Here is a 106,865-nt window from a genome sequence, read left to right on the forward strand (position 1 = left end):
CGGTTGTGTTTGAGGACCTGGTCTACGGCTCGTTGTCTTCCCTCAACGGTCAGTGGGGCGTTACGGTGGGTCATGGAACGGGTCTCCTTTCGGACGACGGATGTTTTCGACACCACCCATCGTGCCGATCAGAGGCCCGTTCCTTCTACCCACACTCCGGTGGCCACAACGTCATGGCCCACAACATCTAGCCGCGCAGTCGATGGCACCGGGCAGCAGAAAAAACCTTCCGGTAACGGTCACTATTGCTGCGCATCCCCACCGCAGTGGTCGGGAGGTTACCGCACACGCATCCCCGCGGCGCATCCACGCAGTAACCTAGCTTGTATGCTCACAGTCACTACCTCCACGCACGCCGTCGACCCCGCCGAGATGACCGACATCATCACCGGGCTCGACTGGCGCGCCGGGGTGGTGCTGTCGAGCGGGGTGGAATTTCCGGGCCGCTACACCCAGTGGGATCTCGGTTTCATCGACCCGCCCCTGAAACTCGAAGGTCGCGGTTTCTCGCTGCGGATGCAGGCACTCAACGACCGCGGGCTTGTACCGCTGCGGGCCTTCGTGGATGCGCTGCAGCAGATCGACGGGATCACCCTCAGTGCCGTATCGAGCCACGAATACCTGATCGAAATCACCCCGCAGCGAGATGAGCTGCTGGCCGAAGAAGACCGCACCCGACGCCGCTCATCGTTCACCGTACTGCGTGCGCTCATTGCCGCACTGCCGTCGGATGCCCCGCACCTGGGGCTGTACGGCCCGTTCGGCTACGACCTGGTGCGGCAAATCGAGGCGCTGAACGAACCCGCCGGCGGTGACCAGCGTGATCTCGTCGTCTACCTGCCCGACTCGGTGTTGGCCGTTGACCGGCAGCGCGGGGATGCTCGCCGCTACGACTACGAGTTCGAATATCTCGGGCAATCAACCCAGGGGACCCCTCGCACCGAGGTGCCGGCACCTTTCAACGGCCCCGACCCGCAGGCGCAGCCGAGCCGCGACCACCAGCCCGGAGAATATGCCCAGCTGGTGCGTGAAGCAAAAGACTCGTTCCGTCGCGGCGACCTGTTCGAGGTGGTTCCTGGGCAGGCATTTCGCAGGCCCCTGCACACCACGCCCTCACGGGTATTCCAGCGGCTGCGCCGCGATAACCCTGCACCCTATGGCGCGCTCATGAACCTCGGCGGCAATGAATTTCTCATCACCGCATCCCCCGAAATGTTTGTGCGGGTGAACGGTCGCCGCATTGAAACCGCACCCATCTCGGGCACGATCGCCCGCGGCGCCGATGCCATCGAAGATGAGGGACAAATCCGCACGCTGCTCAATAGCGAAAAAGATCGTGCCGAACTGACGATGTGCACCGATGTTGACCGCAACGACAAGGCACGCATCTGCGAACCCGGATCGGTGCGAATTATCGGCCGCCGCCAGGTAGAGCTGTATGCCAAGGTGATTCATACGGTCGACCATGTCGAGGGCACGCTGCGCCCCGGCTATGACGGAATCGATGCGGTGGCCACACACATGTGGGCGGTCACCGTAACCGGGGCGCCAAAAATTTGGGCCATGCGATTTATTGACGAGCACGAGCGCTCGCCGCGCACCTGGTATGCGGGCGCGCTCGGGGTGCTCGGTGCGAATGGCGATGTCAACACCGGGCTCACGATTCGCGCGGCAATGATCCGCGACGGAATTGCCGAGGTGCGCGCCGGAGGTACGCTCCTCATCGAATCGGTTCCCGAAGAAGAAGAGCGCGAAACCGAGATGAAAGCCTCGGCGCTGCTCGAAGCCATCGACGCGGCCGACACCGACGAACCCGAAGCCGAAGCCGCGCCGCTGGCTGGCAGTGGGCACCGCATCCTGTTTTTTGACCACGAAGACTCGTTCGTACAGATGCTTGCCGGCTATATGCGCGAAACCGGTGCCGAGGTGCACACTGTGCGAGTGCCGAAGGGCGGTCTCGAAACGGAAGCTATTGCCGCGGTGATCGACCAGCAGCAGCCCACGCTCGTGGTGATGTCACCGGGGCCGGGTAGCCCCGCAGACTTTGCGGACGCCCAGATTCTTGCCGAAGTTGATCGCCGCGGCCTGCCGGTGTTCGGGGTGTGCCTCGGGCAGCAGGCGATGGCCGAATATTTTGGTGCCACCCTCAAGCAGCTCGAACATCCGCTGCACGGCCAGGAACGCGAGGTGCGCGTGGTGGCCGCAGGTTTTCTCGATTCGCTTCCCGAAACATTTGTCACCGGGCGCTACCACTCGCTGTATGTCGACCCCGATTCGATGCCCGAAAACCTCACCGTGGTTGCCAACGATGTAGACGGCATCCCGATGGCCATTCAGCATCGCGACAAACCGTGGTTTGCGGTGCAATTTCACCCCGAATCGCTCATGACGCTGCGCGACCGGGCCGGGCACCGGATTATTGATGCGGTGTTGGCGCAGTGCGACGCCCCGGCATAGGGGCCTGGCGCACGCGCGAGCTGTCGAGCGTCAAACCGTAACCACCATTTCACCCCGGGTTTGGTCGCGCTCGATTACACTCGCTTTCGGCGCTGACCACGCGCTATTTCACCCGCGTGTACCGGCGCCCCAAACGGGCCGGGTGCATGCCTGAGCCTGAAAGGCATTTGTTGAGCAGCAAAATCGAGTTCCGCTACCTCTCCGAACCCGACACCATCGCGGCCGGCGTACTGGATATGCCCTCGTGTGTGGCGGTAATGGAAGAGACTTTTCAGCTGTATGCGCGCGGTGATTATCGGATGGCCGGTCCGAATAATGATTCGCACGGAGCTCGAATGACCTTTCCCGAAAACCCGGCGATTCCGACCATGCCCGCACACGCCGACGAGCGCCGGTTTACGGCGATGCCGGCATATTTGGGCGGCTCGTTCGGCACCACCGGGATGAAGTGGTACGGCTCGAATCTCGAGAACCGCGACAAGGGCCTGCCGCGTTCCATCCTCATGTTTATGCTCAACGACACCGACACCGCGGCACCGCTGGCGCTCATGTCGGCGAACCTGCTGTCGGCGATGCGCACCGGTGCGGTCTCGGGGGTTGGCGCCAAATATTTTGCGCGCCCTGACTCAAAAGTGGCCGGTGTTGTTGGCCCCGGCGTGATGGGCCGCACGACCCTCGCCGCGATGGCCGCGGTGCTGCCAGAACTCGACACCGTGAAGGTGCGCGGTCGCAGCCAGGCGGGTATCGACGAATTCCGAGCGTGGGTGGGCGAGTGGGTTCCGCAGATCCGCGATATTCAGGTGGTCTACTCCAACGAAGAGGCTGTGCGCGATAGCGATGTGGTGGCCTATTGCGCCACCGCCAAGGCGGGAGACGTCGAGAACTATCCGCTGCTGAAGCGCGAGTGGCTGCGCGACGGCACATTCGTTGCCATGCCCGCGCCGGCCAACATTGACGAAGAGCTCGAAGACCTTTCGGTGCGCAAGGTCGTCGACTCATACGGCCTTTATGAGGCGTGGGCGCTGGACGCGCCATATCCCACCCACAATTTTGTCGGCATTATCGGCTGCAAATTCCTCGACCTGGTGTCGGAGGGCAAGATGCGCCACTGGGATATTGAAGAGCTTGGCGCGGTGGTCGAAGGCAGCGCGGATGGGCGTCGCAGCGATGACGAAATCGTGCTGTTCTCGGTGGGTGGCCTGCCGATCGAGGATGTCGCCTGGGGCACCACCATCTACCGCAACGCGGCCGAGCGTGGCATCGGCACCCTGCTGCCGCTGTGGGACACGCCGGCGCTCGCCTAACGGCACCGGCACTCGCCTAAGAGCGGGCCGGCGCTCGCCTAAAAGAGGCCGGGGAGTGTCACAGCGTGTGGACACTCTCCGGCCGGTTGCTCGCTAGTCAAAAACGGGCGTGCTTGCTAATCAAAAACGATCGTGCGCTGGCCATCCAGCAGGATGCGGTGCTCGGCAAACCATTTCACCGCCTGGGTGAGCGTGCGCGACTCTTCATCCTGACCGAGCGACTGCAGCTCAGCGACCGACTGCGAGTGGTCGACACGACGCACATTTTGTTCGATGATCGGCCCCTCGTCGAGGTCGGTGGTGACAAAGTGCGCGGTGGCGCCCACAAGCTTCACACCCCGGGCGTGCGCTTGACGGTAGGGGTTGGCACCCTTGAAGCCGGGTAGGAACGAGTGGTGAATATTGATGGCGCGGCCCTCGAGCGCATCGCACAGCTCGGGCGAGAGAATTTGCATGTAGCGGGCAAGCACCACCAGCTCGATATCGTGCTCAGCAACCACCTCGAGCACCCGACGCTCGAACGCGGCTTTTTCTTCGGGGTTCGTCACCGGCAGATGTTCAAACGGCACCTCATAAAATTTGGCGAGCGAGGCGAGCGTGGGGTGGTTTGACATCATCATCGGCACCTCGATCGGCAGATAGCCCGAGTGATACCGGAAAAGCAGGTCGTTGGCGCAGTGCTCGGCCTTGGACCCGAGAATCAGCGTGCGGATGCGACGCTCGGCAGCGTCGAGGTGGATCTGTGCGTTAAACCGCGCCGCAACCGGCTCGAGCTCGGCCATGAGCGCACCTCGCGTCACCGGGGTCGCGACCTCCAGGCGCAGAAAAAACCGACCCGTGTCGGTGGACGAAAACTGTTGCAGTTCAAGAATGTTTCCCGAGGCCGCGACCAGGGCGGCCGTAATCGCATGGACAATTCCGGGGCGGTCGTCGGCGACTAGCGTCAGAATCCACTGCTGTTCGTTCGGGGTGCTGGGCTGCTGCGTCGAGAAATTACTCACCAAGTCAGCCTACGACACCAGCCAAGCTTCACCGCGTAACCTGGGTCAGTGAATATCAGCCCCGACACCAAACGCCCGCTGCCGATGCTGGCGCTTATTGCTCTCGCCACGGCTTCGTTCATGTCGATCACTATCGAGATGATGCCGTCGGGCTTGATGCATCTGATGGCGCCCGAGCTGCAGGTGCAGCATTCGGATATCGGCAACCTGGTGTCGGTTTTTGCGCTCACTGTTGTGCTCACCTCCACACCGCTGGTGCTGCTGCTCAGCCGCATCCCCAAACGCACCCTGCTGGTGGTGGTGCTCACGATTTTTTCGATCGGCACGGTTTTTACGGCGCTGGCCCCAAACTATGCACTCGTGGCGGTGAGTCGAGTGGTTACCGGTGTCGCCCACGGGGTGTTTTGGGCCACGGTTACCGCCTACACCGCAACCATTGTGCGACCCGAACAGGTCATGAAAGCTGTCTCGATCACCGGCGGTGGCGGCAGCCTCGCCTTCGTGCTGGGTGTGCCGATCAGCACCTCGCTGGGGCAGTGGCTGGGATGGCGTGCGGCGTTCATTGCCGTGGCGGCAGGCTGTTTGGTGGTCGTGCTCATCTTGCTCGCGGTGCTCCCCAAGGGCCGGCCCGGAGAGCCAACCGTCACCACTGGTGCGATCGACACCGAGGCCGTGGCCAATGCGCTGCAGGGTCCGCAGCACTCCCTGCGCATGGTGACGTTGGTGTGTATCCTCACCGCCATTGTCATGTGCGGGCAATACAGCTTCTACTCGTATAACGCGCCATACCTGCTGCAGGAGGTGGCGATTACCGAGGCGCAGCTGCCGGTGGTGCAGTTTGGCTACGGCATCGCGTCGGCGCTCGCGGCGACGGCCACCGGGATGCTGTTCACCAGCCGGCCCAAATCGGGCTGGTATTTCACGGCGGTGCTCATGCTCGCCGGTGGCGCTGTGCTGACACTTTTCCCGGGGATGCAGCCGGTGGCGCTCACGGGGTTTGTGCTGTGGGGTGCCGGGATGGGATTCATGCCGGTGCTGCTGCAGGCGCGGTTGCTGGCGGCAGCGTCGGTGCGCCAGCGAGATTTGGCCGCGGCGCTTTACAACACCGGGTTCAATATCGGTATTGCATCCGGTTCATATTTGGGTGGTCTGCTGCTGACATCGTTCGGGATGCGGGCCCCCGGCACGGCATTTATGGCGCTACTGGTGCTGGCGATCGCGCTCTCAATCGCGATTGATTGGCGGCAGCGAAAAGCGGCCCCGACTGCGGTGTGAGCCCGGAATTTTTGTTGCGCGCCGAATTCTGAGCCGCTGTCAACTTTTGCCCGCTCTAGTATGGAATGAGCCGCGACTGGCGTCGGGTGGGTCACCATCGGGAAGCGGCAGAAGGAACACGAGCCGCACGCCTGGGTTCGCCGATCCAGTTCAACAAGCCATTGAATTGAACAAGGAGTCAATGTGTCCGACTACCAGAACCTGCCGCTTTCACAGGTCGATCCGGAAATCCTCGAGGTGCTGCGAGGCGAGCTTGAGCGCCAACGCAACACGCTCGAAATGATCGCCAGCGAAAACTTTGTGCCGCGCGCCGTGCTCGAATCGGCCGGCAGCGTGCTCACCAACAAGTACGCCGAGGGATACCCGGGCCGCCGCTATTACGGTGGCTGCGAGGTTGTTGACGTGGCCGAAAACCTGGCCCGCGAACGCGCAAAAGAACTGTTCGGTGCCAAGTTTGCAAACGTGCAGCCGCACTCGGGTGCGACCGCGAACGCTGCCGTACTGCACGCACTCGCCACTCCGGGCGACACCATCCTGGGGCTTTCGCTTGACCACGGTGGCCACCTCACCCACGGGATGAAAATCAACTTCTCGGGCCGCCTCTACGATGTGGCCGCCTACGGTGTCGACTACGACACCGGCCGCGTCAACATGGAAGAAGTCGCCCGACTCGCACGCGAACACAAGCCCAAGGTCATCATCGCCGGCTGGTCGGCCTACCCGCGCCAGCTCGACTTTGCTGCGTTCCGCGAGATCGCCGATGAGGTTGGTGCGTACCTGTGGGTTGATATGGCGCACTTCGCCGGCCTGGTAGCAGCCGGCCTGCACCCCAACCCGATGGAATACGCCGACGTCGTTTCATCGACCGTGCACAAGACCATCGGTGGCCCCCGGTCGGGTCTCATCCTCACCAACGACCCCGACCTGTCGAAAAAGATCAACTCGGCCGTCTTCCCCGGCCAGCAGGGCGGCCCGCTCATGCACATCGTGGCAGCAAAGGCCACCGCTTTTAAGCTCGCCGCCACCCCCGAGTTCAAAGAACGCCAGGAACGCACCCTGCGCGGCGCGGCCATCATCGCCGAGCGGCTCACGCAGCCCGACATGGCCGAACACGGCGTGGCCCTGACCACCGGCGGCACCGAAGTGCACCTGGTGCTCGTCGACCTGCGTGATGCCGAAATTGACGGCCAGCAGGCGGAAGATCTGCTGCACCAGGTGGGTATCACCGTCAACCGCAACTCCGTGCCCAACGACCCGCGCCCGCCGATGGTGACCTCGGGGCTGCGCATCGGTACTCCGGCGCTAGCAACCCGCGGTTTTGGTGATGAAGAGTTCCGCGAGGTGGCCGATGTGATCGCCGAAACCCTCAAGCCAAACCCCGATATTGAGGCCCTTCGAGCACGGACTCAGGCCCTGGCGGACGCCTTCCCGCTCTACCCGGGGCTGGTGTACGCGTGAGCGCAGAACGTCTCGACGGTAAGCTCGCCGCGGCCCAAATCAAGGCCGAGCTAAAAGAGCGCGTGGCGGCGCTGCGCGAACGCGGGGTTGTTCCCGGGCTCGCCACGGTGCTGGTGGGTGACGACCCGGCCTCGAAGCTTTACGTGGGTGGTAAACACCGCGACTGCGAGGAGATTGGTATCGCCTCGATCCGTGTTGAGCTGCCGGCCGACGCGACGTTCGAGGCGGTGGCGGCCGAACTCGATCGGCTCAACGCCGACGAGAGCTGCACCGGATACATCGTGCAATTGCCGCTGCCGCAGCACCTCGACCAGGATGCGCTGATTGAGCGTATCGATCCGGCCAAGGACGCGGACGGCCTGCATCCGATGAATCTCGGCCGACTCGTGCTCAACGCCAAGTCGCCAATCGAAACGCCACTACCGTGCACCCCGCGCGGCTGCATTGAGCTGCTCGAACGCAACGACATTTCGCTCGACGGGAAGCATGTGGTGGTGCTCGGACGCGGCGTCACAGTGGGTCGTTCAATCGGCCCGCTGCTGACACACCGTCGCTACAACGCCACCGTCACGCTCACTCACACTGGCACCCGCAACCTGCCCGAAATTGCTCGCACCGCCGATGTGATCATTGCTGCCGCAGGTTCGCCCGGAGTGGTGACTGCCGACATGGTGAAACCCGGTGCCGCGGTACTCGATGTGGGCGTGTCACGCATCCCCGACCCCGAAACCGGCAAGTCGAAGGTGCGCGGCGACGTTGACGCCGCGGTGTGGGATGTTGCCGGCCATGTTTCGCCGAACCCCGGTGGTGTGGGTCCCATGACCCGCGCGCTATTGCTGGCAAATGTGGTCGAGACTGCCGAGCGTGCGCTCGCGGCCCGAGAATCGAGCGCTAATTAACTCCGCACAACAAGCCTAGCTACGCATAAAACCGGGGTGTGCCTCATCGTGAGGCCACCCCGGTTTTGTGCTGTTTGGCGTGCCGACCCTTGCGTTAGGCATCCCGGCGGGCGGCCCCGGTTTTTACCGCCGGGTAGATTTGCAGCCCATCCCAGCCATACTCGGTGAATGCTTCGCGCAGCATTGCTTCGAGTCGGTCGTAGTCTGCCTGCGCCACGATGACGAATACGGCACCGCCAAATCCCGAACCTGTCATGCGGGCCGCCGGTGCGCCAGCTGCCGCAGCCACATCGCAGATGAGATCAATGCGCTGGGTCGAAACCTCAAAATCGTCGCGGATTGACCGCTGCGACTCGTTAAAAAGCGGTAGTACTGAAGGCAGCCCCTCGGTGCGGTTGAGCCGCGTGAAGTCGAGCACACGCTGAATTTCGGTCACGATATAGCGGGCACGGCGATAGTCGGCCTCATCGAGCTGTTCGCGCGCGGCTTCGAGTTCTTCGATGGAGAGTTCGCGCAGCGATTGATAGCCGAGCTGCTGGGCAACACGTCGGCAGGCGGCGTGGCGATCGTTTACCTTACCGGCCCAGTTGCGATGCGTTTCGCCACTTTCAACGATCATTCCCACATAGCCGTGTGCCGAGAGCGGGTTGACATCGATGGCCGTCGCATCACCGCCGCGAGCATCGTAGAACACATCGCGGTGCTCTTCGGCGAGGAGCACTGTGACGTGGTCGCTCATCCCCGACGAAGCGCCGATGTAGTCGTTTTCAACCTCGTAGCCGAAGCGTGCCAGGCGCATGGGCGTTTGATCGAGGTTCCACAGTTCGTTGAGCGCGGTTGAGAGGGCAGCACACAGCGAGGCGCTCGAGGCCAGCCCGGCACCGATCGGTACATCGGTGGTAATGAACATGTCGAGGCCCGTGAGCTGCGGTGTTGGGCGGTCGTCATCGAAAACGTGCTCGGGCAGCCAATTGCGGATGACCCAGAGCAGCCCCAGCGGATAGTCCTGCCACGCATGGGCGGCGGGTGGAGCGATGTCATCGAGCTCGACTTCGATCGCCTCGTCAACCAGATCGGTGCGGATACGGATGAGTCGGTCGGTGCGCGGTGCGAGCGCTACTGCCGAGCGGGCACCATAGGCGAATCCGTAGGTGATGCCGTCCTGGATGTCGGTGTGGTCGCCCATCAGGCTGATCCGCCCGGGGGCAGACCAAACTCCGGCGGGGTTGAAACCAAACGCATCGGCGAAACCTGTGCGAACGACGTCGCTCGTATTGCGGTGCATCAGCTGCTCAATTTCCTACGTCGATAACTACGGATGTCTCTATCGTATCCGGCACTGGTCAACGGTTCATGATGCTGCGTGCGGTCGTGGCGGCAAGCGGCAGAGGGTTGGTGCTCGTTAGTGGCCCGCTGTGCTGGTTGGGGCTTCCGATAGCAGCGAGCGCAACTCGGCGGGGGACACCGTGGCATGGGCACGTGCCCGCTGCTGCAGTTCGCGGTCGGCAGTGGCGAGTGCGATGAACTGCTGCGGGCCGTTTTCGCGCAGCTGATCGACTGTGGCGACCAGCTCATCATCACCCGCGGCGCTGGCCGTACGCACTGTGATGAGCTCGCTCGAGGTGGCAGCGGAATCGCTTGCGGCGGCTTTGGCGTCTCCTTCGAGCACGATTACAAACTGCGGCCAGACTCGCTCGAGCGGCAGGCCCAGTAGTTGGGCCGGCACACCCGAGCGGCTCAGTGCGACGAACTGATTCATGAGCGCGCGGGCGGCTGCGGCGCGGTCGCGCCACCAGCCGTCGGGTATCGTGCCCATGACGTTTGCCAGGTCGACCACGATCACTGGTCGAGCGTGCAGGACGGCATCGAGATCGGGGAGGGATGCGGCAAATCCGGGATGCAATGGTAGCTCGGCCAATTTTTCGAGCGGCACCCAGCGCGCATCCGCCGACTCGGCGTCGTTGAGCCGCGGCTGAAACGGATAGCGTGCTTCGGCGATCAGGGTGGTGTATGACCAAAACCCGAGCTCGAGCACCCGGGTGGCAATAATGTGCGCTGCATCTGGCGGTACGGTGAGTTCTTCGTGTGCTTCACGCAGTGCGGCCGCGGCGGGAGTTTCATCGCGATCGCGGGCGCCGCCCGGGATACCCCAGGTGTCGCCGTGGTGGCTCCAGGCTGCGCGGTGTTGCAGCAGGATTCCGCGCTGCTGATCGACAATAGCCAGGCCAGCGGCTCCGTAGCGTCCCCACATCCGTTTGCCTCCGGGGCCGTATACCCAGGCGTCGCCAGACTGTGGTTCGGTAGCGCGTGGCTGCTCCATAACTCCTCGCTTTCGGATGCCGAATCGGAAGAATCTGCCGGCATCAGCCTAGGTGCTGTAACTCAATCGCCAATACAGCATCGTTTTGCAACGGCGAGTGGTCGATGTTAATTGTGGCCGTTTTGCCAATACCACTGAAGTGGTCAAAAAGGGCATTCTTATGCGCGTGTTGCGCGCTATACTTGATGGGAGCGGTGCTCTCTATCCTGGGATATTCACGGCAGTGAAATTCTTGAGATCTGCAATCGCTCAAGTTTGAATGCTGAGTCGGTAGTGGGGGTGCTCGCTCGATGCGGGTTTTTGCAAACAATTTGCGTCGGGGTGCCGGTGTGCTGGTAGCCGGTGCGCTCGTTTTTGTAACACCGGTGTTTTCGGCCACCGCTCAGCCGCTCGACGGATTCACCGTGCGCGCGGTTGATACAGATACTCCAACCGAGCCTCAGACCCCATCCGAGCCTGAGACCCCCAGCGAACCGGAAACGCCCGAGGCACCCACCGACCCTGGCGTTACCGATCCGGGCACGACTGAACCTGGCACTACTGAGCCAGATCCGAGCACTCCGGCGCCCGGCGAGTCTGCTCCCGGCACCACGGCACCCGATCCCGGTGACACGAGTGCCCCCGGCCCCACCGGTGAGAACACCCCGACCCAGCCGGGCACCCCGCGACCTAGCGCGTCGCCAACCGCGCCAGCAACCGACGCCCCGCAGTACGACCTCGACAGTGTTGACTTTGTCACGCCGGAAGATGTTGATGCCGCTGGCAGCGATCCGGCGCAGCGCAGCCAACTCACCGGTCGTGCCCTCGAGCAGCTCGAACTTATCGATAAAGCGCTTCGAGAATCACGCGAACGGGTCAACAAGGCCGGTGAGCGCTATGCCACCGCGAGAGACAAGGCCGATGACGCCCGTGCCGAAGTGAATCGGCTCGAGCGCAGAATCGAAAACGAACGCAATAGCGCCGAGGTATCAGATCAGGTGGTGGGCCTGATGGTGCGCGAAATGCGCCAGGGCACCTATTCGGTACCGCCCGAACTCAACGTGGTGCTCGAGGGTGGCGACGACATGCTCTACCGCTACGGGGTGGTGTCATCGCTGACGCGAGACCAGGTGCTCAACTCGAAGCGGGCAACCCGGGCTGCCGACCGGCTCGAGCAGCTGCTGCCGGAAGCCGACCGCAAACGTAAAGAGGCCGAGCAACTCGAATCTGAGGCTGCGGCAGCTAAACGCGAGGCGGTGGCTGCTCAGGAATGGCTCACCAATCAGCTCAAAAAAGCCGAGAGCAGCTCAGGCGCGCTGCTCGAGGTGCTCACCAAACTCGGCTACGACGGCGGCACTGTCTCGAGCGAGCTGCTGGGGCTGCTGAAAACCCGTAATGATTTGCGCGCCCTCAGCGACACCGAGCTCAAGGGCAACGGGAAGGTGGCCCAGCCGCTAGAAAACTGGCGGGTTACCGACGGCTACGGCTACCGCACCGAACCCAAGGTGGGGATGCACCGCGGCACCGACTTCGTGGTGAACGGCAACACCTGCGGCGCGCCACTCTACGCAATGGTCGACGGCACCGTCACCTACGCGGGCGCGCTCGGCACCTTCGGCAACCACGTTGAGATCACCACCGCGAGTGGGCTTGTTTACTCGTACTCGCACATCCAAGACAACGGCATTGGCGTGGGTCTCGGACACAAGGTGCGGGCCGGGCAGCCAGTGGCACTCACCGGCACCACCGGATTTTCGACCGGCTGTCACCTGCACCTCGAGGTCCTCGTCGACGGCCAGCACATTGATCCGATGATCTGGCTGCGAGCGAACGGTTTGGCCTAAGCAACCACGAAAACGGCACCAGCACACCAATAAAACGGTTGAAATCGCGTTCAACCAACCCGGCGATGAGTTTCAGCTCGGCAATTGCTGAGCTTGAAACATGCAAACAACTGTCGCCACATTCGCTCAGCGCGCGCTCGGCCGCCGCGGTGCCTGGATTGCGCTCGGCTCACTATTGCTAATAATCACGCTACTTTTCGGGCTTTTCGGATCCGCACCGGCACCGGCACGAGCCGATCACGCCGCCGGTAATGCCGAATCGACCCGCGCCGCCGAACTGCTGTCGACATTCCCCGATGCTGACACCCAGTCGGTGCTGATCGTCGCAGAACGAGACGACCGGCAGGAACTCACCGCCACTGACATCGATCGGCTGGCGGCCCTGTCGCCCGCGCAAAACCTCGACGCGCCCCGCGGGCCAATCGTCAGCGAAGACGGGCGAGCGGCACTCATGGTGCAGGCGATCACCACCGGTGAATCGAACTCTGACACTGCCGAGGAGATCTCAACACTGCGTCAGGCACTCGCAGATTCGGACGTGCCCGGAATGGAGTTGTACGTTACTGGTGGCCCCGCTTTCGGAGCCGATATTGCCGCATCCTTCGATGGTGCCGATTTCACCCTGCTGCTGGTCACCGTCTGCATTGTTGCGGCACTGCTCATCGCCACCTACCGGTCACCGGTCCTCTGGTTGGTACCGCTGGCAGTGGTGGCGATCGCTGACGGCCTTGCCGGGCGCGTCACCGCGGCACTTGCCGACTGGCTCGACTTGGGTTTTGACACCGGCATCATCAGCGTGCTCGTGTTTGGAGCCGGCACCAACTACGCCCTGCTGCTGATCTCGCGATACCGCGACCAGCTGCGCGAGGAACCCGACCACCGTGTGGCGCTCGCGACCGCCTGGCGTGCATCCCTGGGTGCGATCGTTGCGTCGAACCTCACCGTTGTGCTGTCACTTATCACCCTGGTTTTCGCGGTGATTCCCAGCACCCGCGGCCTCGGAATGGCGGCCGCTGCGGGCCTGCTCATCGCCGCAGCTGCCGTACTGCTGGTGCTGCCGCCGGCGCTCGCGGTGTGTGGACGCGGGGCATTTTGGCCGGTAATTCCGCGGCCCGACCACCGGCCCGCCCGCGTCAATATTTGGCAGCGGGTGGCAACCACGGTTTCGCGTCGTCCCGCAACGAGTCTCGTTTCAGGGCTGGCGCTGCTGGCTGTGCTCGCGGCGGGGCTCATTGGCACATCGGTGGGGCTCGACCAGTTGGCCAAGTTCCGGGTGCAATCCGAGTCGGCGACCGGGCTCGAAGTGCTCAGCGAACATTTCCCGGCCGGCGAAGCCCAGCCGATTCAGGTGGTGGTGCAAACTCGCGACACCGATGCCGTGGTGGCGGCAGCTGCCGATGTGCCAGGCGTGTTGCGGGCCCAGCCGAGCGGTACCGCTGCTGATGGTGCCCTCACCCGCATCAGTGTGACCAGTGAATATTCGCCGAGTTCCCCCGAGAGTCTCGAACAAATTCCAGAGCTGCGCAGCGCGCTTTCACAGGCGGCCGAGGGGGAGGTGTTGGTTGGTGGCGCGGTCGCGACCGACTATGACTCCCGTGCCGGTAATGTGCGTGATTTTGCGCTGCTAGTGCCGATGATTATTGCCGTGAGCCTGCTGGTACTGGCAGCGCTTACCCGATCGGTGTTGGCACCCATCCTGCTGATCGCGGTGAATATCGCCAGTGCGGTGGCGGCGATCGGCGCCGGTTCATGGCTGAGTCGGATGCTGTTTGACCAGCCCGCGCTCGACATGCAGGTGCCGCTACTGGCTTTCCTGTTCTTGGTGGCGCTCGGTATCGACTACACCATCTTCCTGGTGCATCGAGCGCAATCCGAGGCGCGCACGCGCGGTACCCGTGAGGGGATGGTGGCTGCGGTCGCGCACACCGGTGGCGTTATCACCAGCGCCGGCATCGTGCTGGCCGCTGTGTTCGCGGCACTCGGCGTGCTGCCGCTGGTCACGCTCGGCCAGCTGGGACTCATTGTTGGAGTTGGCGTCATCGTCGATACGCTGGTGGTACGAACAGTCATCGTCCCCGCACTGTTCGCGCTGCTGGGCGACCGGATCTGGTGGCCACAAAAACAGAGCCCGGTGTCGGCAGGCGAGCCGGCCGCGCAAAAGATGGAAGATGAAACACAGAGCGTCAACAGCGAACTGGTCGTTGCTGGTGAGTGAATCGGCCGGCCTGGTGCAATCGGCGGTGAGCCACCGCACGGTGAGCGCGATGCTGATTGGCCAGCACGCGATGGCGGTGCTGCTCAGCGCAATCGCGGTGTACCGTTCGGTTCGCGACGGGGTGCCGGTGGCGCTGGCGGTCGTGCCGGCCGTGCTCATCCCGGCCTGGAATTTTTTTGGGATGCAGCTGCTACAGCGGTTGACGTCGCTGCGCCGAGCTGGGGTGTGGTGGCTGGTCGGCTTCGGGGTGCTGTGGCTCGGGGCGATCGTGATCTCACCCGAATATGTGTGGCTGGCGTTTTTGCTGTGGCTACTTGCGGGCCATCTGCTGCCGCTGTGGTGGGGGCTCGGGTATTCGGCGCTCGTGTTTATCGCGGTGGTGACGGCGCCGTTACTGCATCACGGTGCCACGAGCTATGCCTACATCATCGGACCGCTCGTGGGTGGGGTGTTCGCTTTCGGGGTTTCGCGAGGCTATCTGCAGCTGCTGCGGGACGCCGCTGAGCGTGAACGCCTGGTGACCTCGCTCACTAAAGCCCAGCGTGATCTGGGCGCGCTGCAAGAAGACCTGGCGATCGCGCAGCGGCAAGCCGGTGCCGTGGATGAACGCACCCGAATCGCGCGTGATATTCACGACACGATCGCGCAATCGCTCTCGTCGATCACGATGCTCGCGAACTCGGGGCAGCAACACACCTCGGATGCGGCGGCGAAACGCACGCTCGAGCAGGTTGAGACGCTCGCGCGCGAGAGCCTCGTGGATGTGCGGCGAGTGCTCGACGCGCTCACACCCGCCGAACTTGAGGCGGGGGCTTTTGCGGCGGCATTACAGGGGATGCTCGAGCGCACTCACGACGAAGCGGGCGTGGCCACCGAGGCGCATATTGCCAGTTCGCTACCACCGCTTCCGGCCGAGGCCGAAGTGGTGCTGTTGCGGATCACCCAATCGGCGCTGGCAAATGTGCGCGCCCATGCCGAAGCATCCCGCGTGGTGGTGAGCCTGATTGATGATGGCGATTCGATCATCCTCGATGTCATCGACGACGGTCGCGGTTTTGATCTGGCTGCCTGGCGACAATATGACCCGGATGCATCCGGTACCACGAGCTACGGGCTGCGATTTATGCAGCAGCGCGTGCAGCAGCTTGGTGGCACCCTCGATATCAGTAGCGAACCGGGCCGGGGAACGGCGTTGAGCGCGCGCATCCCCATTGGCGTCGCACCAATGAGCCAGTCAGAATCCTCGCGGCGAAAGGACGACAAATGACGATTTCGGTGCTCCTGGTGGATGACCATCCCGTGGTGCGTAGCGGTCTGCGCGCGGTGCTCGATGGTGAGACGGTGCGGGTAGTTGGCGAGACCGGCACCGGTGAAGACGCCGTGGCGTTGGCCACCGAATTGCGGCCCGATGTGGTGCTGTGCGATCTGCGGCTTGGCGACGGAATTGACGGGATTGAGACGACCGCGCGGCTGCGCAAACTCGACCCGGCCCCCGCAGTGCTCATGCTCACCACTTTTGACCGCGATGTTGAGGTGCTTGGCGCGATTGAAGCCGGCGCCACCGGGTACCTGCTGAAAGATTCAACACCGGATGAAATTGTCGCCGGTATTGTGCGTGCGGCGGACGGCGGTATGGTGCTCAGCCCGGGCCTGTCGGCCCGGCTCATTGAGGGGATGCGTTCGCCTCGACCGCGGCTGACCGAACGCGAAACCGAGGTGCTGCAGCACCTGGCGGCGGGGGAGTCGAACCGGGAAATTGCGCAGAACCTGTTTGTGAGTGAGGCGACGGTGAAAAGCCATCTGGTGCATATTTTCACCAAGCTCGATGTCGATAATCGGGCGCGCGCAGTTCACGTGGCCCGCGAACTCGGTCTCGTGTAGCGAAACTCAACCTCGAGATGTTGCCGTGGTTCCGCATCCCCGTAGCCGGGATGCGGAACTTGCTGTGTGTAAGGAAATCGTGAGGTTTGGGTGAGCGGCCGTATGGATTCCGTTAGGCCGCTTGTTTGTGGTCGCTAACAAGACTCAGATGAATTTTGCGCCTGTTTGAGGCGTGCGGCGGCGGATGCGCTGCCGCGGAAATTCGAATGGAGCCTTGAAGTGCTTGACCTCATTTACGTGGTGGGCGTAGTTGTCCTCTTCGCGATCGTCGGTCTGATTGGGAAGGCGGTCGAGAAGCTGTGATCGTCATTGATCTGATCGCCGGCGTGCTGGCAATTGCCGGTATCGCGTATCTCGTATTCGCGCTAGTAAACCCGGAGCGTTTCTAGTGGAGTGGGCAATTCTTTTTTTGACGCTTGCGACCCTCGCGCTCGCGCTCGGGCTCGCATACAAACCGCTGGGCGACTACATGGCCCACGTGTTTACCACCGATACCGACTGGAAAATTGAGCACGGAATTTACCGGATCATCGGTGTCGCACCGCGTGAAGAACAGTCATGGCCGGCATACCTGCGCTCGGTTTTGCTGTTCTCAATGAGCGGTGTGCTGTTGCTCTATTTGCTGCAGCGTGTGCAGCAGTGGCTGCCCTATTCCCTCGGCAATGAAAACGTGGCACCCGGTGTTGCTTTTAACACCGCAGTGTCGTTCGTTACCAACACGAACTGGCAGGCCTACTCGGGCGAGACACTCTCGTACACAGTGCAGCTTGCCGGTCTGACCGTGCAAAACTTTGTGTCGGCAGCCACCGGTATCGCTGTTGCCGTCGCACTCGTGCGTGGCTTCGCCTATCGCCGCACCGGCACGATCGGAAACTTCTGGGTCGATTTGATTCGCGCCAGTTTCCGCATCCTGCTACCGATTTCAATCATCAGCGCGCTGCTGCTGATCGCCGGTGGTGCCATCCAGAATTTCAACGGCTTTGTCGACGTGCACACGGTGGCCGGCGGTGTTCAGTCGATCCCCGGAGGCCCGGTTGCATCCCAGGAAGTCATTAAAGAACTCGGCACCAACGGTGGTGGCTTCTTCAACGCCAACGCCTCACACCCGTTTGAAAACCCGACCGGTTGGACCAGCCTGTTTGAATGCTTCCTGGTGCTCGTGATTCCGTTTAGCCTGCCACGCACCTTCGGACGCATGGCCGGCGACAACCGTCAGGGCTACGCCATCCTTGGCGCCATGGCCACCCTCTACCTCGTGTCGGTTGTCACTCTGGGGGCGGTTGAGCTCATCGGCAGTGGTACCGGGCCCCAGCTCGCGGGAGCTGCGATGGAGGGTAAAGAGGCGCGCTTCGGCATTGTGCACTCGGTTGTGTACGCCACAACCACCACGCTCACCTCGACCGGTGCGGTTAACTCGATGCACGACTCATACACCTCTTTTGGTGGCATGATGACGACCCTCAACATGCTGCTCGGTGAGATCGCACCGGGTGGTGTCGGCTCGGGCCTATACGGCATGCTCATCATCGCAATCATTGCCGTGTTCGTTGCGGGCCTGCTGGTGGGGCGCACTCCCGAATACATCGGCAAAAAGATCGGGCCGCGCGAAATGAAACTCGCCAGCCTGTACATCCTGGTTATGCCGGTGCTCGTACTCGCGGGAGTCGCCCTCAGCTTTGGTGTGCCCGCCCTGCGCGACAGCATCATTAGCGAGTCGCTCACCAACACCGGCTCGCACGGGCTCTCAGAGGTGATCTACGCCTTTGCTTCGGGTGCCAACAACAACGGTTCGGCCTTTGCCGGACTCACCGCCGACACCCCGTGGCTCACGACGGCTATCGCCGTGGCCATGCTCTTCGGTCGATTCATTCCGATTGCGCTGGTGCTTGCCCTTGCCGGCTCGCTTGCGCAACAGGATCGACTGCCGGTCACGGCCGGAACTCTACCAACGCACCGTCCGCTCTTTGTCGGTCTGACCGTTGGCACCGCGATTTTGGTGACCGCCCTGGTGTTCTTCCCAATGCTGACGCTCGGGCCCATCGCTGAAGGACTGTTGTAACAATGACCTCACTCACTCAATCTGAAACCGTTGCCGACGATGCCACGGAGTCCGCACCTGTTCCCGCACAACCAAACGGGTTCAGTTTCAAACAGGTGCGTGATGCCCTGCCGCTGGCGCTAAAAAAGCTCGACCCGCGTGAGCAGTGGCACAACCCGGTGATGTTTATCGTCTGGGTTGGTGCCGTGCTTACCACGCTGCTCGCCATCATTGAGCCATCCATGGGCGGTCCCGAATCATCTGGTGGCAGCACGGTGCCGGTGTCGTTCACGTTGATCATCGCCATTTGGTTGTGGCTCACCGTGCTGTTTGCAAACCTGGCCGAGGCGCTCGCCGAGGGCCGCGGTAAGGCACAGGCCGACACCCTGCGTAAAACCCGCATGAGCACGGTGGCCCACCGAGTCGAAAACTATTCGGCAGACACAGATGCTGCCGCCGAACACAGCGCCACCAGCGATATTTCGTCTGCCGATCTGCAACTGGGTGACACCGTAGTGGTTTCAGCCGGTGAACTCATTCCCGGTGATGGCGACATCGTCTGGGGTATCGCGAGCGTTGACGAGTCGGCCATCACCGGTGAATCAGCTCCGGTGGTGCGCGAGTCGGGTGGTGACCGCTCAGCTGTTACCGGCGGTACTCGAGTGCTCTCTGACCGCATCGTGGTGCGCATCACCTCAAAGCCCGGCGAAACATTCGTCGACCGGATGATTGCGCTGGTCGAAGGCGCGGCGCGGCAACGCACCCCGAATGAGATTGCGTTGAACATTCTGCTGGCCTCGCTGTCGATTGTGTTCCTGATGGTGGTGCTCACCCTCAACCCGATCGCCTCGTATCCGGCGAGCACCGTCAGCATTCCGGTGCTGATCGCGCTGCTGGTGTGCCTCATCCCGACCACCATTGGTGCACTGCTGTCGGCCATCGGTATCGCCGGTATGGACCGCCTGGTGCAGCGCAATGTGCTCGCCATGTCGGGACGTGCCGTAGAAGCGGCCGGAGACGTCACCACACTGCTGCTCGACAAGACCGGCACCATCACCTACGGCAACCGGCGCGCATCCGAATTCGTGCCGATGACCGGCACCGCCGAGGAAGAACTCATTACCGCCGCCTCACTGTCGTCATTGGCCGACCCCACTCCCGAAGGCAAGTCGATTGTTGAACTGGCTGAAAAACAGCAGGTGGTTGTGGCAGCTGAACCCGCGTCGGTTGTCGTGCCGTTCACCGCACAAACCCGCATGTCGGGAATTGACCTGCCGGACGGTACCCAGATCCGCAAGGGCGCCGGAACCGCAATCATCGCCTGGCTCGAAGCGGAAGGTGTCGAAGTGCCTCGCAATCACTTCGCCGAACTCGACGGGTATGTGCACGAGATTTCAGAATCGGGCGGCACGCCGCTGACCGTTGCTCGAGTTACCGGCGACGGTAAGGGTGAGGTGCTCGGGGTTGTTCATCTAAAAGACATCGTCAAAGACGGTCTCATTGAACGCTTTTCACAGCTGCGCGCCATGGGTATCCGCACCGTGATGGTGACCGGTGACAACCCGCTCACTGCCGCCGCTATCGCCCGTGAAGCTGGCGTCGACGACTTTCTCGCCGAGGCCACGCCCGAACAAAAGCTCGAGTACATCCGTAAAGAGCAGGCTGGCGGGCATCTGGTAGCCATGACCGGTGACGGCACCAACGACGCTCCCGCGCTCGCGCAAGCGGATGTGGGTGTGGCGATGAACACCGGTACCTCGGCCGCAAAAGAGGCTGGCAATATGGTCGACCTCGACTCCGACCCCACCAAACTCATCGATATTGTTGCCATCGGTAAGCAGTTGCTGATGACCCGTGGCGCGCTCACAACTTTTTCGATTGCCAACGACATCGCCAAATATTTCGCGATTATCCCGGCAATCTTCATGGGCGCTATCCCCGGGCTGGCAGCACTCAACGTGATGGGGCTGCACTCACCGGCGTCGGCAGTGCTCTCGGCCGTCATCTTCAACGCGATCGTGATCGTGTTCCTGGTTCCGATCGCGTTGCGGGGCGTGTCGTACCGGCCGCTCAGCGCCGACCGTATCCTGCGCCGCAACCTATTGATTTACGGACTCGGCGGCGTCATCACCCCGTTTATTGGGATCTGGCTGATCGACCTGCTCGTGCGCCTCATCCCCGGCTTCTAAAAGCGAAAGCGAAAGAAAAAGATGCTGTTTTCAGGTCAGGGTGGAATCCGCCCGCTGTTCACCGCGGTACGCACCATCCTGGTGTGCACGCTTACCCTCGGCGTTGCCTACACGGCACTCGTCACCGGCCTCGGACAAGTGCTTATGCCAGCGCAAGCAAACGGTTCGACATTCACCGACACCAGCGGTGAAACTCGCGGTTCGGCACTTATCGGCCAATCATTCCTTGATGCCAATGGCGAGCCAATTGCTGAGTACTTCCAGTCGCGCCCGTCGGCGGCCGGTGACGGCTATGACGGCACCGCTTCGTCGGGCACCAACTGGGGGCCCGAGAACCCCGATTTCATTGAGACAGTAAAAGCGCGCCGCAGCCAGATCGCCGAGTTTAACGGTGTTGCAGAATCGGCAGTGCCGGCCGACGCGGTTACCGCTTCGAGCTCGGGTCTCGACCCCCACATCAGCGTGGCGTACGCTGACATCCAGATCGAACGAGTAGCCAAAGCCCGCCAGCTTGATGAGCAGCAGGTGCGAGACCTCGTGGCAGCCCACACCGAGCAGCCCGCGCTGGGATACCTGGGTGAGCCGGTTGTGAATGTCGCCAAGCTCAATCTGGCGCTCGATGAGCTGAAAGGTAACTAAATCATGACCGCACGGGGGCGGCTCCAGGTGCTGCTCGGCGCCGCTCCCGGCGTGGGTAAAACCTATTCGATGCTCGAAACCGGCCGGCAGCTACGCGATGACGGTATTGATGTGGTGATCGGCATCGTTGAAACACACGGCCGTGAAGCAACCGCTCGGATGACTGCCGGACTTGAAACGGTGCCGCGCCGGCAGGTGACGCATCGCGGTGTTGTGCTTGAAGAACTCGACCTGGATGGACTCCTCGAACGGGCACCCCAGGTGGCGCTGGTGGACGAACTCGCCCACACAAACGCGCCGGGTTCGCAGCACGAAAAACGCTGGGAGGACGTCGAGACGCTACTCGAGGCGGGGATCGACGTCATTTCGACACTCAACATCCAGCACATCGAATCGCTCAATGATGTGGTGGAACAGATTACTGGGGTGCCGCAACGCGAAACGGTTCCCGATAGCTTTTTGCGCCACGCGGCCCAGGTTGAAGTTATCGACCTGGCGCCGCAGGCGCTGCGCGACCGGCTCAGTGGGGGATTCGTGTATCCCGCTGAGCGTATCGACGCGGCGCTGTCGAACTATTTCCGGCTCGGTAACCTCACCGCCCTGCGCGAGCTGGCCCTACTGTGGCTAGCCGATGAGGTTGACCAGGCGCTGCAGCGCTATCGCGAAGAACACCACATCGACAGTAAGTGGGAGGCACGCGAGCGCGTAATCGTGGCGCTCACCGGGGGTGAAGAGGGTGAAACCCTACTTCGTCGCGGCGCCCGAATTGCGGCGCGCTCGGCTGGCGGCGAACTCATTGCCGTGCATGTCACTGTGCAGGACGGGCTGCGAAGTGAAAACCCGGCTGCGCTGGCAAATCAACGGGCCCTGGTCGAAAAACTTGGTGGCACCTACCATCAGGTCGTCGGCGACGATATTGCCGAAACGCTGATTGAGTTTGCCCGCTCGGTGAACGCGACCCAGCTGGTGCTCGGCGCGAGCCGCCGCGGTTGGCTCTCGAGCCTCGTCGGCGGGCGTTCGGTGAGCGGCACGGTGATTCGTAATTCTGGCGAGATTGATGTGCACATCGTCAACCACCGTGCTGCCGCCGGGAGGTTTTCGCTGCCACCGCTGGGCGGCACCCTCAGCCGTGGCCGGCGAATGCTCGGCTACGCGATAGCGCTGATTGGCTGCCCGGCCCTTACCGCGCTGCTGACAATTAACCGCTCTGCCGATTCGATTACCACCGATGTGCTCACCTACCAGCTGCTCGTGGTGGTGGTAGCACTGGCTGGCGGTATTTATCCCGCACTGCTGGCGGCGCTCATGTGCGGGCTGGCGCTCGACTTCTTCTTTATCGAGCCGCTGACTACGGTCACGATCGCCAGCCCATCGCATGTTGTGGCGCTGCTGGTGTACATGCTGATTGCCGCGCTCGTGAGTTTCGTGGTCGACCGCTCGGTGCGGTACACGCGCGCGGCACGGCGTTCGGCAGCCGAGTCAGAACTCATCCAAACTATCGCCGGCAGCGTTATTCGAGGCGATAGCGCCATTGAAGCGCTGGTTGACCGCACCCGCGAAGCGTTCCAACTGGATGCGGTTCGCGTGCGGGTTGGTGAGCGGGTCATTGCAGCAGCTGGCGAGGCGGCAGGTGCGGCCCCGCATACCGTCATTAACCTGGCCGGCGGCGGCGTATTTGAGCTGTTCGGTGGGGAAGTGCCCTCGAGCGAGCGACGCCTGCTCGCGGTGATTACGGCTCAGCTTGAGGCGGCACTGGAGCACCAGCGGCTCAGCGACACGGCTGAAGAGATCGGTCCGATTGCCGAATCTGACCGCGTGCGTGGTGCGTTGCTTTCAGCACTCAGTCACGACCTGCGCCGCCCTCTTGCTGCTGCAACCACCGCGGTGGGTGCGCTGCGCACGCTCGACGGCAGCCTGTCTGCCGCCAACAAGCAGGAGCTCATCGAAACCGCTGATGAAAGCCTGGCTGCGCTCGGTAATCTTGTGAATGACCTGCTGGATGTGAGCCGGCTGCAGGCCGGTGTGCTGCGCATCGCCACCTCTCCGATCGACCCCGCCGAGGCGATCGCACCGGCATTGGATGAACTCGGTGCCGGCCCCTCGCAGGTGCAGCTTGGGCTCGGGCACGGTGACGCGCTGGTTGAAGCCGACCCGGTGCTGCTGCAGCGAGTGATCGTGAACCTGTTGACCAATGCACTGCGCCATTCAGCGCCAGGTGATCCGGTGACAGTGACCACCAGCACTTTTGACCAAAATCTCGAGATCCGCATCATCGACCACGGACCGGGCGTGAGCGAAGACCGCCACGAAGATATTTTTGTGCCATTTCAGCGTTTGGGCGACACCGATAACTCCAGCGGGCTCGGCCTGGGCTTGGCGCTTTCGCGCGGGTTTGTCGAGGCCATGCACGGCACCCTCACTCCCGAACAAACCCCCGGCGGCGGTCTTACTATGGTGATCTCTCTGGGTCAGTACCACATCGCCCCGGCAGAGCCGCAGTGAGCAGGAGGGACAACAGCATGAAAATTTTGGTGGCTGATGATGACCCGCAGCTATTGCGGGCGCTGCGTATCACTCTCGCTGCAAAGGGATACGAAATTGTCACGGCTATCGATGGGAAGGCCGCAGTGGCGGCAGCTATCGACGAAAAACCCGATATTTACGTGCTTGACCTCGGCATGCCGCAGCTCGACGGTATTGAGGTGATTCAGGGCATCCGGGGCTGGTCGCAGGCACCGATTCTGGTGGTGTCGGGCCGCTCGGGATCGGCCGACAAAGTTGAGGCACTCGATGCGGGTGCTGACGACTATGTCACCAAACCGTTCGCGATTGATGAGCTGCTGGCACGCATCCGGGCGATGTCACGACGTGTGCCGTACTCGCAAGAACAGCCAGCCGTGAAGCTGGGGGATGTGGTGGTGGACTTGGCTGCGCACAGTGTCACTCGCGAGAGTGACGGCGGGCCGCGACAGATTCGGTTGACCCCAACCGAGTGGCAGGTGCTCGAGGCGCTGGTTCGCAATGCCGGCTGCCTAGTGACTCGCGAGACACTATTGGCCAATATTTGGGGCACCGATCATGTGGAAGACACCGGATATCTGCGGCTGTACGTATCGCAGCTGCGCCGCAAAATTGAGGCAGACCCGTCGAAACCGGTGCATATTTTGACGGAAGCTGGCATGGGGTACCGGCTCGAGGGCGCGATTCCGATGTGAGCTGTGAGGCGGGTGCAGCGGTTCTAGGTGTGGGTACCGGTCAAGGACGCCGCACTGGTGCTTGGCGTGGATCGGTCAACAATCACACGATGGGTGCAGGCTGGTGAGATCAACACCAAGAAGGAACGGCTGGTCACCATGGTAGAGATTGGTGAGTGCCGCGCCTACAAGATATTGACTGCTGCCAGGCGCAACCTGAACCTGCTCTAAGCGTGATCGCTGGTGACGAGTTGCTTAGTACATCTGAGATGGACTAGTGTTGTGGCGATAGCTGGGGCTGAAACAGTGCTCATGAGCGTCAATTCGAGAAACCCGTGCATCTCGCACGGGTTTCTGCGTTTCCAGGCATACTAGTCAAATGCTGCTTGCCTACATCGATGAGATTGGCGAACCCGGTGCTTTTATCAGCAGGGATCACGCGAGGTTCAATACCCACCCTGCGTTTGGGTACGCCGGGTTCATCATCAATGATCACGATGCTGGCTACTTCGCGAGCAAGTTTCAGCAGGAAAAAGCCGCACTATTTGCGAACGAGATACGCGAAAGCGACAGAGATGCTGGGAGATGGGAGAAGAAAGGCTCCGAGATCTTCACCGGGAAGACGATGGCCTGTTACCCGCAACAGTTTCGTGTATTTGACGGACTCGTTCGCTTACTGACGGATCGTGGTGGAAAACTCTTCTACTACGCCGATGAGAAATCACGGGGGACACCAAAGCAGGCGGTTCTGGATCCTGCCGATAGAGAAACTGCGGCGATGCAAGAGACTCTCAATAGGTTGGCTACCTATGCCGAAGCTAAGAAAAGAAACCTGTTGGTGATGATGGATCAAGTCGACGAGAAGCAGCGCAAGAGTCGACTGCAGAGCATGTACGCACATATTCTGGGACGTGGCACTAGGCGTATTGAGATGCGGCGAATCGTAGAGCCACCAATGCACATTGACAGCCAGCTGAGCGCAAACATCCAATTTGCAGATTGGGTAGCGGCGTGCGTTGGGCGAGCGATGGACTACCAGCTATTGGAGCACTCGCAGTATCAGTGGGTAACAAACCGGGAGATGGCACCAGCTTTGCATGGCAGTTTCACGCTTGAATCGAAACTGCATCTATGCCATCGATCGGTTGATGATCTCCATCACTACGAGATTTTTCATAAACATCGCCCGATCTACCCGGTAGTGGATGGTCATCGCGTGAGTGCCTCAACTCCGCCTGAAGTGCAACGTAAGATGCTCGGGCGTGCAAGCCGGGATAGTCGACCTCAATAGGTCTCCGAATGCACACGTTAATGTGATAGCCTCAGTCGCGTAGTGCCTGAACGCGCAATAAAGACCCCCGGGGCATCTCGAAAAGACCCCGGGGTTCTTGCGTTACACGGTTACTTGGTGGCCTGGTCAGCCCATTTACGGCCGCGTCCGGACCTAACCGTGGGGGGCAGGTGAATGGCACTCTCCAACTCGCGAAATATGAGCAGCATCGCCGCGAGTCAATGCGAGAGCGTGCGGGGCTAGGAGCGTTGGCTACGAAACGGTTTCCGGTGCCCCTGCGCGTCATTCCGAGCCGCCAGGTTGGTGGCCGGATGAACTGCCAAAGCTCCGTGTGAAGGAGTGGAACCACATCCTGTACGGCGACCGAAGCAGAGACGGGAGTTCTGCTGGTGGTCACGCCTATGGCTTCGGGTGGAGAAATGACCGCAGTGAGTTCCCCAGTGATTGGGATGAGAATCGCATTGCAAAAGCTATCGAGCAAGTGCTCCGGTCAAATCAAACCGGTCGATACAGAATTGGCAACGTTAATGGTGTCGACGTAGCAGTTGTGGTCTCGCCCCGGGGACAAGCGGTGAGTGCATTCCCGATAGAGCGGGGATAGAGTGGGGACATGGAAACGTACGTGCAAGAGAATGCGGGGGTAGTATTTGTTGCGCTGAAGCCGTGGCTGACTGCTGAGCAAACCACGCATGTACAAGAGGCACTCGATGCTGGAGAACCAAGCGTCGCGATGCTCTTAGATTCTGACGCCTTCCCGCATGCAACCGACGCTGTTCGTCTTCAAGTCCGTCGAATGGTTGCTGAATCGGTTGGTGTCGATGACGTCGCATATGACGATCTCGTTGACGAATACCAACTGCAAGCTAGGACGCTCTAGCCCACCCGAACCACTGCGACTCAGCACAAACTGCTACCGCTAACTGAAATCGGCTGTGTAGCGATAAAACACCCACCCCAGGCGGGTGTTTTCATTTTCCCCTTCCCTCCGCTGAGGGGTTGTGTCAGCAGCCAACGACGCCCGTACGGGCGGGAGAAGCACAACTGTCATGAGTGAACAGCAGACCGAAGCACAGGCGGACAAGCCGGGGTTCAAGCCACCGGCCACGCAAGCAGACCTCGACCGCATCATCGCGGAACGCCTGAACCGTGAATGTGCCAAATACGCCGACTACCAAGACCTCCGCAAGAAAGCAGAGCAGTTCGACCAGCTACAAGAATCCCAGAAAACCGAACTCGAAAAAGCCATCGCTCGAGCCGAAACACCGAACAAGCTGCTGCCGAGTTCAAGTAATCGATTCAATTCTGGTTGCGGACTGGAAGCAGCAGGTCGCGAAAGAACACGGCGTGCCAGTTGAAGCGCTCCGGGGCGGCTATTCAGTTACGAGTTCCTCGTAGTTTTCGTAGGTGTAGCCACGCATCGCTTCTTCGAACTCGAGGCGCGTCATCGGCACGACTTCGGTGCCATCTGTGTGACAGGTGGCTTTTGCAATGCGTTCATGCGTTGGCAGGAACTCGATGTACCACTCGCCGTTCTTCACGGTGGCGTTAAACAGTTCTGTGTCGTAATGCCGCCACAGACCTTCACCACCGGAAATCCCCTCGGGTTCAAGGAACAGTGTGCGGTCGACTGCGGTGGCGCATTTGTGGGCAGCATCCATCAGCCCCAACTCTGGTGCCTGCGCGCGGAAGTCAGGCAGCTCAGTTTCTCCGGTGTCTTCCGGCGAGGCATCAGTTTGCGCACAGCCCGCCAAGAACAAAACCGCCGCAAAACCTGCTGGCACAAGGAGCTTCCGCATAAACCCCAACCCTACTTAATCATTCAAACGAAAGGAACAACTCATGCAAATTGATGAGGTCATTCGAATGATTTCGTTGATGTGCATGAGTGTTTCCTTTCAATCACGACTTGATACTGGGCTGACCCCGTTTCGTAGGTCCAGTCGTTATGAGAGTCGTCCTGTTGCCCGCGGTCGCGGGCAGGGAGACTGGTCAGATCATGACGAACAGCAGGAAGCGTCACACCCCGGAGCAGGTCGTCCGTAAGCTCGGGCAGGCCGACAGGATGCTCACCGATGGTCAGGACGTCGCGGCGGTGTGCCGGGAGCTGGGGGTGTCCGAGCAGACGTACTACCGGTGGCGGAACCAGTACGGCGGCCTCAAGGCCGACGACGCAAAGTGTCTGAAGGAGTTGGAGAAGCAGAACGCGACCCTGAAGCGTCTGCTCGCGGAAGCGGAGCTGGAGAAGGCCGCGCTCAAGGAGCTGGCTGAGGGAAACTTCTAAGCCCGGACAGGCGCCGCGCCGCCGTCGATCACCTCAAGCGCAAGTTGCGGGTGAGCGAACGGATGGCGTGCCGTCTGGTCGGGCTGAGCCGCTCCGCGTACCGGCGACCGCTCAAGGGCGACACGGTCACGGACCCGGATCGGGCGCTCAGGGAGTGGCTGCGCGCCTGGGCGAAGGACCATCCCCGCTACGGGTATCGGCGGGCGTATCACGACGCCCGCGCCGAGGGGTGGGTGGTGAACCACAAGAAGATCCAACGCCTGTGGCGTGACGAAGGGCTCCGGGTCCCGCAGCGGCGTCGACGCAAGCGCGTCGGGTCCTCGACCGTCGACGCGCCGACGGCGGACGCGCCGAACGTGGTGTGGGCGGTGGACTTCCAGTTCGACGCCGACGAGCACGGACGATTGATCAAGATCTGCTCGATCGTCGACGAACACACCCGGGAGTGCATCGGCGGCCTCGTGGAGCGCTCGATTACCGCCGACCGACTCACCGCCCACCTCGAGGACCTCGTCGCCGCCCGGGGCGCCCCGGCGGTGCTCAGGTCGGACAACGGGCCGGAGTTCATCAGCGAGGCGATGGCCGACTGGGCTGGCACCCGCACCGGCCTGTCCTACATCCCTCCGGGCTCGCCGTGGCGCAACGGGTACGTCGAGTCGTTCAACAGCCGGATCCGCGACGAGTGCCTCAACATCAACAGCTTCTACTCGCTGCTGCACGCACAGGTCATCATCGGCGACTGGAAGGACGAGTACAACCACCACCGCCGGCACTCCTCGCTCGGCTACCTAACCCCAGCCGAGTACACTCGGCAGTGCACCCATCAAATGGAAACCGACGACTCACAGAACGTCCGGACCGAATGAAGGGGGCGGCTCACCCCGACTGAGAGCGTGCTGCGAAAGGATCAGTTTCAAGTGGCCCGGTCAACAAAAGCATCCGAACTAGAGGCTCGATTCAAGCGCTGGGCATTCCACCTGCGCAGCATCGCAAACCCGCTCACGATCGTGGCTCTCGTGGCCGGTTTCATCAATGGCTACGGGCCGGATTCGCTGTTTGGAGTGACGCTGCCGGGCATTGTCCACTGGCTATTCGACTGGGCCCCGATAATTGTGCTGGGCGGTATCGCGCCCTTCCTCACCATCATTGCTGGCGAGCTCGACGACACCGCTGAAATTTATAATGACGAGTATTCGCCGAGAAAGCTTAGGCGTCCGATTCAGTTCGACCAGCGCAACCTGACGCCCCTCGGTCTACTCGGCATCGTTTACGGCGTTGGACACTTTTTGAGCCCCGAAGAGAGAGACCTATTCGATGCCCTGTTCTTCGCAGTAGCGGGCGTCTTCATCATCATTCTGCTCGAGCTTGATAGGCGCCGCAGCTTCGCCAAGGCAGCCGAAGACACTGAGCTGCTCGAGAACGGCACCGTCACAACCGGCACGATCATCAAGTGCAATCACAACTGGGATTCAGGGCCCGAAACCTTCGCCTGGGTGCGCTTCACCGATGTCTCAGGCAACGCGCGCGAGTACACCGAACAGTTCATGGACGACCACTACCCCATTGGCACCTGCGTGACCGTGAAATATCTGCAGCACAAGCCGAAGGTTAAGCCAATCTTCGAGATCGCTAAACCTCACCAGCGGCCTACGAACCGGGCCTCCGGCTGAGCACGACACACGACACAGGTGCCCTCGTGCACGCTTAGCTCTCCTTCAAGACTTGCTACTATTGCGAACGATTATCAGTCGCATTGCCAGAATGGCTAGCGAGCGAGGCAACCAGAAGGGCCCGAGACCTTATGCACGATGACCCTTACCGCGCCGCTGCGGGCGCATACGACCTATTCGCGGCACCATATCGAGCCGCTCAACAGGCCGCACTCGCCGAGGCACTTCCCCACTTTCAGCCCGAAGTCGGCGCAATTCTCGACATCGGGGCAGGCTCGGGCACAGCTGCGGTAGAGATTCTCGAGCGCCTCCCTGAGGCACACGTACTGGCACTCGAGCCCAGCGCGACCATGCGGGCGCTCCTGCTGGGCCGCCACCACCGCCGGCACTCCTCGCTCGGCTACCTAACCCCAGCCGAGTACGCTCGGCAGTGCACCCATCAAATGGAAACCGACGACTCACAGAACGTCCGGACCGAATGAAGGGGGCGGCTCAATACGTGTTCGTTTCTCAGTAGATAGCCTGGTTGTTATACGCAAACCATTGACCACGGGCGCGGTCATCGCTGTCGCGCTCATCGCTATCGCCGGGTGCAGCGCGCCAACTGCGGGCCAGACGAGCGAGGCTGGCTCGGAAACCGGGCCGGTGCAGCACACCGCATCACCGAAGACAACTCCAGAATCAAGTCCTACAAGCACGCCGGTGCTCAGTGAAGAACTCGCGATTGAATACTGCGCGAGCAGGCTCACCGCGAATGTGTTTGATATCCCCGCAGCCGAGCTTGGAGCACCGTATAGCGACTCATTTGGCGACCACTACAGCACCAGCGACGCTCGAGCCAACCTCGTGGATGGGAATGGTATATCGAGTTTCCGCCTACACACGAAGACATCGCGACACTCACCTGCCAGACAGACGGTGAAAACATCATCGCGATGACTCGCGCCGAGTTCGAGGCAGCCATGAACGGCCGCACCTATGACGGGTGCGTCGAGGTCACCAAATAGCCACCTCCTACTTAGGCGCGGCTAGTGAGTGGCCACGCGCGACAGCGGGTCGGTGGAGAGTCAGTCGGGGCGGAGGTTTGGGTCGAATTCACCGGCGAGGTCGTAGAGAGCGTCGGTGCGGGTGTCCCACCAAAGTTCGTGGGCATCGATGGGGATCCATTTGTCAGACCGTATAACCCAAGCGCGACTGATGAGGTGGCCCTTAGCATTGACCTCCATGGCAAACTCACCCAACACCTTGCCGGACGGACCAACTTGTAGAACACGCTGCAACCGAAGATCATCACCCGTGTACATCGAGAGTTCCCTTCGGTATTGGAACGCGGTTTGCCGAGAGGAAACGGCTACACCTCAATCGAGGCGTCAATCGTTCCGCGCGGCATCAACCATATCGGTACCACACGTATCGAGGGGCTGAGATGGCAGTACCTACTCGGTTACAAGGTCTTCTTGGTAGTGCTCGTAGGTGTACCCGATCATGGCGTCTTCGAACTCGCGTCGAGTCATTGAAACAACATCAGTGCCGTCGGTGTGACACGTAGCCTTCGCCATCACCTCGTGGGTGGGGAGGAACTCGAAGTGCCACTCTCCGTCAACCACGCTGGCGTTGTACAGCTCTGGGTCATAGTGCGCCCAGAAACCGTCTCGACCGTGGATCCCGGGTGGTTCAAGGAATAGCACTGTGTCGATTTCAACGACGCACTTTTGTGCTGCATCGGTGATTTCGAGCTCCGGCTTTTTCTCTCTGAGGTCAACCGGCGCGCTATTCGTCGTCGGGGGAGTCACACCGCCCTGGCTGACGCAGCCAGCGAGAACTGCCACCGACGCAAGAACCAATAACCCCAGGCCGACGCTTCGACGCATGAACTCACCCTACCTCTGTAAAGAGCCACGAACTCATAATGACCGGCCATCGCAAGAGCGGCGTTCATAATTGTGCTCAAGCTACTCAGTGAGCATCGGCAACGCCAACACGACTGGATGATCCACTCGGGAGATCGAGTCAGCTAGAAAGAATCGGGTGCTGATCTGGTGTTTTATTGGTGGGCCCAGCGGGGCTCGAACCCGCGACCCATGGATTAAAAGTCCACTGCTCTGCCAACTGAGCTATAGGCCCAACGAGCAGTCTAACGTGATTTTGCCCGTCCTTGCACATCCTCGCCACCATCAGCGTCCGCAGCGCCGTCTTCGGCCGCCTCATCCACATCCGCACCATCGGTCAGCTCGGTGACGAGATCATCCGCACCAAGCGGGACCACCGCATCCGATTGCTCGGGGCCCTGCACCGCAAAATGATCGCGTTCGCCGCGCCGCCACCAGTTCAAATAGGCGATCAGCGCAAACAGGCACGCCATCGCCGCAATCAACGTGCCAAAAAGCGCCGGATGCACGCCCAGGTACCGATTGAGCTGCGCCCATCCCAGCACCTGCAGCCAGCCGATTGCCAGCAGTTCGAGCACCGCCCAGATCGCGATCGTCGGCGCGGTTATGGCGTGCGGTCGCACGGCCCGCACCACCAGCATCAGCGCCAACACAATCAGCGGCAGCGTCGGTACTAGCCCCAGCGCCACCCGGCCGATTGCCGACAGCCCCGACACATCGGCGTGACCGGCCCCGAAACCGATCTGGATGAGCTGCCAGCCATGCAGTGGGCCGCCCACCGCATCCCGGAAATCAAATTGCGTTTGCCACCAGGGAAGCAGCAGCGAAACCAGCATGATCAGCGCCAGCACCGCAGCGGTCACCCGCTTCACGGTGGCTCCCGGCGCCGTTTGCTGCTGGTGAGAATCGACAAGCGGTTCGGTGGGTTCGCTGTTAGCGTCGTGAACTGACAGGCTCATGACGTCTAGCCTAGGGGTACTGTCAGACGAGGTTGCGCCGGCGCGACCGCAAAAATACCGGATGCAAGAAAGCGAGCCCTGTGGAACGACATCATCGACCAGTGCGGATGCCAATTGAGGCATTCGACCACTACATCGGCGGTGATGATCCGGCGGCCATCAGCCGTGTGGCACACGAAACCGCCCGTGCCCTCCTACACCGGGTACACGGCAGTGATGACCCGAGTGTGGTGAAACGCACGGTTCGCTACACCGCCGAGCACGGTGTGTCTGACTTGGCCGAACTGTGGGCCAAATCGGCGCCGCGCACACTGCCCGGCGCGCTGTGGCGGCTGTATCTCGTACACGCGGCGGTATCGCGCGACACCGACAGTGCGGCCATCGCGTTTCGCAGGGGAGTGGCGCGAGACCGCTCAATTCATTCGCTGGTTGCCGGCGCGCCAGAACCCACCGGGCCGGCAGAAATTCGCGAACTGACCGATGAGATTTTGCGTGGCGCATTCACCGGCGACTTCGCGAACGCACTCGACCGGGCCGCATCCTTCTGCATGGTCATGTCGCTCGGTTTTGGAGCCTTCGCCGACGATATTGATGCGGGGGATGGGCTCACCAGCGAGCCAGAAAAACTTGCTGAAGCAGCCGCGATCCGCGGTGCCCGCTACCTGGAGTACGGTCGCGATTTAGCTGCTGCCGCCTCGCTGCAGCGGCAGGGAAAGCTCGACTAGTGCGGCTCGCAAATCAGCACTGGCGAGTCGACTCGAATATCGGTATCGTGGTGACCCGCCGGGCCGCAGTAACCCCGGGCTCCAATTTTTGCCGCTGCGAGCGGCCTTCCGCCGAGAGGCGTTCTGCGGCCCGGTATTTTTATTGCCGGCATGCGTCGGGAGCCTCCCGCATCCCGTTCATATTTCAGCCGACATCGATTGGATGCGGCGGAAAAGTAACTGGCCTCGCGCATCCGAAGATGGCGAGGCCAGGTTGACTTGACCCGAAAGACCTAACCGAAACGGCCGGTCACGTAGTCCTGGGTCTGCTGGTTCGAGGGGTTTTCGAAGATCGTGCGGGTGTCATCAAACTCGATGAGCTTGCCCGGCTTACCGGTACCGGCAATGTTGAAGAAGCCGGTGCGGTCGCTCACACGGGTTGCCTGCTGCATGTTGTGGGTCACGATGACGATGGTGTAGTCGGTCTTGAGCTCGTGGATGAGGTCTTCAATCGCGAGCGTCGAGATCGGGTCGAGGGCCGAACAGGGCTCGTCCATGAGCAGCACATCGGGCTTTACCGCGATCGCGCGGGCGATGCACAGACGCTGCTGCTGACCACCAGAAAGGCCCGCGCCGGGAGCGTCGAGACGGTCCTTCACCTCTTCCCAGAGGTTTGCGCCGCGAAGCGAAGTCTCAACGAGCTCTTCGGCATCGGCTTTCGAGATGCGCTTGTTGTTGAGCTTCACGCCGGCGAGCACGTTTTCACGAATCGACATGGTGGGGAACGGGTTGGCGCGCTGGAACACCATGCCGATGTGGCGACGTACAATCACCGGGTCGACGCCGTGGCCGTAGAGGTTGTCGCCGTCGAGCAGGATCTCGCCGTCAACCCACGCCTTGGGGATGACCTCGTGCATACGGTTGATCGAACGCAGCACGGTCGACTTACCGCAACCCGAGGGGCCGATGAACGCGGTAACGCTCTTCGGTTCAATAGTCATGTTCACGCCTTCGACGGCCTTGAACTTGTCGTAGTAGATGTCGAGGTCTTTGATTTCGATGCGCTTAGCCATTGAAATTCCTTTTCTAACGTTGTTCCGCCACGCGGTTAGCGGTTGCCCTTGGGCGAGAAGTAGTGCGAGATAACGCGGCCGATGAGGTTCAGCACGATCACGATGACCAGCAGGATGAACGCGCCACCCCAGGCGAGCATCTCGGCCTCGTGCTTCGCGTTACCGACGAGCTGGAACGAACCACCGTGCTGGTTGTAGACGAACACCGGCAGTGAGGTCATGATGCCCTGGAACGGGTTGGTGTTCATGTTGATCGAGAAGCCGGCGGCCACTAGCAGCGGCGCGGTTTCACCGATCACGCGGGCGATAGCCAGCAGCACACCGGTAACCAGGCCCGCGAGGCAGGTGGGCAGCACTACGCGCACGATGGTGCGCCACTTTGGTACACCGAGTGCGTATGACGCCTCACGCAGATCGGGCGGCACCAGGCGGATCATCTCCTGGGCTGAACGCACCACGGTGGGAATCATCAGCACCATGAGTGCGATCGCACCGACGAAACCAGAGCGGATGTTGGTGAGAGTACCGCCCGTCTGCTGCACGATGAGCAGGAACAGGGCGTAGGCGAACAGACCGGCAACGATCGACGGAACACCGGTCATCACATCCACGAAGAAGTTGATGGCACGCGAGAGGAAGTTTCCCTTGCCGTATTCAACGAGGTAGATCGCGGTGAAAATACCGATCGGTACCGAGATGAGCGTCGTCAGCAGCGTGATCCAGAGGGTGCCGACGATAGCGTGCAGCGCACCTTTTTGACCGGGGCGCGAAGCATCGCTGGTGAAGAAGTGTTCGAGACCGAGACCGGGAACACCACGGACCACGAGCGAGAACACGAGCGACAGCAGCGGAATCATTGCCAGGATGAAGGCAGTAAGCAGCAGGCCTGAAACCAGTCGATTTTTCGCCTGCCGGGCGCCCTCAACGGTACGGCTAACCCAGTAGATCGCAACCAGGTAGAGCACTGCGGCGAGTGCCATCCAACCGCCCCAGTTGAAGTTCACGGTGAGCTGGCCGGTGCGTTCGTTGACCTTCGAGAATTCGTCGCCGGAGGTCATCCACATCAGGCCAAAAATGATGCCCGAAACAACGAATGCGGCAACCAGCAGCAGCGGCGCGACTGAATCCTTGAGGCGCCCGGCGGCGAGCGAGTTTACTTTTTTCTTGCCCGTGTGTTTGGTTGCAGAAGTTGCAGTAGTCACGTTTGGCATCTCCTACTTGTTGTTTCGAGCGATGATGAAGCGGCCGATCGAGTTCACCGCGAGGGTGATGGCGAACAGCACCAGACCGCTAGCGATCAGTGTGTTGCTGTTCATACCGTGCGCCTCGGGGAAGTTTTGCGCAATCGATGCTGCGATGGTGGTGGGGTTCTGTGCGGTGAGCACCTGGAAGCTCACGACCCCGGTGCCCGAGAGCACCATGGCGACGGCCATGGTCTCACCGAGTGCGCGGCCGAGCGCGAGAATGCCGGATGCAAACACACCCGAGCTGGCGTAGGGGAATACTGCCTGCTTGCACATCTCCCAGCGGGTGGCGCCGAGCGCGAGCGAGGCTTCTTCGTGCAGACGCGGGGTTTGTTTAAAAATTTCTCGTGAGAGCGAGGTGATGATCGGCAGGATCATGATCGCGAGCACGATTGCGGCGGTCATGAGGTTACGGCCCGAGGGAACGATGTTGCCGCTAAACAGCGGGAACCATGCCATGTATTCGTTGAGCCACTTGTAGAGCGGGCCGGCGATGGGGGCAAGCACGATGATGCCCCACAGACCGAACACAACCGATGGCACCGCGGCAAGCATATCGACGATAAACCCGAACGGCCCGGCGAAACGGCGCGGCCCGAAGTGGCTGATGAACAGCGCCACACCAATACCTACCGGGAGCGCGATCAGCATTGCGAGCAGTGACGCCCAGATGGTGCCGAAAGCAAGTGGCGCAACATACTGCCAGAAACCGCCCGCAGACTCTCGGTAGTTGTCGGGGGCTCGAGATCCGAGCGGTTCGACGATCGCCGGCGCGCCCTGGGCGAGCAGGAATACAAAGACCGCTGCCAGAATCGCGAGGATGAGTGCACCCGACGTGGTCGAAATAGTTTGGAAGATGGTGTCGCCCGCGCGGCGGACGGTTGCAGGGCGAGATACCTGCGGAGCCTGAGCAGTATCAGCGCTCGTCATCTGCTTGCCTTCCTAAAATTGGTGGGTTGCAAAGGGGAGTTTGGTAACGGATGATGCCCGGCACCCCGATTTGGGGGAGTGCCGGGCAACATCACTGTTCTTGACGTATCAGTTCAACGTCTTCAAGTAGCAGATGACTACTTGATGGTGTCGATGGCAGCCTGTGCCTCGCTGCGGATCTCGTCCGAGATCGGAGCGTTGCCGGCAACGCCAGCGGCTGCATCCTGAGCCTCGGGGCTGATCACGTAGTTGAAGTAAGCCTTCACGAGCTCAGCCTTGGCCGAGTCAGCGTACTCCTGGCAGCCGATGAGGTACGACACGAGAACGATCGGGTAGGCACCCTCAACGCCGGTGTAGTCGAGGTCGTAGACCACGTCGGTCGCCTCGCGGCCCTCAGCCTTCGGCGAGCCAGCCACAACTGCGGCAGCAGCTTCGGGGGTGTAGGCGACGAAGTCTTCGCCCGACTTGACCTTGGCGGTCTGCAGCTCGGTTGCGGCCGAAGCGTCGAGGTAACCAATCGAACCCTCACCAGCGGCGATGGCCTGCGCCACACCACCGGTCTTGTCGGCAGCTTCGCCACCGAGGTCGCTCGGGAAGGCGTCCTCAGTGCCGTAGGTCCAAGCCTCGGGAGCAGCAGCCTCGAGGTACTTGAGGAAGTTACCGGTGGTGCCCGACTCGTCACCGCGGTGCACAGCGTTGATGGCGGTGTCGGGGAGTTCGACGCCCTCGTTCAGCTTGGCAATTGCCGGGTCGTTCCACTTGGTGATCTTGCCGGCGAAGATGTTCGAGAGGGTCTCACCGTCGAGGTTCAGCTCTTCAACCTCGGGGAGGTTGTAACCGATAGCGATGGGCGAGATGTATGCGGGGAACTCGACCAGAGCCGAACCCTCGGCGCAGCTGCCGAACTTGCCTTCTGCGATCTCTTCGGTCTTGAAAGCGCGGTCTGAACCGATGAAGTCTGAGGTGCCGGCGACGAAGTTGTCGCGGCCCGGGCCCGAGCCTTCGCCGGTGTAGTTAACGGTCACGCCGTTGTTCTCCGACTGGAAGCCGGGGACCCAAGCTTCGTTCTGAGCGGTGCCCTGCGAGCTAGCGCCGGTAGCGCTGAGGGTGCCCGAAAGCGACGACGACGCGCCACCCTCGTTGCCGGTAGCCGCAGCGGTCTCGCCTGCGTCCGAACCGCCGCCGGCGCAGCCAGCGAGAGCAAGAGCGGCAATTGCCGAGAAGGCAACAGAAGTGCCTACGCGCGAAAGCTTCATTGAGTTTCCTCCATAGATGGGGTTTGTGGAACCAGAACGGGGTTCGAAGTGAAACTATGCGCTGCGAGTTACGTGACATCGTGCTGAAGGTAAACGCTTGGTGAACGGCATTCATTCAGGCGGTGATGTTCGTTCTGAATCAATTCGTTCTGAACCAAATGCGAGCGAGTCTGCCGCCTAAATCACCGGACCGTGCGTTTCGGCTGCCACAATCCCGAGACGCACATCTCCAGTCGGTACGTGCAGCACCGAGCACTCGGCGGTCGACAGCATTGCCTGACGCGACAGGCCGCTCAGTCGGGTATTGGTGGCCTCGGCGAGCACGGTGAGCACTTCGGGCATGACCGGAGAATGACTGCACAACACCACGGGCTCGCGCCGCTCGAGCACATCCGCCAACACCTCAGTCAATCCCGCATCACCCGACGAAGTGTTTTGCGAAAGCGAGGCGTGGCTTTCGGGAAAGATTCCCAGCGCATCCGCCAGCGGTGCAATCGTCTCGCGGCAGCGGGCCGCAGTCGAGGTCAGGATGCGCTGCGGGCCAAACGCGCGCAGGATCGGAATAATGTGCTGCGACTGCTCCAGACCGCGTGAGGTGAGCGGGCGAGTTTCGTCGTGTCCGGGCCACTGTGCCGCCGGAATTGCCGTGGCGTGACGCAGCAGTACGATCGGGAACGTGCTGGCAATACCCCGCTCGTAGCGCTCGGCCAGCAATTGCAGCAGCTCTTTATCTCGGTCGTAGCTGAGTACCTGCTTCGCTTTTTTTACCGAGAGCCACTCGAGCCGGTCAACCTCACTATTGGGCTTGAACTTGTGCTTGGTGAACTGTTCGTCGCTGACCTCGCTCGACCAGTAGTGCACCTCTTTCGGGCGCCCGCTGGGCAGCGTGTAGTCGATGATGCCTAGCGGTGCACCCAGATCGACTCGGTAACCGGTTTCTTCCCAGATTTCACGCGCTGCCGTTTGCGCCAGTGACTCGCCAGGGTCAACCTTGCCCTTTGCCAATGAGTAGTCATTGTGGCGGTTGCGGTGAATAACCAGCACTCGTAGTTTTTTGCCATCGAACCGCCACAACACCGACCCTGCGGCATAGACGGTTTGATCGTGACTGCTGGCTGCGGGCTGCATAATTGCCTTTCTGGCTCAGGGATTCTTCTGGCTCAGGGATTCTTCTGGCTCAGGGGTTCTTCTGGGTCCGGGCCTCTTCTAGCTCAAGGGTTCTGCTGGCTCAGTGCTTAGCGGATTGCTTGCGGACGAGCCCGCCGCACGTAGTCGTTCATGATGACATCGTGCAGCTCGGCAAGCGGCTGGCCATCGTCACCGTGCGCAACTCGGTGCCAGTTCGCATCCGAATCAAGATGCCAGCTGGCCACCTCGCCCGACATAACCAGATCGAACATGCGCTGACAGCGTTGCACGTGCTCGGGCTCGGTGAGTCGCACGAGCGCTTCGATGCGACGGTCGAGGTTGCGGTGCATCATGTCGGCCGAACCGATGTACACCTGCTCGTCACCGCCGTTCAAGAACGAAAACACGCGCGAGTGCTCGAGATACCGGCCCACCACCGATCGCACTTTCATCGTCTCGCTCATATTTGGCACGCCTGGGCGCAGGCCGCAAATACCGCGCACGAACACCTCAACCACAACTCCGGCACGACTGGCCGCATAGAGCGCGTCGATAATTTCTTCATCGATCATCGAATTGACCTTGATGCGCACCCGACTCGGTTTTCCCGCGAGCGCGGCCTGCCGCTCGCCCTCGATGAGATCGAGCAAACCCTTGCGAAGATGCAGCGGTGCAACCAGCAGCCGGGTGAAATCGCGTTCGATGGCATAACCCGAAAGCTGGTTAAACAGGCGCGTGACATCGGTTGACACTTCGGGTGCGCAGGTGAACAGACCCATGTCTTCGTAGATGCGGGAGGTCTTCGGGTGATAGTTACCGGTGCCGACGTGGTTGTAGATGCGCAGCTGTCCGTCTTCGCGGCGAATGACCTGGAGCAGCTTGCAGTGGGTTTTGAGGCCGACCAGCCCGTACACCACGTGCACCCCGGCTTTTTCGAGCTTGCGCGCCCAAACAATATTGTTCTGCTCGTCAAAGCGTGCCTTAATTTCAACCAGCGCGAGCACCTGTTTGCCGGCTTCAGCCGCCTTAATCAGCGACGCGATGATCGGAGAGTCACCCGAGGTGCGGTACAGCGTCTGCTTGATGGCAAGCACGTTCGGGTCGCTGGCGGCCTGCGAGATGAACGCCTGCACGCTGGTTGAGAACGATTCGTACGGGTGCTGTACCAGCACATCCCGTTCAGCAATCGCGCTGAACAGATCGGTGGGGTCGGCACCCTCGCTGGGACGGAACTCGGGAGCGGTGACCGGCACATGTGTGGCGAATTTTAAATCGGGGCGTTTAATGCCCGACAGCGCAAACAGCGCCGTCAGATCCAGCGGCCCGGGTAGCACCGTGACCTCGGTGTCGGTGATGTCGAGCTCATCCTTCAACAGCGAAAGCGTCTCGGCATCCATATCGTCCGACACCTCGAGGCGGATGGGCGGGCCGAATCGGCGGCGCAACAGCTCTTGTTCGAGCGCCTGCAGCAGGTCTTCGGTCTCGTCCTCTTCAATATTGACGTCTTCGTTACGCGTGATGCGGAAAGCGTGGAAGTCGATGACCTCCATCCCCGGGAAAAGTTCGTCGAGATGCTGCGCGATGAGATCTTCGAGCAGGATGAACCAGTGCTGCCCGTCGGGTGCGCGCAGCGGGTAGAGACGGGGGAGCACCGGCGGCACCTTGAGGCGGGCGAACTCGACTCGGCCGGTTTGCGGATTGCGCACCCGCACCGACAGGTTGAGTGAGAGGCCAGAAATATAGGGGAAGGGATGCGCCGGGTCGACTGCCAGCGGCATCAGCACCGGGAAAATTTCGGTGGTGAACACGCTGTGGAGGTGTTTGCGGCTTGATTCATCCACGTCATCCCACTGCAGGATGCGGATGCCCTCGGCAGCGAGTTTTGGTTCGAGATCGTCGCGCCAAACGCGCGCGTGACGCTGCTGCAGTTCGTGCGCCAGGGCGCGAATCTGTGCGAGTTCGGCGGCGGGCGGCACACCTGCGGGGGTCGGCACCGCAAGCCCCAGGTCGATGCGCCGCTTCAACCCGGCGACTCGCACCATGAACCATTCGTCGAGGTTGGACGGGAAAATCGCCAAAAAATTTGCTCGCTCAAGCAGCGGCACGCTGTGGTCTTCGCCGAGTTCGAGGACGCGCTGGTTGAACGCCAGCCAGCTGAGTTCGCGATCTACGTAGCGGTCGAGTCCGAGGTCTTCGAGGCGGTCTGCGGCCGGGGTCATTCCGCGCGTCCTTTCAGTTCGTGGCGCTGCTTGTCTCAACTGTAGTTCGGTCGAGGAAATACTGAACATCCAGACGCTCAGTGACAAACCCGAGCCGGCGATAAAGCGACATGGCCGGGGTGTTGCTGCCGTCGACGTAAAGAATGGCGCGCTTCGCGCCGCGTTCGAGCAGGCGGTTGAGTCCGGCGTTCATGAGCGTGCGTCCGAGCCCCTGGCCGGCAAGGTTCGGGGCGACACCGACCACATAGATCTCGTATTCGTCACCGTCGATTTTGCACCAGCAATAGCCGGCAAGCTCATCGTCGGCGGTGAGCACCAAAAAATCTGCCGAATTGAACCAGGGCTGGCGCATCCGAGCCTCAAGATCCGCCAGCTGCAGCCGGCCCTGTTCGGGATGCGCCGCAAAAATTTTGGCGTTCAACGCAACCCAGGCGCGAGCATCCCGGTCGGCATCGAAAGCGCGAATTTGCATCCCGGCCGGAAGATCTGGCTGCCGTAGGGGAGCGCGCAGCGGCAGCGCCAACACATAGAGCTCGCGAGTGGCGGTGGCGCCGAGCGAGGCGGCGAGCTCGCGAGACCCGGGCAGGCTGCCGTGCGCCCACACCTGTAGCTGCCGTGCCGCGTGAGTGGTGAGTAGGGACGTGAGTTCGCGAGCGAGGGCGGTGCCGACTCGGCGGCGCCGAGCGTGGGGATGCACGACCAGCTCGGCCATAATCATCCCCTCGGCGTGGGCCGCGGTATCGACGTGATACAGGGCGGCGCCGAGTAGTGAACCGGATGCATCCCGTGCGGTAACTGCCTGCCGCTGTGCGAGTTTGAGGAGGGTTTCTTCGTTGAAGGGCGGGAGGCCGTCGGCCGCGGTTGCCGTGCGGGTGAGCTGCTGGATCTCGGTGGCGAGTTCGGCAGCCTCGCCGGCTGTTGCGATGGTGAACTGCTGCCCGAAATGCTGCGCCAAGGTGCTGCTCCTTCGCATCGAAATGATGGTGGTGTGAACATGCTAGGTGTTGTGGGTCATGGCGGTGCGGCACAATTGCGGTATGGACACTGGCCCGCTGACCAAACGTGAACGCGCATCCGTGGGGATTGCGTGGGCGATCGCGCTGCTCGCGGCGATTCTGATTGGGGTGCTCGCGGGGCGTGACCGTCAGCTTGCCTGGGTTTCAATCGCGATGCTGATGCTGGTGTTTGTGTCGGCGCTGCTGCAGCTGATCCTCGCCAAACCGGCCGGGTTCATCCACCGCATGTCGCTGAGTTTGGCTGGTGCAGCGGTGATTCTGGCGCTTGCCTCGCTGGTGTTTGTGCTGGCTGGCGCATCCGGATTCGTCACCGCCCGCTAGCGCGGCCCAGCATCCCAACCCAGCTGCCCTGCCCAGCATCCCAGCCAGCTGCCCTGCCCAGCTGTCCTGCATCCCAGATGCCCTGCCTGGCCTTGCATCCCAGCATCCCAGCTGCCCTGCCCTGCATCCCTGCCCAGATGCCCTGCCCGGCCCTGCTCTGCCTGGGCACTGCAGATTTTTGTTTTCTGGCCTCAGATTTTTGTTTCCTGACATCAGAATTTTGGCTGCAAAACCCGGGAATAACGGCGTTTTGGGCGGAATCGCTGCATTTTGCAGCCAGGAAACAATTCTCCGCAAAAAACTGCAGTCAGGAAACAATTCTCCGGCGCAAATTGCAGCCAGGAAACAAAATTCGCATGTGAAGCAGACAGCTGCAGGCGCGCATGTGAGGCGGGGGAGGCGCAGGCAGGCGCAGACAGAAGCGGGGCAGCACAGGCAGCTGCAGGCAGACACAGGCAGGCGCAGGGGATGCAGGGCGGGAATGGCGCGGAGGGTGCGGCATGGCATCGGCTAGACTGAAGGCATGGATGCAGCGATGTTCTTTGAGATTCTGTTCATGGGCCTGCTCGGTGCCGCAATGGTGGGCATCGTTGGCGTTTCGATTGCCGTGATCCGCGGCCTGTTCAAGGGACAGAGCTAGGCATCACTACCGGCTGTCACGTCGCTTACTCACCGCGCACACCACCACGCGCGACGTAGCACCGCGGCGTGCAGGATGAGATTTTTGGGATGAGCGATGTTTGATATTCCCACTGATCTGCCACCCGAACTTGTGCCGCTGACCTGGCTCATCGGCACCTGGGAGGGCGAGGGTATGGTCGAGTACGAGGTTGGCGGCAAGCTGCGGATGCATCCGTTCCACCAGCGTGTCGAGTTCACCCACAATGACCAGCCGTTCCTCGAGTACCGTTCGCGTTCGTGGCTGTTGCCGGATGGATCCAGCGACGCTGGCGAAGCCGGCGAACCCAGCGCAGAAAATGGCGCCGCTGAAGGAACCGAAAAACCGTTCCTTCCCGAGGGCATGGATGCGCTCATGCCCAAGGGTCCGACGGTCACCCCTGCCGCATCCGATGAGCTTGCCGGGCTGCTGCCCCTGACCAGCGAAATGGGTTTTTGGCGCCTGGCTCGCCCGCGCGATGCCGGCGACGTGGGCCCGGGGATGCTCCCGCCGAGCGATAACACCTCGTACCCGAATGCCGATGCGGTCGAGAAGCTTCGCAACAACCAAAACGGTTTCGACCTTGAGGTGACTCTCGCGCATCCCACCGGCGTGAGTGAGCTGTATTACGGCATGATTCGCGGGCCGCGCGTTGATCTGGCAACCGAGGGTGTTGTGCGTTCATCCGGCAGCGAGGAGTACCGCTCGGCCACCCGCATGTACGGCCTGGTGCAGGGGCGGATGTTTTGGGCGTGGGATATTGCCGCTCTCGGCGGCGAACTCGCAACCCACGCCTCGGCGCAGCTGACGCGGGTGTCAGAGTGAGCAATAGCCCGTTTTTGCGGCTTCCCGGAGCTGTTGAAGGTGTGGCACCCGATGCGGGTGTGGCCGCGCACTACGGCGAACCGCTGCGTGAGCAGCGGGCGTTGGCGCGCGGCGCCGCTGTTGTGGATGCGAGCCACCTCGGGGTCGTGCGCGTGGCGGGCCCCGATCGGGCTGACTGGTTGACTTCGCTTTGTACGCAAGTGTTGACCGTTGGTGGGCATGGTGAGTCGCTCATCCTCTCGCCCCAGGGGCGCATCGAACATCAGTTCGCGTTCGCGGATGATGGCGAATGCACCTGGCTGATTACCGAACACGATGGTGCGGCACCGCTGGCTGAGTTTCTTCACCGGATGCGGTTCATGAAACAGGTGGAAGTTACCGATCTATCGGGCGAACGGTTTGTGTTCGCATCGATGGGCGCGATGGCGGCGCTCGACGGCATTTCGGATGCGGTGGTCTGGGACGATCCCTGGACCGGCATCGCCGCGGGCGGCACGCAGTACGCCGAGATCGCACCTGACGAGCACCCGGGCACGCGATACCGGATGCAGTTCACGATCGTGTCGGCCGAGGGGCGCGATCGGCTGCTGACGGCAGCGCGTGCGGGTGAACTGACGATGGCCGGAATGCTCGCGCTCGAAGCACTGCGAGTTGCCGCGTGGCGCCCGCGGTTCGCGCGTGAGGTTGATGAGCGGGCGCTGCCGCATGAACTCGACCTGCTTCGCAGCGCCGTGCACCTCAACAAGGGTTGCTATCGCGGACAGGAGGCGGTTGCCAAGGTGCACAACCTCGGGCATCCGCCGCGCCGCCTGGCATTTCTTGATCTTGATGGGATGGATGGCCGGCTCCCAGCCCCCGGTGCGCTCGTGCGTGACGGCGACAAGCCCGTCGGCCGCATCACGAGCACGGTGCTGCACTACGACGAGGGGCCGATTGCGCTGGCGCTGCTCAAACGGAACGTCGATCCGCAGGCGGCGCTGCGGGTTGATCTCGACCTCGCCGCCCAGGTCGCCGACGGTGCTGTCGCCGAGTCGGAGGCCGGTGCGCCCGAACAGGTGGATGCGTACCAGACGGTGATTGTCGCGCCCGATGCCGGTGACGCCGCCCAGATGGCCGAACTGCGTCGAAAATTTCGCGGCCAGCGCTAGCTGCCGCGCGCATCCGGGTGCTGCGCGGCGGTCATCCACCTGAAACAGTCATTGTGGCGTTCGTAGTGGCTCGTCCAGCCGCTGTTTACGCTCACTGTGCACGATTGCACTATGAGCGACACAGCACGTCCTGCGAGCCCAAAAGGTAGCGCCGGTGATCATCCGCCAGCGCTGCAAATTACCAACCTGGTCAAGTCGTTTCGAAAACCCGGCGGTGGCCGGTTCCGCGCGGTGGACGAGCTGTCGCTGACCGTTTCACGCGGCGAAATTGTGGCTTTTTTGGGGCCGAACGGTGCCGGTAAAACCACCACGCTCGATATTGTGTTGGGGCTCACGCAGGCCGATTCTGGCGAGGTGCGCGTGCTCGGCGAAACCCCCGACGGGATCGTGCAGCAGGGGAGGGTAGCTGCGGTGTTGCAAACCGGCGCGCTGCTGCCCGATCTGAGCGTCAAAGAGACGGTGCAGATGATCGGCGCCCTGTATGCCGAAACCATCGGGGTGGATGAGGCGTTGCGTCGGGCGGGGATTGAAAAGATCGCCGGCCGCAAAGTGTCAAAATGCTCGGGCGGTGAGCAGCAGCGGTTGCGTTTTGCATTGGCGCTGCTGCCCAACCCCGACCTGTTGGTGCTCGACGAACCAACCGCGGGGATGGACGTTAATGCGCGCGGTGAATTTTGGGATGCGATGCGGGCAGAAGCGCATCGTGGCCGCACCATCATCTTCGCCACACATTATTTGAAAGAGGCCGAAGACTTCGCCGAACGCATTGTGCTGATCGCCGATGGCAGGCTCGTCGCCGACGGTGCGGTTGGCGAGATTCGCGAGCTGGCCGGTGGTAAATCGCTCACCGCCCGGCTTGCTGGCGTTACCGAGGCGGAATTACAGGCGGTGCCCGGGGTGCAGCGGGCTGTGCGCCTCGACCCGCAGCGCATCGAACTCAAATGTGACGATGCGGATGCTGCGGCACGCTATCTGCTCACCAACACTGCCGCGAGCGATATTGAGATTCGCGCGGCCAGCCTCGACGAGGCCTTTGAACAGCTCACCGCCCACAACGACAGGGAGCAATCATGACCACCGAAACACCGCGTCGAGTGCTGAACCTGCGCTATATCGGGTTTGATTTGCGCCGCAATTTGCGGATGTTTACCAACCTGTTTTTTGTGATCGTGTTGCCGGTGGCGATGTTCATCATTTTTGGCACCATGTCGGATTTTTCGAGCACGACGCTTGAAAGCGGTCGCGGTAATATCACCGCGAGCATCATGGTGTCGATGGGTGCGTACGCTGCGATCACCGCCACCACATCGCTTGCCGGATCGGCAGCGGTTGAGTTGCAGCAGGGGTGGGGGCGTCAATTGGGGCTAACCCCGTTTTCGAACGCAGGCTATATCACCAGCAAGGTGATCGTTGCGCTGAGCTACGCGATATTGGCCATCACTGCCGTGTACATCGCCGGCGTAATTGTTGGCGCGAAGATGGACGGCTGGGTGTGGGCAGCAACCGCCGGCCTATTGCTGGTGGGCGCGATGGTGTTCGCGCTGTACGGTCTCGCTTTCGGGTTGCTGCTGCGCAGTGAAGCTGCGGTGGGCGCTGCCAGCGGTATTGTCGTCATCCTGATGTTTCTCGGCAACGCCTTTGTGCCGCTGAGCGGATTTTTGCTGCAGTTGTCGGTGTTCACGCCGGTTTGGGGAGTGGTGCGCTTGTCGGCGTATCCGCTCGATCAGGGCGTCTATTTTGACGGGAACGACGGTTCGCCCGTGCACTATGAGCTCTGGCAGATGGTGTGCAACCTGGCAGTGTGGGGCGCCATCTTTGCGGCGCTGTGTGTAATCGGAGTGCGACGCGGCACGAGCCGCCGATAGTGAGTGGATGCTGCGTAGCAGCTAGCATTAAAGCAACCCGGTAGGCGATGGCGGTATCGAGGCGACATGGTTTACAAACGATTTGTTATCGGTGTGGTTGCAATTGGGCTGGCGGTTTCACTCGGCGGCTGTCAGCAGCACGACTCGCAGTCAGCGGCCGAAAACTCAGTGAGCGCGCCGCCCACGCAGAGCGAGTCGGGTGCGCCCGAAACTCCCGGCGATGGCGGCGCGGCAACAGGTGCTGATGGGCATCATGCAGAGGCAACCGAAAGCACCGCGCAGGCTGCGGATATCATCATCCCCGAGTGCCCCGAGATGAATCCGCTGGCCCAGGCCGAACACGATAAGTTCATGGAGAGGCTGCCGGAGGATAGAAGATACGATTCGCGCGCGAGAGAAGTGAGCAGCGAAGAGTTTTCACAGAAGGTTGGTCCGGCGGCAGGAAAAGCGCTTGCTTCAGTTGAAAAATATCGAGGGTGTCACTGGGGCTTTTCACTCGGCACGCCGGTGTTCCAGATTGACGCTGAACTAAAACCGGAGGCAAAAGCCGCACTCATTGCGGCACTGCGCGACGACCCCGACTTTGTCGAGATGGAAAGCGAATCGCACGGAGCTCAGCAATTTGAGTATTTAGTGGTGCAAGAAGGAGTAGGCTCAGAAACTGTTTTTCACACCTTTATCGGCGACATGTGGATCTGCTTCGCAGCGGCGAGCGATTGGGCGCTCGACAACTACGGCAAGGTTTTTTCAGAGAGCGCGCTGGAGGCGCTGGTCGAGGCCAACCCGGGGCTCGGCGACGGATAACCGCGGTCGCCGGTGCAGATCACGTACGCGCTATGCGCAGACACCCCGACCCCGTTACGCTAGAAGCATGAATGCACCGCTGACGCTCATTCTCGTCCGCCACGGACAGAGCGAATGGAATGAAAAAAACCTGTTCACCGGTTGGGTCGATGTCGAACTGACCGAAAAAGGCCGGGGCGAGGCGAAGCGCGCCGGTGAGCTGATCCGTGAATCGGGTCTGACCCCCGACATTCTTTACACTTCGCTGCTCACTCGCGCGATCGACACCGCAAATATTGCGCTGAAAGAAGCCGGCTTTGCATGGATCGACGCTAAGCGTGACTGGCGCCTCAACGAGCGCCACTACGGCGCGCTGCAGGGCAAGAACAAGGCCGAGGTGCGCGATGAGTTCGGTGAAGACCAGTTCATGATCTGGCGCCGCTCGTACGATGTGCCGCCGCCCCCGCTCGCCGATGACAACGAGTGGTCGCAGGTGGGCGAGCGTCGCTACGCAAATCTTGGCGACGACATCCCGCGCACCGAGTGCCTCAAGGATGTGCTCGAGCGGCTGCTGCCGTTCTGGGAGTCGGAGATTGTGAGTGATTTGCGTGCCGGGAAGACCGTGATGGTCGCGGCACACGGTAATTCATTGCGTGCCCTCGTGAAACACCTCGACGGAATCGGTGATGACGAGATTTCGGCGCTGAACATCCCCACCGGTATTCCGCTGGTGTATGAGCTCGATGCCGAAACGCTCAAGCCGATCTCGCCGGCACGCTACCTCGACCCCGAAGCGGCCGCGGCAGGTGCCGCAGCTGTCGCCAATCAGGGTGCCCAGAAGTAGTCGATACTAACCAAAACGGCGGGTCCGGTTCGAACTTGAACCGGACCCGCCGTTTCTATGGTTGTGGCTGCCTACTCGGCTGCGGCGCCTTCCTGCAGGTAGCGCATCCGCTTGGCAATGGCGACCGCGTGGTCGCTGAAGCGTTCGAAGTAGCGGTTCGCGAGGGTCGCATCCACCACCTGCTCGGCGGGAACTGTCTCGTCGACTGTCGAAAGGCCGTTGAGCACCTCCTTGTGCAGGGCGTCGTTGGCGTCGTCGCTGGCGATAATTTCGTCGAGCAGCTGCGAATCTTCGGTCTCGATCAGCTTGCGCACCCGCTCAGCCTGCGCGACGCAGAGCTCGCCCGCTTCACGGAAGTGTTCGCGCAGCGGCTCGGGCGAAACCTCGACGGGGAACCGCATCCGGGCAAGCTGGGCGATGTGCGCGGCGAGGTCGCCCATACGCTCAAGCGAGCTTGAAATACGCATGGTCGAAACAACGAAGCGCAGGTCGCGAGCCACCGGCGACTGCAGCAGCAGCACCTCGATGGTGAGGTCATCGATGTGTGCGGCGGCCTCGTCAATTTTCATGTCATTGCTGATGACCTCGTCGGCAAGCGCGACGTCCGAGGTCTGGAAGGCGCGGGTGGCGTTACGGATAGCGTTCACGACACCGTCGGCAACCTCGATGAGACCGGTCTGGATATTGGCTAGTTCCTGCTGAAAAACCTCGCGCACTGAAAACTCCCATTTGATTGCGATGTTGGACATCAACGGATGCGGTGAGCCCATATGGTGCGTGCCCAATCCGTGACCTGGAGTAAGTTAGCGGTCCAAAGTGACGTTTCGGTGAAAACGTCGCCCGTATCCTTGACCACATGCATGTCGGTGCCGCACTTTTCATCACTTTTCTTGTTGGGCTGATCATTGGCGTCGCCACAACCGCGGTAACCATGGTGATGGACCGCAGACGGCAGAACCTCGCCGAGCTGCTGGAACCCCGGCTGAACGATTCGGTGATTGAAGTGCTCAAAGCCCTGCCACAAATGGCGATCGTTACCGACCGTTCATACAACGTGGTGTGGGCATCGCCCGGTGCGACCGTGAAAGGTTTGGTGAGCCGCGATAACCGGCTCACACCGCGACTACAGGCGGTGGCGCAGGTCGCCTGGAGCGCCGATGACCACAGTGAAACGCAGCTAATGCTGCCGCGCGGCCCCTACGGTAATGCCGCGATTACCGTACGCATCCGCGCCAACCAGCTGTCGCCGCGCTACCTCATCCTGCTGGCTGAAGATCTCACCGAGGCGATCCGCGTGCAAGAGGTGCGCCGCGATTTTGTGGCGAATGTGTCGCACGAGCTGAAAACCCCGATCGGTGCCGTAACACTGCTTGCAGAAGCCATCGGTGAGGCGTCCGATGACCAGGAGCAGGTGGAATATTTTGCAAACCGGCTGCTGATTGAGGGGGACCGGCTCACCCGTCTTGTGCGGGAAATTATCGATCTTTCGCGCCTGCAGTCAACCGATGCGATGGCGGAGGCTGAAGACGTCAATATCGCCGATGTGGTTTCAAGCGCCGTCGACCAGACCGTGACCATCGCCGAAGGTAAGTCGGCCACCGTGAGCGTGCGGGTTGATCCCGACCTGGTGGTTTGGGGTGACCCGCGCTTGTTGGTCATGTGTATGCAGAACCTCATCACCAACGCCATCTCGTATTCACCGGCCGGCTCGCGAGTGGGCGTCGGCGCCCGCAGGCAGGGCGATGTGGTGGAGATTTCGGTGACCGATCAGGGCATCGGCATTTCGGAGGAGGATCAAAAGCGTATTTTTGAACGCTTTTATCGAGTCGATTCGGCGCGCTCACGCAACACTGGCGGCACCGGACTGGGGCTCAGCATCGTGCGCCACGTGGTTGAAAATCACGGCGGTGATATTGCCGTCTGGTCGCAGTTGGGCAAGGGGTCGACCTTCACGGTTCGACTGCCGCTGATCGAAGCTTTCAAGCCCGGCAGCGACTCGGCGGAAGCGCCCAAGATCAATCCGATTCCGCTATCGGTGCCGGAGCAGTAAACATCCCATACCCGGCATCGCGACTGCCCACCGGTGGCAATTACACCACGCGGAAGAAGGCAGAATTAACCTCCGGTTAGCCTGCTGTATGCACAATGGTTGTGTGACACGAATTCTGATTGTTGAAGACGAAGCCTCCCTGCACGAACCGCTGTCGTTCCTGCTGAAAAGGGAAGGGTTCGATGTAGAGGTGGCAGAAGATGGCACCGAAGCGATTGAAATGTTCGATCGGGACGGTGCTGACATGGTGCTTCTCGACCTCATGCTGCCCGGGATTCCCGGTAGCGAGGTGTGCAAGCAGATTCGCATGACTTCAAATGTGCCCATCATCATGCTCACCGCAAAAGACAGCGAGGTCGACATCATCGTGGGGCTCGAACTCGGCGCCGACGACTATGTCACCAAGCCCTACTCGACTCGGGAGCTGCTCGCGCGCATCCGTGCCGTACTGCGCCGCAGTGAACAGGCCGAGAACGACGAGAATGACGGCATTGTGGAAGTGAACGATATCCGTATGGATGTCGACCGACACACCGTCACGGTGCGCGGTGAGCTGACCCAGATGCCCCTGAAAGAGTTCGAGCTGCTCGAATATCTGCTTCGCAACGCCGGTCGTGTGCTCACCCGCGGCCAGCTCATCGACCGTGTTTGGGGCCCCGACTACTACGGTGACACGAAGACGCTTGACGTGCACATCAAGCGCATCCGCTCGCGGATTGAAGAGACCCCGTCATCACCGAAACTGCTGGTGACCGTCCGCGGTCTCGGCTATCGCTTCGAGGGCTAAGCAAAACGCTGCGGGGCGCATCCGAACTGGATGCGCCCCGCAGCGTTTTAGGTGATTATCGACTACTCGTTAGTCTCCTCAACAGGAGCCTCATTTTCGGTCGCCACCGGGGCGGGGGTTGCAGTCTCGGCTGCGTCGCTGGGCTGAATCTGGCTGGGGGCGAGAGTCTTGTACTCGTCGAGCACATTCTCGGGGTTGTCAGCGCCAAGCACCGGCACCGTTGCGGTCGCCTCGCTGCCGGCCGAGCGGAAGGTCACATTGACAGTGTCACCCGAGCGGAACTTGCCGGTTACGATCTGCGCGCCGGCCTCGTCGAAGCCGACCTTGACCAGGCCCTTGTTTGTTCTGGTCTTTTCGACGGGGATGCTCACGGTTGAGCCGCCGTCGATGGCAACCTCGAGGGTTGCGGGGGTGTCTGACTCGGTAATGACGCTGAGCACGAGGTTGGCCTCGTTCACATCTTGAGTGTCGGAGTCGACGATGAGCAGCGCATTGCGAACCTCGAGATCACCAACGGATGCGTGCACGCCGTCGCTGGCGGCATATTCCATGGTCGTGCGCTGTGGGCTGATGAGGTTGCAGCCGGTGAGCCCCGCCGCGAGGGCGAGGGCCAGTGCGGATGCGGCGACGGCGCGGAACTTCACTGCAGGAGCCTCCCGTAGAAATGTGCGAGCGAGCAACACCTTCAACTGCCGCGCTCACGTGGTCAACCTTCAGCGTAGCCGATTGTGTGACCGATTCGTGTCGTTCGGCTGGGGCGGTTGATTCAGGCGGGGAATACTAGCACCAATTCGTGGTAAAATTGACCACTTAGGAAGGAGACCCTGTCTATGAATCTTGAGGTCGGAGAGACCGTTGTCTACCCCCACCACGGTGCGGCGACAATCGAAGAAGTCAAGACTCGAGTCATTCGCGGCGAAGAGGTGACCTTTCTGAAGCTGAACGTTGCCCAGGGCGACCTGACGATTGAGGTCCCCGCCCACAACGTCGAGCTGGTCGGTGTGCGTGATGTGATCGACGACGCTGGTTTGCAGGAAGTGTACGACGTGCTGCGCGCGCCGCTTACCGAAGAACCCACTAACTGGTCGCGTCGATACAAATCGAACCAAGAAAAGCTCTCATCGGGCGATGTCATCAAGGTTTCGGAAGTGGTTCGTGACCTTTGGCGTCGCGACCAAGACAAGGGCCTGTCGGCGGGTGAAAAGCGGATGCTCGCGAAGGCTCGCCAGGTGCTCGTCTCAGAGCTCGCACTGGCACAAGACACCGACGAAGAAGCCGCGAACGAGCACCTCGACAAGGTTCTCGAGTCATAATCGCTCGCTGAACCGGCCGCAGTTTCAATAAGGCACAACCGCTTTGTGAACCCGGCTTCGAGAACTCAGTCTTCGAAAACCAAGTGGACAAACAAGCTGTAATGCAACGACCACCGCGCACCGGCGTGGTGGTCGTTGCTGCTGGTAGTGGCACGCGCCTGGGGGCGGGGATGCCGAAAGCGTTCGTGCCGCTTGCCGGCGAGCCGATGCTGGTGCACACTCTGCGCGGGCTGCGGCAGCTGCCCGGCCGCATCGCAGTGAGCATCTCGGTGCCCGCTGGCGACACCGCGCTTGCCGAACTGGCACAGCAGCTGGCGGCCGACGCGTTGGCGCCGCTGGGCGCGCGACTCGAGTCGTTGGCGGTGGTGGATGGTGGTCAAAGCCGCACCGAATCCGTCTCGCTCGCACTCGCGCAACTGCCCGAATGCGATGTGGTGCTCGTCCACGATGCCGCCCGCGCACTCACCCCCGCGTCCTTGATTGCCGAGGTTGCGGGCGCGGTGCGGGCGACCGGCACCGGAATCATCCCGGTGCTGCCGGTGTACGACACCGTGAAAGAAGTGTCCGGCGATGGCCGCGTGATCGGCACCCCCGACCGCTCAACCCTGCGCGCAGTGCAAACCCCGCAGGGGTTCCCCGCGGCAGCGCTGCGCGAAGCGTACCGACTGGCCGACAATCAATCGGCGACCGATGACGCCGGAACGTTTGCGCAGGCAGGCGGTGAAGTGCAGACCATCGCCGGGTCGCCGCTGGCGTTCAAAGTGACCACGCCGGCCGACCTTGCCCGCGCAGAACAACTGCTCGCGCATCCCGAAACCGCCAGCGACCCGCTCGCTGCCCTGCGAGTGGGTATTGGTACCGACGCGCACGCCTTCGACACCGATTGCGAGTGCTGGCTTGCCGGGCTGTACTTTCCCAACGAGCCAGGGCTTTCCGGTCACTCAGACGGGGATGCGGCGGCGCACGCCATCGTGGATGCGCTGCTTGGCGCTGCCGGGCTCGGCACTATCGGCTCGCGATTCGGTACTGCCGATCCTCGATATGCGGGAGCCAGCGGTGAAGTCTTCTTGCGTGGCACGGTCGAACTGCTCGCCGAAGCCGGATGGCGACCGCTCAATGCATCCGTACAGGTGGTGTGTCGTCGGCCACGATTTGGCGACCGGATCTTTGAAGCCGGGCGAGTGCTGAGCGAATATATTGGCGCGCCGGTTTCGGTTTCGGCCACCACCAGCGACGGACTCGGGTTTACCGGACGCACCGAGGGCGTATTCGCTGTGGCCGTAGCCACCATCACGCGCGCATAGCGCGATTGCTCGCGCGGGTGCCGGTTGTGCCCAAGTAGAATCGGCTGCGTGATGCAACGCCTATATGACACCCGCCAACAGCAGCTCGTTGACTTCACGCCCCTGAACGAGGGCGTTGTGACGATGTATGTCTGTGGGCCGACGGTTCAATCAGCCCCGCACGTCGGGCACCTGCGATCGGCGCTGGTGTACGACCAGATCCGGCGCTGGTTTGAACGCACCGGGCTGCGCGTGGTGCTCGTGCGTAATGTCACCGATATCGATGACAAGACCCTCGCGAACGCCACCGAACACGAACCCTGGTGGGCGCTCGCGTACCGAGTCGAGGGCGAGTTCAATGCGGCCTATCGTGCCTTGCGGGTGCTCGCACCCACCTACGAGCCGCGGGCAACCGCATCCATCCCAGAAATGCAAGCAATTATTGCGCGGCTGATTGAGCGCGGTCACGCCTACCCGGCCGAGGACGGCTCGGGAGACGTGTACTTCGACACCGCCAGCTGGGCGCACTACGGTGAGCTCACTCATCAGCAGGTGGGCGATATGGAAGCCGGTGACGGGCCTGTGCGGGCGAAGCGCTCACCGCAAGACTTCGCCCTGTGGAAGGGGCACAAGCCGAATGAACCTGAGTCGGCGGCCTGGGAATCGCCCTGGGGCGAGGGTCGGCCGGGCTGGCACATTGAGTGCTCGGCAATGTCGACGAAATACCTCGGCAGTGAGTTTGACCTGCACGGTGGCGGTCGCGACCTGCGCTTCCCGCACCACGAAAATGAACTCGCCCAATCGCGCGCCGCGGGCGACGCGTTCGCCCGACACTGGCTGCACAACGGGCTGGTTTCGCTCGGCGGCACCAAGATGTCGAAGTCGGTGGGCAATGTGGTTTCTGCCCGGCAGCTGCTTGATGAGCACCGCCCGATCATCGTGCGCTATCTGCTTGGATCGGCCCACTACCGCTCCACAATCGAGCTGTCCGAAGATGCGTATCGCGAAGCTGAGGCCGGGTTCGAGCGCATCGAAGGGTTTTTGGAACGTGCTGGGCGAGCGGGAGCCGACCTGAGCACCCAGGCGTCCCTTCGCACCAGCGATGTCGCCGTGCCCGAAGCCTTCACCGCGGCGATGTTCGATGATTTCGGTGTGCCGCAGGCCGTGGCAGCGATTCACGAGGCTGTCACGGCGGGGAACCAGGCACTCGACGCTGGCAACACCGACGAGGCTGCGCGGTTGGCGCTGCAGGTGCGGATCATGCTGGATGTGCTCGGCTGCGACCCGTATGCGGAAGAATGGGCGGATGCATCCGAAGACGGCGACACAACTTTCGCCGCCCTCGACACCCTGGTTCGGGCGCTGCTGGAGCAGCGCGCGCAGTCCCGAGCCGATAAAGACTGGACCACCGCCGACCGGATCCGCGACTCGCTCGCGGCTGCCGGAATCAACGTGGAAGACACCCCCAACGGGGCACACTGGAGCGTGAGCTGATGAGCAACACTGGCAAAAAAGGCAAGCCCCGCAAAGGCACCGGCGGTCACGGCCGTAAGGCGCTCGAGGGCCGCGGCCCAACTCCGCGGGCCGAAGACCGCCACTGGGCGAAAGACCGTCGGCGCCGCGCAGCAGCCGAGGCGAAAGAGCGAGCTAAAGCACGTCCACAGCGTCGTCGCCCCGCCATGCCCGATGGTGCTGAACTCGTGACCGGACGCAACGCGGCGGTCGAAGCGCTGCGCGCCCAGATCCCGGCAACCACGGTTTATGTGGCCCAGCACATCGAGGTCGATGACCGGATTCGCGAAATTGTGCAGCTGGCTGCCAAACGCAATATCCCAATGCTCGAAATCACCCGTCCCGAACTTGACCGGATGGTGCCGTTCGACACCATCCATCAGGGGGTGGCGATTAAGGTGCCCGCCTACGAGTACGCCGACCCAGTGACCCTGCTACAGGATGCGATTTCGCGCGCCCAAGTGCCGCTATTCGTTGCGCTCGACGGTGTTACTGACCCCCGTAACCTCGGTGCCATTGTGCGCTCGACCGCAGCGTTCGGTGGCCAGGGTGTGATCGTGCCGCAGCGCCGCTCAGCGGGGATGACCGCTGCAGCCTGGCGCACCTCGGCGGGTGCGGCAGCGCGGCTTCCAGTGGCGCTCGCGGGCAACCTCAACAACACCATCGCCGATTTCAAACGCGCCGGGGTGTTCGTGATTGGGCTTGACGGCGGGGGAGATGTGCAGCTGCCGGGGCTCGACCTGGCGACCTCGCCGCTGCTGATCGTTGTTGGTTCGGAGGGGAAGGGGCTTTCCAGGCTCACCGCAGAGCTGTGCGACGCGATCGCGTCGATTCCGATCGATTCGGCCACCGAATCGCTGAATGCGGGAATCGCCACCTCGGTTGCACTCTACGAGGTGTCTCGACTGCGCGCCGCTGCCGAGTAGCGAACGCGGCTAGCTGGCGAGGGAGACCCGGTCGCCGGTTTCGGCATCAAAAAGATGCACCCGCTCCGGATCTACGCCGATGCGCACGCTCGCACCCCGTTCGGGGTGGTCGCGGCCGGTGCGACGCACCACCACATCGGTGGGCGCTTCGCCGGAGCCACCCAGCTGCGCCTTGCCATACAGGTAGGCGACGGATCCGAGCTCTTCAACAATCTCAACCGTGAAATCAATACCGGGCTCGTCGGCGGCGACAATGCGGAAATCTTCCGGTCGCACGCCGGCACGCACCGAACCGTCAGTGTGACCCGCCGGTAGCGGCACCGATGCATCCCCAAATTTGAGGGCGCCGTTGCGGATCTCAGCGGTCCACACGCTCATCGCGGGCGATCCGATGAACCGACCGACGAACTCGTTCGCGGGGTAATCGTAGAGCTCTCGCGGCGTGCCAAGCTGCTGCAACTGGCCGTCATTGAGCACCGCGATGCGGTGGCCCATGGTCATCGCCTCGGTCTGGTCGTGCGTGACATACACCGTTGTGGTGCCGAGTTCGCGCTGCAGCGAAGTGATCTGGGCGCGAGTCTGCACGCGCAGTTTCGCATCCAGGTTTGACAGCGGTTCATCCATCAAAAACACCTGCGGGCGGCGCACGATCGCGCGACCCATCGCCACGCGCTGACGCTGACCACCCGAAAGATCTGACGGCTGCCGGTCGAGGAGGTCTTCAAGATCAAGCATCTTGGCCACCTCGCGCACGCGCGCCTCAATCTCGGCCTTCGGAGTTTTTCGGGTGCGCAGCCCAAACCCCATATTGTTCGCCACTGTCATATGCGGGTACAGCGCGTAGTTTTGGAACACCATCGCAATATCGCGATTTTCGGGGGCGGTGTCGGTGACGTTCTGATCGCCGACAAAAATTTCGCCCCCATCCACTGGGTCGAGACCGGCAAGCATGCGCAGCGTCGTTGACTTACCGCATCCCGACGGGCCAACCAGCACGAGAAACTCGCCGTCGGCAATCTCTAGATCGAGTGCATCCACGGCATTTTTGCTTGCGCCGGGAAAGCGGCGGGTTACGCCTTTGAACGTCACTGCAGCCATAGGGATACATGCTAGCGGCCCCGGCCTGAGCGGCGCCCGCTGTTACATGAGCGCGTAATACAGCGCGTGGTCGACGGCTGGTAACGAAAGCCGCGCAAGACGGGCTAATATTGACGAGATGCCCGCTTAGCTCAGTTGGTAGAGCAGCTGTCTTGTAAACAGCAGGTCGCAGGTTCGAGTCCTGTAGCGGGCTCCAAGAAAAAGTCGAGATCGCGCGGCCTAAAAGCGTTCGATTTTGAAAAAACGGCGCAATGCGTCGGCACCGCTGATCTCGATCGGTTCGGTCGGGCGGATGAACGTCGCCGGCGTCACACACACTTCATGCTCGATGACCCCCACCAGTTCGCCACCATTCCGTTGCACGATTCGGCGAGCACCGACATCGACGTAGCCGGTCTTTCGGCTGACCGCGGCTGACGCGGCATTCCCTTCGATATAGCCGGAGCGGCACTCGAGTGCATCCAGCTCATCGAAAGCAAGCGTCACCATCATCTGCCGCATGCGCGTGCCAATGCCCTGTCCATGCCACTTGGAAGCAAGCCATGATCCCGACTCGATGCTGCGTCGCTGCGGGAAGTCTTCCGCCATCACATCCTGCATACCGACGGCTACTCCGCCACGGCGCACAATCAGCGGGAGTTTCCAGTTGTCGGCAGCTACCGTTGCCCGCTGCTGCCACCACCAGCTCAGAGAGTGAGCGGGTTGTTGGTCAACGACCCCCAGCTGAAACGGCAGCGCGTGCCAGTCTGCAAGAAACGGCATCGGCAAGCTGGCATCGGTGATCCCACTGCGGATGAGCTCCACAATTTCGGGAATATCGTCGTCGCGCAGTACTCGCATCTCGACATCGCCGCAGCGGATCTGTAGCTGGTACGGCGGGAAGAGATCTTCGAGCGTCAACATGTGCCAATTCAAGCATCTGGAAGCGTAGGCACAGTGAGGAACTCGGAAGATTTTGAGGCTTCGAAGCGCCATGCGCCATCGAAGGGGCCAAATCTTCCGCTGAACTCACGCGCCGGGGACGCGAAAGGCCAGCGAAGGCGGCGTCAAAACGAAGCTAAGCGCGCCGCTACTGCGATACCTCGCCATCGGGCACAAACCGCAGCGCCACCGAATTCATGCAGTAGCGGTTGCCGGTGGGGGTGCCAAAACCGTCGGGGAACACATGCCCGAGGTGCCCGCCACACTCCGCACAGCGAATCTCGACCCGTCGCATCCCGAGCGAATTGTCTTCGTGCTCGGTGACCGCCTCGGGACGCAGCGGTTCCCAAAAACTCGGCCAACCGCAGCCGGCGTCGAATTTTGTTTCGGCACGAAACAGCTCATTGCCGCATCCGCGGCACACATAGTGCCCCGCTTCCCAGTGTTCGTTGTATTCACCACTGAAGGGCCGCTCGGTACCGGCCTCACGCAACACGTGGTAGGCGCTGGCGTCGAGGATTTCGCGCCACTGTTCGTCGGTGCGTTCGGATGCGTTCACGGCACTCGCTTTCGGCAGGGGGGAAAATGGATGCTTCGCACGATACCGCGCGGCAATTGATTTGCGCCGGGCGGTGCGGAGTAAACTCAAAAAACATGCTCGCGGAAAGGAGGCGACGATGGAATTAACCGAGCTGGAACTACAGCTGCTCGCTTTCGAAGAGTCGCATCCGCAGCACACGCGAGCAAAAGAAGACCTGCTTCGGCGAGAGTTCGGGCTTACATCAGCCCGCTACTACCAGACCTTGAGTACGCTGATTGACACGCCCGCTGCGTTGCGTGCCAACCCGCAGTTGGTGCGCCGCTTGCAGCAACGGCGAGACGAAATGCGTGCGCGCCGTTTCGGCACCTCGGCACGGTTAGCCCAATAATCAGGCAGCCCAGTAAAGGATTCACGAGCTTGGCGAACTACCCCAAAGATCGATTCGATGAGTTTCCGAAGTCGGTGCAGCGGCGCGGTGCCCACCGTGCCCCGCGCACACGGCTTTCGAAACTTGGCTCGTGGCTGATTGCGCTGGCCTCGGTGTTGGTGCTGGTGGCGATTGGTGTTGGAGTCATGTGGGCGATCGACCGCCAGGTGCAGTTCACCGCCTCGCTCGGCAGCAATAAAGCGCAGCCCACGCAGTCAGCGTCGGCCACCCCCACGCCGACGCCAACTCCGACCGAAACCACTCCTGAACCAGACAAGACGATGCCGGTTACGGTGCTCAACGGTGAGGGTTCGGGCGGCCTGGCCACCGCGGGTAGCGATTTGCTGACCGCCGATGGCTGGACCATTGCCGATGTGGGTGACGCCGATAGCTACGACAACCCCACCACCATGGTCTATGTTGCTTCGGAAGAAGAACTGCCCACCGCAGAGGCCGTTGTTGCGACGCTCGGGTTTGGGGCGGTTGCCGTGAACACCGACTATGCCACGCCCGGCACCGTGGTGGTTGTGCTCGGGGATGATTCGCTCGGTCTGATCTCGGGCTAGTGCTCCCCGGGCAGCTCGATGCGACGCTGCCGAGCGCCCGACGAGATTCTCTTAACGTTCAACTGGTGCTTGCCGTATGGACACGAGCGGCACACCTGGATGGCATACGTTCGCCCTGTTAGTGCCGCTTGCTGATTGTGCGGTGGCAAAAAATAGACGACAGGATGGATGGCCCCATGGCAACCGGAACAGTCAAGTGGTTCAACGCCGAGAAGGGCTTCGGATTCATCACCCCTGATGAAAAAAATGCGCCAGACGTGTTTGTGCACTACAGGTCGATCGAGATGGATGGCTTCCGCACCCTGGATGAGGGACAGCGCGTGGAATTCAACATCGTTGACGGTCCGAAGGGCCAGCAGGCCGAGGATGTGCGGGTAGCCAGCTCGTAATTGCGGCGGCTGCGGCGCGGTGTCTGAAATCGGGTGGGTGTTTTTGCCTGCCCGATTTATTTTTGCGTTCCCAGCCGCAATGCGTTTGGTCATTACCGGCCCGGAAATATCAGTCTGGATGCGAGGCTGCGGCGCGCTGTTCGCCCTCGGCGCAAGCTCATGGCTCGGCTTGCACTCACAGGTAGCGAGTGCAAATATGGACCTGGCACTCGGATCTTGTGAGTGCAAATTGCCAGGACCGAAAGCTTCCGTCCGGGAAAGGACCCAATAACTTATGTCGAAGATCATCACCTTTGATGAAGAGGCCCGTCGCGGTCTCGAGCGTGGCCTGAACGTACTCGCCGACACCGTTAAGGTGACCCTCGGCCCGCGCGGCCGCAACGTTGTGCTCGAGAAGAAGTGGGGTGCCCCCACCATCACCAACGACGGTGTTTCGATCGCAAAGGAAATTGAACTCGAGGACCCGTTCGAGAAGATCGGTGCCGAGCTCGTTAAGGAAGTTGCCAAGAAGACCGATGACGTCGCCGGTGACGGCACCACCACCGCTACCGTGCTCGCCCAGGCACTCGTGCGCGAGGGCCTTCGCAACGTCGCAGCCGGTGCCGACCCGGTGTCGGTGAAGCGCGGTATCGACAAGGCAGTTGCTGCTGTTACTGAGCACCTGCTGCAGACCGCCAAGGAAGTTGAGACCAAGGACCAGATCGCGGCAACCGCATCGATCTCGGCGGCCGACCCCGAGATCGGCAAAATCATTGCCGAAGCCATCGACACTGTTGGCAAGGAAGGCGTTGTCACCGTCGAAGAGTCGAACACCTTCGGCACCACCCTCGAGCTCACCGAGGGTATGCGCTTCGACAAGGGCTACCTCTCGCAGTACTTCGTGACCGACGCTGAGCGTCAGGAAGCTGTTTTCGAAGACCCCTACATCCTCATTGCCAACAGCAAGATCTCGAACGTCAAGGACCTCCTCCCGGTCGTTGACAAGGTGATGCAGGCCGGTAAGCAGCTGCTCATCATCGCCGAAGACGTTGACGGCGAGGCGCTCGCCACTCTCGTGGTGAACAAGATCCGCGGTATTTTCAAGTCGGTTGCGGTGAAGGCTCCCGGCTTCGGTGACCGCCGCAAGGCCATGCTGCAGGACATCGCTATCCTGACCGGTGGCCAGGTCATCTCGGAAGAGGTCGGCCTCAAACTCGAGAACGCAACTCTCGACATGCTCGGCCAGGCTCGCAAGGTCGTGATCACCAAGGACGAGACCACCATCATCGAGGGCGCTGGCGCTCAGGAGCAGATCGAGGGTCGCGTCGCCCAGATCAAGGCCGAGCTCGAAAACAGCGACTCGGACTACGACCGCGAGAAGCTGCAGGAGCGTCTCGCCAAGCTCGCCGGTGGTGTTGCTGTCATCAAGGCCGGTGCCGCCACTGAGGTTGAGCTGAAGGAACGCAAGCACCGCATCGAGGACGCTGTGCGTAACGCTAAGGCAGCAGTGGAAGAGGGTATCGTCGCCGGTGGTGGCGTTGCGCTCGCACAGTCGGGTGCCGTCATCGACGCGCTCGAACTCGACGGTGACGAAGCAACCGGTGCCAGCATCGTGCGCGCCACCCTCGACGCACCGCTCAAGCAGATCTCGATTAACGCCGGTCTCGAAGCCGGTGTGGTTGCCGAAAAGGTTCGCAACCTCGAAACCGGTCACGGCCTCAACGCCGCAACCGGTGAGTACGTTGACATGATCGCAACCGGCATCCTCGACCCGGTGAAGGTGACCCGCTCGGCGCTGCAGAACGCGGCTTCGATCGCCGGTCTGTTCCTCACCACCGAGGCAGTCGTTGCCGACAAGCCGGTGCCGCCGAGCGCCGCTCCGGCCGCCGACCCGACCGCAGGTATGGACTTCTAAGCGAGTCTTTGCGGTAGCCGCCGCGGGCGGCAGATGGCTTGGTCCCATCTGCCGCCCGCGGCTTTTTGTGCGAATCAATCGTCTGAGCTCAGTAGCGGACCGCCCCCTAAACCGAGAACATTCGGGCAACGTTGGCCTCGGCACTGCCGTACTGGTCGGCGGCCTGTCCGAGTGCCTGGTTGATGCTGGCAATCGCATCCTCAACCGTCAGCTGCGCGGTGCGCCATTCTTGAACGGCGTTTTGGAACGCGGCCGACCCCTGGCCGGTCCAGCTGCTTTCGAGCGCGGTGAGTGTTGCCGTCAACTGTGCCGCTGCTGAGCGCACCTGATCAATCTGCGAGTGGGTCGCGCCCACCGCGCCCGCAAGCTCATCACTGTCGACTCGATACTGTGCCATGAGATTCCCTTTCTCTGCGTCCCCACACCCCCTCGTTGTGGGTGACACCGAAAAAGGTATCGGCGCCGCAACTTGCGCGGCGCCGACCTGGATCATTCTGTGGATGCATCACTTTCCACAGGGGGTGCGGTCAACAGCGGGAAGTGCAGCCGGAAGGTCGCGCCACCACCGGGTGTTTCAACCACATCCACCGTGCCGTCATGCGCCTGCATGATCGCCGACACGATTGCCAGGCCCAGGCCAGTGCCACCGGTCTGCCGGTCGCGAGAAGTGTCGGCACGCCAGAAGCGCTGAAAAATCTGTTTGCGGGTTTCGGCCGGAATACCCGGACCGTGGTCAATAATTTCAACCGTCGCCTGTTTATCGGGCACATTCAGCACGATGCCGAGCTCGAGCGGCGATCCCGCGGGCGTGTAGCGCAGCGCGTTACCGATGATGTTTTGCACGGCCTGGCGCACTTTGTCGCTATTGGCGTAGATCATTGCCGGCACATCCGATTCACCCGGATACTCGGTTGTTTCGGGGGCCTGCTCGGTCACCTGGTCGGTGCCAGCCTCGCGGGCGGCCTCGTCTGGCTGTGTGCGGCGTTTGCGGCCCAGGCCGGGGATGCGGATGCGGCCGGCACCCTTGCGTTGCGGGCGCTCGGCAGCGTGGGCAGCAACGGTCGCCGACTTCGGAGCCGGTTCATCGGGTGCTGCGGCACCGGTTGTGGGCGCGCCAAAGGCGCTCTGCTGGGCGTTGAAATCGTCGCCCGCTACAAACACTCGAATTGGATGCACACGCACCGTGCGGTCGGGAGCCTGCGCGTTAGTGTCAAGCGCGGCATCATCAACGATCGGTTCGAGATCGATGACGTCTTTTGGCATCTCGCGGTGCTCATCGAGGCGTGCCAGCTGCAGCAGGTCTTCAACAAGGCCCGCCATGCGCTTCGCTTCGCCCTCAATGCGATCCATTGCCTGGCCGACTTTTTGGTCGTCGCTCAGCGCGCCCATCCGGTACAGCTCGGCGTAGCCGCGCACGGTCACCAGTGGCGTGCGCAATTCGTGGCTGGCATCCCCAACAAATCGGCGCATCTGCAAAATCGTGCGGTCGCGCTCATCGAAAGCTGAGTCGATGCGACCGAGCATGGTGTTCAACGAGCGTGATAGTCGCCCAACCTCGGTGTTTGGGGTCAGCTCTGGCAGCCGCTGCTCGTAGTCACCGGCTGCGAATGCCATCGCGGTCGACTCCACCTGGCGTAGCGGTTGCAGCGTAATCGACACCAGCAGTCGAGTGAGTGCGGCCGCGAAGATGAGCACCGAGAGCCCAAAACCCGAGAAAATTGCGAGAAAACTCGCCATGGTGGCGTTCACGGCCGACATCGGGGTGGCAACCACCAGCACCCCCTGCACCTCGTCAGCGGCGTACTCGGGCTGGAACACGGTGACGGTACGCCAGGCCGAACCCAGAGAATCACGCACCTCGAAGATGGTGTAGGTGCGACCGTCAGGTTGGTGCTCGAGCGTCACCAGGCCCGAAACATCCGGGGCTGCTTCGCCGCGATTTGAGCTGCGGTTGTCAACCAGCAGGCGCCCGGTGTCGCTGTCGAGCAGCGCAACATAGTAGGGCTGTGGTGCGGTCTGGATATCGTCGTAGCCGAATCTGCCGGTGGTGAGATCGGTGCCGACAACCAGCGACGGGTCGGCCGCGATCGCCAGCAGCGAGCTATCGACCTGGTTCACGAGCGTCGGTCGTAGCAGTAGCGTGGTGCCGATTCCGGCCACCACGAGTGACAGCATTAACAGCGCAACATTGACAAGTGTGAGCTGGTTCCGCATCGAAATGTGGTCCCAGCGGGGCAGCCGCTTGGCCACGGTGCTATACCTTGGTGCCCGGCACCTTGAGCATGTATCCGAAGCCGCGCTTGGTTTGGATCAGCGGCTCTTCGGTGTGCTTGTCGAGTTTGCGGCGCAGATACGAAATGTACGACTCGACGATGCCCGCATCGCCGTTGAAGTCGTATTCCCACACGTGATCGAGGATCTGCGCTTTTGACAGCACCCGGTTGGGGTTGAGCATCAGGTAGCGCAGCAGTTTGAATTCGGTGGGAGACAGGTCGACCGGGTCGTCGTTGATGAACACTTCGTGCGTGTCCTGGTCCATCGTGAGGTCACCCACGCGGATAACCGCCTCTTCTTCGGTCTGCATGGTGCGGCGCAAAATGGCTTTAATACGCGCCACGATTTCGTCGAGGCTGAAGGGTTTGGTGACGTAGTCATCGCCACCCGAGTTGAGACCCTCGATTTTGTCGTCGGTGTCATCCTTTGCCGTCAGGAAAAGAATCGGCGAGGTGTAACCGGATGCGCGCAGGCGCTTGGTGACAGCGAAACCTGACATGTCGGGAAGCATGACGTCGAGCACGATGAGGTCGGGTTCTTCATCGATTACCGCGGCAATTGCGCCCGAGCCATTGCCCACCGTGCGCACCATGAATCCTGCGAAACGCAGGCTCGTGCTCAAAAGTTCGCGAATGTTCGGTTCGTCGTCGACGACCAGAATCTTGGGTCCACCATCAGTCATGTGGATCATTATTCCGCGCGGTTGCTGAATGTGCCCTGTTGGGCTGCTGACGGGTAGCTCGTGACCCGTTGCGTTACGCCCCGAGGTCGTCAGCGTCGAGAATCGAGTATGAGTAACCCTGCTCGGCGAGAAAACGCTGGCGGTTTTGCGCGAAGTCTTGGTCGACCGTGTCGCGGGAAACCAGCGTGTAGAACGACGCGCTGATGCCGCTGGATGACGGGCGCAGCAGCCGGCCGAGGCGCTGTGCCTCCTCCTGCCGCGAACCATACGATCCGGAGATTTGGATGGCCACCGATGCATCCGGCAGATCAACCGAAAAATTTGCCACCTTCGACACCACGAGCACCGGCTCGGCACCCGATCGGAACGCTGCAAACAACTCTTCACGCTCGGCAACCGGAGTTTGCCCGGTGAGTGCGGGCACATCGAGCGCGGCGGAAACTTCATCGATCTGGTCGAGATATTGACCGATGATGAGGATGCGTTCGCCAGCGTGCTTGGCCACCAGCTGTTTCACCACATCCAGTTTTGCGGGCGCCGTCGCCGCGATGCGATACCGCTGATCGTCGCCGGCGGAGGCGTATTGCATCCGGTCTTCGTAGGGCAGATCGATTCGCACCTCAAAGCATTCCGCCGGCGAGATAAAGCCCTGCTCTTCGATTTCTTTCCATGGCGCATCGAACCGCTTTGGGCCGATGAGCGAGAACACATCGCTTTCACGGCCGTCTTCGCGCACCAGCGTGGCGGTGAGCCCGAGCCGACGGCGCGCCTGCAGATCGGCAGTGAGCTTGAACACCGGGGCCGGCAACAGATGCACCTCGTCGTAAACGATCAGTCCCCAGTCGAGCGCATCCAAGAGCGAAAGGTGCGTGTACTCGCCCTTTCGACGCGAGGTGAGGATCTGATAGGTGGCGATGGTGACCGGTTTGATTTCTTTTGATTCGCCCGAATACTCACCAATTTCATCCTCGGTGAGTGAAGTGCGGCGCAATAGCTCGTCACGCCACTGTCGTGCCGAGACAGTATTGGTCACCAGAATGAGCGTGGTGGTGTCGGCGGCCGCCATCGCTCCGGCACCGACGATAGTTTTGCCAGCACCGCAGGGGAGTACCACCACACCCGAACCATGTTTGAAAAACTGGTCAACCGCCTGCTGCTGGTAATTGCGCAGCTGCCAACCGTCTTCATTGAGGCTGATGTCGTGCGGGGTGCCGGGCGTGTATCCGGCGAGGTCTTCGGCGGGCCAGCCGAGTTTGACGAGCTGCTGTTTGAGTGAACCGCGCGCCCAGTCTGCCACCCGGTAGGCGTCATCGCCCAGCTTGCCAGCGAGCATTGTCGCGATCTGCTTGTTGCGAGAAACCTGCTCGAGCACGGCCGGATCGCTGCTGTGCATCACCAGCCCCTCATCGTCGCGTTCGATAACGAGCCGGCCGTAGCGTGCCACCGTGTCGCGCAGATCGGTAACCAGGGCCTCGGGCAGTGGGAACTTGGCGTACAAGTTGAGGGTGTTCAGCATCTCGTCGGCGCTGTGACCGGCAGCGCGCGCGTTCCACAGCCCCAGCCGGGTGATGCGGTAGGTGTGGATATGTTCGGGGGCGCGTTCGAGTTCGGCAAACACCGCCAGATCATGACGGGCCTGGGCAGCATCGGGATGCGCGACCTCCAAGAGCACGGTGCGGTCGCTTTGCACAATTAGTGGGCCAGTCATGAGGGACGAGTCTAGTTCGTATCAGTGGCGGTGGTTACTCATCGCTGAGCTCGGTGATGGCTCGTAGCGGCAGCGTACGCTCCACATCAGCATCCACATCGAGCGCTCGCAGCCGCTGTGGCGTTACCGAAATCGGCATCAACAGCAGTGTGCGTGACTTGCCGCCGCCAAGATCGATAGTCACGTCGAGGGCTTGGCGGTCGCGTCGCGCCAGCTCGAGTCGGCGGCGCAGCCATGACTCCTGGTCATCATTTTCACGGCTGCGGGCGGCAAGCTCCGCGAGGGTTTCGGCGGTTGACTGGATGCTGGGGGGCACCTCGGCAACAAACGGTTCGGCCGTGAGCTGTCCGGCAGATTCGGCGGGGCTGCCATCCGGATTTTCGAGAATTGCCGGATAGCGGGATTCGCGCAGCGTGGTGAGTACCGCCGGGGGCGATACCGCGCTGGTGAGCCCAACGGAACCGGGCTGCAGCCGCAGCGGTCGCAGCGACGCATCCACTAGCAATTGATCGGCCAGCTCATCGGTGAGTGCGCGCACGATGGTGCCGCCGCCGTGCTCGCGCACCCGCACCTGTCCGTAACGTTCGGCGAGATCGCCAATGAGATAGGCCACAGGCTGTGGCACGCCGGTGAGCGAAATATTTTTTAGCAGCGCCAAAATTTGGCTGGCCGTCATCCCAGCCTGGAGTGCACGGGTGAGCGACTGCTCGGTGATCCGATATTCGCTGGCGATGGCACGATGCGTGAGATCAGCCACCTGACGCAGCTGCACCTCAACGTCTGGCTTGAGCGGCCCCGGTGCGATTACGGTGCGGTCGGGTTGCAGATAGACGCGGTCCACCTCGGTAGGAAACTCGGCCGCAAGGGTTTGCGCGGCGGCTGCGATGTCATCATTGAGTAAAAGCGCCCCGGCAGGGGTGAGCTGCGCCACGCCATCCAGTGGTGCTTCAAGATCAACTGCCGGATCGATGTGGATGATGCCGAGCGCTGCCGCTGAACGGGCCCGGGCTGCTAAATCGCCGGGAAGTTGAATTGCCGAGGTGGTCGGCGTGGCGTCGACGTAATCGTTGAATGGCACGCACGGGTCGGGGATAGCGGCTACCAGGCAGAGTTCAGCCAGTGCGCTGCTGGTCAGCCCCCGCATCCAGGCAGCTGCGAGCGTCTGCCACCGGGTGATGACCGGCAGCCCGGCAAAGTCACGACCGGTAACGGTGGGAAGCCAGATGTCGTCGAGGGGAGCGATAAGTCCGCCAACAAAGAGCCAGCGGTAGAGCGAGCCGGCCACGGCCGGGTCGAGGTCAAGGTCGGCTGCGATGCGACGCACTTCGACTCCGCTCATGCGGATGCCACCACGGCCGCGACGAACCGTGCGCGGCGCCAGATCAAGCTGTTCAATCGCGTCGGCAGCAGTTGTGGCAATGAGCCTGGCTGCCTCGGAGCCGTTGCGGGCATCGGCAGCGACAAACTCGGTGAAGTCGGGGACGTTTGGCAGCAGCTGCGCGAGCGGTTCGGTCACCGAATCAAGCAGCACAGGCGGATTCGTGTCGGGGCGCGTGAATTGCTGGGCCGCAACCCTTTTGAGTGCTGCAGCGTCGCCCACACGTATGCCCCTGAGCGTGGGCCAGTCGAGCCGGGTGAGGGATGCTCGGATCTGTTCGGGTGCGGCGAGGGCTTCCGAGAGGTCGAGCAGCGTATTAATGCCGCGGGGGCTGAGTTTGCGTGTCTGAAAAACCCGCACATACCCGGCCTCATCAAGCTGCCGGAGGCCGGCAACAATGTGGAGCGAATCGGGCATTTTGGCAGGGATCATACTTCGCGGTTGGCCCTCCGGTTGGCGATCGTGCGGAGAATAATGACCACGACAACCAATGCGAATGCAATCGGAATTCCGTAGTAGCCAACGGCGAGCAGCACATCCCAGTACCAGGCGGGCGGAGTACCGAACTCAACGCCGAACATTGGGGCCGCAAACACCACGACCAGACACACAAACGCGACGGCCGCGAGCGTTACCGCGGTGATCGCGAGGGTCCTCTCGACGAGCGATGCTTTGAGTGGAGATTGGGAGTTGGCCACCACACCAGCCTAGTCGACCCGAACAGTGTCGGTGGCGGCGGCTAGACTTGAGCCGTAAATGCGCGTCGAAACTACCGCGCGCGTAATTGCCAGTGGTTGATGCGTATCCGACTCGATGCGCTGGCCAATCGGGCAAGTGCGAATTGACCACCCAGATCACCGCCGCGGGAAGTGGCGAAGGAGAAAAGATGCCGACCGGACGCGTGAAATTTTATGACGAAGTCAAAGGCTTTGGGTTCATCCAAGACGATGACGGGCAGGAAGTGTATCTGCACGCAACCGCGCTGCCGCCACACGTGACCTCGCTGCGCAGCGGTACCCGCCTCGAATACGGGATTGCCGATGGCCGCCGCGGAGCGCAGGCGCTATCGGTGCGGTTGCTCGAAACGCCGCCGTCAGTGACCAAGATGCATCGCAAACCCGCCGATGACATGGCGATCATCGTTGAAGACCTCGTGAAATTGCTCGACCGTGTTGGCGGTCAGCTGCGTCACGGTCACTACCCAAACCACCAGCAGGGACGCAAGATCGCGGCCATGCTGCGTCGAGTGGCGGATGAGCTTGATGCCTGATTCAGAACTGCAACCCGAAGCCGGCGCTGGCGAGAACAACAGCCAGCACAAAAGCCAGTCGGCCGACGACCACTCGGACAGTGACCCGACGATCGACGTGAACGAATACCGTCTCAATGAACTGCCGGACCCGGTCGGGTACCGGATCGTGGGCGAAAGCGAAGTGGCGCCGGTTCCGTTCACCAGCCCGGGTAGGGGCGAATTCATACCGGTCAGCGAACTGGATGTGGCCGGCCAGCTGCGCGAATCGGTGCAGCTTGCCGAAACGGCGCTGGCCGAAATTACCGACGCTGAGCTTGTTGGTGAACTGATTGGCGCTGTGGATGAGGGCGAGGGCGTGTATTCGCTCTGTTTCGCCAGCCTGGGCGACGGCTACCGCGATTGGCGCTGGAACGTCACGCTCTGCAAGGTGGTGGATGCAGCGAGCGACACCGCGGCACCGTCCGTGCTCGAGTGTGAACTCGTACCCGGACCCGACTCGCTGGTGGCGCCGAAGTGGATTCCCTGGGCAGAACGGCTGGCCGAGTTCAACGCCACGCACGATTCGCACGGCAACCCCATCGAAGCGGGGGAGGGTAAGAGCGAACCAGCTCCCACTCGCACTCGCACCTCGAGCCGCACCCGCACGCGGCGTCGGCTGCGTCGCGACCGCACTACGAGCGCTGCTGCGACAGGCGAAAATAAATCTCCAGCTGCCAGCGCTGAAGACGACGAACTCCCCGTTGCCGACGATATTCGCGAATTCGCCGAAGAGCGTGATCAGCAGCTCGATGGCATCAACTTTGAGTCGGAAGACGACGAGTAGCGCCCATTAAACGACCCCGTACAAAAAACTCCGTTCTGGGGTTCATTGCACGGGGTCGTGTTGTCGGTGCTACAGCCGCTCGACCACATACTCGAGGCAGCCAATCAGCGCCCGCACATCATCCGGTTCAACGGCTGCGAAGGTGCCAATGCGAAGCTGGTTTCGGCCGAGCTTTCGGTAGGGATCGATATCGACCACCCCGTTCTCACGCAGTATCGAACTCACCTGTTTTCCATCCACACCGTCTGCGAGGTCAAGCGTGACAACAACCGGTGAGCGGTGGGCCGGCTCAGCAACAAAAGGCGTGACCCAGTCGGTGCGCTCCGCCCAGTCGTACAGCAGGTGCGACGATTCGCGGGTGCGCGCGGCAATCGCCGAGAGCCCGCCGAACTCATTCATCCACCGCACCTGCGACTCAAACAGCGAAATCGTCGCGATGGCCGGTGTGTTGTAGGTCTGTTCTTTGCGCGAGTTCGTGACCACCGTGTCGAGTCGCAGGAACTCGGGAATGTAGCGGTCGCTCGTGGCAATCTCTTCGATGCGATCCAGTGCTTTTGGCGAAACAATCGCCACCCACAGGCCACCGTCGGCGCCGAAATTTTTTTGCGGTGCAAAGTAGTAAACATCGCACTCGCGCAGATCAACTTCGACACCGCCGGCGCTGCTAGTGGCATCGATCATGGTCAACGCATCCTCGTCGGCCACGCGACGCACCGGCACAATCGCGCCGGTCGAAGTTTCGTTCTGCGGGGTTGCATACAGGTCGATGTCCGCGGCTGCCTCTAAAAATGCAACCGAGCCCGGTGCCGCCTCGCGTACATCCGGCGCGCTCAGCCACGGAGCCGCAGCCGCTTTTGCGAATTTGCCCCCGAACTCCCCGAAGACGGCGGTCTGGGCGCGTTCGCGAATCAGGCCGAAAGCGGCCGCATCCCAGAATGCTGTCGAGCCACCGTTTGACAGCAGCACCTCGTAGCCGTCGGGTAGCTGGAACAGTTCGGCGAGCTGCTGGCGCAACTGAGCCACGAGCTGTTTCACCGGCGCCTGGCGATGGGAGGTACCCAGAACGTGGCGTCCGCGGTCGAGCAACTCATCAAGCTGTTGCTGACGAATCAATGACGGGCCCGAACCGAATCGGCCGTCGCGGGGGAGGAGGTGTGCGGGAATCTGCATGCATCCAGCCTAGGCTCATTACCGGTCTCTCGGCGCACGGCGGGTAGGCTACAGCGAGGAGCGCTGTCGTCACGGCCGCAGCGTAATATCACCATCGCAGCGGCGGGATGCTTGTAGAGGAGGTATGGGCGTGGCACAACTCGTGGACACAACAGAGATGTATCTGCGCACCATCCTTGACCTTGAAGAAGAGGGGATCGTGCCGCTGCGCGCCCGAATCTCTGAGCGGCTCGGACATTCGGGCCCGACAGTGTCGCAAACTATCGCGCGGATGGAGCGTGACGGGCTCGTGCGCGTGGCGAGTGACCGCCGGCTGGAGCTCACCGATGAGGGGCGAACGATTGCCGTGCGGGTGCTGCGCAAGCACCGCATTGCTGAGGGGCTCTTGGCCAATGTGATCGGGCTCGATATGTCGATGGTGCATGACGAGGCCTGCCGCTGGGAGCATGTGATGAGCGACGAGGCCGAGCGGCGTATTTATGAGCTGCTTGGTCGCCCGCAGGAATCTCCCTATGGCACCCCAATTCCGGGGCTTGAAGAATTCGAGGTGTCCGCATCCGAGCCGTTTTTATCTGGCGTGGTTTCGCTCGATCAGACGCCCCTTGACGGAGAGACTGTGCTGCAAATTCGGCGGATTGGTGAGCCGGTGCAGGCAAGCAGCGCCGATCTCGAGGTGCTTGTTGAGGCGGGCATCCGGCCCGACTCTCAGGTAATTGCAAGGAAACTCGATAACGGGTTCATCGAGGTTTCGGTTTCTGGTGTTGACCGGGCAATTCAGGTGCGCATCGACACTGCCAAGCACATTTACGTGGCCGGCGGCGTTATCAATTCGTGAGATTTCCGTCATAAGGGCGTGACATTTCCGTGATCTTTCGTTAGTGTCTCTATCTGTCGACGAACACACCAAGTGTTCAACGCACGTCGAGGCGCCGCATCCCTGCCCCTCGGCTGAGCCCAACCAGACAACTGGCGGGCGGGGCACTCAAGTGAGTGAGCGGCGGGAGGTCGAATTGGACAACGTCACTTCTATCACCGATGCACCGCTCACGCGCCGTCAGGCTCGCGAGATCGAACGTCGTACCGGCATTCGGCCGATCGCTGGCCAGTCGGTAAAGCCGGTTAAGGCTGCGGGAGAAGCATTCCGTCACGACACCGGTGAGATCAAGCGCAATGATGTCACGGCACTGGTTTCGGTGCTGCCCACCGAGCTCATCGCCGCAGTGAGCGACGAGCCGGCCCCCAAGACTGAGGCTGTAGAGGCCCCTGATAGCGAGCGTTCGCTGACCGTGCGCGCAACCGTTCCCGCCGTGCTCGTAGCTCAGCGTCGTCGCCGCACCATCGGCGGTTTCGCGGCTGCAGCTTCGGTAGCTGCCGCAGCAACGGTCGGTATGGGCTCGCTGGGTGCGACCGCTGACGGACACGACATTGCCGATAAGCACCTCGCCAGCCTGGCCGCAGCCGTTAACGGCGGCGGATCGCAGCTGCCCGAGCAGGCAGTGAAGGCAGATGCTGTAACCGCCGCTGCCGCAGCGCCGGTCAAAATCACCGCCGAAAACACCTCGGTTACCGCGATCAGTGCCGACACGCTCGCATCGAACGCCGAAGCGGCCGAGGCAGTCGTCACTGTGTCGACCGAACCAGCCGAAGCCGACACGGCTGATTACGAAGAAGCTTCGGCAGACGCCGCTGCAGCACCCGCGCCGCAGCAGCGCACCGTTCCCGCCGGTAGCCACAGCGCAGCGCTTGCCGCTGCCGCTTACAACCAGGTCGGTATCACGCAGGACTGCACCGACGCGGTGCAGAACGCTCTCGCCGAAATTGGCCTCACCACCCGCCGCGACCAGGGCGGCTACGACATGGGTGTTGAATCATTCACCCAGTTCGGTTCGCCGGTGTCGCCCGACCAAGCACAGCCCGGTGACATCATGATCTCGTACGGCTACCACGTTGCTATCTACCTTGGTGACAACACCGCGATGCACGGTGGTTGGAACGGTGACGCAGACGACACCGTCGTCACCTCGCAGATGGGGTCGCCATACGACTTCGACCTGATCATCCGGCTTCACTAGCCACTTTGAGGCGTGAGTTCACGCCCGCGGCGCCCAGCCCTCAAGCAACAGCGAGATGAACGTTGCGTGACGGCTGGGCGTTTTGCTTCGGCTGACCACCGCTCGATACCGATCGCGCGGTAATATCACCAAAGATTGATTCCGCAATATCCGAGGAGTTCACGTGCATCCGCAACGCAGCATCCCCGCCAGGGATGTTTCGCGCTGCCCGAGCGGGGGCTGCTCGGGGTTTGAACATCATCGGATATTTTCAATATCGGACGCTACTCACCCGCATGGGCACGAAAGTGTCTGCGTCGCGAGTGCACGGCATCGCCAAATTGGCGGTGCCGTTTTGTGTTTCCGCAGCAATCACACCTCTACCGCAGTCCGCTACGAAACCACGTGGCTGAACGGAAGGAACCGCCCGTATGCGAACGCTCGTTCTTAACGCCGGATATGAACCGCTGTCGGTGGTATCTGACCGCCGTGCCCTCATCCTGGTGCTGGGCGGAAAAGCATCGGTGCTGGAAGCCGATCTTGAAAATCCGCTGTGTTCGGTGAATGCCGAATTCGCGCGACCGCGGGTGATTCTGCTGCGCCGCTATGTGAAGATGCCGATGGTGCGGCGTACACCCGTCTCGCGCCGCGGAGTGCTGCGCCGGGACGACCACCGCTGCGCCTATTGCGGCCAATTCGCCAACACTGTCGATCACGTTATGCCGCGCTCACGAGGCGGCCGCGACAGCTGGGAAAACCTGGTGGCCTGCTGCCTCGAATGCAACAACATTAAGGGTGACCGCACACCCGCAGAGGTTGGCTGGAAGCTGCGCTGGGAACCGAGCGCTCCGGCAGCGCGCCGCTGGCATATCCGTGATGTGGATGAGGCCGCTGCTGAGTGGGCGGAATATCTGCCGGCAGCCTGACCTGAACGAGGTGCACCGCTTGATGCTTCGCTAGATGCAGCCAGCGGTGGACCTCGGGTACACCGCTACCGCTCGGGTGCACCGCTATAGCGGTGGCTTTCAGTGTTTACGGTGTACCCGAGCGATGAGTCTGGTCGCGGTGGCGGGCATTCGGCGGTAGCTCGCCGGCGGTATCCCGTGCTCGCACCCGCTCAACGAACGAAGCGTCCTCGCATGCGGCGAGTAGATCTGCCAGGCGCTGCTGTACCTCGGCCGTGAACGCCTGCTTAAGGGTGCGGGCAGCAGCCTCAGCAAAAAGTGGTGCGCTGTGTCGCCAGGTGAGCTTGAGCGTGACCCGCGTGCCAGCTTCTGCCGGGCTGAAATGCCAGCCCTCACCGTATTCAGCGAGCCAGAACGGGCCCTTCAGCAGCCGGGTGCTCGACTGTTGCGGTGGGAACCACGAGTCGTACTCGACGATGACGCGGCGGCGATTATCGACGCGCTCAAACACCTGCGCGCCGCGCTGCACCCGTCGATGATCACGGATGAGCATGCGGCGCTCCACCTGCGTATCCCACGCGGTGCGATCATCACCCAGTGTGTGTGCCAGTGCAAATGCGGTGTCGATGTCGACCGGGACGATAACGCTTGCTTCGGTCTGTTGAGCCATGCATCCAGTATGCCTGGCCGGACACTGCGCACGGTGAGCCGGATGCAAACACAGCGGTGCCCCCGACAGGAATCGAACCTGTGCGCACCCTTTAGGAGAGGGATGCTCTATCCACTGAGCTACGGGGGCAGTCTGAGCTATCGTACCGTGCCAATCCAGCTGAGAATTCCTAGCAGATACGTGAAACTCCCGACAGGCTGACCATGGGTGCGGCGGATCTGCAATATGTTGGGCTACGTGTGGGGTCTATTCCGTAAGCGACAGTCGACTGAACACGCGCAGCGTGAGGCAGTCGATGAGTCGCGTGTCCAGCCCACCGAAGAGCTGGACATCGATCGCGATAGCGAAGACCGCGACCTGGTTGACGGTGTTGAAATCGGCGAGCATCCGGGGGAGTGGGTTGATCGGGCAATTGCCGCTCGCGCCACCCGCGACGATGACTCGGCATTCGCGCCTCCCGAGAACAGTGACGAAGCCGGCACAGCGAGCGACGACGAAGTCGCCTCTGATGAAACAGCCGACAGCAACGAGGCAGATCAGACTCCAGCTGACGACGACGCAGCTGAACCGAATCAGGATGCGGCGAATCAGCACGCATCCCGGGTGGAGATGCCCGAGCATCCCGATGACCCGGTGGCGCTCAGCTCCGCCGAGTTTGAAGAGGTGAAAGAACGCTGGCTTGCCGAACTTGCGAAAACCGGCGGCATCAGCACGCTCGCGCGTTTTCGTGGCGAGCGCGGCACCTATATCGACCTGACCACCGCCCACCCATCGGGCGTGGCAACCCTGCTTGCCGGCCGCCCGGTCATGCTCACCAGCCTGCTGCGAGAGCCACTCGCCTTCCGTAACGCACTGGATGCGGCCGATCACGTTGCCCGTAAGGGTGCCGAACTCGAGTCGGCCCGCGGACTTAGCTGCGTGCAGCTCGCCATCGGTCTGGCGTCATGGACCAGCGAAACCGGCCAGATGCGCAGTCCGGTGCTGCTGCGCGCCGCGACACTGCAACGATTGGGTCGTGACTACGAGTTGCGACTGCGCGGCCGAACCCATCCAAATGTGGCACTGCTGCGTGCGCTCTACGACGATGGCGTGACGCTGCGCGCGTCCGAACTCAATGATGCCGTCGGTGATAGCGGCAGTCTGCTTCCCGAGGCGGTATTTGAGCTGGTTCGTGAGCGTGGCGCATCCCTGCCCGATTTTTATGTGGATGCGCGCGCGTTCCTGTCGACCTTCGGGGATGTTGCCGAACAGCTGGTTGCCGACGCCACCGAACTTGACCACCCGATGCTCGAAGCACTCGCCGGTGACGAACAGGCGCAGATGCGACTGGGTGGCGACCTGCGCGTTGAAACGAGCATCGACCCCGATTTGCGCGACCCCGCCGCCGACCGGCTGCTGCTTGACGCCGATACCGAGCAGGAGCGCGTGGTTGATGCCATCCTGGGCGGCTCAAACCTCGTGGTTGAAACACTTCCCGGCACCGGCCTCACCCAAACCGTGGTGAACGCCGTGGGACAGCTCGTTGACCGCGATCGGCGGGTGCTGATCGTCACCCCGCGCGCCGCATCAGTGCGCGAAATCCGCGCCCGCTTGCGCCGCGCGGGGCTGGCTGGTCTGGCCGTAACGCCACGCACCCTGCGCCGCGATACCGTGGCCGCCATCTCGCGTGACGAGCGCGCCGAGCGGCCCAACACGAGCGATCTTGATGACGCACTGGTGCGCTTGCGTCACGTGCTCACCGACTATCGCGCCGCGCTCAACGAGCCTTCGCCCGATTTTGGGGTGGCGCCCTTCGACGTGCTCGAACGGCTCAGCAGCCTCGAACTGCTCGACACCCCACCCTCAACCACGGCCCGGCTGCGCCGCGACGTGCTGGTTGATTTGCGCGAGCCCGAGCGCCGCGCACAGATCGCCGAGCTGCTGCGCGAACTCAGTCAACTCGGGGCGTTCAGGTTCGGCCCCGACGACTCACCCTGGTACGGTGTGGTGTTTTCAACCACCGAAGAAGTCGGTGAAATGCACCAAACCGCCCGCGAACTCGCAGACGGCAGGATCACCGAGCTGCTCAATGCCGGCCGCGGCATCGTCGGACAAACCAACCTGGCCCCACCCGAGTCGCTGGCAGAGCTCGGACTCTACCTGCGCCTGCTCGCAGATATTCGCGAAACCCTCGACCGGTTCAGCGCTGAAGTGTTCGATGCCAATCTGCCCGACCTCATCGAAGCAACCGGCGCGCGCCGGGACGGTAACTCGATGCCGGCATCCCGCCGCCGCGAACTGCGGGTCGCCGCCCGTGAACTCGTGCGGCCCGGCGTAACCGTGAACGATTTGCACGAGGCACTGAAGTTCGTGCATCGGCAGCGCATCCTGTGGCACCGCCACGTGGTAGACGGCGCCCTGCCGAACGTGCCCGTGGGAATCGAACCGGTGCGCGAACAGTACCGCGCGATCGCCAAACAGCTGCGCCCGCTTGACGATCTACTGGGCGATTCGGGCATCCCGCTACTGACGGAGTGCCCCATCGACGAACTGCAGCCGCGGCTTGAAGCACTTGCGGCCGGTTCTGAGGTGCTCGACAACGCTGTCGAGCGGCTGCAACTCACCGAGCGGCTGCGGATGCAGGGGCTCGGCGAGTTGCTCGACGACCTGCTCGAGCGCCGCGTCGGTGAAGAGCTGGTCGAGCACGAGCTCGAACAGTCGTGGTGGCAATCGGTGCTCGAATTCCAGCTGCAAGAACACAAGGCGTTGTTGAACGCCAACACTCGAGTGCTCACTCGTCTCGAGAACGACTTCCGCGTGGTGGATGAGGCACACACCGCATCCAGCGCGCAGCAACTTGCTTGGCAGCTCTCGCAGGCCTGGAAGGTGGGGCTGGTCGACTACGCCGACGAAGCAGACGCGTTGCGCGAGCTGCTTCGCCGCCCGGGCGTGACTTCACAGGCGCTGGTAGAGCAATCACCGCGACTGTCGCGGTCGATCGCCCAGGTGTGGATCGCGAACCCGTACGAGGTGCCGCGTATTGACGATCGCATCCGATTCGACACCCTGCTGCTCGTGGATGCGGGGGATATGTCGACTGCCGAAACTGTCGGTGCGATCCGTCGCAGTTCGCAGGTGGTGGCTTTTGGAGACCCGGTGACGCAGGTGCCGGCACCGTTCTCGATTGCGGTGCAGACCCCGCATCAGCAGCGGCAGGCAGCGGATGTTTCGGCTGAGGTTGTGGCCGAACGCGCGAACGATTCAATCTTCGCTCGGCTGGCGGCGTTCGTACCAAAGATGGCGCTCACCCGCTCGTATCGCACCGGCGGTGAAGACCTTGTCGACCTGGTGAACGCGCGATTCTATGGCGGTCGGCTTGACACGATGCCGTGGGCCGGGGCCTTCTTGGGCCACTCATCGCTGACCTATTCGTATGTTGAGGGCGGCACCGGGCTTCCCGACGATGAATCGGGAGCGGTTGAAGCGACCGATGCCGAGGTGACACGCGTGGTTGAACTCGTGCTCGACCACGCCATTCACCGCCCGCGCGAGTCGCTCATGGTGGTCACGGCATCGGCCGTGCACGCGCAGCGAGTTGAGCAGGCCGTGTGGTCGTCGCTCACGCACCGACAGCAGGTCGTTGATTTTTTCACCGGCTCACGCAACGAACCGTTTTTGGTGACCACGATCGAGGGTGCTGCGGCGCTGGCGCGCGACCGGGTGATTTTTTCGCTCGGGTATGGCAAGACCCCGCACGGTCGAGTGCTTTCAGAATTTGGTGTGCTCGCCGGCGCCGACGGCGAACGCTCGTTGGCGGTGGCGATGACTCGCGCTCGTCGTTCGCTGGTGATCGTCACCTGCGTGCGCCCGGCCGAGTTTGATCTGGCGCGGATGAATGCGGGCACGATTGGCCTGGCAGAAATTCTCACCGAGCTTGAGGAACGCACCGAGCGGCCCGGTCAGGGGCGGCAGGTGAGCCCCGAGGATGCTCCAATGCTGGTTGACCTGGGGCGTCGCCTGGCGAGCTTCGGGATGCGCGTGGAGTTCGACTATCGCGGTCGCATCCCGCTGGCGGCAAGCTATGGCAGCCGTGCGATCGCGATCGATCTGGATGTGCGGGGCCCGGCGGCCTCGCAGACCCTGCGCGAACAGCTGCGGCTGCGCCCCGAGTTGCTCAAACGCCTCGGCTGGTACTACCTGCGGGTGCACGCATTTGAACTGTTTGCGAACCCGGCGGATGTGGCCGAACGCATCGCGGTGGCGCTGGAAGTGCCGATGCCCGATGCCGGCGCAGCGCCGCGCGGTGAACTCGAACAGGGCGGAGTGGCTGGCGAACTCGAACCGGCCGAAAACGATACCGAGTCGGCCGCGCTGACGGATCTCGACCGCTAATTGGCCCGGCTGAGCAGCATCCGGTTTTGCCCGATCGCTGCAGCGTACAGTGGGTGCCAATAGTGTTCGAGTAGAGAGGCGTCACCGGTATGGCCAAACCGCAGCGACGGGTGCGCACCCAACCAGTTCCCGGTGCCGACCCCACACCGCAGCGTTTTGAGCGCGACGGGTTTACCCGCATCCAGGGCGAACCGGCCGGTGAAGACCGACTCGACAGCTGGGGTGATTTTGACGCCGACCGCTCACTCGAGGTGCGCGACGATTACACCAGCGACTCGAACGATGCCCGCCTGCTGGCCGATCTTCCACCACACAATGTCGAGCATTAATCCACGGCCCGATAATTCGCCCGAGTCACACGAGGCGCAGCGCGCCCAATTGGAATCGCTCGAAACCGGGCAGATCCCAATCATTTTTGACGCGAAACCGGCGGTGCGCATCCCCGCCGAAATTTGGGTGCTGCTATCGGCGACGTTTTTTGTAGCCATCGGCTTCGGGCTGATTGTGCCCGTGCTGCCGCAGTACACCAAAACCTTTGGGGTTGATGAACTGCTCGTCGGTGTGGTGGTGAGTGCTTTCGCCTTTATGCGCCTAATCACCTCGCCCATCGCGGGACGTCTGACCGACCGGTTCGGCGAACGCACAATGTATTCGCTCGGCATGGTGATCGTGGCGGCATCGAGTTTTGCCACCGCGATGGCAGGTTCGTACACGCAGCTGCTGATATTCCGCGGCCTGGGTGGTGTGGGGTCGGTGATGTTCACACTGGCTGCCGCGTCGATGGTGGTGAAATATTCGCCACCCCAGCTGCGGGGTCGCGTGTCTTCGATGTGGGCCGGGATGTTTCTCATCGGCGGTATCTCTGGCCCGTTCATCGGCGGGCTACTTGCCGAGCTCGGAATCACCGTGCCCTTTGTGGCCTACGGGTTTGCGCTGCTGGTGGCGAGCGCGATCGTCGCCTTCGCGCTGCGCGGGGCACATGAGCGCGGCGCCAAAGACAAGGCAGCGCCGCCCATGAAATTTCGCGAGGCGCTGCAATTGCCGGCCTATCGGGCCACGCTCATATTCGGACTCGCTAATGGTTGGGCCGTGATGGGGATGCGCGTGGCGGTCGTGCCGCTGTTCGTGGCTTCGCTCGTGCCCGATGAGCCGTGGGTTGCTGGAACCGTCGTTGCCGTTGGGGCGATGGGCAATGTGTTCGCCCTGCAGTGGGCCGGTCGCGCGAGTGACCGGCTGGGTCGACGCCCGCTCATCATCGCGGGGCTCGCGGTGGCTGCGGCCGGGTTTGTGATGTACGCGCTCACCAGCGAACTGTGGTTTGTGTTTGTGGCGAGTGTAGTGGCCGGATTTGGTTCTGGGCTCGCCGCACCCGCCGAACAGGCGGCGCTGGGTGACATTATTGGTCGGGAACGCTCCGGCGGCCGGGTGCTAGCGGCTTTTCAAATGTCACAGGATGCGGGGCAGATTCTTGGCCCCATCGTTGCCGGCTGGGTGGTGACGATGTTCGGGTTCTCGTGGTCATTTGCCATGGGAGCGGCGATTTTGCTGATGGCGCTACTTGCCTGGGTGCCGGCTCCGGATACCTTGAAGCGACACTGAGCTCGCTCGATATAGATCAGTGTCGTTGCGCATCCGATCGATTTTGGGTGATGCGGTCTGCTTGCATCCGGATAAAAAATAGCTGGTCGCCACACGAAGGTGGCGACCAGCTAGAGAAATATCGACGCTACTGCTGCTGCTTGTTTGCGGCGAGCAGGTCGCGAATTTCGGTGAGCAGCTCGGCCTCGGAAGGCGCTGCCGCCTCGGGCTCGGGCTTGTGGCCGTGACGCATGATGTAGGCGCGCTCATTGAGCTTGTTGAACGGCAGCACGATCACGAAGTAGACGACGGCGGCAATGATCAAGAAGTTGATGATGGCGGCGATAACCGCACCCACACCGAACTTCACGGGGCCGATCTGCAGTACCGCATCGGCGATGCTGTCGGCGTTGAACACGGCAGCGATCAGCGGGTCAAAGATGCCCGCAACCAGCGCATCAACGATGGCGGTGAAAGCCGCACCGATGATAACCGCGGTGGCAAGTTCGATGACATTGCCACGCATAATGAATTCTTTAAAGCCCTTCACTGGGGTCCTTTGCATTCGATAGACAGTGAACGTCAGTCATTCTATGTGGATCTGGCGTCATTAACAGGCGGGCTGAGCAACTATCCGGTGAATTCGATGCACTGAGTTGGTGTCACCACACCATCAACACGGACATCGTGCGGGGCCAGTGGTACCGAGTCGACCAGTTCATCGTCGTGGATGAGTGCAAAAACCGGGGGGCACTGCGTGCACGAATCGAGCATCCGGTCGTAGTAGCCGCCGCCCCAGCCGAGTCGGCCGCCCCAGCGGTCAACGCGGGCGGCGGGGCAGATCACGAGATCGACACTGTCGAATTCAATCGGCGCGACGGGAACTCCCACCGGTTCGGGAACCCGCAACTGTTCATTTTGCCGATATTCGCCAGTGTCGACCACCCAGTCGAGCAGCCCATCCTCGCGCGAGATCGGCAGCAGCACCGTGATGCCGGCCGTGCGCGCCCAGCGCAAAAACGGATCGAGCTGCGGTTCAAGCGGGGTCGACAAAAACGCTGCCACCCGCTTTGCGTTTCGGCTGGTTACCAGCTCTTGCAGCCGGGTGGTGATTGCGTCGCCGAGCGCGTTGCGTTCAGCCTCAGAACGGGCCATTCGACGCTCGCGCGTTTCGATTCGCAGAGCGCGTTTTGCCTGCACGATTGGGTCATCAGCCGGAGGAGTGTCGAGTACCGATCCGGGAACCATCGGGTCGGGAGTTTCGGGCGCGTCGAAGCTGCTCATACCTCCAGAGTAGGCGTGGGTTCATGTCGAAAGCTGCAATGAGTGGGTAACATGCTCGCCATGGCTCGACGCGTAACCAAAGCAGTAATTCCCGCAGCTGGTCTCGGCACCAGATTTTTGCCAGCCACCAAGGCCATCCCGAAAGAAATGCTGCCGGTGGTCGACCGGCCGGCCATTCAGTATGTGGTTGAAGAGGCCGCCGGAGCCGGGTTGACCGATCTGCTCATGGTTACCGGGCGCAACAAGACGCCGCTTGAAAACCACTTCGACCGGGTTGCCGAGCTCGAAGAGACTCTCGCGCAGCGCGGCGATGAAGAAAAACTCGCGGCGGTTCGTGCCCCGCAAGAGCTCGCCGATATGCACTATTTGCGGCAGGGCAACCCGCTCGGTCTCGGTCACGCGGTGCTGCGGGCCCACCAGCATGTTGGCAATGACAGCTTCGGAGTGCTGCTCGGTGACGACATCATCGTCGGTGGCGATGAACTGATGCGCGAAATGATCCGGGTGCATGAGGCCACCGGCGCCAGTGTGATTGCGGTGCAAGAAGTGCCAATGGAGGATGTCCGTTCGTACGGCGTTGTCAGCCCGCGCCTGGTAGATGGCGAGCCCGAGCGCGTGGACGGTTTCCGCTGGCCCTGCGTGCGGTTGGCTGAACTTGTCGAAAAACCCGAACCCGAACAGGCACCGTCGAATCTCGCCGTGCTTGGCCGCTATGTGTTGCGCCCCGAAGTGTTCGATGTGCTCGAGCAAACTGCACCCGGCCGCGGCGGCGAAATTCAGCTCACCGACGCGCTGCAAGTGCTCGCCAAAAATCCCGACATCGGTGGCGGTGTGATTGCGCTGGTGTTTGATGGGCGCCGCTATGACACCGGCAACAAGCTCGACTATGTGAAAGCCAACCTCGAGCTCGCCTCGCAGCACCCGAATATTGGTGCCGAGCTGCGAGCCTGGCTGCGCGAAAACATCGATCAGCTCGCCGGCCCGCCCGAGGCATGATCCAGATGCTGCCCGGCTCATTCGTGCCGGTGCTCAACGACGGCGAGCTGCGGCTGCGGTGCGTGCGACTGCGGGATGCGCGCGAGCTCGAAGCGGTGCTGCTGCGTGACCGCGAGTGGCTGCAACCTTGGGAAGCAACGCTGCCGGGGGATGAAGGACGCTGGGACGTTCGTGCGGGCATCCGTAGTCTGCTTGATCTTGCCGGGCAGGGCCTGGCGCTGCCCTTTGTGATGTCGATTGACCAGACCATCGTTGGGCAGTTGACCGTGTCGAATATTCAGCACGGGGCCGTGCTCTCGGCGTCAATCGGCTACTGGGTGAGTAAAGATCTCGCCGGTCGCGGGCTCACGCCGAGGGCGGTGGCGATGGCGACCGACTATTGCTTTCAACAGATGAAGCTGCACCGAATCGAGATTTGTATTCGGCCTGAAAATGCCGCATCACTGCGGGTGGTGCAAAAGCTGGGATTTCGATATGAGGGGTATCGCCGCGGCTATATCCATATCGATGGCGACTGGCGCGACCACTTTTGTTTCGCACTGCTGGCAGAGGAAGTGCCCGAGGGCATCCTCAATCGCTGGCGCGCCGGCCGGGTGGATGAGTCGGTGGCGCGCGTGACCTGGCCGACTTAAACAGGAATTTTGCAGTTTTGTGACGCATTTGGGTGAGTAATTAGGACACACCCGTATCAATTCGTCACATTGGTCACAGCCGTACCTAGCTTTATGGCATGGAAATGTTGACGGGAATCAGTGGCGTGGCAATTGTGTTGCTCGCACTGCTTGTCGTCGCCGTTTTTGTTCCCGGCTGGGTGCGCGACCACAACGCTCGCCAATCACAGCGCTACGCGATCCAGCTGCAGCAGACCATGCGGGCACTCGCCGAAACCTGCGAACGACCCGAACTTGTGGATATCGAAGCCAGCGCCCGGAATGTGCGTGCGCAGCGGCGTGAACTGCGGCGCGCAACCCAGGCCGAAGCTAAACTCGAGCGGGAGCGTGCCCGGCTCGAAGCGCAGCGGCGTGAGCAAGAGGTAGAACTGCAGCGCGAGCGCCAACGCCTCGAAACCGAACAGATTGAGCAGGAGCTGCGTGAGCAACGCATCCGCGAACAGGCGTGGCGCACCGCGGCGAAACTGCGCGAAGCAGAACTTGAAACCGAGCGTGAGCGAGCGGAGGCAGCAATAGTGGATGCACAGGCACGGCAGCAGGCAAGTGCGCGCGCGCGAGCCGCAGCCGAAGCAGAACTCCAACGCGAAGCGGCCCTGCAGGCCGACCGCGCCACAGCACAGGATCGCTGGGCCAACGGTGCCTCGGGTGCGCAGCGCGCTGACGCTCGCCGTCGCACCGGTGAAATTCCCACTGGCGATGCGCGTGGCGAGGCGGCGGCCCGTCGACGTCGCGGCCGGCTGGCATCCACCGGCGTGGGATTTGTCGGGCTGATTCTGGTGATCGCAGGATGGCTGCTGCTCGGCGGTGTCGCCCGGGCTGTGCTCGTGGTGCTTGGGCTGGCGCTTATCGGAGGAGCAGCGTGGATGCTGCACCGCATCCATCGTGTGGCACAGGCCGCGCTGCGAGAGGCTAGTGTGCCCGCTCCGGTTGGTGAACCTGCTGCCGAACCGCAGGAAGCCGTCGCTGTCGCAAACGATGAACCGATCGTTCACGATATTGAACCCATCGTGTCGACTCCGGCGCCGGCGAAGGGTACCGAGTGGACACCGGTGAAACTGCCAAAGCCGCTGTATCTTGAGCGGGCAACGGCCGACGAGCTTGACCCGACCGACCCGGACGGGCCCGGCGGGCAGCGCGACGAGCAGTTCGATCGCGACCTGGCCGCGCTGCTGCACGAGGAAGCCGCAAAGTCGACGGCGGCGCTGCGCGAGGCACACCAACAGGTTGAGAGCAATCGATTTGCCACGCAGCTGCGGCCGATGCGAGCGATCACGGTTGATGGTCAACTGAACGAGCGGCTCGACCAGCTCGAAGCGCTCGCAGCAGAGCCAGGTGATTGCAGCGATTTGGATGCGGTGCTGCGCCGGCGTCGCGCCGGGTAGCGAGCGCTGTTGCGGGCGCGCTGTTCACTGGGCGCATTTGCTGGGCGCTGGTTATTGGGCCCTGTTTGTTTATTGGGCTCTGTTCGTTTATTGGGAAAAGCGCGCGGCGTGCTCTAAAATTGAGTGTCTTCATCCCGGTTCGGCTCCGGGGATTCATGTCTGGGGGATGCAGTGGCTGACGAAATCGATGACCCGTTCGCGGGTGCCGACGATCAGGCCATTGACGTTCCCGAAGGCGAGTTTTCAGCGGAGGGTGATGACCACGCGCGCATCGGGTCGACAAGCGCCCGCGCCCGTGGGGGTGGGCCGCTAGCGGTTTGGCGTTCGGCATCTCGTCAGCGTCAGCTGCAGTGGGTTACCGCGGCCGCGATTGTGGTTGTGGTGCTTTTGTTGTTGCCGACGGTGTTTTCGGTGGTTGGCACCGCGCAACGTGCGCGGGCTCAGGCGTTGGCGACCGAGAACATTGGCGTGATTCAGCTGGGCGACGATGTGATGGATGCACGCGCGCAGGTTGATCCGCTTTTTGGCTGTTATGCGGTGTCGGCAACTTTTGCGCCGCAGAAGGCGAGTGACCAGATGCGCGGTTTGCTTGATGAAACCAGCGAGTCGGTCTACAAAAACGATGCCGGGTTCACGCAGAGCAAGGTTGATGAAACGAAGAAGTTCTTCGTGGAGCAGTATGCGCGCGGGCTTGCCGACCAGGTCGAGCCGAAGCTTGATGAGTGGTACGAAGCTGACTGGTCGACGATGGAGGAAGCTCGCGAGGCCGAGCAGAAGCTGCGTGGGAACCTGAGCATCGATCGAATCGACCAGCTTTGCGCGAATGTTCGTGATCTCGGGGCGGCGCTTGGCGCGGTGCGCGACGAGCATATGGAGTACTCGCAGTCGTATGTGCCGCCGCCTCCGCCGCCGCCATCGCCGGAACCGACGCCCACTGAGACTCCAAAGAAGACTGAGGAACCTAAGGAGACGAAGGAGCCGCAGCCCAGTGAAGACAACGCTCCTGACAAACCGGACGAGACGGCTCCCGAGACACCACAGCCCGGTGATAGCAGTGGCGGAGGTACCAGCGGCATCATCGGCGGCGGCAGTGGTTAGCTGGGCCACCTCGGAGCGGTGCTAGGCTGTAGGGATACTCACGGGCCTATGGCGCAGTTGGTAGCGCGTCTCGTTCGCAATGAGAAGGTCACGGGTTCGAATCCCGTTAGGTCCACTAATAAAAACGGTCCCCGTGAGGGGGCCGTTTTTCGTTGGTGAGTTTGGCAGGGTTGGGCCCACAGCGCCGGAGGCTCCGCGCGTCGTGTGCGACGCGCGGAGATGGCGCTGGGGAGAACCCGTAGTGGGGCCCCGTCGGCGAGGGGCCCCGCGCGCCGCTGGCGCGTGGGGGAGCTGATGGGTGGGGCCCCGTCGCTGGAGGCTCCGCGCGTCGTTTGCGACGCGTGGAGATGGCGTGGGGAGTCGAATCCCGTTAGGTCCACGTAAGATGAGAAAATCGAAACTGCCCCGCCTGATGGCGGGGCAGTTTTGTTTCTGCGGTGACGTGCGCCGGAGCGTCGATGCTGGTGTGGGCAAGGACGCTGGCGGTGGTCTCGTCGGGTGTGTAGGTGGCGTTCTCTTCGTCGTCGATGGTGATGCGGGTGAACAGGGCGCGGTTGAGGATGCGTCGTTCGGCTGGGTCGCACTTGTTGTAGAGGTCGTCGAGGTCGACGAGGAGTTCGGTGAGCTGGTCCAAGCCTGTTCGGGCGTCGGCGTAGGTGTCGGTGAGGTTGTCGAGCCGGGTGGTGATCTGGTCGAGGCTGGCGCGGATGCGGTCTTGTTCGCTTTTGAGGAGGTCGAGGGGGATCGCGTCGGCGTAGTGGGCTTGGACGAGTTTGAGGCGTTCGGCTTCGAGCTTGTCGCGCTGGGCGGTCAGGAGCTTGCGTTCGTCCTTGCTGGATCCTTCGAGCTGGTCGAATACGTCGTTGAGGACCTTCCGGACGCGCTCCGCCTGGGTCCCAGGACGTTCTTGCCGATGCGCGAGCCGTTGGCGCGTAGATGGCCGCCAACAAGAAGGTCACGAGGGCAAAGGGGACGTTGATGAGGAGGACCGAGCCCCACCAGAACCACTCCAGGAGCAGGCCTCCAACGAGCGGACCGAAGGCAATGCCACCGATCGAGACACTCGACCAAACAGCGATGGCGACGTTGCGCTCATCCTCGTCCTCGAACGTGAACCGGATGATCGCGAGTGTCGCGGGCAGCATCAGTGCTGCACCCACCGCGAGTAGTGCCCGCGCGACGATCAGCACCCACGCGTTTGGAGAGAAGGCTGCGAGTAGGGAAGCTATCCCGAACGCGCTGATGCCAATCTGGAACACCAGCTTGTGTCCGAACCTATCCCCGAGCGTCCTGGTGCCCAGCAGTAGGCCAGTCATGACGAGGGGCTACATGTTGGTGATCCACAGTGACTCACTTACGCTCGCCGACAACTCGTCCGTCAGAAGAGGCATGACCACGTAGAGAATCGAAGTGTCGACCGTTGCAAGCAGCAAACCGAGAGAGACGGCGATGAGCACGAACCACCGTGTTCGCTGCGAGGCCGGCGCAGGGGGATCTTGAGTCATCTCAGCCTTTCAATATGCCGATACGTCGTCAGAGCGCGGTAGATTTCGGAGCCTCGTACAGGGAGGATGAAAGTCAGACTCCCGATCATTGGCGCATGTGCTCGGAGGCAAGTCGCGCGAAGATGAGTGTGTCGGTCCATTCGCCCTTGCTGAACCAGTCCTGGACGTGATGTGCTTCGAGCCGGAGCCCGACACGACGAGCCAGTGCTGCCGAGGCGCTGTTTCGGGCATCCATCTGCGCGGTGATGCGGTGGAGCCGGTAGTGGTCAAACCCGAGGGCGAGCACTGCTCGGACGGCTTCGCTGGCGAAACCTTGCCCACCGTGCGCCGGGTCGAGAACCCACCCGATCTCGCCTTGACGGTGCTCGTGATCGGTGAGCCAAACGTGACGTCTCCGATCGGGACGCCGTCATGCTCGATGACCAGCGCAAGCGCGCCAGTCTCGCCATCGATGTCAGTCTTCGCTAGGCGTTCGGTGAGCTTGTCGTGGGTGACTTCCGCGGTCCATGGCTCGTCCAGCAGGTAGCGGGCAACGTCGGGTCGCGAGTACAGCTCGTGAAGCCATTCGGCATCGTGGGCGTTATGTGGACGGAGCCGAAGCCGCTCCGTCGCCAACGGCCACTGGGCGGTGGGCTTGAGGTCGCGCCGGTAATGGAATAGTTCCTCGCACTGTCCTGCGGGCGTGGTCCCTGCGGATCGCTCGACCTCACGGAACCCTGCGGTCGTCAAGCATCGCTGGGAGGCCTTGTTCTCCGGGAGTGTGCGTGCCGTCAAGGTTCGAAGTCCACTGTTGTGTGCGAAGCGCGATGCCAGCTCCAGTCCTCGACGGGCGTGCCCCTCTCCGCGTGCATCGGGGTGAATCCAGAATCCGACCTCGGCGGCCTGGGAGCTGACGTCGAAGAGCACCAAGGAGCCCACGAACCGGTCCGTCTCGGCGTCGGCAAGTGCGAGGACTGCCAAGGTGCCCGACGACAGGCCCGCCGCAACTTCTTCGCGGATCATGCGTTGCACGGACTCGGGGGTGTAGTCGGGCTCGGGCAGGTGGCCGAAGCGCCGCACAGCTTCATCCTTGGTGCCGGCTGCATACGTGTCTGCGTCCAGCTCTGAGAGGGGGCGTAGGCGAGTGTTCTCATAGGTGATCGGAAGGGTGGTGGCATCCAGCATGCGCTAAACCTAACATAAAATGGATAGCTAACTGAAGCGTGTTTGGTTAGGCTGGTGGGGTGAGCTACTGGGAACACCGCAAACCTGTGCGACGCCTCCGCGCAGTGGACATCGTGGAGGTTGCGAGGGCATCGGTGAGGCTGCTGGACGAAGGCGGGTTGAGGGCGCTCACCCTGCGATCTGTGGCGCAACAGGTGGGTGTCGCTCCAGCCAGCCTGTACTCCCGCGTCGAATCCGTCGACGATCTGTTCGACCTCGCCCTCGACATAGCGCTTGCAGACGATCCCGTGATGTCCGAGTCGATCCGCAACGCCGACCTGCCTGCCCTGATGCACACCTTCTTCGCGCACCTCACGACCCACCGGTGGGCCGGTCAGGTCATCGGTATGCGCGCTCCCAGGGGCCCGGCGTACCTGGCCCTTTCCGAGCGGATGTGCGTCCTGCTCGAACAAGCGGGTACCCCGGATCCGCTGGGAACTGCCTACCGATTGTCCAACCTGGTGATTGGCTCCTCGCTGACCGCACCCATGGCGTCTGACGAGAAGCGCGTCGCCATTGACCCTGACCAAGCTCCTACCTATGCGCGGCTCCACGCGACGCACCACATCAGCTCACGCGAGATTCTCTCCGACGGCATCACGGCACTCCTGTCGTGAGGGGTCTTTTGATTCGGGGCTGCCCTGCGTTGCTGATGGCCACGGGCTGGTCTCTGTGAGAGTGCGCCCAATCGCAGTGCGCCGATATTCGGACGGGCTGATTCCGACGACGTCGGTGAACTGCCGTGCGGCATGCCCACGGCTGCGCCACCCGACTTTTGTCATGGCGACGCCGATTGGAAGATCAGTCTCGACCAGGAGCTCAGCCAGCCGATGGGCCCGAATGTGAGCCAGGTACCGCATGGGCGGCATCCCGAATCGTTGTGTGAACGCTCTGCCCAGCTGTGACACCGAGAGGTGAACCAGCGCGGCAAGGTCACGGAGCCGCCAATCCCGTTGAGGTGCTTCTGCGAGCAGCCGCGCTGCCAGTTCTGTGGATGTTTCACCGGAACGTTGCTCCGTGGCACTCCTAGCTGTTGACGTGTAGCGGCAGGCCTGGTGCCGCGCAGCGATGGTCATCGACGGCGCCTCCTCGACTTCACCTGCTGCGTCTGCGCACGGTGTGCAGGCGGTGAAGAACCGGTGGTCTTGAACAAGTCCACCCATGCCTCGACGGGCATGTCCTTCGGGAGCCCTGCAGCGGTCATGCCGTGGCGTGTCAGCCACGCCTGTGCGGTCTGTGGTGACCCGAGTGAGGTGGTGCGCGCGAGGATCTGGGCCAGCCCGCGGCCGGGGCCGGTGTAGACGCGGTGGACTAGGGCATGGAACTGGCGTCGCTGTGTCGGGGACAGCAGCGGATGTTCGCGACGGTGGATGGTGAGGATTCCGCCGTCGACTCCCGGACGCGGGGTGAACGCGCGAGCGGGAACACGACTGTGCAGCGTGAACTCGAACCAAGGCGCCCATTGCGCCGTCATCATCGTGGCACCGCCGACGCCCGCTCTGCGCCGCGCAACCTCCCATTGCACGAGCACGATTGCATCAGTCCATGCCGGGGCGTGCAGAATGCGGCGCAGTATGGCCGTGGTCTGGTGAAACGGTAGGTTGCCGACGAGCACATGCGCAGACGTGGGAAGCCGGTAGGCCAGGAAGTCATCGGCGACGACCTCCACGTGCGACGGTAGTCGTTGGGTCAGGTGTCGGGCGAGCCGGGTGTCGATCTCGACGGCTGTCACCGGTCGCCCAAGCCGGGCCAGCGGGGTGGTGAGTGCTCCGGCACCGGGGCCGATCTCGATGATCGGGCCCTCGGTGGCAGCCACGAGTCGTGTGATCGTGGCAATGGTGGATGGGTCAGTCAGGAAGTTCTGGCCGTGCTCATGACGGCCGCCTCGATAGGTAGGCACTGTTTGCTCCATGGTTGTTGCGGAGCCGGGCACGCTGAAAGAGCCGCCCGGCCGTGATCACCGGGGCGGGAGCAACAACCTGTGGAGGGTGCTCGCCGCTGTTAGCGGCTGCGCAGTCGCAGCGAAGCAGTGCCGTAGAACAACATGCCCACCAGCATAGGTGACCCCGCTGCCGGTCAGCGACTCAATATCCCGTCTCTGCCCAAAGACGCGGAGATCCGGATCACCCTGGCCAGAACCAGGTCACAGGCCGTCCGCGCCCGACGAGTCTCCACACCACCGCGAGTGGCCCTCCTATGGAGCTGCCACGCGTCTTGCAGATCGAGGGTGAGCGGACGCTGGTGTGCTTGTCAGGAAGGGGGATCCGCTAAGTGGATGCGCGATTCAGCCTTGGTGGACTTGGCGGACCGGCTGAATCGTTGAGGGCCGACCTGATCGAGGCCCCGCCGCGTGAGGCCGACCCCAGTGACCGACCTAGCGTTGAATCCAGGGCATGCCCGGCAGCACGGGAGCCCTTGTGTCGACTTGAAGAACGACACTGATGCTACTATTGGCATAGTTCTTGATGTGCATTGAGTAATAGGAGAGTCAATGGGAGACCCCGAGATCGACGCGATGGCGGCAATTGCCGACGCGCTCGCAGATCTGGAGGCGGAGTCGCGCGACCGTGTTCTGCGGTGGGCTGCCGACCGCTACGGAGTGACTATTTCTACTGGCGGCCGTCAAGCGGTCGGGGGTGGCGTCAACGGAGGCTCCCCGCGCGTGGCGGCAGAGGAGATCGCGGGAGAGGTGCCCGGCTACCAGCACTTCGCGGAGTTGTTTGCTGCGGCTTCGCCCAAGTCTAATGAGGACAAGGCTCTCGTCGCCGCCTACTGGATTCAGGTCCATGAGGGTCATGAATCGTGGGCCTCGCGCCTGCTCAACGCTGAGCTCAAGAATCTAGGCCACTCCATTCCCAATATTACTGATGCGCTGAGCAGCAACATGAGAAAGAAGCCGCAGCGCGTGATTCAGTTGAAGAAGTCTGGCAATAGTCGACAGGCAAACAAGACCTACAAAGTGACTCACGAAGGTCTTGCGTATGTTCAGGGCATGTTGCACAGCGAGAGTGACGAGTGAAATGGGGCTCGCCCCACGGGATGCGCTGACTGTCTTGCCTGACACTCTACGCGACGACTTGCTCACCGCCTTCAATGAGATCATCAAGAACTATCGAGAGCATCGGTGGGAACCATCAGAGCTCAACGGTGGCAAGCTCTGCGAAGTCGTATACACCATTTGCAAGGGTTGGTTGGAGGGCGGGGTTTATCCCGCGCGCGCAGAGAAACCGAGTCGTTTTGCACAAAAGTGTTGGGAGTTGGAGAGCATCTATCAGCAAGTTCCCAATAGCCGCTCTGCACGCATTCTTATCCCGCGGATGATGATCGGGCTCTATGATGTTCGGAACAACCGAGGCGTGGGGCACGCCGGTTCCGAGGTTGACCCGAACCAAATGGACGCAACCGTAGTGCTCTACACGGCCAAGTGGCTCGTTGCTGAGTTGGTGCGGCTGCTTCACGCTCTGACGACGGATGAAGCCACTGCCGTGGTGGAGGGCCTGATCCAGCGTGAGGTGGCGTGGGTGTGGACGCGCGACAATATTAGGCGGGTTCTGCGGACGGGCCTCACTTGGAAGCAGCAAACCCTTTTGTTGCTGTTGACCGAAGTGGGTGACGTCGAAGAAAGCGACCTGTTTCGCTGGCTTGAGCATCCCGGGCTTTCGTCTTTCCGCAAAGATGTCCTGAAACAACTACACCAGAGCCGTCTCATCGAATATGACACGGTGGCGCGGACAGTACGACTTCTGCCCCCCGGTGTCACCGCTGCGGAGGCGCTACTTCCCGCTGCTTAATCCGGCAACGCTAGTCTCCGGCTCGGGTGCTCTCTCGTGGCCGACCTGCCAGGTGGTGCCGCCTTCCGCTACTTCGCGCTATCGAAGGGATATGTTCCTATCTCTGTGCGAGGGCAGCCTCTAGTTGTAGTTGGTCATGACGTTGTCGACACGGGTGTGGAGGCGTGAGGCCGGTGGCTGGTCACTGCAGGCGGTGTGGGGTCGATGATAGTTGTAGTGATGGTTCCAGGTTTTCAGAGCTTCTCGCCGTTGTTATTCTGACGTGTAGGGCCGGGCATAGAGGCACTCGTCAGCCAACAGCCGGTTGTAGCGTTCAATTTTGCCGTTGTGTCGTGGCGTGTACGGGCGGGTGTGTTGGTGCCGGCCGATGAATCCTTTGATCGCAGCTTTGAACGTGGCGGAGCGGTAGCTGGGGCCGTTGTCGGTGACCAGTCGGGTGATGTGGGTGATGCCGTGGGCGGCGAAGTAGGCCTGTGCTCGTTGGAGGAACTCGATCACGGTTGCCGCTTTTTCGTCCTCGAGCGCTTCGGTGTAGGCCAGGCGGGAGAACCCGTCGATGATTGAGTGGAGGTAGGTGTAGCCAACTTTTTGTTTGTGGGCTCGTTTGGCAGCCAGTGCTTGTTGGCTGCCTCGGCCATGGGCCCACCAGCCGCCTCCGTCGGGGATCTTCCCGACTTTCTTCACATCCATATGGGCCATGTGCCCGGGATAGCGGGCAGTGATCTTTCCTGGGCGGCGGAGGTTCTGCCCGTCTGGGGTGATGTCCCGGATGCGGTTGAGTCCGAGCCGGTCCAGCCAGCGAGTTACGGTGCGTTGGCTGCAGTGGGTGTGGTGTTGGTGCGCGAGTTCATGGGTGATGCGACGTGCTGACCATTTGTATTCGCGGCGCCAGTGTTCGATCAACGTGACCGTGTGTGCGGGCAGCCGGTTCGGGACCCGGTGCGGGGCGCTGGAGCGGTCTTGCAGTCCGTTCGGTCCGTACTGGCGGTAACGGCCGACCCATTTCGACAGTGTTGAGCGGGCGATGTGGAACTGCGCTGCCACGTGCGCGATCGGACGGTGGTGTTTGAGGACCTGGTCTACGGCTCGTTGTCTTCCCTCAACGGTCAGTGGGGCGTTACGGTGGGTCATGGAACGGGTCTCCTTTCGGACGACGGATGTTTTCGACACCACCCATCGTGCCGGTCAGAGGCCCGTTCCTTCTACCCACACCCCGGTGACCACAACGTCATGACCCACAACATCTAGAGCGCCGGCCTGTCGTGCGCGGTGTTGGAACGCCGCCAACGAAGGACGCAGGTGTTTCGGCTGAAAGGACTACTTCGAAACAGGCAAGTCTCTTGTACGTTCCCAAACCGTCAACCGGTGCACCTCGAAACGCCTCGCGATTGACGTCACGGTCTCGCCAGCCTCCCGCGCCGCTCGGATCGCGCCCACCTCGTTCTCGGTGAGTGGTGTTCGAGACCGTCTCGTTGGGTTGAACACCATCCCAAAATTTGGTTCCCCCGCTCGTGGTCTCTCACTTCCGACGCCTTGCTTCGCCTGCTCCCACATGGAACTCAGTCGTTCGATCCGCTCCCACGTGTTCGGGCTGAGTCCACCGGCGTCCACTAATAAAAGCGGTCCCAGCGAGGGGCCGTTTTTATTAGTGAATTTGGCAGGGTATGAGAACCCGTAGTGGGGCCCCGTCGGCGAGGGGCCCCGCGCGCTGTTGGCGCGTGGGGGAGCCCATGGGGAGTCGAATCCCGTTAGGTCCACTCCCAGGACCCCCGAATTCGGCTTAAACAAGCGGAAGTCGGGGTGTTCTTCTTCCCCAAAACCGGCCGTGCCCACAATTTGCCCACATTTCCTACGAAACCAGGGCACGTAGACGTGGACCTGTAGTTCCTATGGATGCTGTGAACAACTCGTAGACAGATGAAGACCTCCGGCGGTACCACACGCGCCATCGCCCCGCGCCCGTATCGGCCGCCAAGTCTGCGCGGGCCGTGCTCACAGCCTCACGAGAAAGTGCAGCTAACCGCATCCAAATGAGAATCGGCTATTCGGTGACCTCGACGTACCCGTCATAGGCGCGACCTTTCATGGCTTCCTCGAATTCAGCTCGAGTCATCGAAACCACCTGGTCACCGTCGGTGTGGCACGTGGCCGCTGCGATGTTTTCGTGAGTGGGGAGAAACTCAAAGTGCCACTCGCCGCCCACCACTGTCACGTTGAACAGTTCGGCGTCGTAGTGCGGGTCGAAGCCATCACGGTTTGATACGCCATCGCGCATGACATCGAGGAATACCACGCTATCGATTTCTGTGGCGCACATGCTGGCAGCATCAGGTAGCGGCAGTTGTGGCGCAGCTTGTCGGTAGTCGGGTAGCTGTGTGCTTGGCGCGCTGCTCTCCGTGGGAGTTACTTCGACGGTCGTTGCGGCGCACGAAGTCAACATCAGTGCGATCCCGGCCGCTGCGGTCATCCGAACCAAACGCATAGCGAACAACCTAGCAATTACGAGAGAAATAAAAATGCCCTCAACACGATCGCGTCGAAGCTGAACTCGACGTACTAGATGTAGTTGGTCTTGATGTCGTGTCGTAGATGGTGAACTCGCACAGCGACGGTATCGGATATCCCATAACCTTGTTCACTCGTTCGGCCATAGTGCACGGATCACATCTGCTGCCGGTCCCGTGGGCGCCTCACTGTAGCCGGCACCTGCCCAAAGATGCACCCGTTGCGCGTCGCCTGCTTTGGCGGCGGCCTGTCGAATGGGGCGGGTCAGATGATGCACGGCAGGGTAGGCAACCGGCGCGTTCGCACCGTGCGCGGCAATGAAATCGTTGTGCAGGGCCCGCGCGGGTCGCCCGGTGAATGCCCGAGTGATCACGGTGTGGTCAAACTCGGGGTCGGAAAGCGCCGCGCGGTGCACAGCTGAGGTCCCCGCCTCATCCGTGCGCAACAGTAGCGTGCCAACGGCGGCGGCAATCGCACCCGCGGTCAGCACCTCGCGCACCGCATCCGAGGAAGTGATCCCACCGGCAGCAATCAACGGTAGCTCGCTTTTCTTGCGCACCCCGGCGATCAGCTCGGTCAACGCAAGCGGTGCCGGGTCGCGCTCCGGATCAAAAGTGGCGCTGTGCCCACCAGCATCCGCACCCTGTACCACCAGACCATCAACACCGCGGGCGGTGGCCCCAGCCGCCTCTTCCGGTGTCGTCACGGTGGCCAGCACACGCGTGCCGCGCTCACGCAGCAAGCCAATATCTGTAGCCACAGGGAGCCCAAATGTGAATGACACCACCGGTACTGGCTGCTGGACCAGCAACGCGAATTTTTCGTCCCAGTTATCGTCGTCAGTCACCGGTTCGGGGTCGACGGACACACCGAAACGGGATGCTTCGGGTCCAAGTTCGGCGGCATAGGCAGCGAACGCGGCCCGGTCAAACTCATTGTCACCGGGAACGAAAAGATTCACCCCGAATGGCGCTCCGCTCGCACGCAGCGCAACAATTTCATCCCGCAGCCCGGCGGCGGTTTTGTAGCCGCCCGCCAAAAACGGAAACCCGCCAGCATCTGCCACAGCGGTCGCGAGCGCGACGGTGGTAGGGCCACCCGCCATTGGCGCGGCAACAATAGGCCGTTCGGTGTCAAGAAGCGGTATGCGCATCTGCGGATTCCTTTTTTCAACAGCGAGTCGCTTCACGAGGTCAACTCCGCCCAACCTTGCCGCGTCAACCTTGGCGATCCCTGATGGGCCAGCACATACCGGGCGAACACTGACCCGGAGCCACGGGATGCGGCGGCGTTGTTCGATTGGTCAGGCAAGGCCGAGCTTGCCCACCACCTGCACGACCTGGGCACGCTGCGCCTCGGTGGGGCCCTGGCTTGGCAGCGGCAGGCACCCGTGCGCTGCCAAGCCGAGGTGCTCAGTGATCGCGGCAGTCACACGCAGACTTCCCTCAAATTCGGTAAACAATTCCCATAGGGGTGCGAGGCGCTCCGACTTTGCCACTGCCTCGCTCCCGCGGCCCGCTTGTGCGGCGCGCGTGATGGCGAGGGCCGGGGCGGGCAGCGTGCCGCCGATCACCGAGCATCACGCATCACAGTCGGCGTTCAAACCGGTCGCGGCGAACGCATCACCGGAAACGCCGATTGCGACATGCTCCGGCACCACCGGACGAATCGCTGCGCCGTGCTCGATCGATTCCTTCGGGCTGGCTGGGAGGCCGCCGGGGATCTTGACGAAGCAAACGGCGATGCGGGCGGAGAGGTCGTTTGGGGAGCTCTGTCGCTCCCTACCAAAGTTTGAGCGCATTGGCGCTGCGATAGACCATGGTGATGCCGACGATCGCGGCAATCCATAGCAGCGTCACTTTCGCCTCGTAGTTCAGTCGCGGAATCCATCGCTGCAGGCGGTGGGCCAGTCGGTCGCCGACCAGGCCCATGGCGGCGCCCACGAGTATCGCAGGCAGCACCATGATGATGCAATACGCCGCCAGTAAAGCGAGTCGCAGCAGCGGGGTGATCTCGAACGACTGCATGATGCCAATCGCTGCGAGGTACGGAAGCATCGTGGCTGCCTCGATCACTGCGGCGCCCAGCGCGAGCGACGCCATGCCTGCCAGTCCAGCTCGGGTGGCCTTCTGCATCTTGGTCGTGTCGGTGGGCACGTTCGTCTCGCCCGGCTCGGGCTTTTTCGGATTCGGCGCGAAAATGCCGAACGCAGTGAGCGCGGCTCCGAGAACGAGTGTGACCCAGGGGAACCAATCCGTCTGTGTCGCTTCCGTGATGATCGGGCCGATGCCGGCAAACCCGAGCATCAGCGTGATGCCCAGAGCGAAATACGCGACGCTGATAGTGCCGAGGTATGTGGCGTAGGGGATCGTGCGCAGTCGGCCCCAGCGCAGCAACAGGGTGAGTGGGATCACCAGGGTGCCGACGCTCAGGCTGTCGACGAGAGCGAGGCCGATAAGGGAGATGATGTCGAGCATCCGGGAGGCTCCTGCGGGATGTAATACGAACGTATAAAAAGTTAATACAGTTGTATTACGTCCGTCAATGTGGTGCAATCAACGTGTTCAATTTCGGAGCGGAGGCGCGGATGCAAGACCCAAGTGCGTGGACCGCGCAGGCCGTTTCGATTGCCCGGGCCGCCATTCGTGTCATCGTGAACTCCGGTCTTGACGCGGTGAGCGTGCGTACCGTTGCAGCCGAAGCACAAGTTGCCGCGGGAAGCGTGCAGTACCACATGGGCACGCGCGATGAGCTGCTCGCGAAAGCGCTGATGTACTCCACATATCGGCAACACGAACGCGTGAATACACATCGTCTCGCCGGCAGCATCCGTGACCGGCTGACTGCATCCCTTATAGAACTGCTGCCAACCGGTGGTGTACAGCGAGAGGATGCGGTGATGTGGGTAACCTTCAATGCGGCCGCGTCAACTCGCGATTGGCTCGCTGGCGTGATGTCGCGCGAGCTTGATCTTTTTCAAGAGCGCGTAGCAGCTGCATTGCGGGCGGCTCGGGATGCGGGGGAGCTGGTCGCAGAGATTAGCGAGGACGACGGCGCGCGACTCATAACCGCGCTGGTGAACGGTCTGACGCTCGACTATCTCAACGCCCCAACCGATGCCGCCACGCTGAAGCAATTGCGTAGCGATCTCGAGCGTGGCCTGGGGCTGGTTTTTGGTGGTGATCGATAAACACGGTCTTGCCGCAAGATGGTCGACCGCCGGTGGTCCAGGCGAAGCGATGAGCGACGAGAGTAGCCTTGGCGCAAGCCTTTTGAGCTGGCCTTAGGAAGGTGCCAATGGCAGGCGAAGTCGAAATCACGATCAGGCCGCTCGAGGTGTCTGATGCTCGCGCGATGTTTGCCGAACTCCAAGACCTCCGCATCTACACCTTCATCGATCAACGCCCTCCCGAGAGTCTCGAGCGGTTACAAGAGCGCTACGGGGTGCTCTGCCAGGGAGCGCCGCCAGGGCTTGGCGAGAGGTGGCTCAACTGGATCATCCTGAATGCCGAGAGCGGTAAGCCGCTTGGCACACTTCAGGCGACCATCGATGAAAAAACTCAGCGTGCATCCATCGCCTACGTGCTGTTGCCCAAAATGTGGGGCCGGGGGATCGCCTCGCGAGCCACACAGTGGCTCTTGGACCATTTGCGTGATGACTACGAGGTCACTGAAACCCAGGTCGAGATCCACGAACACAATGCGCGGTCGTTGAACCTCGCGCGACGTTTGGGTTTCGTTGATGTCGAGGTGTGTCGAGAAGGTGACCACAATGAGGTCGTCCTGCGCCGGGGCCTCAAAGATGACCGCAAATCGCCCGCGACATGACGCGAACGAACTCAGCCGAGAACCCTTGCCGTAGTTAACGCCTCGCCCGCGGCCAAACTCCCGCGGAAGTTATAGGATCGGGCTGGGGAGAGATCTGAGGGAGGTACACATGGGTGCGGGGCACGATCACGCGCATGTCAATCTGGATGCAGAGGCTCCCGAAGGTATGCGAAAGCGCCTGTGGATCATCTTTTCGATCACCGCGACGATTGTCGTCGCCCAGGCCATCGGCTCGATCATCACCGGCTCGCTGGCGCTGTTTACCGACACCGTGCACGCGGTGGTGGATGCATCCGGGCTGCTGCTGGCGCTGATCGCGGCCAGTCTCATGCACAAACCCGCCAGCTCAACCCACACCTGGGGGTTTCGCCGCATCGAGGTGATCGCGGCGCTCGCGCAGGCGACGCTGCTAACCGTGGTCGGCACCTATGCCGCCGTCGAAGGAGTTCGCCGCCTATTCGAGCCGCCCGAGATTCAGGGCGTCGAACTGCTGGTGTTTGGTGTTCTGGGGCTTATCGCCAACCTCATCGGCATCATCGTGCTCTCGTCGAACCGCAGCGCAAATTTCAATATGCGCGCAGCCTTCCTTGAAGTGCTCAACGACGCGCTCGGTTCCCTCGGGGTGATCATTGCCGCAATCACGATCGCCACCACCGGCTTTTATCAAGCGGATGCGATCGCGAGCCTGTTCATCGCGGCGCTGATCGTGCCTCGCGCGGTGAAACTACTGCGCGAAACAGTGCGCGTGCTTATGGAATTCAGCCCCGACGGGCTCAACCTCGACGATGTGCACGAACACCTGCTCGGTATCGACCACGTTATTGATGTGCACGATCTGCACGCGTCCACGGTCGCGACCGGGCTGCCGATTTTGTCGGCGCATCTGGTGGTCGACGACGGTTGTTTCACCGATTTGCACGCCATCGAGATTCTGCAGGCGGCGAAACAGTGCGTGGCCGAACACTTCCCGGTGTCGGTGGTGCACTCGACATTCCAACTTGAAACGCCGGCAATTGCGGCCAGCGAGCGGTGTGACGAGTTGCACGACTGAGCCGGCAAGCTGCATCCGTTCTCAATAATTGGTCGCTAGGGTCATGCACATGAGCTTTGGCGCAATTAATTTGACCGAACACACACTAACCGTGCCACTGGTGTGGCCCGATCTTGCCGGCGGCGATGAGGCCGACGATCGCACGATCGATATTTTCGCTCGCGTAGTCACCCGGAGCGGGGGAGAAGACCTGCCCTACCTGGTGTTTTTGCAGGGCGGCCCGGGTAGCGAAGATCCGCGACCCGGTCCCGACCAGGCCGCCTGGATCGACGCCGCGCTCGAGGATCACCGGGTGGTGCTGCTCGACCAGCGCGGAACCGGCCGTTCGACCCCGGTCGGCGACGGCTTTCTCGAGGGGCGCAGCGCCGAGGAGGTCGCCGAGCACCTCACGCATCTGCGCGCCGACTCGATCGTGCGCGATGCCGAAGCGGTGCGCGAGCACCTGGGCGCAAAAACCTGGCGGGTGCTCGGCCAATCATTCGGCGGATTCACGCTGCTGCACTACCTGAGCTACTTTGCCGACTCGGTAGAGCGCGCCTATTTCACCGGCGGCCTGTCGGCGGTGGGCCGCCACTGCGACGATGTCTATCGGCTGTGCTACGACCGGATGCGGGAACTCTCGTTGGCCTACTACCGCCGGTTCCCAGAAGATCGCGACCGGATGCGCCGCGTGGTCGAGCTCGCCGAACGTGGCGAAATCGTGCTGCCAGACGGTGAAGTGCTTTCGGCGAGCCGAGCCCGCAACCTCGGCCACCTGCTCGGCTCGGATAACGGCTGGGCGCGCCTGCACTGGCTGCTCGAACTCGACCCCGATTCGAACGCATTCCGCCACGACCTGGCGAACGCGATGGCCTACGGTGGCCGCAACCCGCTCTACTACGTGTTCCACGAGTCGTCGTATGCCGATGGCTGCGTCACCGACTGGTCGGCACAGCGCGTCGAGCCCGACGACTTCCGCGAAGACGTGACACTGCTCACCGGTGAGCATGTGCGAGAAGAATGGTGCGACACGGTGCCGGCGTTCCAACCTTGGGCTGAGGTGACGCGCATCCTCGCCAAGCACGAGTGGCCGAAGCTTTACGATCCCGAAGCGCTCAAGGCCAGTGGTGCGATTGGTGCGGCAGCGGTGTATGTGAACGACGCTTATGTACCACTCGAGTTTTCGCGTGAAACCGGGGCGCTGCTGCCGGGCGTCAAGCAGTGGATCACCAGCGAATACGAGCACAGCGGCCTGCGCACGAGCGGCAGCCGCGTGGTCGAGCGGCTGTTTGCGCTCGCGGACGGGCGTGCACTGCGGTAGCTCATCCTCGAGCGAAATTTGCAGCGGCGAACTAGGCGACGACCAACTCGACCTCAAACCCCTCCGTGTTTTCGAGATAGAGCGCCACATGCTGCTCGCCACCGGCGTGCGGATAGCGCTCGGCAAAGAGTTCCCGCCATCCCTGAGCCAGTGCCTCTTTACGCAACCGATCCAAGAGCTGGCGGTCGCGCACGCAGAGCGCAAGGTGGTTGAGACCCGCTCGCATTCGGTCATGCTCGCCACGAAGTGCTCGAGACTGCTCCAACACCAGGTACTCGCCCGAGGGAGCTGTCCACACCCGCCCGGCATCCCAACCATCAACCGGTGTCGCTGCCCAACCCAGTGACGTCAGCAACCAGTCAAACTCGAGTTCGCTGATCGCCAGGTTCGACGTCCACAGCTCGATGTGATGAATCGCGCAAGACATGCGATCAGTCTAGGTAGCCAACGAGGCTGCACCGCACTAAAACGAGCGAGCACGCCGTAGGCAGCGCCCTGTAAGCTCGCGTCCAACAACCGCAGCGGCGAACTCAAGAACTAGAGCTGACGCAGTAGCCCGACCACTTCAAACAGCGTGCGGAAGCTGCGTGAAACGGCCTTCGATGAGCCGAAGTTGATGGCGATCTCAGCGTCATGCACCGGGTCGTGCCACAGGTGCGCGGCCGAGCTGCCGAGGTGCCCCACCAGCCGCGGCCAGTTGCGTGCCCACGGGACGAGCCCCTCGAACCGCACCGTCATGGTGCCGGCACCGTACCAGAGTCCGGGGCGGAAGCGGTGTCGCGGCTCCTGCAGCATCGCCCAAGACTCGGCGCTGATGAGCTTGCCATTACGCATCCCGGCCATCAGCTGTAGAAAATCGTCCAGTGTGCCGGCAATACCGCCACCCGCCCAGTCGCAGGTGATTGCGCGGCGGGTTCCGATATCAATTCCGGCGATCGATAGCGACGCAATCTCGTCGGTGCCGGATGCAGGCTGAGTGCGAAATGGTAGGAAACTGCGGCCCATACCCAGCGGTGCAAAAACTCGGTGATGCACGAGCTCGCCGAACAGTTCGCCGGTCACTGTTTCGAGAGCTCGACCGAGCAACACGAACCCGGTGTCGCTATAGCGGAACCTCTCGCCGGGCCTAGCCACCGGCTGCTGTCGGTCGCGCGTGAACGCGATCAGTTCGGCCGGCGACCACTCGCGATCGAGGTCGCGCTTGAGTTCGGCAACAAATCGCGGCCCAGATTTCGTGCGTCCCTCATAAAAATCGTTGCAGCCGGATGTGTGGGTGAGCAGCTGCTCGATGGTCACCTCGGCTGCGGCGTCATCCGCGAACAGGCCGTCAATTTCGGATGCGGGCAGCAGCTCAGCAATCGGTGTGGCAAGGGCAATGCGGCCCGCCTCAACCTGCTGCATCACGAGCGCGGTCGTTATGAGTTTGCCGACGCTTGTGGCGTGGAAGGGGAGGTCGGTGTCACCGTATCGATAGTCAATGCCGAGCGATTGCGAGCGCACCGCTACCTGCGGAGTGAAGTGTTGGATCTTTACGAGACGCTGGTCGAGTTGATTGGCAAAATCGGTGCTGTGCATCCGGAATCTCCCTGTTGATTGGAGCAGACCGTCGCCGGATCCGCTATGAAGTCATATTGGAGCTCACGGATGTGAACGCGCAGCAACCGGGATGCGAACACGATGTTCGCGTAATGAACCGTCACATAGTGCGGCAGTGTTTTGCACTGCACGCTGATTCGTGCCAATCTAACTGCATTCATCTCGAGTAGCTGAGAGACCCGGCTCTGTGACGCTGCAGCAACCTTGGCAAGCAAGGTGCTACTGCCGGGAACGATGGAGGCCAGCACGTGATTGAACTGCGCGACGTAACCAAGGTGTATACGCGCAAGGGCGCTGACCCCGTGACCGCACTCGACGGCCTCAGCCTGTCGGTAGAAGCTGGCAGTATCCACGGCATCGTCGGTGAATCCGGTGCTGGTAAATCCACTCTCATTCGCTGTCTTACCGCGCTCGAACGCCCCACTTCCGGATCAATTCTGGTTGCTGGACAAGACCTCACCACACTGCGCAACCAAGACCTGCGCACGGCCCGGCGTAGCATCGGCATGGTGTTTCAGGGCGCCAACCTGTTCGAGTCGCGCACCGCATTCGAAAACATCGCGTATCCGCTGCGAATCGCCAAAGTGCCGGCCATAGAACGCGAAAGCCGCGTCAACGAATTGCTCGACCTCGTTGGGCTCAGCGGCCGCGGCGACTCGTATCCGGCGCAGCTTTCGGGCGGTCAGCGCCAGCGCGTTGGCATCGCCCGCGCCCTCGCCGACGACCCCGGTGTGCTGCTCGCCGACGAACCTACCTCGGCACTCGATAGCGACACCACCGCACAGATTCTTGCGCTGCTCAAAAGCGTGCGCGACCGCACCGGCGTGACCGTCGTGGTCATCACCCACGAAATGTCGGTGGTACGCGAGATTTGCGACTCGGTCACGCTGCTCGACCGCGGCACCGTGCGCGAATCGGGTCGCATCCGAGATGTGGTCACAAACCCCAATTCTGAACTCGCCCGCAAACTCATCCCGCTGCCCGAATTTGGTGCGGATGCGGTGGGCACCCAGCGCGCGATCGACCTGTTCTTCACCTCGCATCCCGGCGACCCGATGGGGTCGAAGGTGATGGCGCAGGTGCAGCAGGTGTCGGGTGATATTGCCGCGGGCACTTTCGAAACCGTCGGTGACGTTCAGGTTGGGCGGCTCGTGGTAACCGTCGCTCCCGACGCAGTCGCGGGTGCTCTCGAAGCGTTCGCCAGCCACAACATCCACGCGGAGGTGCGTGCCGCATGATCGACATTTTGCAGCAGTTCGCCTCGGCAAGTCAGGATGTGCTTGCCGCCGCCGGGGAAGAAACCTGGTTCAACCGCCCGGCAGTGCAAAAGGGGCTTGTCACTGCAATCCTCGAGACGCTCTATATGACCGGCGCAGCCACGTTTTTTAGCGTGCTGTTTGGCCTGCCCACCGGTGTGATCCTCGCCGAAACGCGGCGCGGTGGGCTCATCGCGCAACCTATCGTGCACCGGGTGCTCGGGGCGATCGTCAATATTGGCCGCGCCATCCCGTTCATCATCCTTGCCGTCATCGTCTTGTATTTCATCCGCCTCATCAATTTGCCGTGGCTCAAAACAATCGGCTGGCCAGCATTCACCATCGCGCTGGTCGTCAGCGCCGTGCCGTATATGGCGCGCATGGTCGAATCGAACGTGCTCGCAGTCGACCACGGCAAGGTCGAGGCGGCGCAGATGGCCGGCGCCTCGCGCAGTGCAATCATGTCGGGTGTGCTCGTGCGTGAAGCCCTACCGTCGCTGATTCAATCGACCACCATCCTGACCATCACGATCATCGGCTACTCGGCCATGGCATCTGCGGTTGGCGGCGGCGGGCTCGGTGCGCTCGCCATCAACCAGGGATATCAGCGCAACAACTTCGACGTCATCGTCATCACCGTGGTCATCATCCTGATCATCGTGCAGCTCGTGCAGTGGCTGGGCGACATGCTCAGCCGGCTGGTGGATCACCGCTAGGCGCCACCGGCCGGCAATTAGTGGCCAAGCACAACCCATCCCGATTCAATTCCCGCCGTTCGCGGGAACTATCCAAACGAAGGAATCCCATGAAGATCACAAAGATCGCCAAGATCGCTGCTGCAACCGCAGTAGCCGCACTCGCACTCGCCGGCTGCGCCGCCGGTGACACCACCGACGCCACTACCGACGCGACCACCGCTGAAGGCGGAGTGGTGACGCTGAAGGTCGGCGCATCGCCAGTGCCGCACGCTGACATCCTCAACTTCGTCAACGACAACCTCGCCGAGGATGCCGGGCTCAAGCTCGAGATCGTTGAGTACACCGACTATGTGCAGCCCAACGTGGCGCTGTCGGAGGGCGAACTGGATGCGAACTTCTTCCAGCACGTGCCCTACTTCGACGCTGAGGTGGCCGAGAAGGGCTACAACTTCGAGCACGGTGAAGGTGTGCAGATCGAGCCCTACGGCATCTACTCGAAGCAGCTCACCGACCTGAAGGAGATCCCTGAGGGCGGCAAGGTGCTCGTGAACAACGACCCGTCGAACCAGGCCCGTGCGCTGAAGCTGCTCGAGCAGGAGGGCATCATCGGCCTCGACGGCGCCGAAAACCCCACCATCTACGAAATTGCCGACAACCCGAAAAACCTCGAGTTCACCGAGGCTGAGGCTGCCGTGATTCCGGTGCAGCTGCCGGATGTCGACATTGCCGTGATCAACGGTAACTACGCGCTCGAGCACGGACTCAACCCGGCAAAGGATGCGCTGGCGCTCGAATCGGGTAAGGACAACCCCTACGCGAACATCCTCGCTTGGAACAAGGATGCCGAGAAGGCCGACGCGATTGCGAAGCTCGAAGAGCTGCTGCACGACCCGCAGGTGGCCGACTTCATCCGCGAACAGTACCCGGACGGTGAGATCATCCCCGCGTTCTAATTTCTACGCTCTGCGCCCCACGGCCGGCTTCGTGCCCGACCGTGGGGCGCTCGCGTTTGTGCGCGCGCTTTTGTGGGTGGGTGCGCGGCGCACCCGCTCGCCGCAGTGCGCAGCGCCTCGCCGTGCGACGTCTTGCGCGCCGACGCGCGGTCACGACGCCTTTTCCCTGGCGACTCCCACTCGCCCCGAGCCTCCTATCACGCCAGTTGTGTGGGTTCGCGTCATTTGTATGTGGCAGAGCACACACAAATGACGCGAAGACACACACGAGGGGCATGAAGCGGGGAAGGAGTGCGGAGGCACACACGAGGGGCATGAAGCGGGGAAAGGAGCGCGGAAACACACCCAAGGCGTGGGGAATGGCCGATGCGGTGGAGTGGCG

Annotated in this window: 102 protein-coding genes, 4 tRNA genes, 2 pseudogenes and 2 riboswitches; of the genes and pseudogenes, 66 read left to right on the top strand and 42 right to left on the bottom strand. The window is 62.0% G+C overall.

The window, feature by feature from the left end; genetic code table 11:
• Positions 1-327 precede the first annotated feature (327 nt).
• On the top strand, positions 328-2,457 hold the full coding sequence (locus JMV54_RS06480; protein WP_201518111.1) for an anthranilate synthase component I: 2,130 nt from the start codon (positions 328-330) through the stop codon (positions 2,455-2,457).
• Between the two features lie 170 nt (positions 2,458-2,627).
• A complete protein-coding gene (locus JMV54_RS06485) occupies positions 2,628-3,761 on the top strand; it encodes a tyramine oxidase subunit B (RefSeq protein WP_230972845.1) in 1,134 nt (377 codons plus the stop codon).
• A gap of 116 nt (positions 3,762-3,877) precedes the next feature.
• On the opposite strand, the gene purU is transcribed toward JMV54_RS06485, so the two are convergent.
• Positions 3,878-4,711: a formyltetrahydrofolate deformylase gene (gene purU, locus JMV54_RS06490; protein ID WP_420842083.1), complete on the bottom strand. Its 834-nt coding sequence runs from the start codon at positions 4,709-4,711 to the stop codon at positions 3,878-3,880.
• 99 nt (positions 4,712-4,810) lie between these two features.
• Here purU and JMV54_RS06495 point away from each other — a divergent pair, with 99 nt between their 5' ends.
• The 3 genes from JMV54_RS06495 (at position 4,811) to JMV54_RS06505 (ending at position 8,394) form a co-directional block, all read left to right on the top strand.
• Positions 4,811-6,037 carry an MFS transporter gene (locus JMV54_RS06495; protein WP_201518114.1) on the top strand — a complete coding sequence of 409 codons (1,227 nt, stop codon included), beginning with the start codon at positions 4,811-4,813 and terminating at the stop codon, positions 6,035-6,037.
• Between the two features lie 62 nt (positions 6,038-6,099).
• A riboswitch (ZMP/ZTP riboswitch) is annotated at positions 6,100-6,181 on the top strand.
• Positions 6,182-6,220: 39 nt separating this feature from the next.
• On the top strand, positions 6,221-7,495 hold the full coding sequence (gene glyA / locus JMV54_RS06500; protein WP_201518115.1) for a serine hydroxymethyltransferase: 1,275 nt from the start codon (positions 6,221-6,223) through the stop codon (positions 7,493-7,495).
• Positions 7,492-8,394, top strand: a complete 903-nt coding sequence (locus JMV54_RS06505) for a bifunctional methylenetetrahydrofolate dehydrogenase/methenyltetrahydrofolate cyclohydrolase (RefSeq protein WP_201518116.1) — start codon at positions 7,492-7,494, stop codon at positions 8,392-8,394. Before glyA ends, JMV54_RS06505 begins: the two co-directional genes overlap by 4 nt.
• Positions 8,395-8,488: 94 nt before the next feature.
• On the opposite strand, the gene JMV54_RS06510 is transcribed toward JMV54_RS06505, so the two are convergent.
• Together JMV54_RS06510 and JMV54_RS06515 are read right to left on the bottom strand one after the other, a co-directional pair.
• Positions 8,489-9,679 (bottom strand): galactokinase, encoded by a 1,191-nt coding sequence (locus JMV54_RS06510; RefSeq protein WP_201518117.1) that lies wholly within the window; start codon positions 9,677-9,679, stop codon positions 8,489-8,491.
• Positions 9,680-9,796: 117 nt separating this feature from the next.
• Entirely contained in the window at positions 9,797-10,714 is a 918-nt protein-coding gene (locus tag JMV54_RS06515; protein ID WP_201518118.1) for an NUDIX domain-containing protein, read from the bottom strand.
• Positions 10,715-11,004: 290 nt separating this feature from the next.
• Here JMV54_RS06515 and JMV54_RS06520 point away from each other — a divergent pair, with 290 nt between their 5' ends.
• The 15 genes from JMV54_RS06520 (at position 11,005) to JMV54_RS06590 (ending at position 27,339) form a co-directional block, all read left to right on the top strand.
• Entirely contained in the window at positions 11,005-12,537 is a 1,533-nt protein-coding gene (locus JMV54_RS06520) for a M23 family metallopeptidase (RefSeq protein WP_201518119.1), read from the top strand.
• Positions 12,538-12,637: 100 nt separating this feature from the next.
• Positions 12,638-14,752, top strand: a complete 2,115-nt coding sequence (locus JMV54_RS06525) for an MMPL family transporter (protein WP_201518120.1) — start codon at positions 12,638-12,640, stop codon at positions 14,750-14,752.
• The gene (locus JMV54_RS06530) at positions 14,706-16,019 is read left to right on the top strand and encodes a sensor histidine kinase (protein WP_201518121.1); all 1,314 of its coding nucleotides are present in this window, start codon (positions 14,706-14,708) and stop codon (positions 16,017-16,019) included. The genes JMV54_RS06525 and JMV54_RS06530 overlap by 47 nt, the downstream gene beginning before the upstream one ends.
• On the top strand, positions 16,016-16,633 hold the full coding sequence (locus JMV54_RS06535) for a response regulator (protein ID WP_201518122.1): 618 nt from the start codon (positions 16,016-16,018) through the stop codon (positions 16,631-16,633). The genes JMV54_RS06530 and JMV54_RS06535 overlap by 4 nt, the downstream gene beginning before the upstream one ends.
• 299 nt (positions 16,634-16,932) lie before the next feature.
• Positions 16,933-17,022: a potassium-transporting ATPase subunit F gene (locus JMV54_RS06540; RefSeq protein WP_201518123.1), complete on the top strand. Its 90-nt coding sequence runs from the start codon at positions 16,933-16,935 to the stop codon at positions 17,020-17,022.
• Positions 17,022-18,692 (top strand): potassium-transporting ATPase subunit KdpA, encoded by a 1,671-nt coding sequence (gene kdpA / locus JMV54_RS06545; protein ID WP_201518124.1) that lies wholly within the window; start codon positions 17,022-17,024, stop codon positions 18,690-18,692. Before JMV54_RS06540 ends, kdpA begins: the two co-directional genes overlap by 1 nt.
• Positions 18,693-18,694: 2 nt before the next feature.
• The gene (gene kdpB / locus JMV54_RS06550) at positions 18,695-20,860 is read left to right on the top strand and encodes a potassium-transporting ATPase subunit KdpB (protein WP_201518125.1); all 2,166 of its coding nucleotides are present in this window, start codon (positions 18,695-18,697) and stop codon (positions 20,858-20,860) included.
• 21 nt (positions 20,861-20,881) lie between these two features.
• Entirely contained in the window at positions 20,882-21,499 is a 618-nt protein-coding gene (kdpC, locus tag JMV54_RS06555) for a potassium-transporting ATPase subunit KdpC (RefSeq protein ID WP_201518126.1), read from the top strand.
• A gap of 3 nt (positions 21,500-21,502) precedes the next feature.
• The gene (locus JMV54_RS06560; protein WP_201518127.1) at positions 21,503-24,001 is read left to right on the top strand and encodes an ATP-binding protein; all 2,499 of its coding nucleotides are present in this window, start codon (positions 21,503-21,505) and stop codon (positions 23,999-24,001) included.
• A gap of 17 nt (positions 24,002-24,018) precedes the next feature.
• On the top strand, positions 24,019-24,714 hold the full coding sequence (locus JMV54_RS06565; RefSeq protein ID WP_201518128.1) for a response regulator: 696 nt from the start codon (positions 24,019-24,021) through the stop codon (positions 24,712-24,714).
• Positions 24,715-24,741: 27 nt separating this feature from the next.
• Positions 24,742-24,924, top strand: a complete 183-nt coding sequence (locus JMV54_RS06570) for a helix-turn-helix domain-containing protein (protein WP_201518129.1) — start codon at positions 24,742-24,744, stop codon at positions 24,922-24,924.
• 148 nt (positions 24,925-25,072) lie between these two features.
• Positions 25,073-25,984 (top strand): DUF3800 domain-containing protein, encoded by a 912-nt coding sequence (locus tag JMV54_RS06575; protein ID WP_201518130.1) that lies wholly within the window; start codon positions 25,073-25,075, stop codon positions 25,982-25,984.
• A gap of 331 nt (positions 25,985-26,315) precedes the next feature.
• Positions 26,316-26,585, top strand: coding sequence for an EndoU domain-containing protein (locus JMV54_RS10825; RefSeq protein WP_201518131.1), 270 nt, complete (start codon positions 26,316-26,318; stop codon positions 26,583-26,585).
• 9 nt (positions 26,586-26,594) lie between these two features.
• The gene (locus JMV54_RS06585) at positions 26,595-26,861 is read left to right on the top strand and encodes a hypothetical protein (protein ID WP_201518132.1); all 267 of its coding nucleotides are present in this window, start codon (positions 26,595-26,597) and stop codon (positions 26,859-26,861) included.
• A 169-nt stretch (positions 26,862-27,030) separates the two neighbouring features.
• Entirely contained in the window at positions 27,031-27,339 is a 309-nt protein-coding gene (locus tag JMV54_RS06590; RefSeq protein WP_201518133.1) for a hypothetical protein, read from the top strand.
• 15 nt (positions 27,340-27,354) lie between these two features.
• On the opposite strand, the gene JMV54_RS06595 is transcribed toward JMV54_RS06590, so the two are convergent.
• Positions 27,355-27,780 (bottom strand): hypothetical protein, encoded by a 426-nt coding sequence (locus JMV54_RS06595; protein ID WP_201518134.1) that lies wholly within the window; start codon positions 27,778-27,780, stop codon positions 27,355-27,357.
• 200 nt (positions 27,781-27,980) lie between these two features.
• On the opposite strand from JMV54_RS06595, the gene JMV54_RS06600 reads away from it, so the two are divergent.
• From JMV54_RS06600 to JMV54_RS06610, 3 genes are all read left to right on the top strand, one after another.
• Positions 27,981-29,131 (top strand): IS3 family transposase gene (locus JMV54_RS06600; RefSeq protein WP_201518135.1). Its coding sequence is split into 2 segments (ribosomal slippage): positions 27,981-28,251 and positions 28,251-29,131, totalling 1,152 coding nucleotides; the frame shifts between segments, so codons are not numbered across the junction.
• A gap of 51 nt (positions 29,132-29,182) precedes the next feature.
• Positions 29,183-29,935, top strand: a complete 753-nt coding sequence (locus tag JMV54_RS06605) for a hypothetical protein (RefSeq protein WP_201518136.1) — start codon at positions 29,183-29,185, stop codon at positions 29,933-29,935.
• Positions 29,936-30,066: 131 nt separating this feature from the next.
• Entirely contained in the window at positions 30,067-30,417 is a 351-nt protein-coding gene (locus JMV54_RS06610) for a class I SAM-dependent methyltransferase (protein ID WP_201518137.1), read from the top strand.
• A 954-nt stretch (positions 30,418-31,371) separates the two neighbouring features.
• Here the strand turns inward: JMV54_RS06610 and JMV54_RS06615 are convergent.
• The 3 genes from JMV54_RS06615 to JMV54_RS06625 form a co-directional block, all read right to left on the bottom strand.
• A complete protein-coding gene (locus JMV54_RS06615) occupies positions 31,372-31,806 on the bottom strand; it encodes a hypothetical protein (RefSeq protein ID WP_201518138.1) in 435 nt (144 codons plus the stop codon).
• A gap of 177 nt (positions 31,807-31,983) precedes the next feature.
• A tRNA-Lys gene (locus JMV54_RS06620) sits at positions 31,984-32,059 on the bottom strand.
• A 10-nt stretch (positions 32,060-32,069) separates the two neighbouring features.
• Positions 32,070-32,783, bottom strand: a complete 714-nt coding sequence (locus tag JMV54_RS06625; protein WP_201518139.1) for a hypothetical protein — start codon at positions 32,781-32,783, stop codon at positions 32,070-32,072.
• Between the two features lie 107 nt (positions 32,784-32,890).
• On the opposite strand from JMV54_RS06625, the gene JMV54_RS06630 reads away from it, so the two are divergent.
• A complete protein-coding gene (locus JMV54_RS06630) occupies positions 32,891-33,508 on the top strand; it encodes a DNA-directed RNA polymerase subunit beta (protein ID WP_201518206.1) in 618 nt (205 codons plus the stop codon).
• A gap of 272 nt (positions 33,509-33,780) precedes the next feature.
• Here the strand turns inward: JMV54_RS06630 and pstB are convergent, their stop codons facing one another.
• The 7 genes from pstB to mshD form a co-directional block, all read right to left on the bottom strand.
• Positions 33,781-34,560, bottom strand: a complete 780-nt coding sequence (pstB, locus tag JMV54_RS06635; RefSeq protein WP_201518140.1) for a phosphate ABC transporter ATP-binding protein PstB — start codon at positions 34,558-34,560, stop codon at positions 33,781-33,783.
• A 35-nt stretch (positions 34,561-34,595) separates the two neighbouring features.
• Positions 34,596-35,771 carry a phosphate ABC transporter permease PstA gene (gene pstA, locus JMV54_RS06640; protein ID WP_201518141.1) on the bottom strand — a complete coding sequence of 392 codons (1,176 nt, stop codon included), beginning with the start codon at positions 35,769-35,771 and terminating at the stop codon, positions 34,596-34,598.
• A gap of 3 nt (positions 35,772-35,774) precedes the next feature.
• Entirely contained in the window at positions 35,775-36,734 is a 960-nt protein-coding gene (gene pstC / locus JMV54_RS06645; RefSeq protein WP_201518142.1) for a phosphate ABC transporter permease subunit PstC, read from the bottom strand.
• Positions 36,735-36,871: 137 nt separating this feature from the next.
• The gene (pstS, locus tag JMV54_RS06650) at positions 36,872-37,990 is read right to left on the bottom strand and encodes a phosphate ABC transporter substrate-binding protein PstS (RefSeq protein ID WP_201518143.1); all 1,119 of its coding nucleotides are present in this window, start codon (positions 37,988-37,990) and stop codon (positions 36,872-36,874) included.
• A gap of 177 nt (positions 37,991-38,167) precedes the next feature.
• On the bottom strand, positions 38,168-39,118 hold the full coding sequence (locus tag JMV54_RS06655) for an NUDIX hydrolase (RefSeq protein ID WP_201518144.1): 951 nt from the start codon (positions 39,116-39,118) through the stop codon (positions 38,168-38,170).
• Positions 39,119-39,225: 107 nt separating this feature from the next.
• Positions 39,226-41,337, bottom strand: coding sequence for an RNA degradosome polyphosphate kinase (locus tag JMV54_RS06660; RefSeq protein ID WP_201518145.1), 2,112 nt, complete (start codon positions 41,335-41,337; stop codon positions 39,226-39,228).
• A 13-nt stretch (positions 41,338-41,350) separates the two neighbouring features.
• A complete protein-coding gene (mshD, locus tag JMV54_RS06665; protein ID WP_201518146.1) occupies positions 41,351-42,292 on the bottom strand; it encodes a mycothiol synthase in 942 nt (313 codons plus the stop codon).
• 82 nt (positions 42,293-42,374) lie between these two features.
• On the opposite strand from mshD, the gene JMV54_RS06670 reads away from it, so the two are divergent.
• The 7 genes from JMV54_RS06670 (at position 42,375) to JMV54_RS06700 (ending at position 48,797) form a co-directional block, all read left to right on the top strand.
• Positions 42,375-42,674 carry a hypothetical protein gene (locus JMV54_RS06670; protein ID WP_201518147.1) on the top strand — a complete coding sequence of 100 codons (300 nt, stop codon included), beginning with the start codon at positions 42,375-42,377 and terminating at the stop codon, positions 42,672-42,674.
• A 736-nt stretch (positions 42,675-43,410) separates the two neighbouring features.
• Complete coding sequence (locus JMV54_RS06675) at positions 43,411-44,157, top strand: heme-binding beta-barrel domain-containing protein (RefSeq protein ID WP_201518148.1); 747 nt, start codon at positions 43,411-43,413, stop codon at positions 44,155-44,157.
• The gene (gene ygfZ, locus JMV54_RS06680; protein ID WP_201518149.1) at positions 44,154-45,305 is read left to right on the top strand and encodes a CAF17-like 4Fe-4S cluster assembly/insertion protein YgfZ; all 1,152 of its coding nucleotides are present in this window, start codon (positions 44,154-44,156) and stop codon (positions 45,303-45,305) included. Before JMV54_RS06675 ends, ygfZ begins: the two co-directional genes overlap by 4 nt.
• A 111-nt stretch (positions 45,306-45,416) precedes the next feature.
• Complete coding sequence (locus JMV54_RS06685; protein WP_201518150.1) at positions 45,417-46,379, top strand: ABC transporter ATP-binding protein; 963 nt, start codon at positions 45,417-45,419, stop codon at positions 46,377-46,379.
• Positions 46,376-47,170, top strand: a complete 795-nt coding sequence (locus tag JMV54_RS06690; protein WP_201518151.1) for an ABC transporter permease — start codon at positions 46,376-46,378, stop codon at positions 47,168-47,170. Before JMV54_RS06685 ends, JMV54_RS06690 begins: the two co-directional genes overlap by 4 nt.
• 168 nt (positions 47,171-47,338) lie before the next feature.
• Positions 47,339-47,974, top strand: a complete 636-nt coding sequence (locus JMV54_RS06695) for a hypothetical protein (protein WP_201518152.1) — start codon at positions 47,339-47,341, stop codon at positions 47,972-47,974.
• A 67-nt stretch (positions 47,975-48,041) separates the two neighbouring features.
• Positions 48,042-48,797 carry a phosphoglyceromutase gene (locus JMV54_RS06700; protein WP_201518153.1) on the top strand — a complete coding sequence of 252 codons (756 nt, stop codon included), beginning with the start codon at positions 48,042-48,044 and terminating at the stop codon, positions 48,795-48,797.
• A gap of 71 nt (positions 48,798-48,868) precedes the next feature.
• Here JMV54_RS06700 and phoU read toward each other — a convergent pair whose 3' ends face one another.
• Positions 48,869-49,546, bottom strand: coding sequence for a phosphate signaling complex protein PhoU (gene phoU, locus JMV54_RS06705; protein WP_338085377.1), 678 nt, complete (start codon positions 49,544-49,546; stop codon positions 48,869-48,871).
• Between the two features lie 107 nt (positions 49,547-49,653).
• On the opposite strand from phoU, the gene JMV54_RS06710 reads away from it, so the two are divergent.
• Both JMV54_RS06710 and JMV54_RS06715 read left to right on the top strand, forming a co-directional pair.
• On the top strand, positions 49,654-50,847 hold the full coding sequence (locus tag JMV54_RS06710) for a sensor histidine kinase (protein ID WP_201518154.1): 1,194 nt from the start codon (positions 49,654-49,656) through the stop codon (positions 50,845-50,847).
• A 103-nt stretch (positions 50,848-50,950) separates the two neighbouring features.
• The gene (locus tag JMV54_RS06715; RefSeq protein WP_201518155.1) at positions 50,951-51,634 is read left to right on the top strand and encodes a response regulator transcription factor; all 684 of its coding nucleotides are present in this window, start codon (positions 50,951-50,953) and stop codon (positions 51,632-51,634) included.
• 62 nt (positions 51,635-51,696) lie between these two features.
• Here the strand turns inward: JMV54_RS06715 and JMV54_RS06720 are convergent, their stop codons facing one another.
• Positions 51,697-52,278, bottom strand: a complete 582-nt coding sequence (locus JMV54_RS06720) for a hypothetical protein (RefSeq protein WP_201518156.1) — start codon at positions 52,276-52,278, stop codon at positions 51,697-51,699.
• A 186-nt stretch (positions 52,279-52,464) separates the two neighbouring features.
• Between JMV54_RS06720 and JMV54_RS06725 the strand changes: the two genes are divergently transcribed.
• The 4 genes from JMV54_RS06725 (at position 52,465) to rlmB (ending at position 56,668) form a co-directional block, all read left to right on the top strand.
• Entirely contained in the window at positions 52,465-52,947 is a 483-nt protein-coding gene (locus JMV54_RS06725) for a CarD family transcriptional regulator (RefSeq protein WP_201518157.1), read from the top strand.
• A 101-nt stretch (positions 52,948-53,048) separates the two neighbouring features.
• Positions 53,049-54,251 (top strand): 2-C-methyl-D-erythritol 4-phosphate cytidylyltransferase, encoded by a 1,203-nt coding sequence (ispD, locus tag JMV54_RS06730; protein WP_201518158.1) that lies wholly within the window; start codon positions 53,049-53,051, stop codon positions 54,249-54,251.
• A gap of 48 nt (positions 54,252-54,299) precedes the next feature.
• Complete coding sequence (gene cysS, locus JMV54_RS06735) at positions 54,300-55,724, top strand: cysteine--tRNA ligase (RefSeq protein WP_201518159.1); 1,425 nt, start codon at positions 54,300-54,302, stop codon at positions 55,722-55,724.
• A complete protein-coding gene (gene rlmB / locus JMV54_RS06740) occupies positions 55,724-56,668 on the top strand; it encodes a 23S rRNA (guanosine(2251)-2'-O)-methyltransferase RlmB (RefSeq protein WP_201518160.1) in 945 nt (314 codons plus the stop codon). The genes cysS and rlmB overlap by 1 nt, the downstream gene beginning before the upstream one ends.
• Positions 56,669-56,677: 9 nt before the next feature.
• Here the strand turns inward: rlmB and JMV54_RS06745 are convergent, their stop codons facing one another.
• The gene (locus JMV54_RS06745; protein ID WP_201518161.1) at positions 56,678-57,766 is read right to left on the bottom strand and encodes an ABC transporter ATP-binding protein; all 1,089 of its coding nucleotides are present in this window, start codon (positions 57,764-57,766) and stop codon (positions 56,678-56,680) included.
• 120 nt (positions 57,767-57,886) lie between these two features.
• Here JMV54_RS06745 and JMV54_RS06750 point away from each other — a divergent pair.
• A tRNA-Thr gene (locus tag JMV54_RS06750) sits at positions 57,887-57,962 on the top strand.
• A 23-nt stretch (positions 57,963-57,985) separates the two neighbouring features.
• Here the strand turns inward: JMV54_RS06750 and JMV54_RS06755 are convergent.
• Positions 57,986-58,669, bottom strand: a complete 684-nt coding sequence (locus JMV54_RS06755; RefSeq protein ID WP_201518162.1) for a GNAT family N-acetyltransferase — start codon at positions 58,667-58,669, stop codon at positions 57,986-57,988.
• Between the two features lie 166 nt (positions 58,670-58,835).
• The gene (gene msrB, locus JMV54_RS06760; protein ID WP_201518163.1) at positions 58,836-59,246 is read right to left on the bottom strand and encodes a peptide-methionine (R)-S-oxide reductase MsrB; all 411 of its coding nucleotides are present in this window, start codon (positions 59,244-59,246) and stop codon (positions 58,836-58,838) included.
• Between the two features lie 118 nt (positions 59,247-59,364).
• Here msrB and JMV54_RS06765 point away from each other — a divergent pair, with 118 nt between their 5' ends.
• From JMV54_RS06765 to groL, 4 genes are all read left to right on the top strand, one after another.
• Complete coding sequence (locus JMV54_RS06765; RefSeq protein ID WP_201518164.1) at positions 59,365-59,616, top strand: DUF3263 domain-containing protein; 252 nt, start codon at positions 59,365-59,367, stop codon at positions 59,614-59,616.
• 29 nt (positions 59,617-59,645) lie between these two features.
• Complete coding sequence (locus tag JMV54_RS06770) at positions 59,646-60,221, top strand: LytR C-terminal domain-containing protein (RefSeq protein ID WP_201518165.1); 576 nt, start codon at positions 59,646-59,648, stop codon at positions 60,219-60,221.
• 176 nt (positions 60,222-60,397) lie between these two features.
• Positions 60,398-60,610: a cold-shock protein gene (locus tag JMV54_RS06775; RefSeq protein ID WP_201518166.1), complete on the top strand. Its 213-nt coding sequence runs from the start codon at positions 60,398-60,400 to the stop codon at positions 60,608-60,610.
• A 274-nt stretch (positions 60,611-60,884) separates the two neighbouring features.
• A complete protein-coding gene (gene groL, locus JMV54_RS06780) occupies positions 60,885-62,504 on the top strand; it encodes a chaperonin GroEL (RefSeq protein ID WP_201518167.1) in 1,620 nt (539 codons plus the stop codon).
• Positions 62,505-62,610: 106 nt separating this feature from the next.
• On the opposite strand, the gene JMV54_RS06785 is transcribed toward groL, so the two are convergent.
• The 6 genes from JMV54_RS06785 to JMV54_RS06810 form a co-directional block, all read right to left on the bottom strand.
• Positions 62,611-62,901 carry a WXG100 family type VII secretion target gene (locus JMV54_RS06785; RefSeq protein WP_201518168.1) on the bottom strand — a complete coding sequence of 97 codons (291 nt, stop codon included), beginning with the start codon at positions 62,899-62,901 and terminating at the stop codon, positions 62,611-62,613.
• 92 nt (positions 62,902-62,993) lie between these two features.
• Positions 62,994-64,754 carry a sensor histidine kinase gene (locus tag JMV54_RS06790; RefSeq protein ID WP_201518169.1) on the bottom strand — a complete coding sequence of 587 codons (1,761 nt, stop codon included), beginning with the start codon at positions 64,752-64,754 and terminating at the stop codon, positions 62,994-62,996.
• A 4-nt stretch (positions 64,755-64,758) separates the two neighbouring features.
• A complete protein-coding gene (locus JMV54_RS06795) occupies positions 64,759-65,460 on the bottom strand; it encodes a response regulator transcription factor (protein WP_201518170.1) in 702 nt (233 codons plus the stop codon).
• A 73-nt stretch (positions 65,461-65,533) separates the two neighbouring features.
• Positions 65,534-67,168 carry a DNA repair helicase XPB gene (locus tag JMV54_RS06800; RefSeq protein ID WP_201518171.1) on the bottom strand — a complete coding sequence of 545 codons (1,635 nt, stop codon included), beginning with the start codon at positions 67,166-67,168 and terminating at the stop codon, positions 65,534-65,536.
• A 34-nt stretch (positions 67,169-67,202) separates the two neighbouring features.
• Positions 67,203-68,963, bottom strand: coding sequence for a helicase-associated domain-containing protein (locus JMV54_RS06805; RefSeq protein ID WP_201518172.1), 1,761 nt, complete (start codon positions 68,961-68,963; stop codon positions 67,203-67,205).
• An 11-nt stretch (positions 68,964-68,974) separates the two neighbouring features.
• Positions 68,975-69,244, bottom strand: a complete 270-nt coding sequence (locus JMV54_RS06810; protein ID WP_201518173.1) for a hypothetical protein — start codon at positions 69,242-69,244, stop codon at positions 68,975-68,977.
• A 188-nt stretch (positions 69,245-69,432) separates the two neighbouring features.
• Between JMV54_RS06810 and JMV54_RS06815 the strand changes: the two genes are divergently transcribed.
• Positions 69,433-69,816: a cold-shock protein gene (locus JMV54_RS06815; RefSeq protein ID WP_201518174.1), complete on the top strand. Its 384-nt coding sequence runs from the start codon at positions 69,433-69,435 to the stop codon at positions 69,814-69,816.
• Positions 69,809-70,621 carry a DUF3027 domain-containing protein gene (locus JMV54_RS06820; RefSeq protein ID WP_201518175.1) on the top strand — a complete coding sequence of 271 codons (813 nt, stop codon included), beginning with the start codon at positions 69,809-69,811 and terminating at the stop codon, positions 70,619-70,621. The genes JMV54_RS06815 and JMV54_RS06820 overlap by 8 nt, the downstream gene beginning before the upstream one ends.
• A gap of 69 nt (positions 70,622-70,690) precedes the next feature.
• Here JMV54_RS06820 and serC read toward each other — a convergent pair whose 3' ends face one another.
• On the bottom strand, positions 70,691-71,791 hold the full coding sequence (gene serC / locus JMV54_RS06825) for a phosphoserine transaminase (RefSeq protein WP_201518176.1): 1,101 nt from the start codon (positions 71,789-71,791) through the stop codon (positions 70,691-70,693).
• A gap of 130 nt (positions 71,792-71,921) precedes the next feature.
• Between serC and JMV54_RS06830 the strand changes: the two genes are divergently transcribed.
• From JMV54_RS06830 to JMV54_RS06840, 3 genes are all read left to right on the top strand, one after another.
• Positions 71,922-72,626: a metal-dependent transcriptional regulator gene (locus JMV54_RS06830; protein WP_201518177.1), complete on the top strand. Its 705-nt coding sequence runs from the start codon at positions 71,922-71,924 to the stop codon at positions 72,624-72,626.
• Between the two features lie 151 nt (positions 72,627-72,777).
• Entirely contained in the window at positions 72,778-73,863 is a 1,086-nt protein-coding gene (locus JMV54_RS06835; protein WP_201518178.1) for an NlpC/P60 family protein, read from the top strand.
• Between the two features lie 410 nt (positions 73,864-74,273).
• Positions 74,274-74,768: an HNH endonuclease gene (locus JMV54_RS06840; protein ID WP_201518179.1), complete on the top strand. Its 495-nt coding sequence runs from the start codon at positions 74,274-74,276 to the stop codon at positions 74,766-74,768.
• 106 nt (positions 74,769-74,874) lie between these two features.
• On the opposite strand, the gene JMV54_RS06845 is transcribed toward JMV54_RS06840, so the two are convergent.
• On the bottom strand, positions 74,875-75,417 hold the full coding sequence (locus JMV54_RS06845) for an SRPBCC family protein (RefSeq protein ID WP_201518180.1): 543 nt from the start codon (positions 75,415-75,417) through the stop codon (positions 74,875-74,877).
• A gap of 57 nt (positions 75,418-75,474) precedes the next feature.
• Positions 75,475-75,546 (bottom strand) — tRNA-Arg (locus JMV54_RS06850).
• A gap of 96 nt (positions 75,547-75,642) precedes the next feature.
• Here JMV54_RS06850 and JMV54_RS06855 point away from each other — a divergent pair.
• The 3 genes from JMV54_RS06855 (at position 75,643) to JMV54_RS06865 (ending at position 81,387) form a co-directional block, all read left to right on the top strand.
• Positions 75,643-79,788, top strand: coding sequence for an AAA family ATPase (locus JMV54_RS06855; protein WP_201518181.1), 4,146 nt, complete (start codon positions 75,643-75,645; stop codon positions 79,786-79,788).
• A gap of 89 nt (positions 79,789-79,877) precedes the next feature.
• The gene (locus tag JMV54_RS06860; protein ID WP_201518182.1) at positions 79,878-80,117 is read left to right on the top strand and encodes a hypothetical protein; all 240 of its coding nucleotides are present in this window, start codon (positions 79,878-79,880) and stop codon (positions 80,115-80,117) included.
• Positions 80,104-81,387, top strand: coding sequence for an MFS transporter (locus tag JMV54_RS06865; RefSeq protein ID WP_201518183.1), 1,284 nt, complete (start codon positions 80,104-80,106; stop codon positions 81,385-81,387). Before JMV54_RS06860 ends, JMV54_RS06865 begins: the two co-directional genes overlap by 14 nt.
• Before the next feature lie 127 nt (positions 81,388-81,514).
• Here JMV54_RS06865 and mscL read toward each other — a convergent pair whose 3' ends face one another.
• Entirely contained in the window at positions 81,515-81,916 is a 402-nt protein-coding gene (gene mscL / locus JMV54_RS06870) for a large conductance mechanosensitive channel protein MscL (protein WP_230972847.1), read from the bottom strand.
• 80 nt (positions 81,917-81,996) lie between these two features.
• Positions 81,997-82,650 carry a 5-formyltetrahydrofolate cyclo-ligase gene (locus JMV54_RS06875; protein ID WP_230972848.1) on the bottom strand — a complete coding sequence of 218 codons (654 nt, stop codon included), beginning with the start codon at positions 82,648-82,650 and terminating at the stop codon, positions 81,997-81,999.
• 51 nt (positions 82,651-82,701) lie between these two features.
• Here JMV54_RS06875 and galU point away from each other — a divergent pair, with 51 nt between their 5' ends.
• The 6 genes from galU (at position 82,702) to JMV54_RS06905 (ending at position 87,776) form a co-directional block, all read left to right on the top strand.
• Positions 82,702-83,646, top strand: a complete 945-nt coding sequence (gene galU, locus JMV54_RS06880; RefSeq protein WP_420842084.1) for a UTP--glucose-1-phosphate uridylyltransferase GalU — start codon at positions 82,702-82,704, stop codon at positions 83,644-83,646.
• Positions 83,643-84,278, top strand: a complete 636-nt coding sequence (locus tag JMV54_RS06885; protein WP_420842082.1) for a GNAT family N-acetyltransferase — start codon at positions 83,643-83,645, stop codon at positions 84,276-84,278. Before galU ends, JMV54_RS06885 begins: the two co-directional genes overlap by 4 nt.
• A gap of 98 nt (positions 84,279-84,376) precedes the next feature.
• Positions 84,377-85,699 carry a coiled-coil domain-containing protein gene (locus JMV54_RS06890; RefSeq protein WP_201518186.1) on the top strand — a complete coding sequence of 441 codons (1,323 nt, stop codon included), beginning with the start codon at positions 84,377-84,379 and terminating at the stop codon, positions 85,697-85,699.
• Positions 85,700-85,870: 171 nt separating this feature from the next.
• Complete coding sequence (locus tag JMV54_RS06895) at positions 85,871-86,797, top strand: hypothetical protein (protein ID WP_201518187.1); 927 nt, start codon at positions 85,871-85,873, stop codon at positions 86,795-86,797.
• A 42-nt stretch (positions 86,798-86,839) separates the two neighbouring features.
• Positions 86,840-86,912, top strand: a tRNA-Ala gene (locus tag JMV54_RS06900).
• 270 nt (positions 86,913-87,182) lie between these two features.
• On the top strand, positions 87,183-87,776 hold the full coding sequence (locus JMV54_RS06905; RefSeq protein WP_201518188.1) for a hypothetical protein: 594 nt from the start codon (positions 87,183-87,185) through the stop codon (positions 87,774-87,776).
• On the opposite strand, the pseudogene JMV54_RS06910 reads toward JMV54_RS06905, so the two are convergent.
• Positions 87,757-88,113: pseudogene (locus JMV54_RS06910) on the bottom strand (MFS transporter); the annotation flags it as partial. The gene JMV54_RS06905 and the pseudogene JMV54_RS06910 overlap by 20 nt on opposite strands.
• A gap of 198 nt (positions 88,114-88,311) precedes the next feature.
• Positions 88,312-89,466, bottom strand: a complete 1,155-nt coding sequence (locus JMV54_RS06915; RefSeq protein ID WP_439108916.1) for a GNAT family N-acetyltransferase — start codon at positions 89,464-89,466, stop codon at positions 88,312-88,314.
• Positions 89,467-89,525: 59 nt separating this feature from the next.
• On the opposite strand from JMV54_RS06915, the gene JMV54_RS06920 reads away from it, so the two are divergent.
• Positions 89,526-90,122 (top strand): TetR/AcrR family transcriptional regulator, encoded by a 597-nt coding sequence (locus tag JMV54_RS06920; RefSeq protein WP_230972849.1) that lies wholly within the window; start codon positions 89,526-89,528, stop codon positions 90,120-90,122.
• Here JMV54_RS06920 and JMV54_RS06925 read toward each other — a convergent pair.
• Complete coding sequence (locus JMV54_RS06925; protein WP_201518189.1) at positions 90,078-90,668, bottom strand: helix-turn-helix domain-containing protein; 591 nt, start codon at positions 90,666-90,668, stop codon at positions 90,078-90,080. The two genes, JMV54_RS06920 and JMV54_RS06925, sit on opposite strands and share 45 nt — an antisense overlap.
• Positions 90,578-91,405 (bottom strand): 23S ribosomal RNA methyltransferase Erm, encoded by an 828-nt coding sequence (gene erm / locus JMV54_RS06930; protein WP_230972669.1) that lies wholly within the window; start codon positions 91,403-91,405, stop codon positions 90,578-90,580. Before erm ends, JMV54_RS06925 begins: the two co-directional genes overlap by 91 nt.
• A 591-nt stretch (positions 91,406-91,996) precedes the next feature.
• Here erm and JMV54_RS06935 point away from each other — a divergent pair.
• On the top strand, positions 91,997-92,524 hold the full coding sequence (locus JMV54_RS06935; protein ID WP_201518191.1) for a hypothetical protein: 528 nt from the start codon (positions 91,997-91,999) through the stop codon (positions 92,522-92,524).
• Entirely contained in the window at positions 92,514-93,296 is a 783-nt protein-coding gene (locus JMV54_RS06940; RefSeq protein ID WP_201518192.1) for a hypothetical protein, read from the top strand. The genes JMV54_RS06935 and JMV54_RS06940 overlap by 11 nt, the downstream gene beginning before the upstream one ends.
• A gap of 120 nt (positions 93,297-93,416) precedes the next feature.
• Here the strand turns inward: JMV54_RS06940 and JMV54_RS06945 are convergent.
• The 6 genes and pseudogenes from JMV54_RS06945 to JMV54_RS06965 form a co-directional block, all read right to left on the bottom strand.
• A pseudogene (locus JMV54_RS06945) lies at positions 93,417-94,427 on the bottom strand (IS481 family transposase).
• 910 nt (positions 94,428-95,337) lie between these two features.
• On the bottom strand, positions 95,338-95,778 hold the full coding sequence (locus JMV54_RS06950; RefSeq protein WP_201518193.1) for a hypothetical protein: 441 nt from the start codon (positions 95,776-95,778) through the stop codon (positions 95,338-95,340).
• 153 nt (positions 95,779-95,931) lie between these two features.
• Positions 95,932-96,954: a nitronate monooxygenase gene (locus JMV54_RS06955; RefSeq protein ID WP_201518194.1), complete on the bottom strand. Its 1,023-nt coding sequence runs from the start codon at positions 96,952-96,954 to the stop codon at positions 95,932-95,934.
• Positions 96,955-97,104: 150 nt separating this feature from the next.
• The gene (locus JMV54_RS10785) at positions 97,105-97,233 is read right to left on the bottom strand and encodes a hypothetical protein (RefSeq protein WP_332106563.1); all 129 of its coding nucleotides are present in this window, start codon (positions 97,231-97,233) and stop codon (positions 97,105-97,107) included.
• A 147-nt stretch (positions 97,234-97,380) separates the two neighbouring features.
• Positions 97,381-97,602 carry a hypothetical protein gene (locus JMV54_RS10790; RefSeq protein WP_201518195.1) on the bottom strand — a complete coding sequence of 74 codons (222 nt, stop codon included), beginning with the start codon at positions 97,600-97,602 and terminating at the stop codon, positions 97,381-97,383.
• Positions 97,583-98,278 (bottom strand): GAP family protein, encoded by a 696-nt coding sequence (locus JMV54_RS06965; protein ID WP_201518196.1) that lies wholly within the window; start codon positions 98,276-98,278, stop codon positions 97,583-97,585. Before JMV54_RS06965 ends, JMV54_RS10790 begins: the two co-directional genes overlap by 20 nt.
• A 110-nt stretch (positions 98,279-98,388) precedes the next feature.
• Between JMV54_RS06965 and JMV54_RS06970 the strand changes: the two genes are divergently transcribed.
• From JMV54_RS06970 to JMV54_RS06985, 4 genes are all read left to right on the top strand, one after another.
• The gene (locus tag JMV54_RS06970) at positions 98,389-98,991 is read left to right on the top strand and encodes a TetR/AcrR family transcriptional regulator (RefSeq protein ID WP_201518197.1); all 603 of its coding nucleotides are present in this window, start codon (positions 98,389-98,391) and stop codon (positions 98,989-98,991) included.
• Positions 98,992-99,098: 107 nt separating this feature from the next.
• On the top strand, positions 99,099-99,629 hold the full coding sequence (locus JMV54_RS06975; RefSeq protein WP_201518198.1) for a GNAT family N-acetyltransferase: 531 nt from the start codon (positions 99,099-99,101) through the stop codon (positions 99,627-99,629).
• Positions 99,630-99,738: 109 nt separating this feature from the next.
• On the top strand, positions 99,739-100,680 hold the full coding sequence (locus JMV54_RS06980) for a cation diffusion facilitator family transporter (protein ID WP_201518199.1): 942 nt from the start codon (positions 99,739-99,741) through the stop codon (positions 100,678-100,680).
• Between the two features lie 49 nt (positions 100,681-100,729).
• Entirely contained in the window at positions 100,730-101,980 is a 1,251-nt protein-coding gene (locus JMV54_RS06985) for an alpha/beta fold hydrolase (RefSeq protein ID WP_230972850.1), read from the top strand.
• A 31-nt stretch (positions 101,981-102,011) separates the two neighbouring features.
• Here JMV54_RS06985 and JMV54_RS06990 read toward each other — a convergent pair whose 3' ends face one another.
• The gene (locus tag JMV54_RS06990; protein WP_201518201.1) at positions 102,012-102,407 is read right to left on the bottom strand and encodes a VOC family protein; all 396 of its coding nucleotides are present in this window, start codon (positions 102,405-102,407) and stop codon (positions 102,012-102,014) included.
• A gap of 110 nt (positions 102,408-102,517) precedes the next feature.
• Positions 102,518-103,555, bottom strand: coding sequence for a serine hydrolase domain-containing protein (locus JMV54_RS06995; protein WP_201518202.1), 1,038 nt, complete (start codon positions 103,553-103,555; stop codon positions 102,518-102,520).
• Positions 103,556-103,730: 175 nt separating this feature from the next.
• A riboswitch (SAM riboswitch) is annotated at positions 103,731-103,817 on the top strand.
• Positions 103,818-103,824: 7 nt separating this feature from the next.
• Between JMV54_RS06995 and JMV54_RS07000 the strand changes: the two genes are divergently transcribed.
• From JMV54_RS07000 to JMV54_RS07010, 3 genes are all read left to right on the top strand, one after another.
• A complete protein-coding gene (locus JMV54_RS07000; protein ID WP_201518203.1) occupies positions 103,825-104,814 on the top strand; it encodes a methionine ABC transporter ATP-binding protein in 990 nt (329 codons plus the stop codon).
• Entirely contained in the window at positions 104,811-105,548 is a 738-nt protein-coding gene (locus JMV54_RS07005; protein ID WP_201518204.1) for a methionine ABC transporter permease, read from the top strand. Before JMV54_RS07000 ends, JMV54_RS07005 begins: the two co-directional genes overlap by 4 nt.
• 89 nt (positions 105,549-105,637) lie before the next feature.
• Positions 105,638-106,483, top strand: a complete 846-nt coding sequence (locus tag JMV54_RS07010; RefSeq protein WP_201518205.1) for a MetQ/NlpA family ABC transporter substrate-binding protein — start codon at positions 105,638-105,640, stop codon at positions 106,481-106,483.
• Positions 106,484-106,865: the final 382 nt, after the last annotated feature.

It is taken from the genome of Gulosibacter hominis, from assembly GCF_904842695.1.
Taxonomy (GTDB): domain Bacteria; phylum Actinomycetota; class Actinomycetes; order Actinomycetales; family Microbacteriaceae; genus Gulosibacter; species Gulosibacter hominis.

Coding starts and splice junctions, on each gene's coding strand:
- JMV54_RS06840 (WP_201518179.1), top strand. CDS start 74,274: ATGCGAACGCTCGTTCTTAACGCCGGATATGAACCGCTGTCGGTGGTA.
- JMV54_RS06805 (WP_201518172.1), bottom strand. CDS start 68,963: ATGCCCGATTCGCTCCACATTGTTGCCGGCCTCCGGCAGCTTGATGAG.
- groL (WP_201518167.1), top strand. CDS start 60,885: ATGTCGAAGATCATCACCTTTGATGAAGAGGCCCGTCGCGGTCTCGAG.
- JMV54_RS06685 (WP_201518150.1), top strand. CDS start 45,417: ATGAGCGACACAGCACGTCCTGCGAGCCCAAAAGGTAGCGCCGGTGAT.
- JMV54_RS06610 (WP_201518137.1), top strand. CDS start 30,067: ATGCACGATGACCCTTACCGCGCCGCTGCGGGCGCATACGACCTATTC.
- JMV54_RS06655 (WP_201518144.1), bottom strand. CDS start 39,118: ATGCAGCCCGCAGCCAGCAGTCACGATCAAACCGTCTATGCCGCAGGG.
- JMV54_RS06515 (WP_201518118.1), bottom strand. CDS start 10,714: ATGGAGCAGCCACGCGCTACCGAACCACAGTCTGGCGACGCCTGGGTA.
- JMV54_RS06625 (WP_201518139.1), bottom strand. CDS start 32,783: ATGAGCCTGTCAGTTCACGACGCTAACAGCGAACCCACCGAACCGCTT.
- galU (WP_420842084.1), top strand. CDS start 82,702: ATGCTCGCCATGGCTCGACGCGTAACCAAAGCAGTAATTCCCGCAGCT.
- JMV54_RS06815 (WP_201518174.1), top strand. CDS start 69,433: ATGCCGACCGGACGCGTGAAATTTTATGACGAAGTCAAAGGCTTTGGG.
- JMV54_RS06765 (WP_201518164.1), top strand. CDS start 59,365: ATGGAATTAACCGAGCTGGAACTACAGCTGCTCGCTTTCGAAGAGTCG.
- JMV54_RS07010 (WP_201518205.1), top strand. CDS start 105,638: ATGAAGATCACAAAGATCGCCAAGATCGCTGCTGCAACCGCAGTAGCC.
- JMV54_RS06975 (WP_201518198.1), top strand. CDS start 99,099: ATGGCAGGCGAAGTCGAAATCACGATCAGGCCGCTCGAGGTGTCTGAT.
- JMV54_RS06950 (WP_201518193.1), bottom strand. CDS start 95,778: ATGCGTTTGGTTCGGATGACCGCAGCGGCCGGGATCGCACTGATGTTG.
- JMV54_RS06480 (WP_201518111.1), top strand. CDS start 328: ATGCTCACAGTCACTACCTCCACGCACGCCGTCGACCCCGCCGAGATG.
- JMV54_RS06615 (WP_201518138.1), bottom strand. CDS start 31,806: ATGCGTCGAAGCGTCGGCCTGGGGTTATTGGTTCTTGCGTCGGTGGCA.
- JMV54_RS06525 (WP_201518120.1), top strand. CDS start 12,638: ATGCAAACAACTGTCGCCACATTCGCTCAGCGCGCGCTCGGCCGCCGC.
- JMV54_RS06630 (WP_201518206.1), top strand. CDS start 32,891: ATGCCAATTGAGGCATTCGACCACTACATCGGCGGTGATGATCCGGCG.
- JMV54_RS06700 (WP_201518153.1), top strand. CDS start 48,042: ATGAATGCACCGCTGACGCTCATTCTCGTCCGCCACGGACAGAGCGAA.
- JMV54_RS06575 (WP_201518130.1), top strand. CDS start 25,073: ATGCTGCTTGCCTACATCGATGAGATTGGCGAACCCGGTGCTTTTATC.
- JMV54_RS06785 (WP_201518168.1), bottom strand. CDS start 62,901: ATGGCACAGTATCGAGTCGACAGTGATGAGCTTGCGGGCGCGGTGGGC.
- JMV54_RS06955 (WP_201518194.1), bottom strand. CDS start 96,954: ATGCGCATACCGCTTCTTGACACCGAACGGCCTATTGTTGCCGCGCCA.
- JMV54_RS06905 (WP_201518188.1), top strand. CDS start 87,183: ATGAGAAAATCGAAACTGCCCCGCCTGATGGCGGGGCAGTTTTGTTTC.
- JMV54_RS06860 (WP_201518182.1), top strand. CDS start 79,878: ATGGCCAAACCGCAGCGACGGGTGCGCACCCAACCAGTTCCCGGTGCC.
- ispD (WP_201518158.1), top strand. CDS start 53,049: ATGCAACGACCACCGCGCACCGGCGTGGTGGTCGTTGCTGCTGGTAGT.
- JMV54_RS06855 (WP_201518181.1), top strand. CDS start 75,643: ATGTTGGGCTACGTGTGGGGTCTATTCCGTAAGCGACAGTCGACTGAA.
- JMV54_RS06925 (WP_201518189.1), bottom strand. CDS start 90,668: ATGGGTGGACTTGTTCAAGACCACCGGTTCTTCACCGCCTGCACACCG.
- JMV54_RS06885 (WP_420842082.1), top strand. CDS start 83,643: ATGATCCAGATGCTGCCCGGCTCATTCGTGCCGGTGCTCAACGACGGC.
- JMV54_RS06775 (WP_201518166.1), top strand. CDS start 60,398: ATGGCAACCGGAACAGTCAAGTGGTTCAACGCCGAGAAGGGCTTCGGA.
- JMV54_RS06865 (WP_201518183.1), top strand. CDS start 80,104: ATGTCGAGCATTAATCCACGGCCCGATAATTCGCCCGAGTCACACGAG.
- JMV54_RS06510 (WP_201518117.1), bottom strand. CDS start 9,679: ATGCACCGCAATACGAGCGACGTCGTTCGCACAGGTTTCGCCGATGCG.
- pstA (WP_201518141.1), bottom strand. CDS start 35,771: ATGCCAAACGTGACTACTGCAACTTCTGCAACCAAACACACGGGCAAG.
- JMV54_RS06980 (WP_201518199.1), top strand. CDS start 99,739: ATGGGTGCGGGGCACGATCACGCGCATGTCAATCTGGATGCAGAGGCT.
- JMV54_RS06800 (WP_201518171.1), bottom strand. CDS start 67,168: ATGACTGGCCCACTAATTGTGCAAAGCGACCGCACCGTGCTCTTGGAG.
- JMV54_RS06985 (WP_230972850.1), top strand. CDS start 100,730: ATGAGCTTTGGCGCAATTAATTTGACCGAACACACACTAACCGTGCCA.
- JMV54_RS06990 (WP_201518201.1), bottom strand. CDS start 102,407: ATGTCTTGCGCGATTCATCACATCGAGCTGTGGACGTCGAACCTGGCG.
- kdpB (WP_201518125.1), top strand. CDS start 18,695: ATGACCTCACTCACTCAATCTGAAACCGTTGCCGACGATGCCACGGAG.
- JMV54_RS06690 (WP_201518151.1), top strand. CDS start 46,376: ATGACCACCGAAACACCGCGTCGAGTGCTGAACCTGCGCTATATCGGG.
- JMV54_RS06970 (WP_201518197.1), top strand. CDS start 98,389: ATGCAAGACCCAAGTGCGTGGACCGCGCAGGCCGTTTCGATTGCCCGG.
- JMV54_RS06875 (WP_230972848.1), bottom strand. CDS start 82,650: ATGAGCAGCTTCGACGCGCCCGAAACTCCCGACCCGATGGTTCCCGGA.
- serC (WP_201518176.1), bottom strand. CDS start 71,791: ATGCAGATTCCCGCACACCTCCTCCCCCGCGACGGCCGATTCGGTTCG.
- JMV54_RS06660 (WP_201518145.1), bottom strand. CDS start 41,337: ATGACCCCGGCCGCAGACCGCCTCGAAGACCTCGGACTCGACCGCTAC.
- JMV54_RS10790 (WP_201518195.1), bottom strand. CDS start 97,602: ATGCGCTCAAACTTTGGTAGGGAGCGACAGAGCTCCCCAAACGACCTC.
- JMV54_RS06590 (WP_201518133.1), top strand. CDS start 27,031: ATGAGTGAACAGCAGACCGAAGCACAGGCGGACAAGCCGGGGTTCAAG.
- rlmB (WP_201518160.1), top strand. CDS start 55,724: ATGAGCAACACTGGCAAAAAAGGCAAGCCCCGCAAAGGCACCGGCGGT.
- JMV54_RS06890 (WP_201518186.1), top strand. CDS start 84,377: ATGGAAATGTTGACGGGAATCAGTGGCGTGGCAATTGTGTTGCTCGCA.
- phoU (WP_338085377.1), bottom strand. CDS start 49,546: ATGTCCAACATCGCAATCAAATGGGAGTTTTCAGTGCGCGAGGTTTTT.
- JMV54_RS07005 (WP_201518204.1), top strand. CDS start 104,811: ATGATCGACATTTTGCAGCAGTTCGCCTCGGCAAGTCAGGATGTGCTT.
- JMV54_RS06745 (WP_201518161.1), bottom strand. CDS start 57,766: ATGGCTGCAGTGACGTTCAAAGGCGTAACCCGCCGCTTTCCCGGCGCA.
- JMV54_RS06565 (WP_201518128.1), top strand. CDS start 24,019: ATGAAAATTTTGGTGGCTGATGATGACCCGCAGCTATTGCGGGCGCTG.
- JMV54_RS06675 (WP_201518148.1), top strand. CDS start 43,411: ATGTTTGATATTCCCACTGATCTGCCACCCGAACTTGTGCCGCTGACC.
- JMV54_RS06710 (WP_201518154.1), top strand. CDS start 49,654: ATGCATGTCGGTGCCGCACTTTTCATCACTTTTCTTGTTGGGCTGATC.
- JMV54_RS06820 (WP_201518175.1), top strand. CDS start 69,809: ATGCCTGATTCAGAACTGCAACCCGAAGCCGGCGCTGGCGAGAACAAC.
- JMV54_RS06560 (WP_201518127.1), top strand. CDS start 21,503: ATGACCGCACGGGGGCGGCTCCAGGTGCTGCTCGGCGCCGCTCCCGGC.
- JMV54_RS06995 (WP_201518202.1), bottom strand. CDS start 103,555: ATGCACAGCACCGATTTTGCCAATCAACTCGACCAGCGTCTCGTAAAG.
- JMV54_RS06965 (WP_201518196.1), bottom strand. CDS start 98,278: ATGCTCGACATCATCTCCCTTATCGGCCTCGCTCTCGTCGACAGCCTG.
- JMV54_RS06725 (WP_201518157.1), top strand. CDS start 52,465: ATGAATCTTGAGGTCGGAGAGACCGTTGTCTACCCCCACCACGGTGCG.
- JMV54_RS06595 (WP_201518134.1), bottom strand. CDS start 27,780: ATGCGGAAGCTCCTTGTGCCAGCAGGTTTTGCGGCGGTTTTGTTCTTG.
- pstS (WP_201518143.1), bottom strand. CDS start 37,990: ATGAAGCTTTCGCGCGTAGGCACTTCTGTTGCCTTCTCGGCAATTGCC.
- JMV54_RS06755 (WP_201518162.1), bottom strand. CDS start 58,669: ATGTTGACGCTCGAAGATCTCTTCCCGCCGTACCAGCTACAGATCCGC.
- JMV54_RS06530 (WP_201518121.1), top strand. CDS start 14,706: ATGAAACACAGAGCGTCAACAGCGAACTGGTCGTTGCTGGTGAGTGAA.
- JMV54_RS06795 (WP_201518170.1), bottom strand. CDS start 65,460: ATGACTGATGGTGGACCCAAGATTCTGGTCGTCGACGACGAACCGAAC.
- pstB (WP_201518140.1), bottom strand. CDS start 34,560: ATGGCTAAGCGCATCGAAATCAAAGACCTCGACATCTACTACGACAAG.
- JMV54_RS06535 (WP_201518122.1), top strand. CDS start 16,016: ATGACGATTTCGGTGCTCCTGGTGGATGACCATCCCGTGGTGCGTAGC.
- pstC (WP_201518142.1), bottom strand. CDS start 36,734: ATGACGAGCGCTGATACTGCTCAGGCTCCGCAGGTATCTCGCCCTGCA.
- JMV54_RS06670 (WP_201518147.1), top strand. CDS start 42,375: ATGGACACTGGCCCGCTGACCAAACGTGAACGCGCATCCGTGGGGATT.
- kdpC (WP_201518126.1), top strand. CDS start 20,882: ATGCTGTTTTCAGGTCAGGGTGGAATCCGCCCGCTGTTCACCGCGGTA.
- JMV54_RS06845 (WP_201518180.1), bottom strand. CDS start 75,417: ATGGCTCAACAGACCGAAGCAAGCGTTATCGTCCCGGTCGACATCGAC.
- JMV54_RS06520 (WP_201518119.1), top strand. CDS start 11,005: ATGCGGGTTTTTGCAAACAATTTGCGTCGGGGTGCCGGTGTGCTGGTA.
- JMV54_RS06915 (WP_439108916.1), bottom strand. CDS start 89,466: ATGCTGGATGCCACCACCCTTCCGATCACCTATGAGAACACTCGCCTA.
- JMV54_RS06585 (WP_201518132.1), top strand. CDS start 26,595: ATGGAAACGTACGTGCAAGAGAATGCGGGGGTAGTATTTGTTGCGCTG.
- JMV54_RS06935 (WP_201518191.1), top strand. CDS start 91,997: ATGGGAGACCCCGAGATCGACGCGATGGCGGCAATTGCCGACGCGCTC.